Origin of the sequence: Corynebacterium sp. SCR221107, assembly GCF_027886475.1 — a bacterium.
Lineage (GTDB): Bacteria > Actinomycetota > Actinomycetes > Mycobacteriales > Mycobacteriaceae > Corynebacterium.
Genome location: NZ_CP115670.1, coordinates 2,645,627 through 2,760,969 on the forward strand (window position 1 = coordinate 2,645,627; position 115,343 = coordinate 2,760,969).

Annotated in this window: 92 protein-coding genes, 1 tRNA gene and 3 pseudogenes (1 of these 96 cut by a window edge); 42 read left to right on the forward strand and 54 right to left on the reverse strand. The window is 62.9% G+C overall.

The genetic code is table 11. From position 1 onward, the window contains the following. The first annotated feature begins 6 nt into the window (after positions 1–6). The 4 genes from PAB09_RS11615 (at position 7) to PAB09_RS11630 (ending at position 3,108) form a co-directional block, all read left to right on the forward strand. Positions 7–954 carry a helix-turn-helix transcriptional regulator gene (locus tag PAB09_RS11615; RefSeq protein ID WP_271033801.1) on the forward strand — a complete coding sequence of 316 codons (948 nt, stop codon included), beginning with the start codon at positions 7–9 and terminating at the stop codon, positions 952–954. After that, positions 951–1,859, forward strand: coding sequence for an aldo/keto reductase (locus PAB09_RS11620; protein ID WP_271033802.1), 909 nt, complete (start codon positions 951–953; stop codon positions 1,857–1,859). Before PAB09_RS11615 ends, PAB09_RS11620 begins: the two co-directional genes overlap by 4 nt. 383 nt (positions 1,860–2,242) lie before the next feature. Further along, a complete protein-coding gene (locus tag PAB09_RS11625) occupies positions 2,243–2,818 on the forward strand; it encodes a recombinase family protein (protein WP_271033803.1) in 576 nt (191 codons plus the stop codon). Beyond that, positions 2,815–3,108, forward strand: coding sequence for a hypothetical protein (locus tag PAB09_RS11630; RefSeq protein ID WP_271033804.1), 294 nt, complete (start codon positions 2,815–2,817; stop codon positions 3,106–3,108). The genes PAB09_RS11625 and PAB09_RS11630 overlap by 4 nt, the downstream gene beginning before the upstream one ends. Positions 3,109–3,163: 55 nt before the next feature. Here the strand turns inward: PAB09_RS11630 and PAB09_RS13385 are convergent, their stop codons facing one another. From PAB09_RS13385 to PAB09_RS11675, 9 genes and pseudogenes are all read right to left on the reverse strand, one after another. Further along, positions 3,164–3,424 carry a type IIL restriction-modification enzyme MmeI gene (locus PAB09_RS13385; protein ID WP_442873757.1) on the reverse strand — a complete coding sequence of 87 codons (261 nt, stop codon included), beginning with the start codon at positions 3,422–3,424 and terminating at the stop codon, positions 3,164–3,166. A 48-nt stretch (positions 3,425–3,472) separates the two neighbouring features. Beyond that, a pseudogene (locus PAB09_RS13390) lies at positions 3,473–4,062 on the reverse strand (type IIL restriction-modification enzyme MmeI); the annotation flags it as partial. A 143-nt stretch (positions 4,063–4,205) separates the two neighbouring features. After that, positions 4,206–5,816: pseudogene (locus PAB09_RS13245) on the reverse strand (CshA/CshB family fibrillar adhesin-related protein). A gap of 444 nt (positions 5,817–6,260) precedes the next feature. Continuing rightward, a complete protein-coding gene (gene fbaA / locus PAB09_RS11650) occupies positions 6,261–7,295 on the reverse strand; it encodes a class II fructose-bisphosphate aldolase (protein ID WP_271033807.1) in 1,035 nt (344 codons plus the stop codon). Between the two features lie 286 nt (positions 7,296–7,581). After that, positions 7,582–8,730, reverse strand: coding sequence for a glycoside hydrolase family 76 protein (locus tag PAB09_RS11655; protein WP_271035386.1), 1,149 nt, complete (start codon positions 8,728–8,730; stop codon positions 7,582–7,584). 184 nt (positions 8,731–8,914) lie between these two features. Continuing rightward, positions 8,915–9,604, reverse strand: a complete 690-nt coding sequence (locus PAB09_RS11660) for a TrmH family RNA methyltransferase (protein ID WP_271033808.1) — start codon at positions 9,602–9,604, stop codon at positions 8,915–8,917. Continuing rightward, a complete protein-coding gene (gene pyrE / locus PAB09_RS11665; RefSeq protein WP_271033809.1) occupies positions 9,597–10,148 on the reverse strand; it encodes an orotate phosphoribosyltransferase in 552 nt (183 codons plus the stop codon). The genes PAB09_RS11660 and pyrE overlap by 8 nt, the downstream gene beginning before the upstream one ends. Positions 10,149–10,192: 44 nt before the next feature. Beyond that, positions 10,193–11,620 (reverse strand): hypothetical protein, encoded by a 1,428-nt coding sequence (locus PAB09_RS11670; protein ID WP_271033810.1) that lies wholly within the window; start codon positions 11,618–11,620, stop codon positions 10,193–10,195. A gap of 23 nt (positions 11,621–11,643) precedes the next feature. After that, positions 11,644–12,480 carry a sulfurtransferase gene (locus tag PAB09_RS11675; RefSeq protein WP_271033811.1) on the reverse strand — a complete coding sequence of 279 codons (837 nt, stop codon included), beginning with the start codon at positions 12,478–12,480 and terminating at the stop codon, positions 11,644–11,646. A 480-nt stretch (positions 12,481–12,960) separates the two neighbouring features. Here PAB09_RS11675 and PAB09_RS11680 point away from each other — a divergent pair, with 480 nt between their 5' ends. Together PAB09_RS11680 and PAB09_RS11685 are read left to right on the forward strand one after the other, a co-directional pair. Further along, positions 12,961–14,397 carry a cation:dicarboxylate symporter family transporter gene (locus tag PAB09_RS11680; protein WP_271033812.1) on the forward strand — a complete coding sequence of 479 codons (1,437 nt, stop codon included), beginning with the start codon at positions 12,961–12,963 and terminating at the stop codon, positions 14,395–14,397. 317 nt (positions 14,398–14,714) lie between these two features. Continuing rightward, the gene (locus tag PAB09_RS11685; RefSeq protein ID WP_271033813.1) at positions 14,715–15,806 is read left to right on the forward strand and encodes an inositol-3-phosphate synthase; all 1,092 of its coding nucleotides are present in this window, start codon (positions 14,715–14,717) and stop codon (positions 15,804–15,806) included. Positions 15,807–15,860: 54 nt separating this feature from the next. On the opposite strand, the gene PAB09_RS11690 is transcribed toward PAB09_RS11685, so the two are convergent. The 7 genes from PAB09_RS11690 to clpB all read right to left on the reverse strand — a co-directional run bounded on the left by PAB09_RS11690 (position 15,861) and on the right by clpB (position 23,897). Further along, positions 15,861–16,901: an HNH endonuclease signature motif containing protein gene (locus PAB09_RS11690; protein ID WP_271033814.1), complete on the reverse strand. Its 1,041-nt coding sequence runs from the start codon at positions 16,899–16,901 to the stop codon at positions 15,861–15,863. Positions 16,902–17,049: 148 nt separating this feature from the next. Next, positions 17,050–17,988, reverse strand: a complete 939-nt coding sequence (locus PAB09_RS11695) for an amino acid ABC transporter permease (RefSeq protein ID WP_271033815.1) — start codon at positions 17,986–17,988, stop codon at positions 17,050–17,052. Next, positions 17,988–18,674, reverse strand: coding sequence for an amino acid ABC transporter permease (locus PAB09_RS11700; RefSeq protein WP_271033816.1), 687 nt, complete (start codon positions 18,672–18,674; stop codon positions 17,988–17,990). Before PAB09_RS11700 ends, PAB09_RS11695 begins: the two co-directional genes overlap by 1 nt. Positions 18,675–18,735: 61 nt before the next feature. Then, on the reverse strand, positions 18,736–19,629 hold the full coding sequence (locus tag PAB09_RS11705) for a glutamate ABC transporter substrate-binding protein (RefSeq protein ID WP_271033817.1): 894 nt from the start codon (positions 19,627–19,629) through the stop codon (positions 18,736–18,738). 40 nt (positions 19,630–19,669) lie between these two features. Beyond that, entirely contained in the window at positions 19,670–20,398 is a 729-nt protein-coding gene (gluA, locus tag PAB09_RS11710; protein WP_271035387.1) for a glutamate ABC transporter ATP-binding protein GluA, read from the reverse strand. 166 nt (positions 20,399–20,564) lie between these two features. Further along, positions 20,565–21,275 carry a hypothetical protein gene (locus PAB09_RS11715; protein ID WP_271033818.1) on the reverse strand — a complete coding sequence of 237 codons (711 nt, stop codon included), beginning with the start codon at positions 21,273–21,275 and terminating at the stop codon, positions 20,565–20,567. Between the two features lie 72 nt (positions 21,276–21,347). Then, positions 21,348–23,897: an ATP-dependent chaperone ClpB gene (gene clpB / locus PAB09_RS11720; protein ID WP_271033819.1), complete on the reverse strand. Its 2,550-nt coding sequence runs from the start codon at positions 23,895–23,897 to the stop codon at positions 21,348–21,350. Between the two features lie 147 nt (positions 23,898–24,044). Between clpB and PAB09_RS11725 the strand changes: the two genes are divergently transcribed. The 4 genes from PAB09_RS11725 (at position 24,045) to PAB09_RS11740 (ending at position 26,993) form a co-directional block, all read left to right on the forward strand. Next, positions 24,045–24,998, forward strand: coding sequence for a winged helix DNA-binding domain-containing protein (locus PAB09_RS11725; RefSeq protein WP_271033820.1), 954 nt, complete (start codon positions 24,045–24,047; stop codon positions 24,996–24,998). Positions 24,999–25,006: 8 nt separating this feature from the next. Next, complete coding sequence (locus tag PAB09_RS11730; protein ID WP_271033821.1) at positions 25,007–25,408, forward strand: MmcQ/YjbR family DNA-binding protein; 402 nt, start codon at positions 25,007–25,009, stop codon at positions 25,406–25,408. Positions 25,409–25,469: 61 nt separating this feature from the next. Next, positions 25,470–25,907: a DUF1707 SHOCT-like domain-containing protein gene (locus PAB09_RS11735; protein ID WP_271033822.1), complete on the forward strand. Its 438-nt coding sequence runs from the start codon at positions 25,470–25,472 to the stop codon at positions 25,905–25,907. Positions 25,908–25,955: 48 nt separating this feature from the next. Continuing rightward, positions 25,956–26,993: an LLM class flavin-dependent oxidoreductase gene (locus PAB09_RS11740; RefSeq protein WP_271033823.1), complete on the forward strand. Its 1,038-nt coding sequence runs from the start codon at positions 25,956–25,958 to the stop codon at positions 26,991–26,993. Positions 26,994–26,998: 5 nt separating this feature from the next. Here PAB09_RS11740 and PAB09_RS11745 read toward each other — a convergent pair whose 3' ends face one another. Then, positions 26,999–28,087, reverse strand: coding sequence for an HNH endonuclease signature motif containing protein (locus tag PAB09_RS11745; protein WP_271033824.1), 1,089 nt, complete (start codon positions 28,085–28,087; stop codon positions 26,999–27,001). 189 nt (positions 28,088–28,276) lie between these two features. Between PAB09_RS11745 and PAB09_RS11750 the strand changes: the two genes are divergently transcribed. Further along, positions 28,277–29,482 carry a 2-polyprenylphenol hydroxylase gene (locus PAB09_RS11750; protein WP_271033825.1) on the forward strand — a complete coding sequence of 402 codons (1,206 nt, stop codon included), beginning with the start codon at positions 28,277–28,279 and terminating at the stop codon, positions 29,480–29,482. A 7-nt stretch (positions 29,483–29,489) separates the two neighbouring features. Here PAB09_RS11750 and PAB09_RS11755 read toward each other — a convergent pair whose 3' ends face one another. Beyond that, positions 29,490–30,311 (reverse strand): carbon-nitrogen hydrolase family protein, encoded by an 822-nt coding sequence (locus tag PAB09_RS11755; RefSeq protein WP_271033826.1) that lies wholly within the window; start codon positions 30,309–30,311, stop codon positions 29,490–29,492. A 162-nt stretch (positions 30,312–30,473) separates the two neighbouring features. Here PAB09_RS11755 and PAB09_RS11760 point away from each other — a divergent pair, with 162 nt between their 5' ends. Both PAB09_RS11760 and PAB09_RS11765 read left to right on the forward strand, forming a co-directional pair. Further along, positions 30,474–30,671: a hypothetical protein gene (locus PAB09_RS11760; RefSeq protein ID WP_271033827.1), complete on the forward strand. Its 198-nt coding sequence runs from the start codon at positions 30,474–30,476 to the stop codon at positions 30,669–30,671. After that, positions 30,668–31,849, forward strand: a complete 1,182-nt coding sequence (locus tag PAB09_RS11765) for an alpha/beta hydrolase (RefSeq protein ID WP_271033828.1) — start codon at positions 30,668–30,670, stop codon at positions 31,847–31,849. The genes PAB09_RS11760 and PAB09_RS11765 overlap by 4 nt, the downstream gene beginning before the upstream one ends. Positions 31,850–31,956: 107 nt before the next feature. Here PAB09_RS11765 and PAB09_RS11770 read toward each other — a convergent pair whose 3' ends face one another. From PAB09_RS11770 to PAB09_RS11780, 3 genes are all read right to left on the reverse strand, one after another. Next, a complete protein-coding gene (locus tag PAB09_RS11770; RefSeq protein ID WP_271033829.1) occupies positions 31,957–32,997 on the reverse strand; it encodes a zinc-dependent alcohol dehydrogenase in 1,041 nt (346 codons plus the stop codon). A 39-nt stretch (positions 32,998–33,036) separates the two neighbouring features. Then, positions 33,037–34,557 carry an acetaldehyde dehydrogenase ExaC gene (gene exaC, locus PAB09_RS11775; protein ID WP_271033830.1) on the reverse strand — a complete coding sequence of 507 codons (1,521 nt, stop codon included), beginning with the start codon at positions 34,555–34,557 and terminating at the stop codon, positions 33,037–33,039. Between the two features lie 344 nt (positions 34,558–34,901). Continuing rightward, on the reverse strand, positions 34,902–35,645 hold the full coding sequence (locus tag PAB09_RS11780) for a trimeric intracellular cation channel family protein (protein WP_271033831.1): 744 nt from the start codon (positions 35,643–35,645) through the stop codon (positions 34,902–34,904). 141 nt (positions 35,646–35,786) lie between these two features. Here PAB09_RS11780 and PAB09_RS11785 point away from each other — a divergent pair, with 141 nt between their 5' ends. Further along, the gene (locus PAB09_RS11785) at positions 35,787–37,499 is read left to right on the forward strand and encodes a PucR family transcriptional regulator (RefSeq protein ID WP_271033832.1); all 1,713 of its coding nucleotides are present in this window, start codon (positions 35,787–35,789) and stop codon (positions 37,497–37,499) included. A gap of 157 nt (positions 37,500–37,656) precedes the next feature. Here the strand turns inward: PAB09_RS11785 and PAB09_RS11790 are convergent, their stop codons facing one another. From PAB09_RS11790 to dnaK, 5 genes are all read right to left on the reverse strand, one after another. Beyond that, on the reverse strand, positions 37,657–39,249 hold the full coding sequence (locus tag PAB09_RS11790; RefSeq protein ID WP_271033833.1) for an NCS1 family nucleobase:cation symporter-1: 1,593 nt from the start codon (positions 39,247–39,249) through the stop codon (positions 37,657–37,659). A gap of 395 nt (positions 39,250–39,644) precedes the next feature. Continuing rightward, on the reverse strand, positions 39,645–39,977 hold the full coding sequence (locus tag PAB09_RS11795; protein ID WP_271035388.1) for a heat shock protein transcriptional repressor HspR: 333 nt from the start codon (positions 39,975–39,977) through the stop codon (positions 39,645–39,647). A 158-nt stretch (positions 39,978–40,135) separates the two neighbouring features. Further along, entirely contained in the window at positions 40,136–41,344 is a 1,209-nt protein-coding gene (dnaJ, locus tag PAB09_RS11800) for a molecular chaperone DnaJ (RefSeq protein WP_271033834.1), read from the reverse strand. Between the two features lie 374 nt (positions 41,345–41,718). Then, entirely contained in the window at positions 41,719–42,324 is a 606-nt protein-coding gene (gene grpE, locus PAB09_RS11805) for a nucleotide exchange factor GrpE (RefSeq protein ID WP_271033835.1), read from the reverse strand. Then, positions 42,321–44,156, reverse strand: a complete 1,836-nt coding sequence (dnaK, locus tag PAB09_RS11810) for a molecular chaperone DnaK (RefSeq protein ID WP_271033836.1) — start codon at positions 44,154–44,156, stop codon at positions 42,321–42,323. The genes grpE and dnaK overlap by 4 nt, the downstream gene beginning before the upstream one ends. An 806-nt stretch (positions 44,157–44,962) precedes the next feature. Between dnaK and PAB09_RS11815 the strand changes: the two genes are divergently transcribed. The 3 genes from PAB09_RS11815 to PAB09_RS11825 all read left to right on the forward strand — a co-directional run bounded on the left by PAB09_RS11815 (position 44,963) and on the right by PAB09_RS11825 (position 50,865). Further along, positions 44,963–48,454, forward strand: coding sequence for a bifunctional proline dehydrogenase/L-glutamate gamma-semialdehyde dehydrogenase (locus PAB09_RS11815; RefSeq protein WP_271033837.1), 3,492 nt, complete (start codon positions 44,963–44,965; stop codon positions 48,452–48,454). A gap of 154 nt (positions 48,455–48,608) precedes the next feature. Next, a complete protein-coding gene (locus tag PAB09_RS11820; RefSeq protein WP_271033838.1) occupies positions 48,609–49,355 on the forward strand; it encodes an AAA family ATPase in 747 nt (248 codons plus the stop codon). Between the two features lie 43 nt (positions 49,356–49,398). Then, complete coding sequence (locus tag PAB09_RS11825) at positions 49,399–50,865, forward strand: AI-2E family transporter (protein ID WP_442873673.1); 1,467 nt, start codon at positions 49,399–49,401, stop codon at positions 50,863–50,865. A gap of 135 nt (positions 50,866–51,000) precedes the next feature. Here PAB09_RS11825 and PAB09_RS11830 read toward each other — a convergent pair whose 3' ends face one another. From PAB09_RS11830 to PAB09_RS11860, 7 genes are read right to left on the reverse strand one after another with little or no spacing between them, the layout of a single operon-like run. After that, a complete protein-coding gene (locus tag PAB09_RS11830; protein ID WP_271033840.1) occupies positions 51,001–51,951 on the reverse strand; it encodes a sulfite exporter TauE/SafE family protein in 951 nt (316 codons plus the stop codon). Between the two features lie 33 nt (positions 51,952–51,984). Next, positions 51,985–52,692: a sirohydrochlorin chelatase gene (locus PAB09_RS11835; protein ID WP_271033841.1), complete on the reverse strand. Its 708-nt coding sequence runs from the start codon at positions 52,690–52,692 to the stop codon at positions 51,985–51,987. Positions 52,693–52,718: 26 nt separating this feature from the next. Beyond that, positions 52,719–54,023 (reverse strand): sulfate adenylyltransferase subunit 1, encoded by a 1,305-nt coding sequence (locus tag PAB09_RS11840; protein WP_271033842.1) that lies wholly within the window; start codon positions 54,021–54,023, stop codon positions 52,719–52,721. Further along, positions 54,023–54,943 carry a sulfate adenylyltransferase subunit CysD gene (gene cysD, locus PAB09_RS11845; RefSeq protein ID WP_271033843.1) on the reverse strand — a complete coding sequence of 307 codons (921 nt, stop codon included), beginning with the start codon at positions 54,941–54,943 and terminating at the stop codon, positions 54,023–54,025. The genes PAB09_RS11840 and cysD overlap by 1 nt, the downstream gene beginning before the upstream one ends. Then, the gene (locus tag PAB09_RS11850) at positions 54,940–55,737 is read right to left on the reverse strand and encodes a phosphoadenylyl-sulfate reductase (protein ID WP_271033844.1); all 798 of its coding nucleotides are present in this window, start codon (positions 55,735–55,737) and stop codon (positions 54,940–54,942) included. Before PAB09_RS11850 ends, cysD begins: the two co-directional genes overlap by 4 nt. 8 nt (positions 55,738–55,745) lie before the next feature. Then, complete coding sequence (locus PAB09_RS11855) at positions 55,746–56,000, reverse strand: hypothetical protein (protein WP_271033845.1); 255 nt, start codon at positions 55,998–56,000, stop codon at positions 55,746–55,748. After that, on the reverse strand, positions 55,997–57,667 hold the full coding sequence (locus tag PAB09_RS11860; RefSeq protein WP_271033846.1) for a nitrite/sulfite reductase: 1,671 nt from the start codon (positions 57,665–57,667) through the stop codon (positions 55,997–55,999). Before PAB09_RS11860 ends, PAB09_RS11855 begins: the two co-directional genes overlap by 4 nt. A gap of 401 nt (positions 57,668–58,068) precedes the next feature. Here PAB09_RS11860 and PAB09_RS11865 point away from each other — a divergent pair, with 401 nt between their 5' ends. After that, positions 58,069–59,427 (forward strand): FAD-dependent oxidoreductase, encoded by a 1,359-nt coding sequence (locus PAB09_RS11865; RefSeq protein WP_271033847.1) that lies wholly within the window; start codon positions 58,069–58,071, stop codon positions 59,425–59,427. 64 nt (positions 59,428–59,491) lie between these two features. On the opposite strand, the gene PAB09_RS11870 is transcribed toward PAB09_RS11865, so the two are convergent. After that, complete coding sequence (locus PAB09_RS11870) at positions 59,492–60,982, reverse strand: ATP-binding protein (protein WP_271033848.1); 1,491 nt, start codon at positions 60,980–60,982, stop codon at positions 59,492–59,494. A gap of 449 nt (positions 60,983–61,431) precedes the next feature. Here PAB09_RS11870 and PAB09_RS11875 point away from each other — a divergent pair, with 449 nt between their 5' ends. Both PAB09_RS11875 and PAB09_RS11880 read left to right on the forward strand, forming a co-directional pair. Then, positions 61,432–62,607 carry an NAD(P)-dependent malic enzyme gene (locus PAB09_RS11875; protein WP_271033849.1) on the forward strand — a complete coding sequence of 392 codons (1,176 nt, stop codon included), beginning with the start codon at positions 61,432–61,434 and terminating at the stop codon, positions 62,605–62,607. Positions 62,608–62,747: 140 nt separating this feature from the next. Continuing rightward, positions 62,748–63,770, forward strand: coding sequence for an HNH endonuclease signature motif containing protein (locus PAB09_RS11880; protein ID WP_271033850.1), 1,023 nt, complete (start codon positions 62,748–62,750; stop codon positions 63,768–63,770). On the opposite strand, the gene PAB09_RS11885 is transcribed toward PAB09_RS11880, so the two are convergent. Together PAB09_RS11885 and PAB09_RS11890 are read right to left on the reverse strand one after the other, a co-directional pair. Beyond that, entirely contained in the window at positions 63,767–64,333 is a 567-nt protein-coding gene (locus tag PAB09_RS11885; RefSeq protein ID WP_271033851.1) for a nucleosidase, read from the reverse strand. The genes PAB09_RS11880 and PAB09_RS11885 overlap by 4 nt on opposite strands. Further along, on the reverse strand, positions 64,330–65,151 hold the full coding sequence (locus PAB09_RS11890) for a YwiC-like family protein (RefSeq protein WP_271033852.1): 822 nt from the start codon (positions 65,149–65,151) through the stop codon (positions 64,330–64,332). The genes PAB09_RS11885 and PAB09_RS11890 overlap by 4 nt, the downstream gene beginning before the upstream one ends. Before the next feature lie 244 nt (positions 65,152–65,395). Between PAB09_RS11890 and PAB09_RS11895 the strand changes: the two genes are divergently transcribed. From PAB09_RS11895 to PAB09_RS11910, 4 genes are all read left to right on the forward strand, one after another. Next, positions 65,396–65,905 (forward strand): FAD/NAD(P)-binding protein, encoded by a 510-nt coding sequence (locus PAB09_RS11895; RefSeq protein WP_271033853.1) that lies wholly within the window; start codon positions 65,396–65,398, stop codon positions 65,903–65,905. A 197-nt stretch (positions 65,906–66,102) separates the two neighbouring features. Next, positions 66,103–68,826: a heterodisulfide reductase-related iron-sulfur binding cluster gene (locus PAB09_RS11900; RefSeq protein WP_271035389.1), complete on the forward strand. Its 2,724-nt coding sequence runs from the start codon at positions 66,103–66,105 to the stop codon at positions 68,824–68,826. 140 nt (positions 68,827–68,966) lie between these two features. Next, the gene (locus PAB09_RS11905; protein WP_271033854.1) at positions 68,967–69,605 is read left to right on the forward strand and encodes a DUF1707 SHOCT-like domain-containing protein; all 639 of its coding nucleotides are present in this window, start codon (positions 68,967–68,969) and stop codon (positions 69,603–69,605) included. Between the two features lie 157 nt (positions 69,606–69,762). Continuing rightward, the gene (locus PAB09_RS11910; RefSeq protein ID WP_442873758.1) at positions 69,763–70,953 is read left to right on the forward strand and encodes a pyridoxal phosphate-dependent aminotransferase; all 1,191 of its coding nucleotides are present in this window, start codon (positions 69,763–69,765) and stop codon (positions 70,951–70,953) included. 49 nt (positions 70,954–71,002) lie between these two features. Here the strand turns inward: PAB09_RS11910 and PAB09_RS11915 are convergent, their stop codons facing one another. Both PAB09_RS11915 and dcd read right to left on the reverse strand, forming a co-directional pair. After that, a complete protein-coding gene (locus tag PAB09_RS11915; RefSeq protein WP_271033856.1) occupies positions 71,003–72,325 on the reverse strand; it encodes a UDP-glucose dehydrogenase family protein in 1,323 nt (440 codons plus the stop codon). A 54-nt stretch (positions 72,326–72,379) separates the two neighbouring features. Then, a complete protein-coding gene (gene dcd, locus PAB09_RS11920; RefSeq protein WP_271033857.1) occupies positions 72,380–72,943 on the reverse strand; it encodes a dCTP deaminase in 564 nt (187 codons plus the stop codon). A gap of 130 nt (positions 72,944–73,073) precedes the next feature. Here dcd and PAB09_RS11925 point away from each other — a divergent pair. Together PAB09_RS11925 and PAB09_RS11930 are read left to right on the forward strand one after the other, a co-directional pair. Further along, positions 73,074–73,147 (forward strand) — tRNA-Gly (locus PAB09_RS11925). Between the two features lie 1,312 nt (positions 73,148–74,459). After that, positions 74,460–76,253, forward strand: a complete 1,794-nt coding sequence (locus PAB09_RS11930) for a BCCT family transporter (protein ID WP_271033858.1) — start codon at positions 74,460–74,462, stop codon at positions 76,251–76,253. Positions 76,254–76,267: 14 nt separating this feature from the next. On the opposite strand, the gene PAB09_RS11935 is transcribed toward PAB09_RS11930, so the two are convergent. Next, a complete protein-coding gene (locus PAB09_RS11935; protein WP_271033859.1) occupies positions 76,268–78,211 on the reverse strand; it encodes an MMPL family transporter in 1,944 nt (647 codons plus the stop codon). Between the two features lie 176 nt (positions 78,212–78,387). Between PAB09_RS11935 and PAB09_RS11940 the strand changes: the two genes are divergently transcribed. Continuing rightward, positions 78,388–79,101, forward strand: a complete 714-nt coding sequence (locus PAB09_RS11940; protein ID WP_271033860.1) for an NAD(P)H-binding protein — start codon at positions 78,388–78,390, stop codon at positions 79,099–79,101. 59 nt (positions 79,102–79,160) lie between these two features. On the opposite strand, the gene PAB09_RS11945 is transcribed toward PAB09_RS11940, so the two are convergent. The 8 genes and pseudogenes from PAB09_RS11945 to PAB09_RS11975 all read right to left on the reverse strand — a co-directional run bounded on the left by PAB09_RS11945 (position 79,161) and on the right by PAB09_RS11975 (position 84,368). Beyond that, a complete protein-coding gene (locus tag PAB09_RS11945; protein WP_271033861.1) occupies positions 79,161–79,388 on the reverse strand; it encodes an NAD(P)H-dependent oxidoreductase in 228 nt (75 codons plus the stop codon). Positions 79,389–79,416: 28 nt separating this feature from the next. Then, a complete protein-coding gene (locus PAB09_RS13395) occupies positions 79,417–79,497 on the reverse strand; it encodes a hypothetical protein (protein ID WP_442873759.1) in 81 nt (26 codons plus the stop codon). A 15-nt stretch (positions 79,498–79,512) separates the two neighbouring features. Continuing rightward, entirely contained in the window at positions 79,513–79,674 is a 162-nt protein-coding gene (locus PAB09_RS11950; protein WP_271033862.1) for a hypothetical protein, read from the reverse strand. 17 nt (positions 79,675–79,691) lie between these two features. Next, a complete protein-coding gene (locus tag PAB09_RS11955) occupies positions 79,692–80,150 on the reverse strand; it encodes a MerR family transcriptional regulator (protein WP_271033863.1) in 459 nt (152 codons plus the stop codon). 10 nt (positions 80,151–80,160) lie between these two features. Then, a pseudogene (locus PAB09_RS11960) lies at positions 80,161–81,122 on the reverse strand (zinc-dependent alcohol dehydrogenase family protein). Then, on the reverse strand, positions 81,123–81,257 hold the full coding sequence (locus PAB09_RS11965) for a hypothetical protein (RefSeq protein WP_271033864.1): 135 nt from the start codon (positions 81,255–81,257) through the stop codon (positions 81,123–81,125). Positions 81,258–81,330: 73 nt separating this feature from the next. After that, positions 81,331–82,983 carry a VanW family protein gene (locus tag PAB09_RS11970; protein WP_271035390.1) on the reverse strand — a complete coding sequence of 551 codons (1,653 nt, stop codon included), beginning with the start codon at positions 82,981–82,983 and terminating at the stop codon, positions 81,331–81,333. A gap of 170 nt (positions 82,984–83,153) precedes the next feature. Further along, on the reverse strand, positions 83,154–84,368 hold the full coding sequence (locus PAB09_RS11975; protein ID WP_442873760.1) for a glycoside hydrolase family 3 N-terminal domain-containing protein: 1,215 nt from the start codon (positions 84,366–84,368) through the stop codon (positions 83,154–83,156). 82 nt (positions 84,369–84,450) lie between these two features. Here PAB09_RS11975 and PAB09_RS11980 point away from each other — a divergent pair, with 82 nt between their 5' ends. From PAB09_RS11980 to PAB09_RS11990, 3 genes are all read left to right on the forward strand, one after another. Next, complete coding sequence (locus PAB09_RS11980; protein ID WP_271033866.1) at positions 84,451–84,648, forward strand: DUF2613 domain-containing protein; 198 nt, start codon at positions 84,451–84,453, stop codon at positions 84,646–84,648. A 12-nt stretch (positions 84,649–84,660) separates the two neighbouring features. Next, positions 84,661–87,966: an alpha-(1->3)-arabinofuranosyltransferase domain-containing protein gene (locus PAB09_RS11985; protein ID WP_271033867.1), complete on the forward strand. Its 3,306-nt coding sequence runs from the start codon at positions 84,661–84,663 to the stop codon at positions 87,964–87,966. A 1,160-nt stretch (positions 87,967–89,126) separates the two neighbouring features. Next, entirely contained in the window at positions 89,127–90,719 is a 1,593-nt protein-coding gene (locus PAB09_RS11990) for a CAP domain-containing protein (RefSeq protein ID WP_271033868.1), read from the forward strand. A gap of 176 nt (positions 90,720–90,895) precedes the next feature. Here the strand turns inward: PAB09_RS11990 and crtI are convergent, their stop codons facing one another. The 3 genes from crtI to PAB09_RS12005 all read right to left on the reverse strand — a co-directional run bounded on the left by crtI (position 90,896) and on the right by PAB09_RS12005 (position 94,936). Next, a complete protein-coding gene (crtI, locus tag PAB09_RS11995; protein WP_271033869.1) occupies positions 90,896–92,491 on the reverse strand; it encodes a phytoene desaturase family protein in 1,596 nt (531 codons plus the stop codon). A gap of 49 nt (positions 92,492–92,540) precedes the next feature. Continuing rightward, entirely contained in the window at positions 92,541–93,365 is an 825-nt protein-coding gene (locus PAB09_RS12000; protein WP_271035391.1) for a phytoene/squalene synthase family protein, read from the reverse strand. 326 nt (positions 93,366–93,691) lie between these two features. Continuing rightward, positions 93,692–94,936 (reverse strand): acyltransferase family protein, encoded by a 1,245-nt coding sequence (locus PAB09_RS12005; RefSeq protein ID WP_271033870.1) that lies wholly within the window; start codon positions 94,934–94,936, stop codon positions 93,692–93,694. A gap of 288 nt (positions 94,937–95,224) precedes the next feature. Between PAB09_RS12005 and PAB09_RS12010 the strand changes: the two genes are divergently transcribed. After that, the gene (locus tag PAB09_RS12010) at positions 95,225–96,439 is read left to right on the forward strand and encodes a DUF3068 domain-containing protein (RefSeq protein WP_271033871.1); all 1,215 of its coding nucleotides are present in this window, start codon (positions 95,225–95,227) and stop codon (positions 96,437–96,439) included. A 7-nt stretch (positions 96,440–96,446) separates the two neighbouring features. Then, positions 96,447–97,964, forward strand: coding sequence for a hypothetical protein (locus tag PAB09_RS12015; RefSeq protein ID WP_271033872.1), 1,518 nt, complete (start codon positions 96,447–96,449; stop codon positions 97,962–97,964). 38 nt (positions 97,965–98,002) lie between these two features. Here PAB09_RS12015 and PAB09_RS12020 read toward each other — a convergent pair whose 3' ends face one another. Beyond that, the gene (locus PAB09_RS12020) at positions 98,003–99,136 is read right to left on the reverse strand and encodes a glycosyltransferase family 4 protein (RefSeq protein WP_271033873.1); all 1,134 of its coding nucleotides are present in this window, start codon (positions 99,134–99,136) and stop codon (positions 98,003–98,005) included. Between the two features lie 50 nt (positions 99,137–99,186). On the opposite strand from PAB09_RS12020, the gene PAB09_RS12025 reads away from it, so the two are divergent. Continuing rightward, the gene (locus tag PAB09_RS12025) at positions 99,187–99,975 is read left to right on the forward strand and encodes a class I SAM-dependent methyltransferase (RefSeq protein ID WP_442873674.1); all 789 of its coding nucleotides are present in this window, start codon (positions 99,187–99,189) and stop codon (positions 99,973–99,975) included. Between the two features lie 140 nt (positions 99,976–100,115). Here the strand turns inward: PAB09_RS12025 and PAB09_RS12030 are convergent, their stop codons facing one another. The 3 genes from PAB09_RS12030 to PAB09_RS12040 form a co-directional block, all read right to left on the reverse strand. Beyond that, entirely contained in the window at positions 100,116–101,945 is a 1,830-nt protein-coding gene (locus PAB09_RS12030; protein WP_271033874.1) for a phosphoenolpyruvate carboxykinase (GTP), read from the reverse strand. 427 nt (positions 101,946–102,372) lie between these two features. Then, complete coding sequence (locus PAB09_RS12035) at positions 102,373–102,720, reverse strand: hypothetical protein (protein ID WP_271033875.1); 348 nt, start codon at positions 102,718–102,720, stop codon at positions 102,373–102,375. A 5-nt stretch (positions 102,721–102,725) separates the two neighbouring features. After that, positions 102,726–104,045 carry a hypothetical protein gene (locus PAB09_RS12040; protein WP_271033876.1) on the reverse strand — a complete coding sequence of 440 codons (1,320 nt, stop codon included), beginning with the start codon at positions 104,043–104,045 and terminating at the stop codon, positions 102,726–102,728. A 342-nt stretch (positions 104,046–104,387) separates the two neighbouring features. Here PAB09_RS12040 and trmB point away from each other — a divergent pair, with 342 nt between their 5' ends. The 9 genes from trmB to PAB09_RS12085 form a co-directional block, all read left to right on the forward strand. Then, complete coding sequence (gene trmB, locus PAB09_RS12045) at positions 104,388–105,164, forward strand: tRNA (guanosine(46)-N7)-methyltransferase TrmB (protein ID WP_271033877.1); 777 nt, start codon at positions 104,388–104,390, stop codon at positions 105,162–105,164. A 2-nt stretch (positions 105,165–105,166) separates the two neighbouring features. Beyond that, positions 105,167–105,823 (forward strand): NYN domain-containing protein, encoded by a 657-nt coding sequence (locus PAB09_RS12050; RefSeq protein WP_271033878.1) that lies wholly within the window; start codon positions 105,167–105,169, stop codon positions 105,821–105,823. A gap of 9 nt (positions 105,824–105,832) precedes the next feature. Further along, entirely contained in the window at positions 105,833–108,262 is a 2,430-nt protein-coding gene (locus PAB09_RS12055; protein WP_271033879.1) for an MMPL family transporter, read from the forward strand. Between the two features lie 28 nt (positions 108,263–108,290). After that, on the forward strand, positions 108,291–109,376 hold the full coding sequence (locus PAB09_RS12060) for a lysylphosphatidylglycerol synthase transmembrane domain-containing protein (protein WP_271033880.1): 1,086 nt from the start codon (positions 108,291–108,293) through the stop codon (positions 109,374–109,376). 108 nt (positions 109,377–109,484) lie between these two features. After that, the gene (locus tag PAB09_RS12065) at positions 109,485–109,832 is read left to right on the forward strand and encodes a DUF3054 domain-containing protein (RefSeq protein WP_271033881.1); all 348 of its coding nucleotides are present in this window, start codon (positions 109,485–109,487) and stop codon (positions 109,830–109,832) included. A gap of 134 nt (positions 109,833–109,966) precedes the next feature. After that, on the forward strand, positions 109,967–112,537 hold the full coding sequence (pepN, locus tag PAB09_RS12070; protein ID WP_271033882.1) for an aminopeptidase N: 2,571 nt from the start codon (positions 109,967–109,969) through the stop codon (positions 112,535–112,537). A 9-nt stretch (positions 112,538–112,546) separates the two neighbouring features. After that, positions 112,547–113,299, forward strand: a complete 753-nt coding sequence (locus tag PAB09_RS12075) for a Crp/Fnr family transcriptional regulator (protein WP_271033883.1) — start codon at positions 112,547–112,549, stop codon at positions 113,297–113,299. Between the two features lie 80 nt (positions 113,300–113,379). Then, positions 113,380–113,613 (forward strand): heavy-metal-associated domain-containing protein, encoded by a 234-nt coding sequence (locus PAB09_RS12080; protein ID WP_271033884.1) that lies wholly within the window; start codon positions 113,380–113,382, stop codon positions 113,611–113,613. Between the two features lie 236 nt (positions 113,614–113,849). After that, on the forward strand, positions 113,850–115,343 hold the 5' portion of the coding sequence (locus tag PAB09_RS12085; protein WP_271033885.1) for a heavy metal translocating P-type ATPase. 414 nt of this gene lie beyond the right edge of the window; only the first 1,494 of its 1,908 coding nucleotides appear in the window; the start codon lies at positions 113,850–113,852; its stop codon lies beyond the right edge, outside the window.

Here is a 115,343-nt window from a genome sequence, read left to right on the forward strand (position 1 = left end):
GGAGACATGAATCTGCACAGCGATGCCCGGGAGTTTCTCAAGTCCCGCCGGGACCGCGTCACCCCGCAGGCCGCCGGCCTCCCGTCCTACGGTAGGAACCGTCGCGTACCCGGTCTGCGGCGTGAGGAAGTCGCCCTGCTGGCCGGTGTCAGCGTGGACTATTACACCCGCCTGGAGCGGGGAAACCTCTCCGGGGTCTCCGAGGAGGTACTCGCGGCGGTGGCGGGCGCCCTCCAGCTCGACGAGGCGGAACGCTCCCACCTGTTCGACCTGGCCAAGGCCACCAACTCCCAGAGCCTGCGGCGCAGGAACACCCGCGAGGCTACCCGCGCCCAGGAGAAGGTCCGCCCGGAGGTTCAGCGGATCCTCGATGCGATGGCCGATACGCCGGCGTTCATCCTGACCGGCCGCGGGGACATGCTGACCACCAACCAGCTGGGCAGAGCCCTGTTTGCACCCCTGTACGACAGCCCCGTCTCCCCGGGCACGAGCGGGCAGGCGGAGACGGTAAACATCGCCCGCTTCACTTTCCTCGATCCGGTGGCCCGCGAGTTTTTTCCCCACTGGGAGCACAACGCCGCCGACCTGGCCGCCAGCCTGCGCAGCACGGCCGGGCGCCGCCCTCACGACACGGTCTTCAGCAATCTCATCGGGGAACTGGCCACCCGCAGCCAGGACTTCGCCCAGCTGTGGGCCGACCATAATGTGCGGCTGCACCGGGTGGGGCGGAAAACCCTGCACCACCCGATCGTCGGGGACCTGGAGCTCGACTTTGAGACTCTCATCCTGCCGGCGGACCCAGACCAATCCCTGATCGTCTACTCCGCCGCTCCCGGATCCGATGCCGCGCAGAACCTGCGCCTGCTCGCCAGCTGGACGGTCGCTGGTACTGATAAACCAGGCACTGACAGGGCCTTCCACCCGGCGGACGATGTCCTTAACCTGGAGGAATGACACCTCAGTCAGCACCCTCCCACCCTGTCCCCACCATCGAACTCAACAACGGCGTGTCCATGCCGGCCTTAGGTTTCGGGGTGTTCCAAACCCCTCCCGCGGACACGGTGACGGCCGTGACCACGGCCTTGGGCACCGGTTATCGGCATATCGACACCGCCGCGGCCTATGGCAACGAACGCGAGGTCGGCCAAGCCATCGCCACTTCCGGGTTGTCCCGTCAGGAGGTGTTCATCGAGACCAAGGTCTGGATCACCGACTACGGCTACGATAAGACCCTGCACGCCTTCGATAAGTCCGCCGGCAAACTCGGCGTAGACACCATCGACCTGTTGATCCTCCACCAGGCGCTGCCGGAGGACTTTGAGGCCACGATCGAGGCCTACCGGGCGTTGGAGAGACTGCAGGCCGACGGGCGGGTCCGGGCGATTGGGGTTAGCAATTTCATGGTCCCCCACCTCGACCGTCTCATGGACCGGGCCACGGTTGCCCCGGCGGTCAATCAGCTGGAGATCCACCCCTACTTCCAGCAGCGCGAGGTGCTCGCCCGCAACGCTGAGCTGGGAATTATCAGCCAGGCGTGGTCACCGATCGGGGGCATCACCTTCTACCGGGACAGCGGACATGGCAGCACCCTGGAGGATCCCACCATTGGTGAGATCGCGGCCGATCATGCCAAGACCCCGGCGCAGGTGATGCTGCGCTGGCACCTGCAGCAGGGTCGTCAGGTCATCCCGAAGTCGGTTACGCCCTCGCGTATCAGGGAGAACTTCGCGGTCTTCGATTTCGAGCTCTCATCGGATGAACTGGCCAGCATCGACGCCTTGGACACCGGTGTCCGCGGGGGTCCCGAGCCGGAGCAAGTCACCCTGGCGTCCTTCGGAATCGAGATCCCGGAAGCCTAACGAGTACAAACACCGCCAGTATCTGAACCTCAACAGGGAACCCGGCCATACCTTTAACGTGCGGCCGTGTTCCTTGTTTCTGTGGCGGGTAGGAAACGGGGCACCTTAAACCGAACGGGCATGTGGTCGTGGAGACAACTTCTGACGGTGCAAAAGCGGTGCGGAAACGGCAATGATGACGAGCGGACTGTGCAGGCATTACAGGAGTACGTCGGTCCGAAAAAGAGACGCGACCAGAGCAGCCGGAAAAATGCTTCTTTAGGGTATACCCTATTGAAACAACGGGTATTACATCGAACCAACTGTTCCACAGGGTTCAAGCCTTCATTTTTGATACATTTCTCATTAAAACCATTGACTTAGCGAAACAGAAGGAAAATGTGATGGCCGGACAGATTGTTTCTTACATTCGAGTGTCGTCTGCCGAGCAGAATGTCGCCCGCCAGCGTGAGACCATCGGGCCAGTCGAGCGCGAGTTCGTCGACGAGCTTTCGGCGCGCAGCCGAGCAACGCGCCCTGGACTTGAAGCTTGCGTTGCTTATCTGCGTGACGGGGACGTACTCAAGGTGGCCTCGATTGACCGGCTAGCGCGCTCACTAGTTGATCTTCGTGGATTGATCGACGAGATCACCGGCAAAGGAGCAGCCGTCGAATTCTTGAGCGAGGGACTGACTTTTTCTCCAGGCGTCTCGGACCCCCGGTCTACCCTGCTGTTGGGAGTGCTTGGATCCTTCGCTGAATTCGAGCGGACTATAATCCGTGAGCGCCAGGCCGAGGGTATCGCCCTGGCAAAAAAGGCCGGGAAATACAAGGGCCGACAACGGGTACTCACCCGCGAACAGGCTGACTCAATTCGTGAGCGAGCAAGAGCCGGCGCCAGGCCGACCAAATTAGCAAAGGATTACGGCGTAAGCCGCAGTACCGTTTACCGTGCACTAGCGAGGGAGGAGAACTCATGACTTTCTTGAATATCCTGGGATACCTATTCTGGCTGGGTGCAGCGGGCATCCTCATTACCAAGGTGCGCGAGACCGGCATCATCGCCGGTCTTGTCCGCAGCGTTCTCCCGATTGTTGGTTTGGCAATTTCGCTAGTGGCCATTGGCGCTCTCGGCGGAGTGCTCGCTGGCACAGCTAGCCAATTCGTGGAAGAGCAGGAAGCCCCACCGACCTCAGCGAGGCTGGTGGACTCACCAGGCGAAGGACTAAGTCAGATGCTCTCGGATGCAAACACCGCTGAGGGTCACTGAACCCCAGGAAAATGAATGTGGATATGACATTCGTGGGGTTCCTGCCACCATTTCCTTATGTTCTCCGAGTCATACGAGCATAGTTGGCAAATAGAATATCCTGACGTTGCCGATCCGATGTGAGTTTTCGCGGCGATCCCATTGCTCTATCAACTTCTCGGTCAAGTCCGTCATGAGCCTTAATCAATTCCGGATCCATAGCAAACGGGTTGTACTGATCGGCAAGCGAACGCTCAGGGTGAAGCTCACGCGCGGCCAAGACTTTCTTCCCCGCCTCAATAATACGGTGCCGGATCTCCTCCTCTAGTTCCGGCACCGGGAACGTGTACCAGGTCAACGTCGATGCAAAACGCAGATCTGATTTCAAGCGACCGCCGATAGTTTTCTGCCAAGTGATAAACATCGATGATGAAATAAGTGCAAACTGCAACCCATCTGGGTCGGGAGTCTGAAACGCAAGATTGCTTGTAATAACGTATTCCGCAAACGTGCGGCAGTGAAATAGCGACGGATCCCACTGACCACGCTGGAGATGCAAAGGTAATCGGTATCCATTTTTGCCCGTTGTCGAAATAATGTTGGGTACTGGGCAAATTCACGAGTACTCGCCGCCTTAGAATTAGCGCGGAAATCTCGAACAGCTTGCACTCGCTTTTTCAGAATTCGAGACTTCGTAATATCCGCCGGGTTAGCTCCTTCCAGCCATAGACACCACCGTTTTTCACCATGAAGCAGCTCATGCGCACCGACATAAGGGTGAACATATCTAGCGGTAATAGGGTCAGCCATAACGGCGTCATACTCGTCGGGTTCCACAATCAAGTTCCCTCCGTCGGTAGGCTTAGATCCGTAGGCAGTTTTCTCAATGACCGGCGAGATCGGCTTGGACGCTTTTTCGACGAGAATGTTCGGTCCGTCGACGAGGTAGGCGTTAATCGCTCTGTCTACAGGGATCGCTACCGGGTAAGCGTTTCCATCACGCCGATGGGGCTCATCTCCCCGGAGTCATTGGTCACGCGAAGGCGCAGAAAGCTCTGGGTCAATTGACGATTCACATCGTCTGGCATCTTAAAGGTCAAGGTGGCGTTCTGCTGTCCTCACACCGTAACGGTAGTCGCACCTTCTGTGTCCGCATCGAAATTTCCGTTAGCGTTCCAATCAATCCAGCCAGTAATCTTCGAATTGCCTGAATAGTCACCGCGAACCGGCACTGAGATGCTGTATGTTTCCCCGGGTGCAATCTTTTGGGTGGGCGGGATCGCAAAGCGCGCCTTGGCAAGTTCGGATCCGTCAAGGCCGTTTTCATCGTCGTAGCCATTGGTCCAAGCATTGTCATCGCCGCTCGCATCGGCAGCATGTAGCTGCGCAGGCTCAGAGTCAATGTTGTAATTGGGATTTGAGCTTGCGCCAATGACCGGGTTAACCGACTCGGTGGTCAGGTTGGCCAGAGGTTGGGTCATCACCGTCCACCCATTCCGAATTTTGTCGCCGGTCCACTTTGGTTGGTAGACAGAACCTGCTTTGCCATACGAGTCCGGCGCATCACCAAAATCGGTGCTCACGATGACGCCGAGCGCGACGGCGGTGATGCCACGACCACGCAGAACCACGTTTGCCTTAGTGGAGCCTTTAGCGAAAGTAACGCCCATAGGACCTTGTCCCTTTTCCACAGTGGTGGCGGTGTTCGGATTAAATCCCGAGTAGCACTCCGCTCCAGTGGGAGTCATTTTCAGCGTGCTCCACGACAACGACATTGTCTCGTCGGTTTGACACGTTCCAGTGGTTCTGGTGCCGGTGCGCAGCCTATCAATGAGGTACCAACCATTGTCCCAGCTACTTCACGTTGGGGTCACAGTAATTGACTCTGTCACCCCGTTTCTCACGGTATTCGATTCCGCATCGGCAAACACGAGGCCCTGCAGCGGAACTACCGTGCCAGATGCGAAGTCCTTATCCTTGGCCACAAGGCGAGCCTCACAGGAGTAGTCGAATTAGGTGACAGAAGGGTTGTCGCCTGTCGTAACCAAACGATCCTTGCTGTTGGAAAGGCCAATGATGAGTTGGTTATTAGCGTCAGTACCACCAACATTGTAGAGATCATCCAAACCGTCACCGCCGAAGGTGCCTGGGCGATATGCCTTCAAACCATTGCCCGGCTGCGCCCCATCATTTTGAGTCATCGTCACCGTACAGCGGGTTTGGAGAGATCCGGCCTCGCCGAGGTCGCGGGTCTGGGTCTTCACCATCGATTGGCCCACCGAATCGAGCAAATTGGTATTGGTAACACTATCTGCCCACTGGATCCACTCGATCTCATTTTTGAAACGACCGGATCCGCCGGTGACAAAGCCCGTGGGAGCGGTTGGCGTCGTCGCAGCAAAAGAGGTAGCAGCCATCGACGAAATCGCAGCGGCAGCTTCAAGTGCACCGGTGAGGTCATTCAAAGCGCTGGTGATCGCCGAAGGATCTTTGGCGGCCGCGGTCGTGGCCGGAGCAGCGGTATCGGTTGTGGGGTCGGCGTTGACGACGGAGGCATCGGCGACGCCAGCGGACACGGCATCCGTCGACACAGCGGTATCAGGTGCTTTTGCGGTGGTTGCAACCTGAGCAGATGCTAAGGGGAGCCCAGTAAAGGCAAGGCTAAGAGAGCCACCGAAAGCGAATGCCCTCGCGGCAGTACGGCGACGCGGGCGCCCAGCCTTTTGCATAAAAACAACTTATCTCCTTATGAACTCTTCCACCCGCGCAAGCCCAAGCATCCTGGAAATATTATGCGAATACTTTAGCGATTCTAAGTGGGAGTTCTGCGATTCAAGCAATTCCGCATGGCGTAGCAAATGTGCCGAATTTATAGGTAGTGTACTTAACCACAAAGTCGCCGGGACGCACCACCATTTTTCCGATCGGACACATTCACGCAGCTTACGACTCTAAGAAAACCGCAAAACAAAAGTGTCAGATTCGTCACTTTTCTCCGTTGCGCCCCCCACACAACGGTCCATAAACCTGAGAGGCACTCGCACTTCGTTAATACAGCCGTTAAGTATGCACGCCTTGCACTTATAAAATGTGACCGAACATAGCAAAAAGGGGCAGCTACCACGCGGGTAGCTGCCCCTTTCGTGCGCGCTAGGTCACAGCCGCCGAGGGTCTTACTTCGAGGTGGTCTTGCCCACGGAGTGCAGGTCCTGGCACGCCTCAACAACGCGCTCAGACATGCCCTGCTCAGCCTTCTTCATGTAGGAGCGTGGGTCATAGGCCTTCTTGTTGCCGACCTCGCCGTCGATCTTGAACACGCCGTCGTAATTTTCGAACATGTGGCGAGCAACCGGGTTGGTGAAGGCATACTGGGTGTCGGTGTCCACGTTCATCTTGATGACGCCGTAGGTCAAAGCCTCCTCGATCTTCTCCTTCTCGGAGCCGGAGCCACCGTGGAAGACGAAGTCGAATGGCAGTGCGGAGTCATCCAGACCCAGCTTGGCGCGGGCGGCCTTCTGGCCCTCGAGCAGGACCTCCGGGCGCAGCTTGACGTTGCCCGGCTTGTACACGCCGTGGACGTTACCGAAGGTGGCGGCCAGCAGGTAGCGGCCCTTCTCACCGGTACCGATGGCGTCGATGGTCTTCTCGAAGTCCTCCACGGAGGTGTAAAGGTTAGCGCCGGCCTTAGCCTGAACGCCGTCCTCTTCGCCGCCGACGACGCCGATCTCAACCTCGAGGATGATGTTGGCCTTGTGGGCCTTCTCCAGCAGCTCCTGGGCGATGACGAGGTTCTCGTCGATCGGGATGGCGGAGCCGTCCCACATGTGGGACTGGAACAGCGGCAGCTCGCCGCGGTCCACGCGCTCCTGGGAGATGGCGATCAGCGGGCGGACGTACTCGTCGAGGACTTCCTTCTGGCAGTGGTCAGTGTGCAAAGCAACGTTGATGCCATAGTTCTTAGCGGCCTCGTGAGCGAAGGCAGCCAGTGCCAAAGCGCCCTTGACCTTGTTCTTCACAGCCAGGCCGGAGCCGAACTCGGCACCACCGGTGGAGAACTGGATGATGCCGTCAGACTCTGCCTCAGCAAAGCCCTTCAGTGCTGCGTTGATGGTTTCAGAGGAGGTGCAGTTGATGGCCGGGAAGGCGAAGCCGCCCTCCTTGGCGCGATCGAGCATCTCGTTGTAGACCTCAGGGGTTGCGATAGGCATTAATTTTCCTCCAGTGATTGTGTGAAACAGCCGGATCGGGATGTGCAAAATGTCCGAAGAATGTGGGCATTCTTCGTGACCTAGTTCCCAATTATGCCAGCATTATGACGACTTCGCTTCTCGTCGGGCGAGATAAAAACCACATATTCGGACATATTCCCACTCAAAGCGACGCGACAGTTGCGAAAATTCGAACAACACCGCAGGCCAGAACACCTAAGCGGCGTTCGCCACCCCTCACGCATCCCCATCGCGTGAGACCGGCCACTTTTGCGCGCAGCTAGACTCAGGCGCGCTTGCCCTCGTCGTTGGCCATCGAAATCCGCGCAGCCGCCTCCAGCAGCATCCACCCGGAAAGTTGCACGGACAGATCGCGCTCATCGATGCGCACGACACGCACGATGTCAGACAAGCCGTTAGCGCCGATGCCAAAGTTGTGCGGCAGGCGGGCGTCCTCGGTCCAGTCGGTAGCAAACACCGGCAGGCCATCAACCTCAAGCCGGTGATTCCACACGCTCTCGGCCGAGGCCATCACCAGCCGGGCGGCGATCTTTTTGGCCGACTTGTTGGCCGGGTTATCGTCGGGAAGCCTCACTGCGGCGTCGGCGAGGTAACGGGCAAGGATGCCCTTGAACAGACCACCGTCACCGTCGCCGGTGGCGACATCGATCACGCCCTCCGGGGTTGCCATCTCCTTGGCCACGGCGTGGATGAGCGCCCGCGCATGCGCCAGATAGGTCACGGCCTCCTCGCTGCGTTCTTGCTCGCGCAGGGCCAAGGCGATCTCCACGCAGGCGCCGATGACCACGCCCTGGTTGTAGGGGTATGTCTGGCGCACCAGCTCCGGACCGTGCATGGACATGCGGATGCCGTCCATGATGAGCCCCTCATCGTTGACGAGGTTGTCAAAGATCCAATCCACCAGGAAGCGGGCCTTATCCAAGCGCCCGGTACGCGCGGCCATGATGGCCACGGGACCGTTGGTGGGCACGTTGAAGAAGGTCTCCCCGATCCGCCACGGCAGCACACCCGTGATGGAATCAACGCCGGCGAGGATGTTGTCTTCCAGGCCGCGCAGGAATTTCTTCCGTCCGCGCCCGGTGACCGCGCGGGCACGATCCAGCGCCAGCGCGAGCCACGTCTTATCGTCGTAATACAGGTTGCGCGTCAGGCGGCCGAATTGGCGTACGCGGATGCCGTTCACGGTCTCGCGCACGCGCTGCTTGCGGGCCTTGGTGGGACGGCGCACGGTGGCATCAACAAGGCAATCGAGGTAGTGGGCCTGCCACCAATAGTGCCAGCGGTAAAACAGCTTTTCCTTGGAATGCGGCGGCCATGCCACCACCGCGAGATTTGTCCTTGGAAGGCCCCACAGGTGGGAGGCATGTCGCTCGTTGATCGCTGCCTCGGCAAGATCGGCGCGATGGAGCCACATTTCGTTCACTAGGTCACCAAGCCCAAAGATAAGTTCTAAAAAGGTGCGAAGCGGCATGCGCCGCCAGCGTTTTATAAAAATACTATAAAGAAAAGCAGGCTGTCCGTTACACAGGGCAGTCCCGTGCCGCTCGCACCGTGTGCTTGCCGACGTTCACAGGTGCCACCGTGCACCGCGCCCGAACCTACCAGGCCTTATTCAGGTCGGCGTGTTGCCGGATCCAGGCGTGCATGGCGATGCCCGCGGCCACGCCGGCGTTGATGGAGCGAGTCGAGCCGAACTGGGCAATGGAACAGGTCATCACCGCGCTGGCCTGGGCGTCGTCGGTAATGCCCGGGCCTTCTTGACCAAACAGCAACAGGCAGCGCTTCGGCAGCGTCGCGGTCTCCAGCGGCACGCAGCCTGGGGTGTTATCGATCGCAACGATCGTCAGTTCCTGGGCGCGCGCCCACTCCACCAGGGCAGCGGTATCCGGGTGATGCACAAGGTGCTGGTAGCGATCGGTGACCATCGCTCCCCTGCGGTTCCAGCGCCGCCTACCCACGATGTGTACGGTGTCCACCGCAAAGGCGTTGGCCGTGCGCACGACGGTGCCGATGTTGGCATCGTTTTCGAAGTTCTCGATGGCGATGTGCAGCTCGTGCCGGCGGGTATCGATGTCGGCGATGATGGCTTCCCGACGCCAGTAGCGGTAGGCATCGACCACGTTTCGGCGATCGCCTTCCGCAAGCAGCACCGGATCAAAACGCTCGTCGACAGGCAGGGGCGCGCCCGGATGCTCAACCTCCCAGGGGCCTACGCCGTGGCGCCCCTCACCCCACTCCGTGGGGCCGGGGGCGCAGGCAGCATCGTCGTCCGGCACCTGATCAGGCAAGGCCCAGATCCTCAAGACCCAGCAGGAAGCGGTACTCCAATCCGGCGTCGGCGATGACCTTCTCGGCGCCGGTGGCGCGGTCGACGACGGTGGCCACGGCCACCACCTGCGCGCCCGCCTCGCGAAGTGCGGCCACGGCGGTCAGCGGGGAGTTTCCGGTAGTGGTGGTGTCCTCAACGACGAGAACCTTCTTGCCCACGATATCCGGCCCCTCGATGCGGCGCTGCATACCGTGCTTCTTGGCCTCCTTGCGCACGACGAAGGCGTCGATGGCGCGACCGTCGGCATGCATGACGGCGGTGGCAACCGGATCGGCGCCTAGGGTAAGGCCACCGACGGCAACAAAATCAAGATCCGCGGTCAGCTCGCGCAGAAGCTGGCCAATGAGGCGGGAGGCCCGGTGATGCAAGGTGGCGCGGCGTAGGTCGACGTAGTAGTCGGCCTCCTTCCCCGAAGACAAGGTCACCTTGCCGTGTACCACGGCCAGTTCCTTGACGAGCTCCGCAAGCTCTGCCTTTTTAGCCTGATCAATCGAAACGCCCACGCTGTGGCTTCCTTCCCTTATAGCTGGTGATGTGCACATTAAGTCTACTCGGCCGGATCAGCCGGGCCATCGTCGAAAATAGAGGAGCGGCCATCGAGGTCGCGCACGATCCTGGTTCCCTGGAAGCTCGTGGACGCCGGCTGTTCCCCGCCGGCGATGGCCTCCACGGGCTGCGCGCCGATGGAGCGCGGCTCCACGACCCCGTGGCTTTCCCCCTGGGCGCGCGTCGGCAGCGGGATGGGCTCCTCCTGGCGGGCGATCTGGGGCATGTCCGGCAGGTCCTCGTCCGCCTCGTCCTCGAAGTAGGACGGCGGCACCGGCATGGGGCGGGAGGGATCGCAATCGCTAAAGTCCACAGCCTGCGTGGCCCCCATCCGCGGCGGCAACACCCGTGCCGCGATGGCGATGACGGCCAACAGGCCGGTCATGTGATCCCAATCCTGGTGGGTGGATCCCTTCGCCGTCTGGGCCAGCACCCAGTCCGACTCCATCCACACCGCGGTCACGGTGTCGGGCATATTCTCCAACGCCTGACGGAAGCGCTCATCCATCATGCGTTCTGCGGCGCCCTGATCATTACTCAGGATCTGGAAGTCGGCGACGGAGGTGACGGGAATCAGATCATCGGACTCCGCGGACTCCTCCAGCCGCGCCCGGCGCGCGTCGAGCACCACGTCGGAGGCCTGCGGGCGACGCAGAGCCATGACGGTGATCCCACCCAACTCGGCCAGGTGCATCTCATGGCCGTTGACGATGCCACTGACAACATCCCTCGCGGCCGCGCCCGTCGAGGCGGCCCCGCGCGACCATTCGTCGGTGAGGAAGTTGTCGGTGCGCTGATAGTCGAACCCGCGTTCGTGCGCCCAGGAGCGTTTCTCGCGACGGGTCGCCCCCGGCAGCACGGACAACGGCGACTTGGCCTGGGTAGGTTCTGCCTCTTCGACCTCGAAGAAGACGGTGCCCGGCTCCGGCCTCGGCGGGGTCAGATCCTCACCCTCGTAGAACTCCTCGGCGCCCTCCGGCTCGTCTTCCTGCTCGGCGCGATCCTCGGCCTGCACCTCGGGCAGCTCGACGAGCTCGACCGCCTCCGGGGTCACGGGCTTTTCTTCCGGCAGGATCACCTCGTCCCCGCCGTTGCTTAACGACGCCCAGTGGCCGCTGGCCACATCGAAAACGCGGCTCTCATAGTTCTCATCGAGCCCCGGCGGGAGGTCGAAGCCTTGGTCCGTCGAGCCAACCACCTCGGCTTCGGGCTCGTCATCACTGTATGGCTCGGCAGGCTCGACCTCTGCCGCGGATTCTGGAGCACCTGCGGTTTCTGTGGATTCTTGAGCCTTTTGCACCTGACCCACCGGAGCCTGCGCCTGCGCAGGCTCAAGCTCCGTGTCGGTGGCGCGACGGCGTTGCGAGGAATCGAGGAACCACAGGGCAACGCCCGCGGCGCCGATGAGGGCGGCCAAGAAAAACAGCATGCCAATTAGAGTAGTCGGTGCTACTACTCCCCGCGTTCCACAGGGTTGGCAGGATTGGCGCACCACTGGGACCATCCGCCGATATAGTGGCGCGGAGTACCTAGCCCTGCGATATTCATTGCGGCGATGACCTGCGCAGAATGGTTGCCAGAACCGGAATAGATGATGGTGTCTGCCACTACCTCCGGGGTTACTCCCTTCGAGGCGAAGAGTTCCTTGAGCTCTGCTGCCGGGCGGAAGCGGTAGTCCGGGGTCAGCACCGCGCGGGTGGGGATGTTGATAGCACCCGGGATGTGGCCGGCCTTTAGATCCAGGTATTCCTTGCGGCCGGCGAAGCGGCTGGCCTCGCGGGCGTCGATGAGCAGGCCGGTGTGCGCCTTGACCTCATCGATGGTGGCGGTGGGCAGGGATCCCAGCTGGGGTGCCAGATCCCCCATCGAGGCGAAGTTGCCGGGCCCGCCCAGCGTTTCATAGCCGGAGGCCTCCCAGTGTGCTTGGCCGCCGTCCAAGATCACCACGTCCTCGATGCCGGCCCAGCGAAGGATCCACCAGGCTCGCGCCGCGTACAGACCGCGGTAGTTGTCATAGACCACCACCTGACGCCCGCTCTCCAAGCCCCACTTCTTAAACCAGCGGCTGAGGTTGTCGCGGGTGGGCAAGGGGTTGCGGCCAGAGGACGAGGAGGGCACGCCCGCCAGCGCGAGCGCGGTATCACAAAACAGCGAGGTGGAGATGTGTTCGGAGTTGTACTGGTAGTAGCCGTCGTTGCCATCTTGGTACCACAAGCAAGCAAGGATGGTCTGCTTGTGGCCGGAGTTGATCCGCTGGGCCAACTCATCTGCAGTGATAGTGATGTTCATGCAGCCCAGTCTAAGGGTTTGCATTGTTTTTCGCCCGCCAAGACACTTCCATGCCTTGGCCCTTGCACTCTCCATCGTGGTTGAGGTCATACGTGAGGCCGTGGACTGCCCACAATGCGACCCGACCAACCCCATCTAGGCCACTTTCGGCACCCAATACGAAGTTTCCACCCCCAACATATGCGCACGACGGGACTGTTACCCCCTCTTTCAGGGGTGCCATTATCGTTTAAGCTTCATATCTGCTGCATTCATTAACGAGGTCTTTTACGATTTAGCGGGTGATTAACCACATCCGTGGCAAAAATCTCAGTTTCGGTGGGACCACAAGGATTTTCCACCTACACCCTCCACCCATTACCCTTTGGCTTCGTATTGCCTACGCCTCATTTTCGGTGCCGTATGACACGGCCGACGGCAGCCCCCGACCGTAGGCGTCGGAAAGCAAAAACCATGACAACCTACAAATAAGGACGCACGATGGCCCACCAGCCACACACCGCGGACATGCTCAGCGCCTCACCGCAGGTCCCGGAACCGAAAAAGCCACGCAAAGACCGCACGCACTGGCTCTACATCGGCGTGATCATCGCCGTTATCGCGGGCATCCTCTTCGGCCTCATCGCACCCGAGGCCGCCAGCGAATTCAAGATCCTCGGCACCATGTTCGTCAGCCTGGTCAAGATGATGATCTCCCCGATCATCTTCTGCACGATCGTGCTCGGCATTGGCTCCGTGCGCGCCGCGGCCTCCGTCGGCAAGGCAGGCGGCCTGGCGCTGGCCTACTTCATCACCATGTCCACCCTCGCCCTGGCCATCGGCCTCGTGGTCGGCAACCTCATCAAGCCAGGCTCCGGGCTCAACATCGAAGCCACCAAGGACGCCGGCGCCCAGTTCGCCTCCCAGGCCGAGCACGGCGGCGGCACCGCGGCCTTTATTCAATCCATCATCCCGGACACCGTCTTCTCCGCCTTCACCTCCGGCTCAGTACTCCAGACGCTTTTCATCGCGCTACTTGCAGGCTTTGCCGTCCAATCGATGGGCAAGAGCGGTGAGCCCATTCTCGTCGCCGTCGGCTACCTGCAAAAACTCATGTTCAAAATCCTGAACATGATCTTGTGGATCGCCCCCATCGGCGCCTTCGGCGCGATCGCCGGCGTGGTCGGCGCAACCGGCATCGACGCCGTGATCCAACTCGGCGTGCTCATGCTCGCCTTCTATATCACCTGCATCATCTTCATCTTCGGCATCCTCGGCGCCATCTTGAAGGTGTTTACCGGCGTCAACATCTTCAAGCTCACCAAGTACCTCGGGCGCGAATTCCTGCTCATCGTGGCCACCTCCTCCTCCGAATCGGCGCTGCCGAACCTCATGCGCAAGATGGAGCACTTAGGCGTCGAGCGCCCCACTGTCGGCATCGTGGTCCCCACCGGCTACTCCTTCAACCTCGACGGCACCGCCATCTACCTGACCATGTCGGCCATCTTCATCTCCGACGCCATGCACATGCCGCTCTCGCTTGGCGAGCAGGTCGGCCTGCTGCTGTTTATGATCATCGCCTCCAAGGGTGCCGCCGGCGTCTCCGGCGCAGGCATCGCGACGCTGGCCGCCGGCCTCCAGGCGCACCGCCCCGAGCTTCTCGACGGCGTCGGCGTCATCGTGGGCATCGACCGCTTCATGTCCGAGGCCCGCGCGCTGACCAACTTCGCGGGCAACGCCGTGGCCACCATCCTCGTTGGATCGTGGACCAAGACCATCGACATGTCGCGCGTCAAGGACGTCCTCGACGGCACGATCCCCTACGTTGCCACCGACGAGGACTCCGACGTGGACCTGCACAACCCCACCGTGTCCAACCCCGCCACCAATTCGCTGCAGCCGACGCCGCAGGTGAACTTAGAGGCTTTCAAACACTAATCCGTCCCGCGCGGTAGGCCAGTTCAATCGAACTGGCCTTTTATTTTTGCAGTCTCAGCTCACGGTGTGCACGTTCTCCGCGACGGCTAAGCAACACTTGCATCGATCCATGCTTAACCATTCAGAGCCAATGTGTCCAAGGTCACACTATTTGATAAACAGCGAGGACATTTCGATTCCGAAAACGTGTCAGCCCACCATCTGAATCGATTGAAGCTCGCGCGGGTGTTTTAGCAGGCAAGCTTAACTGTCCTACCCTTGGCCAACAGTGGCCCTCGAGGCCAAAAACTATTGCCTTATTGCAAGGAGCAAAACACATGGGAGCCAAGAAGGTTCGCGTCGCCATCGTCGGCGTGGGCAACTGTGCCACCTCGCTCATTCAGGGCGTTGAATACTACCGCAACACCCCTGAGACTGAGAAAGTCCCAGGCCTCATGCACGTCAAATTCGGTGACTACCACGTCAGCGACGTGGAATTCGTCGCCGCCTTCGACGTCGACGCCGACAAGGTAGGCAAAGATCTTTCCGACGCCACCCGCGCGTCCATGAACTGCACCATCCAGATCTGCGAGGTCCCGCCACTGGGCGTGACCGTCCAGCGCGGCCCCACCCTCGACGGCCTGGGCACCCACTACCTGGCCACCATCGAAGAATCCGACGCGCAGCCAGTCGACGTGGCCCAGGCGCTGCGCGATGCCCAGGTGGACGTGGTGGTCTCCTACCTGCCCGTCGGCTCCGAGGAAGCCGACAAGTTCTACGCCCAGGCAGCCATCAACGCCGGCTGCGCCTTCGTCAACGCCCTGCCGGTGTTTATCGCTTCCGACCCCGAGTGGGCACAGAAGTTCATCGACGCTGGCCTGCCGATCATCGGCGACGACATTAAGAGCCAGGTCGGCGCCACCATCACCCACCGCGTACTGGCCAAGCTCTTCGAGGACCGCGGCGTGCGCCTGGAGCGCACCATGCAGCTCAACGTCGGCGGCAACATGGACTTCAAGAACATGCTCGACCGCGACCGCCTGGAATCCAAGAAGATCTCCAAGACGCAGGCCGTGACCTCCAACCTCAAGGAAGGCCCGCTGGCCGGCAAGGTCCACGACCGCAACGTCCACATCGGCCCCTCCGACTACGTCGAGTGGCTCGACGACCGCAAGTGGGCCTACGTGCGCCTGGAGGGCAAGGCCTTCGGCGACGTCCCGCTCAATCTCGAGTACAAGCTCGAAGTCTGGGATAGCCCCAACTCCGCGGGCATCATTATCGACGCCGTCCGCGCGGCCAAGATCGCGCTCGACCGCGGCCTGGCCGGCCCCGTCAACCCGGCGGCCTCCTACCTGATGAAGTCCCCGCCCATCCAGCTCGGCGACGAGGAAGCTCGCGCCCAGCTGGAGGCCTTCATCGCCGAGGGCTAAATTTGGGCATGCCAAAGGGACCGACCTGTGAGGTCGGTTCCTTTTTCGTCGGCGTTAGCCCCTCGTGCCGAACACCCGCCTTACGCCCGCCGCACCGCGCTCGAGGTGGCCGTTGACAGGCCGGGCGGCGGGGTCATCGTCGTTGCGCCCGTTGTGGAAGGCGCAGCAGGTGGTGAGGTTTTCCGAGTTCGTCTCCCCACCCTGCGCCCAGGACCTCATGTGGTGGAACTCGCAGTCCTGGGCGGGGATCCGGCACCCGTCCCAGGGGCAAACCGGGTTTTCCACCATCGCCAGGGTCCGCTGCTTGTCATTGGCGAAGCGGCTCGACCGTAGGAGGTCGACCGGGCCTTTGACCGGATGGATGAGCGCGAAGCCCCACTCGGGGTCCAGCGTTTCGGCGGCTAGCTGCGTGGAAGTGCGCGTGATGCCGTCGGTGCACTGGAAGACGGTCTCGTCGCCGGTGGCGTCGAGCACCTTCGTCGCCTCGTCGAGCGGGATGACCACGATGGGCCTGAGCACCCGGGTAATCCTCTCCCCGCCTTCGGAGAGTAACTCGAGGGCGCGACTGGAGGGATCGGGGGTCTTCTTGCCAATGAGGGTGGCCAGCGCGTCGATGTTGGCTGCCTCCCCATGCAGGATCAGCGACCAATTCTGCCCCTCGCCGCGGTGAATGACTGACATGCGCGTAGCCGGGCCGCTGCGAGCCGGCTTGAGGTTTTTGATGATGGCGCGCACGAGGCGGGTAAAGGTCCGAAAGCTGTGGCGGGTGCGCTTGGCCGGCTCCTCCACGCCGAGAATCTCCAGCCGCGCCTGCCACTGATCGCGCACCGATGTAAGCTCGGCGACCTTTTCCTCCATCATCCACAGCCGGTTGAGGCTCAGCCCCTGCTCGTTGATGGCCGCAATGACCTTCCTGCGCTTGCGTTGGAAGGCGGTCTTTCCAAAATAGATCCGGGCCCAGCCGCCCAACTGCTGCGCCAGCTCGGGCGGGAAGCCGTAGGACAGCAGCCGCTCGTAAGCCTCGTTGTGGATGCCCTCCAATAGGGCCAGCGGATCGGTGAGGATCGCACCGAAATCCATGACTTTTTGCTTCATGCCTCACAAGCTAAAAGCAGTCTGCGCCGTGCGCCACCCCCGGCTAAAATAAGGCCCGAAATCTGTGGATAACTGTGCTCCTAGCGAAAGTTGTCCACAGATTTCGGGGTCTTTGAAGCGCAGGCCTTGCGCTATGGGTCAGCTGCTGCTATTGGCCGGGGTTTTTGATCTCCACGTGGCCGGGATCGTGCCAGTCCACGTTGACGTTGTCCTTGGTGTCGAGGCCTTGGTTGGATTGTTGCGGCACCTTGGCCACGATGTTGCGTCGCGCGCGCCCGGCGCGCAGCTGGCGGTCGATGCGCTCGGCAAGCAAGGTCAGCGAGTAGTTGATGAGGATCATAATGACCGCCACGACGATGAGCGAGGCCAGGTAGTTGCGGTTGGCGGCCGAGGACTGGATGCCCTGGCGCACGATCTCCACGAAGCCGATCTGGTAGCCCAGTGCGGAGTCCTTGAGGGCGATGACCATCTGTGCAATCAAAGCCGGGAGCATGCTTGCCACCGCCTGGGGTAGCAAGATCTTGATCATGGTTTGCCGGTGGCTGAGCCCGAGGGCGTAGGCTGCCTCAGTCTGCCCTTTGGGCAAGGACAAGATGCCCGCTCGCAGGATTTCGGCGATGACAGAGCCGTTATATAAGGTCAGCGCGAACACCACCGCGGCGAAGGCGAGGTATTTCGGTTTGAACACGCCGTAGACCGCAAAGACCTGGTAGGCGAAGATGATCAGCAGCAGGACGGGGATCGCGCGGAAGAATTCGACGATCACGCCGCAGACGACGCTGACCAGCTTGTTGCGCGACAGTCGCCCTAGGCCTAGCGTGACGCCCACAACCAACGCCAGCACCAAGGAGGCCGCCGCGGACTGCAGGGTGCCCCACAGGCCTGGCAAAAGGTAGGTGTTCCAGGTGTTGGGTTCGATGAAAGGGCGCCACTTTTCTGCCGCGAGCTGGCCCTTGTCCTGAAGGGTGGACACCACCCAGGCGATCAACGCCAAAGAAACGACGACGGTTACGGCCGTATATATGCGGTTACGCCGGATACCTACGGGCCCGGGTGCGTCGTAAAGCACCGTTGCACGAGTACTCATTAGTTCTTCACCGCCAATCGCTTAGACAGGTATCCCAAGAACAGTCCCATCGGGAGGGTGAGGATCACAAACCCGATGGCGAACGCGCCGAAGATCGCCCACAGCTGGTCCGCGTGGTTTTCAATGACCTCTTTCATCAGCAGGGAGGCCTCCGCCACGCCGATGACCGATGCGACCGTGGTGTTTTTGGTCAGCGCGATGAGCGTATTGCCTAGGGGCACGATCGCCGCGCGGATGGCCTGTGGAAACACAATTTTGCTAAAGATCTGCCCGAAACTCAGCCCTAGGGAGCGGGCCGCCTCCGCCTGGCCGAAGCTGACGGTATTGATGCCCGATCGCAGGGACTCGGCCACGAACGCTGAGGTGTAGAGCGTAAAGCCGAGCACCGCCAGCCGGAAGTTGTTGTCCACCAAGAAGGTGGATGACTCGCGGCTGGCCAGCTGCAGGCCGAGGGTTTGGTACAAGCCGAAGGAGCAAAACAGCACCACGAGCGTCAGCGGGGTGTTGCGCACCGTATTGGTGTAGAAGGTGGCGATCGAGCGCAGGATCCGCACCGGCGAGACGCGCATCGCGGTCAAGAGGGTGCCGAGGATCATGGAGAAGATCGCCGAGAGCACGGTGAGCTTTATTGTCATCCAAAAGGCCGGGAGAATCGCCGGGCCTAGTTGTGCCCACATGGCGTCCATGGTGTGACTCCTTGTTCGTGGCTAGAGGGTGCAGGTGGTGCGGCTTTCGTCGCCTGCCTGGCTACTTGATGAAGGACAGGTCACCGGGGGTGCCCAGGTCGATGCCGTCCATGGAGCCCAGGTTCTCCTCCACGGCCTTTTCGAACTCGCCGGAGTCCTGCATTTCCTTCAGGGCGGTGTTGATGGCGTCGGTGCCCTCGGTGTCGTCCTTGGCCAGGCCGATGCCGTAGTACTCGTCGGTGAACGGCTTGCCGTCCTTGGTCATCTCCACCAGCTTGAAGGAGCCGGAGTTCTGTGCGGCGTAGCCGTTGAGGATGGTGGCGTCGGTGGTCATGGCGTCGATGGTGCCCTGGTCGAGTGCTTCGACACAGGAGGAGTAGGTGTCGAACTCCTGCAGCTGCACGCCTGGCAGCGCGTCCTTGACCTTCTGGGCTGGGGTAGATCCGGAGACGGAGCACAGGATCTTGCCGTCGAGGTCTTCGAGCTTGGTGATGTCGGTGTTGTCAGCCTTGACAAGTAGCGCCTGGTGGGTGATCAGGTAGGGGCCACCGAAGTTGACCTTCTCCGCGCGGGCGGCGTTGATCGAGTAGGTGGCGGCGATCATGTCCACCTCGCCGTTGCCGATGACGGTCTCGCGCTGGGCGGAGGGGGTCTCGCGCCAGGTGATTTCCGGTTCGGACCAGCCGTTGGCCTTGGCGATGGAGTTGACCACGTAGGTGGCAACGTCGACGTCGAGGCCGCTCATGGTGCCGTCAGAGTTCTTCAGCCCCAGGCCGGGCTGATCGAACTTGGTGCCCAGGGTGACCGAGCCGGCCTCGATGTCTGCCAGCAGGTTGCCGGTCGAGGAGGAGTCGCCGGAGGCGGAGTCGGAGGAACCGCCACCGCAGGCGACGAGTGCGGTGCAGGCCAGGGCGGCAACGGTAGCGCCGAGGGAGCGAAGGATGGTACGGGACATGAGATTCTCCTTGTGTGTCGGGTGGTGCTCGTGGTTGCGGTTAGTGTGCGAGGATCTTGCCAAGGAAGTCCTTGGCGCGGTCGGTGTGCGGGTTGGTGAAGAAGCTATCCGGGTCGGTATCTTCGAGGATTTGCCCTTCGTCCATGAACAGGATGCGGTCGGCGACCTTGCGGGCGAACCCCATCTCGTGCGTCACGCAAATCATGGTCATGCCATCGCGCGCGAGCCCAGCCATGACGTCGAGCACCTCGTTGACCATTTCTGGGTCGAGCGCCGAGGTAGGTTCGTCGAAAAGCATGAGCTTGGGTCGCATGGCCAGCGCACGCGCGATGGCTACGCGCTGTTGCTGACCGCCGGACAGCTGCGCCGGGTACTTGTCGGCCTGGTTGGCAATACCCACGCGCTCCAGCAGCCCCATGGCCAGCTTGTCCGCTTCCGCCTTTTTCATCTTGCGCACGAGCCTGGGTCCGAGCGTGAGGTTGTCGCGAATGGTCATGTGCGGAAAAAGGTTGAAGGACTGGAAGACCATGCCCACGTCGGAACGTAGCTTGGCTAGTGCCTTACCTTCTTCCGGCAGGGGCTGTCCGTCGATGGCGATCGTGCCGGAGTCGATCGTCTCGAGGCGGTTGAGCGTGCGGCACAGCGTGGATTTACCAGAACCCGACGGCCCGAGCACCACGACAACTTGCCCGCGCAGGACTTCGAGGTTGATGTCGTGCAAGGCATGGAAGCTGTCGAAGTACTTGTTGACTCCGGATACAGAGACCATAGCGGTGGTTGCCGATGCATTCTGTGTCATAAGTCACTACCTTAGTGGTCTTGCGTCACGCTTTGCAGCGAATTGCGAAGCTTGTCAAAAACGCATTTAGCTACCTATCTATTGATAGTTATTCAATCGCCTTGTTGAACCCCTGTCAAACCTCGCTTACCGACGCCTACCGCCGCAGCGCCCAAACCCCCACTTCAGTTACGGTTATCCGCCATGAAGGTGATTCCCGATACAGCCCAATCCGATTCACCTTGACCACACCCCATCGGTCAAGCTCCAACAAGGGCTCCTTCAGCTTGTCGACGGTTACCCCCATCACCTTGGCCAGTTGCTTGCCCGTCACCACCGCCCCATCCACGGCGCCGACCGCAACCAACGCCCCCATAATGGCGCCGTGCGCGCGCACGGCCGCCTTGTGCCGGTCACTGACCTCGGCGGGCTCGCGGGAAAGGACCTCAGCGATCCTGCGCCGGCCGATCCGAAACGATCGCTTCGGCAGCGTCCACAACAGCCACGCCAGACCTAAAGCCCACCACGTTGCCTGCGCTATAAGACCTGCATGGCCGGCAGCATCCGGCAGCAGCGCCGACAAAGGGGCAGTGGCAACAGGGATAAAGGGGCCAGCGTACATGGACAGCTTCTGCGCGGGCGAGAGGTCCGTATCACGATAGTCATCCCGGGTGGCCGCAACGAGCGCCGGAACCCCAGCTACCACGAAGGCAACCAGCGCCACGATCTCTATCACCAACGCCGCAGCGACCAGAGTCGGCAACGCGTAGTTTGCCGCAACGCCCGCCACCGCCAGCGGTACCACGATTCCCAGGGCACGGCCCGGGGACAGTTCGTTGTGGGCACGGTAACGCTCGATCTCCGACATGCGCCCATCCTAGAGAAACAACGCACGGGACCGTCCCCTTGTTAGGGGTGGTTCCGTGCGTTGCCCTAGAAGTTAGGCGCGCTCGATATCGAGGGTGCGACCACCGTCGGCGACGTCCACGTGGACGGTATCGCCGTCGCGGATCTCACCGGCCAGCAGCTTCTTGGCAAGCTGGTCGCCGATCGCCTGCTGAATCAGGCGGCGCAGCGGGCGAGCACCATAGGCGGGCTCGTAGCCGCGCTCGGCCAGCCACAGCTTGGCTGCGTCGGAGACCTTCAGGCTCAGTCGACGCCCGGCCAGGCGCTCGGCCAGCTGGCCGATCTGGATATCGACGATGTGCGTCAGCTGCTCCTCGCTGAGCGGATCGAAGATGACGACGTCATCGAGGCGGTTAACGAACTCCGGCTTGAAGGCGTGCTTGACGGCGTCCATCATCTGCTCGCGGGTGCCGCCGGCGCCTAAGTTAGAGGTGAGGATGAGCACCGTGTTGCGGAAGTCGACCGTGCGGCCTTGGCCGTCGGTAAGCCTGCCCTCGTCGAGCACCTGCAGCAGGATGTCGAAGACATCCGGGTGAGCCTTTTCCACCTCGTCGAAAAGCACGACGGTGTACGGGCGGCGGCGCACAGCCTCGGTGAGCTGACCGCCCTGGTCGTAGCCGACATATCCCGGAGGGGCACCGACCAGGCGGGCGACGGAGTGCTTCTCGCCGTACTCGGACATATCGATGCGCACCATCGCGCGCTCATCGTCGAACATGAACTCCGCCAGCGCCTTGGCCAGCTCCGTCTTGCCCACGCCCGTGGGGCCGAGGAAGAGGAAGGAACCCGTCGGACGATTCGGGTCAGCCACACCGGCGCGCGCCCGGCGCACCGCATCGGAGACGGCCTCCACCGCCTGCATCTGGCCGACCACACGCTTGCCCAGCTCGGCCTCCATGTTCAGCAGCTTCTCGGTCTCACCCTGGAGCATCTTGCCCGCCGGGATGCCGGTCCACGCGGAGACCACCTCAGCGATGGTATCCGGGGTGACCTCCTCGGTGAGCAGGGTGCTTGCCACGCCGGAGTTCTCGGCCTCCGCCAACTCCTTCTCCAGGCCGGGGATGATGCCGTACTGGATCTCGGAGACCCGCCCCAGGTTGCCGTCGCGCTCGGCGATCTCCGCCTCACGGCGCAGCCCCTCGATCTTCTCCTTCAGCTCGCTGACCTTGTTGATCGCGGCCTTCTCGTTGTTCCAACGGGCGGTGAGCTCGCCGAGCTTCTCGCGCTCGTCGGCAAGCTCCTGGCGCAGCTTGACCAGCCGTTCCTTCGAGGCCTCATCCGTCTCCTTGGCAAGGGCCATCTCCTCGATCTCCAGGCGGCGCACGATGCGGGTGAGCTCGTCAATCTCCTGCGGGGAGGAGTCGATCTCCATGCGCAGGCGCGATGCCGCCTCGTCAACCAAGTCGATCGCCTTGTCCGGCAGGAAGCGGGAGGTGATGTAGCGATCCGACAAGGTCGCCGCAGCCACCAGCGCGGAGTCCTGGATGCGCACGCCGTGGTGGACCTCGTAGCGCTCCTTCAAACCACGCAGGATGCCGATCGCATCCTCCACCGAGGGCTCGCCGACGAAGACCTGCTGGAAACGGCGCTCCAGAGCCGCGTCCTTTTCGATGTACTTGCGGTACTCGTCCAAGGTGGTGGCACCGACCAAACGCAGCTCGCCGCGGGCAAGCATCGGCTTGATCATGTTGCCAGCGTCCATCGCGGACTCGCCGGTGGCACCGGCGCCGACGATGGTGTGCAGCTCGTCGATGAAGGTAATGATCTCGCCCTCGGAGGACTTGATCTCATCGAGTACCGCCTTCAGGCGCTCCTCGAACTCGCCGCGGTACTTCGCACCGGCGACCATCGAGCCCAAATCCAGGCTAATAAGGGTCTTGCCTTTCAGCGACTCCGGCACGTCACCGGCGACGATGCGGCGGGCCAAGCCCTCCACGATGGCGGTCTTACCCACGCCGGGCTCGCCGATGAGCACCGGGTTATTCTTCGTGCGGCGCGACAGCACCTGCACCACGCGGCGAATCTCCGAATCGCGGCCGATAACCGGGTCAATCTTGCCCTCACGGGCGCGGGCGGTTAAGTCAGTAGAGTACTTCTCCAGCGCCTGGAACTGGCCCTCCGGGTCCTGATTGGTGACCTTCTTATTCCCGCGCACCGACGGGAAGACGCCCTTGATCACGTCATAGCTAGCGCCGCGCTTGTTCAACAGCTCGGCAGCCTCGGTCTTGCCGCGGGCAATCGCGGCAAGCAAAACCTCGGTGGAGACATATTCATCGCCGAGCTCGCCCGCCAGCTCCTGGGCGGCAGTCAGCGCGTTGAGGGCGTCACGGTTAAAGTTTGGGTTGGCCATGCCGGCGCCCTCCGCCTTCGGCAGCTTGGCAACCAGCGCCTCTGCCTCCTTGCGGATGACCTCCGGGTCAACGCCAGTGGCACGCAGGACTGGGACGGCGATGCCGTCCTCCTGCCCCAGGATCGCGGCGAGCAGGTGCTCGGGGCGGATGTCCGGGTTGCCGTTGGCGGAGGCTTGCTGCAGCGCAACCTGCAGGGCCTCCTGGGTCTTGGTGGTTGGGTTGAAAGCGCTCAAAGCTTCCTCCTTGTTCCTTTGTGCTCTTTATCGGGTGTTTTTTGAACTTCTATTCCCCTTAACGCACTTGAAGTTGAGTTTGTTCCACTCAACTTCAAATTTCTTGAGTGCTATTGGCTCAAGTTTGTTGACACTACACTGAAAGACGTGGAACTTAGCACCCCCGAGCTGCTCGCACGCAGGCTCATCAGCCAGGGACTCGCCCGCAGCCAGGCCCGCCCCGCATTCGACACCCCCGCCGCAGCCGCCGCCGGGCTGCTTGCCGTGCAAGGCCAAAACTATGCCGGCGGCATCCGCGCGCTAGCGCTGCGTTCGGGGTCCAGCGACGAGGAGGTGCTCGCCGCCGTCGACCGCCTAGAGATCGTTCGTTCCTGGCCACAGCGTGGCACGCTGCACTTTCTTGCCGCCGAAGACGCCACCTGGCTCGCGCGCCTGCTGCACCCCCGCATCATGAACGCGCAGGCCCAGCGCCAGCCCGCGCTCGGACTAAGCCCCGAGGCGGTTTCCCGCGCCCATTCTTCGCTTGCCGACGCCCTCCGGTCCGAAACCCTCACCCGCAAGCAGTGCTACCAGGTCTTTTCCGCCGCCAGGGTCGACCCCGGCGCCGGCCGCGGCCCGCATCTTTTGCGCTACCTCGGCACCTTGGGCGTTATTATCCAAGGACCCCGGAAGGGCAAGGAGGAAACGTTTATGGCGGTGGAGGCTTTAGGCGTCGGCAAGCACGAGGAAGCAACGCTGGAGGAGCTAGGAAGCCGCTACGTGCGCGGACACGGACCGGCCAGTGTTGCCGACCTCACCTGGTGGGCGGGGATCACCAAGGCGCAGGCCACCCAGGCGCTCGCGGGCCTACCCACCGCATCATGCGCGGGCGAGACCTACTACCTTGCGGATTGGCAGGCCGACGTCACGGCAAAAGAGATCCGCGACGCCCTCGACCTACGCTTGGAGCTGCCCGCCTTCGACGAATACCTGTTGGGCTACGCCAACAAGTCCACCATCGTGCCCGACGAGCTCCGCGTCGACGTCCTCTCCAGCAACGGGCTCTCGTGGCCGTGGATCATGCAGGGCGGCGTCGGCGTGGCCAGCCTGCGCAAGAAATAGGAGCAACAATGGATCTTTTCGCCATCGCCAGCGAACACGCGGCACAGCTGCCGGTGGCCACGCTCACCCACCCCTTCGGTGAGGGCTGGGACGTCTACCGCGTCAAGGACAAGGTCTTTTGCCTGCTCAGCCACCCTGAAACGAACCCGCAACGGGTACCAATGGTGATAGTCAAGGCGCTGCCCGAGGAGGGCGCGCGCCTGCGCGAGCGCTACGCGGAGATCACGCCCGGCTACCACATGAACAAGGTGCACTGGAACTCCATCGTTTCCGGACCCAGCATCACGCCCGAGTTACTCAAGGATCTCATCACCGACTCCTACCTCGCGGTAGTCGCAGCCCTGCCCGCGCGCCTACAGCCGGTGGACCCGCAGCGCCACGGGCTGCGCCAGTTCGGCGAAGGCTTCTAGGCCAGCGGCAGGCGTAGGCAGGCGACGTATACTGGGGGCATCGACGACAAGGAGCCCCCCAGTGAGCGAGGATTCGAGCATCCGCATTGGAAACAAGGACCGCGAGCAGGCGCTAGAGATGCTCGGGCGCTATGTCTCGGGGGGACACCTAAGCATCCAGGAGTTTGACGAACGCAGCGCCCGCGCGAGCGCGGCCACCTTTCGCAGCGACTTGGACATTCTCTTCATCGATCTTCCACCGCTTCCCGATACTGCGGAACTGGCCCGACAGTCGGCGTTGATCGCCAAGGCGAAGAAGGCGCACCGGGTGGGAACGCTTGCCACGACCGTGAGCACGGTGGTGTTTGTGGTGGCGATCGTCCTCATGGTGACCGTTAGCTATTACTTCTGGATCACCTTCGTTGTCGTTCCACCGCTGGTAGCGCTCGTGCGCAGTCGCTGTGCACTGTCCGCGAAGGAGCAGCATGAGTATCGAAAGTTGGAGGGGCGCAAGCAGTAGTGCCGGGAGAAGCCGTCTATACTTGACATGTCAACTATACTGGTGGCTATGAAATCATTTGGATTCCTTTCCTTCGGGCACCACGCCATCGGCAGCCAGCAAGGCCCCGACGCGCGCCAAACCCTCAAAGAGGCCGTGGAGATCGCCGTCGCCGCCGACGAGATCGGCGTGAACAACGCCAGCTTCCGCGTCCACCACTTCGCACCCCAGGCCTCAGCCCCCATCCCGCTGCTGGCGGCCATCGCCGCACGCACCCAGCACATTGAGGTGGGCACCGGCGTCATCGACATGCGCTACGAAAACCCGCTTTACCTCGCCGAGGAGCTTGGCGTACTCGATTTGCTTTCCGACGGCAGGCTCGCCATCGGCGTGTCCCGGGGATCCCCCGAACCAGCACTACGCGGCTGGGAGGCCTTCGGCTACACCGCGCAAGCACCCAACGGGGCCGACATGGCACGCGAGAAATTCCTGCGACTCCTAGAAGCCGTCGACGGCTACGGCGTGGCCACCGCGGCACCTGCCGAACAGCAATACCCACGCCTGTACCACCCGGGGGCAGCATTGCCGGTGTTCCCCTACTCCGAGGGGCTGCGCCAGCGCATCTGGTGGGGCTCTGGCACCAACGCCTCAGCGGTTCAGGCAGCCCAGGACGGAGTCAACCTCATGAGTTCCACGCTCGTGAGCGAAGCCGATGGGCGCAGCCTCGGCGAGCTGCAGGCCGAGCAGATCGCCGACTACCGCTCAGCCTGGACCCAAGCTGGACATGAGTGGACCCCGCGAGTGTCGGTGTCCCGTTCGATTTTCCCGATCGTCGACGACACCTCCCGACGCCTATTCGGCCTCCAAGGCGAAAGCCGCGACCAGATCGGATCCCTTGGCGAGGGCACACAGGTCACCTTCGGGCGCACGTACGCAGACGAGCCCGACAAGTTGATCGAACAACTCAAGGCCGACCCCGCAATCCAGGCGGCCGACACCTTGCTGCTTACCATCCCGAACACCGCGGGCGTGGACATCAACGTCAAGCTACTTTCGGACTTCGCACACTACGTGGCACCGGCTCTCGGGTGGGAGCCCTCCCACTAATTCCCCTAGGCAGCGTGCGGGCGGGTTTCACGATACACGCGGCGGAATCCGCCGGGAACCCTCTCGACATATCCCCATGGTTTGGGTTTTCCGAAGTCGTCATTATTCATGCGGTTGTGTGCGGCACACAGCAAGGTAAGGTTCTTGGGATCGGTCACTCCGCCGTGCTTCCAGGGATGAATGTGGTGGACTTGACACTCCTCGGCCGGTTTATCGCAGTCACCGAATTGACATGTCGCCGATTCACCCATGAGCATGATCCGCTGTTTATGGCTAGCGAGGCGGTAACCCCTGCCCAGTTCGACGGGACCTTCGACCGGGTGAAGGAGTACGAAGCCCCACTCAGGGGAGATCTTTGATCTCATGAAATCGATGGCACTGATCTCCACCCCGTCACTGCGCTTCAGCATGACCTCCCCATCAGGGCGCATCAACACCCGATCACTTACCTCGAGGGGGATCTGCACGATAGGGTGCACAATGACGTCCGCCCCCACCCGGGCGATCTGCACCTCGGCGCCATCATCTTCGCCTTGTGGCGCATCCGGCGAGGTTGCGGGACTAGAGACCCCATGGTTGACGATCTCAGCAAGTGGGTCAGGCACTTCCCTGAGCGCCTCAGCCATGGCCCTAACCAGTGCAGGCTCACCGGTCAAGGTAATGCTGGAGGGGCCGTGCGGGCGGGCGGTAACCGACAGCGGTTTCGGTGGGCGCGACGGATTCGCTTGAGCCTTGACCTCCTTGGTGCGCTTATTGAGCAGCGCCTTGAACTGTTTGATGGTGCCAAGAGGGGCTTGAAGCATGCTCAGGCGCAGCTGCCATTGATAGTCCGCCCCCTTGACCTGGCGCACCCTATCTTCCAAAAGCCGCAGATGGGACAAGCTATGCCCCTTGCGCCTTAAGGAGGTCACGGCGTTTCTTTGACGGCGGGTAAATTTCGTCTTCCCGAAATAGACTTCGGCTAGACCATGCAGCCACGTAGCCTCCGATTCCTCCATCCCCAATTCGGCAAGGGGTCTGTCCTGCTGAAAAACCTCACCCAACAACGCCACCGGTGAGGCCACAGCCGCCATGTAACTCTCAAGTAGTGTCATAACTCACAAAGATACCTGGAAATGCAAAACATGTCTAGAACTATTGTGCGAATTAATTGACTATTGACACTATCGTCAATGGTGTCGTAAATTTTCTCTCGATCGTTCATTGTTTTGTTCGAATAGGCGTCGATAAGCCTGATGAGGAGGGTGCTTAGTTTCTGGGACTCGTGGGGCACAATGGTGTTTGTGACTACCTCGCAGCAACGCGCGGTGGCGGACGCACTCACGCGCAACCGTGAGGAATTAGCCACTGTTGCCTTCAACGTCTTTTTTTCTGCTTCGGCTAGCGCGCGCACGCGTATCCGCGCCACCCCTGCCATCGCGGACGCGTTGAGTATGTTGGCACGCAGTTGTGACGATGAGGGAAACGTGCCTGCGGAAGTCGAAAAGCGCTTTTTGCAGCGCGCGACAACCTTGTGCGCGCATGGGCTACTGGTTGAGGATGTGGCCTCACTGTCAGAGGCCGCGCACCGAGGCATGTTGGTGGCAGCGGGCGCACAGCCGTTCGAGGCCGTCTTGCCGGTCGAGCGCGCCTTGGCGCAGTTAACGCGCACCGTAGTTTCACGGCTACAGGTTTTCCCGCCGAAGCCGGCTGCACGGGCGGAGGTAGTCCAGATCGAGCGCAGGACTCGGCGGTTGAGTGTGGTCCGACTGCAGGCCGACGGCCCGGTGGCATATGAGGCGGGCCAAGCCGTAAGTATCAGCTTGCCTATTTTGCCTGGAACCATCGAATACCACTACCCCGCGATCCCCTCGAATGAACATGGTCAGATAGAGTTTCACATCTTCCACGATCCGTTTGCCCCCGGCGCGCAACCGGATTCCTTGGCAGCGCTGCTGGCAGCAACTGGGGTCGGCGATGTTTGGCAGGTCGGGCCTCCTCACGGCGAGGAGGGTGGCTTCGTGCTGGATAAGAAGCGCGAGACGTTACTGATCGCCCACGGTTCGGGGCTTGCTCCCATCCGGTCGGTCTTGCTCGATCGGCTCATGAAAGGCCCACACAACCGCACGCATCTTTTTCTTTCCGCCGACTACCCCGGCGAGCTTTATGACCTTGTGGGTTTGTGGCAGATCGCGGGTTCTTCGCCGTGGCTATCGGTCTCGCCGGTCAGCCGATTCGATGAGGATGCCTGGTGGGTGAACCCCACCGAGCATGCGCAGCCACCGCGCGGGCTACACCTGCGCACAACGGGTGAGGTGGCCCAGGTCGTGGCCGGATTCGGCGCGTGGGCGGATCGGGACGTCCTCATCGCGGGGCCGCGTGCGGTGGTCAGTGCGAGTGTGGGGGCACTCCGCGATGCTGGCACGCCCCGCGGGCACATCCAAACCCGGGTCATAGAGCAGCCGGAGTTGTGGACCATGCCGGCGGAATCCCAGCATCGCGCGGGTTAGACACCGCTTAGAGATAGTTTTCCGGGTAGTCGAGCACGGGCAGGCCACGCCGCACGCTGCGCACTTGCTCCTCGATCTCCACATCCACGCAAAGCACTTGGGCCTGCCTATCGGCCTCAGCGATGACGGTTCCGTCGGGGGCGATCACCGCGGAATGCCCGATGCCACACGGCGCGCTGCCACTGCGTTCCTCTGCGGGCTGCGCCTGGTCACAGGCCACGATGATGCTGGTGGAATCCAACGCCCGCGCTCGGGTGAGCAACTGCCACTGCTCGAGCTTTCCGGGGCCGTCAGCCCAGCTCGTGGGCACCAGGATGGCCTGGGCTCCGCGTCTGGCCTGGGCGCGGAATAGCTGCGGGAATCGGATGTCGTAGCAGATGGCTAGGCCGAAGGTGATGCCGAGATAGTCGAAGGTCACCAGATCCTTGCCGGCGGCGACGGTGTCGGATTCGGCATAGCCGAAAGCATCGTAGGTGTGGATCTTGTCGTAGGTGTGGATCATGCCGCCGGGCAGGCAGGCGACGGCGGTGTTGCTCACGCGGTTGATGGTTTTGCCGTCACGGTCGATGGTGTCGGCGGGGCAAAAGATACCTGCGACGATGGCGAGGCTGTGCTCGTCGGCAAGCGTGCTCAGCGCGGCGACGAATTCGCCGGTCGGCGGTTCGGCCTGGTTGTCAAGGCGGCCCGTGCCGAAGCCTTGCATGGTGGCTTCCGGAAAGACGATGAGTTCCGCGCCTTGGCGGGAGGCATCGGCAACGGCCTCGCGAACGAGCGCCAAATTGGCCAGTTTATCTTTTCCTGTTGAGATTTGTCCTAGAGCGATGCGCATGCGCCCCAATATATGTGGATAACTTTTTCCGCGCAGGAGTTATCCACAGATTTCGGCCGGTTTTTGCCGCGGGGGCTTGCGCAATTGTTTATTTCGCTTTTTGCTTGGGGCATGAATGTATTTTGTGATGTATCGCAGCGTATTCGCCCATGCGCGCCGCCTGTGGTTCCGCCAATTGCGCTTGCGGGTTTTTCGGCCACGGCCGTCGCTTTGCAGCGCGCGCATGAGGTGATTACGGCTGCCACCGTGGACGTTTTTTCGCTTATCGACGACCACCGCACGACGGTGCAGACCTTTATTTCCGAGCTTGCGGCCATTGACCGCTCCTTTGCACAAGCCCTAGGCGGTGAGGCCCCATGAGCTTTTATCCCCTGTCCTCAGTCGGGCTAAGGCAGGCCGCCGACTTAGCCTTCGGTGGTTCGGGAAGCCTGTTCGACTCCCAAATCCGCGCACGCCAGCAATGGGAGGAGGACTTTTCCTCTTTTTCCTCCGTTGCCTTCGAGGCGGCCTTCGGGCGTTTCGGCAGCTATCTGGCCGGTTTGAGCCAACCCGCCAGCGCGCTGGATCGCATCGGGCAGATCCTGCAGCTTACGGCTGTCGCGCAGCAGGAGTTGGAGACGCACCTTGTGCGGGTGCAGGCGGTGGGGGCGCGGTTGTCGCCGGGACAAGAAGCAGTTGACTCCAACCCCTTTATTAACGCAATCATCGATGAGCTTCGGGTCTTGGGGCGCGCGCTCGACCGGGCTTGCGCGGAAGCCATTGAGCTCGCCATCGACGTCTGCACCCCGCAGGCCAGCTCCCGAGCCCTCTCCTTAGCGGACAACGCAGACTCCAGCGTGGAGGAGATCCACCGAGTCAACCTCGCGGTAGCCCCACCGATCGTGCGCGAGAAGCTGCGCTCCTATCCGCAGGCCACGCTCCTTGAAGTCGGGCCCGATACCGCGGTGGTTGCCTTTGGCAACGTCGATGAGGCCTCGGAGGTGATCACGATGGTCGCGGGGGTGGGGTCGAGTGCGCCCGGGTCTTTCGACGGTGAGGTCGGCAGGGCGCAGCGCCTGCATCAGCAAACCGGAGCCGCTACGGTCATGTGGTTGGGATACCGAGCACCCGCCAGCGTTCCGGTGGCGCTCGCGGCCGAGCCCGCGCGCACCGGGGGAACGGCGCTGCGGGAGTTTCAGGCAAGCCTCGCTGCCCGTAATCCTCACGCCTACCGGGTGGTGGCCGGGCATTCCTATGGCTCCACCGTGGCGGGCTATGCGGCAAGCGACCCCGGCTTGGATGCCGATGCGCTTGTATTGTTGGGCAGCCCCGGCATCCCGGGCACCCCCATTTTGAAGTCTGCGGATCCGAAATTGGTGGCTGCGCTGGGCGATAAGGATCCCATCGGGGTCGTCGGCACGAACCACTCCGCCATTCATGGCATCGACCCTGCGGCGGTGGGTTCGGGTTTCGAGCGCTGGCGGCTGGCTGGGGACCACTCGGGGTATGTGGATGATCCGGTGTTCGTCGGAAAGCTTATCGGCTTGATGGGGAAATAAAAGACCCCACCGCAGACACCTTCGGCCTCGAAAAGGGTGAAAGGGGACCTGGCCTTAAGAAGGTGTCTACGGTGAGGTGGCTTTGGTTCCCGCGGGCTGCGGGAGGTCTAGTAGCGGATCGCCATGCGGCCGTCGATGCGGCCGTGTTCGAGATCGTCGAACACGCTGTTGACGTCGTCAAGCTTGCATTCGTGCACCGTTGGGTGAATCTTACCGCGGGCGTAGAAGTCGAGGGCCTCCTCGAGATCCTGGCGGGTACCCACCAGCGAGCCGCGAATCGTCAGCGCCTTAAACACGATGTCGAAGATCGGCGCCGGGAAGTCCCCCGGTGGCAGGCCGTTGAAGACGATGGTGCCGCCCTTGCGCGCCATGCCGATCGCCTGGCCAAAGGCCTGCGGATGCACCGCGGTGACCAGCACACCGTGGGCGCCGCCGCCCGTGTAGGCGGTCACCGCCTCCGCAGGGTCGTTCTCGCGGGCGTTGACGGTGAATTCCGCGCCATGCTTGCGGGCAAGGGCGAGCTTGTCCTCGGCAATGTCGACGGCGATAACCCGCATGCCCATCGCGACCGCGTATTGAACCGCGATGTGGCCGAGACCGCCCACACCGGAGATGACCACGAACTGCCCCGGGCGGGTCTCGGTGACCTTCAGTCCCTTGTACACCGTCACCCCGGCGCACAGGATCGGGGCGACCTCCAGCGGATCGGAACCTTCGGGGATGCGCGCGCAGTAGCGAGTGTCTACCAGCATGTACTGCCCGAAGGAGCCGTCTACGGTGTAACCACCGTATTCCGCCTGGTTGCACAGGGTTTCCCAACCGGTGCGGCAGTGCTCACACACGCCGCAGGCTGACCATAGCCACACGTTTCCGACAAGGTCGCCGATGCCCACTTCATGCTCGCCGGGCCCTAGGGACACAACCTCGCCCACGCCTTCGTGGCCGGGAATGAACGGCGGTTCCGGCTTGACCGGCCAGTCACCCTGGGCGGCATGCAGGTCGGTGTGGCAGATGCCGGAGGCAAGGAGTTTCACCAGGGCCTGGTGAGGGCCTGGGGTGGGCAGGTCGACTTCCTTGATGGCAAGCTCTTGGCCAAATCCTTCGACGACGGCGCCGCTAAAGCGCTCCGGCAGGTCGATGGTGCTCATGGTGGTACTCCTTTTCTTCTGATATTCGGATGGGTGGGGTTAGAACAGGCCGGTGGCGTTCTCGTCATAGGAAACGAGCAGGTTCTTGGTCTGCTGGTAGTGATCGAGCATCATCAGATGCGTCTCACGGCCGATGCCGGACTCCTTGTAGCCACCGAAAGCCGCGTGCGCCGGGTAGTTGTGCCACTGATTGACCCACACGCGTCCGGCCTGGATGGCCCGGCCTGCGCGGTAGGCGGTGTTTTGGTGGCGGGTCCACACGCCGGCGCCGAGACCGTAGTTGGTGTCATTGGCGATGCGGATGGCCTCGTCGAAGTCCTTGAAGGTAGCGACGGAAAGGACTGGTCCGAAGATCTCCTCGCGGAAGATGCGCATGTCGTTGGTGCCGCGGAAGACGGTGGGCTCGATGAAGTAGCCGCCGTCGAGGCCCTCGATCTTGTTGACGTGGCCGCCGGTGAGCAGCTCCGCACCCTCGGCGGGGCCAATCTCCAGGTAGGAGGAGATCTTGTTCATCTGCTCCTGGGAGGCCTGCGCACCCATCTGGGTCTCGGTGTCGAGCGGGTTGCCTAGTTTGATCTTCTTGACGCGCTCCACGCCAAGGGCCAGGAACTCTTCGGCGATGGACTCGTGGACCAGCGCGCGCGAGGGGCAGGTGCAGACCTCGCCCTGGTTGAGAGCGAACATGGCCAGGCCCTCGACGCACTTGTCGCGGAAGGCGTCGTCATACTCCATGATGTCGGGGAAGAAGATGGACGGGGACTTGCCACCGAGCTCCAGGGTGACCGGGATGATCTTGTCCGCCGCCGCCTTGTTGATGATCTTGCCCACTTCGGTGGAGCCGGTGAAGGCGATCTTGCCGATGCGGTTGGAGCCGGACAGGGCCGCGCCCGCCTCTTCTCCGAGGCCGTTGACCACGTTGAGCACGCCCGGCGGCAGGAGGTCGCCGATGATGTCGATGAGGTAGAGGATGGAGGCCGGGGTCTGCTCGGCGGGCTTGAGGACCACGCAGTTGCCTGCGGCCAGCGCAGGGGCGAGCTTCCAGGCGCTCATGAGGATCGGGAAGTTCCACGGGATGATCTGGCCGACCACGCCAATGGGCTCGTGGAAGTGGTAGGCGACGGTGTTTTCGTCGATCTGGGAGGTGCGCGACTCCTGGGTGCGGATGGCCGACGCGAAGTAGCGGTAGTGGTCCACGGTCAGCGGGATGTCGGCGGCCAGCGTCTCGCGCACGGCCTTGCCGTTCTCCCAGGTTTCGGCGACGGCGATCTCCTCGAGGTGTTCCTCGATGCGATCGGCAATCTTGTTGAGAATGGTGGCGCGCTCGGCGGGCGACGTGCGCCCCCAGGAATCCTTGGCGGCGTGCGCGGCGTCGAGGGCGAGCTCGACATCTGCCGCGCTGGATCGTGCCACCTGGCAGAACACCTCGCCGGTGACCGGCGTGATGTTGTCCATGTACCGCCCGTCCACTGGAGGCACCCACTGGCCACCGATGAAGTTGTCATAGCGATCGCGATAGTTGACGATCGATCCTTCAGTTCCCGGATTTGCGTAAACGGTCATTTCCCTTATGCCCCTTTCAATGTGGAAAACAGTTGCGGTCACGTGCCTAGACCACTGTTGACATGGGTTTTACCCATTCTTGGCCTATTTCACGCACGGCGATACCCCGGCCCTGGTTGGCGCACGGGGCGGGTTGCCTTCAGCGTGATTGCCACTACCCTAACGTGTTTCACATCACGTTTGCTAGGGCATTGTGAAACTTGCCTTTTGAATATAAAACAAAATCCTGAAACCTATCTTCACAAGATTCACTTTTGCAGATAAAACCACCCAACCCCCTGCGAAGGGTATGGCAAAAAACAGGCGGGGCGGCCCCTGAAAGCCACCCCGCCTAGCACCCCCGGTCAGTCGAATTCCCCCGACTTCACGCGCCGCGAATCCCTGCCCCGAATCCATCCCTTGTATTCCGATCGGCGCACCAATACCCGCAACTGCCGTGCCGTCATATTCACCGGCGCCCACTCGGAGCTTCGGAACAGGACCCAGCCCCGCCAGTAACTCACGATCGCTAGGCCAGCACCCACAATCGGCGAGATAATCATGCCGGCCGCGTCAAGCCCACCGACATGGAACGCCACCATGGAGCAAGCGCTAACCAAGGCCGGGACCGCATAGAGCGGCCCGCCGCCGAAGATGCCGGGAACCTCCCCCATCACCACGTCGCGGATCATGCCGCCACCGACCGCTGTGATCACCCCCATAAACACCGCGGAGGTCAGCGGCATGTCGAAGTTCAATGCTTTGACACACCCGGTCACTGACCACACACCCAAGATGATGGAATCCCCGTGCACCTTGAAGTATTCCCACGCCTTGCCCTTCAGGTGCGTCAGCAGCGCAAAGGCGGCCCCGGCGATGGCAAGCAGGAGGTAGGTCGGATCGGCGATCGCCGCGGCGGTTCCCTTCTGCATGAGAACGTCGCGCAGCATGCCACCACCCAAGGCGGAAAACAGCGCCAGAAAGACGAAGCCCACGAAGTCAAAGTTGCGCTGGCGGGCAATGGTGCCGCCAATTATTCCATTGAGCACCACGCCAATGAGGTCGAAGGACTTATACAAGGTCAAGATCAGGGGATCTACGTCGGACACAGGGAGATAGCTTAATCATTTTATTCACACACTAAAAAACCTTCAGGCCGCAGGCCGTAGGCGTCGGAAAGCACAGGCAACGAGCACAGGTAGCCGAAAATAACTATCGATGGATAGATAAATGTGTGGCAGGATAATGCAGTGACCACCTCTCAGCTTCTGCTCCGCGACATTCTAGCGCTCCCCGCGCTGGTCAGGGCACATGCCGAACTGCTCGCCGGCGCCGAGCGCCTCGACACTCCTGTGCGCTGGGTTCACGTGATGGACACGGCCCGTGCCGCCGCGCATGTCGACGGCGGCGAGCTGCTTATGACCACAGGCCGTATTTTCGGCACCGACCCCGCACAGCAACGCGCGCTTATCGACGGCCTCCATGCAGGCGGTGCCGCAGCGCTGCTCGTGGAGGTAGGCGTGCACATTGACATCCTTCCCGAGGAGGTCCTACGCCAGTGTCGCACAAAAAACCTGCCACTGATCGTGGTGTACGAGGAAGTCCGCTTCAACGCCATTACCGAAGCCGTCCACCACGCCATCATGGAGCGCCACGTCAAGCAGTTAACTTCGCTACAGAAGATCACTGAGTCCTTTTGGGGGCTAATATATAACGGCGCCCCGCCGGAACAGCTCGTGCGCCACGCCTCCCGGGAACTAGGCAAACCTGTCGTGCTCGAGGATCTCAACCACCGCGTCATACTCTACTGCAAAGGTCACGAACGCCCCTCGGAGCTACTGCGCGACTGGGAGGCAAAATCGCGGATCTGGGCCAAGGAGGCCAAGGGCATCGGCCTTATCGCGGACCCCATCACCGTGCGCGATCCCGACGACGACACCACCTGGATTCTCATCGACGTTCAGGCCCAAGGACACCACTGGGGCAAGCTGTGCGCGCGAAATGACAGCATCGGCAACACCGACAACACCGACAACACCGACGCTGCCATCGACGCCACGGACAGTCACATGCTCCGACATGCGGCCATGGCGCTTGCTATCGAAAGGCTGGGCAATCCCAACCCGCATTCGTGGACGGATCTTCGCGAGCGCATCGGTCTTGAGCGCCTTCTTGACAATCGCTACATCACGGCCGAAGGCCAACGCGTGGTCCTCGAATCCAGCGGTTTTAACACCAGGGGCCGCAGCCTCGTTGCCGCCGAGCTGCGCTTTACTCACTCCAGCAGGCACCAGGAACCACCCACACCACTTCAACCAGGCACCACTTTCGAACCGGCCGCCGTGCGCGCCATCCTTGCACGCCTGTCCCCCACCCTGGAATTCATCGTTGCCCCACATCCACACCATCGCGACCGTATCCTGTGCGTGCTGTCCGACGTTTCCACGCGGATCCAGCCACGCTTGCTCGCCCAGTCCGCATTCGATTTGCTTGCCGACGCCTGCTGTACAACGAGCAACGAAGCACACCGCGTGAATCTCGAGATGGCCGCCTCCATTGGATTAGAAGGCCCCGTGGACGCAGCCTCGGCATTGCATGTGATCGGCGAGACCCCACTGGCCGATACCAGTGGCGGGAGCGTATTGACATGGGTTGCGCGCGAACAGATCGAGCTTGTCATTGGAGGCCTTCACCACGACGTGCGCGCCCAAGCATTTGCGGAAAACATTGTCGCCCCGCTTCTGATTCACGACTCTCGACACGGCACCGACCTAGTGGGAACGGTGAAAGTCCTCCTCGACAATCCCACCTCCCGATCGGCGGCAGCAGAGCAGCTTCACCTATCCCGCGCCGCCCTCTATTCGCGGATCGCGACGATCGAGCGACTCTGTGACACCGACCTCACAAATGGAGACCAGCTCTTTAGGCTTGCGCTGGCTCTTCGAACCTATTTCGGTACCTAAAACAGCTGGTCTCTCAATTATTGCCTCCCACTAGTGGGTTCCGCTTTCCGGCTTTGAATCCGACAACGCCCCACTGCGCACATCACTTTGTGGCAATTCGGCGTGGACAAAACTGCACGGCACGTGACAAGGGCGCGGGCTATAAACTTTCGTCATCCTAGTTAAGGACAAGAGCCTGCTCCTTTTCCTCTTCTTCCACCTCACCCCATTCAACCGGGCTGGCCTCCGGGAACGGAACCGTCTCATAGGTGTTACGCTTGGAAATCTCAGGAATGTTCAGCAACACGTACGTGATCATTCCGATGACGAAACTTGCTAACCAGTTGTAGTCATATACCGGCTGCAATAAAGCCACGAAGCCATGCTCGGGGAACGGCCCCGTCTTTGCTCCGTCCACCACGGGCGAATACGCGCCACCCACGGCGAAAAAGGCGCCAACAGCAAAGGCTATGACCGCCTTCATGTTGAATCCCTTGCGATACCAGTACTGCGAACCCTCCTGGAAGAGCGCCGGGACGTTGATATTTGTCTTGCGCACAATCCAATAATCTGCAACCATGATGCCACCGATCGCGCCAGTGATGCCACCATAGAAACCAAGCCACACAAACACGTATGCCTCAGGACTTTCCAGCAGTCGCCACGGCAGAATACAACTGCCCAGAATCATCACGGTGATAACGCCACGACGGAAGTTAATCAGCCCCGGCACGGCGTTAGCCATATCCAACGCTGGCCCCACCATGTTGGCGGAAACGTTCGTGGAGAAGTTCGCGAGGACGATAATCAAGGAACCGATGACAACCACGATCGGATTACCAAGGGTCGCCACCAAAGCATCCGGGCTCCAGAGGCCACCCGGGGCGACGTTAAACACGACGGCGGCGCTGGAGGTAACGAGAACCGACAGGAATGAGAAGGCGAGCATCGAGGCCGGCAGGCCGATCGCCTGCCCCCACAACTGCGACTTTTGGTTCTTGGCAAAACGAGTAAAGTCCGGCATGTTCAGCGACAGCGCCGCCCAGAAGGCAATATTAGCCATCAGGCCGGGCGGGAACACGCCCAGCCAGAATTCCTTGCCCCAACCAACCGCGGAAGGCTCGCTCATGACCGGACCTAGATCACCGCGGGATCGAATGAGCAGGTAGGCCAGCAAAATAATAAGCGCCACGGAAATTAAAGGCGCCGTCAGGTGCTGAAGGAACTTAATGGAGCTGAACCCACGCGCAATCACCCACACCTGGGCAACAGAGCACGCCAGGAAACACAGCCACAAGGTAATGCGCTGCTCCCCGATGAATCCCAGCGATAGCGTTGGCGCCTGGGTCCACCAGTTTCCGACCAGCGTTCCAATGGCAAGATCGAGCGCCAGTGTCGTAAACCAGGTCTGAATGCCAGCCCACCCACAGCCAACCAGCGCGCGCAGCAGCGCCGGAATATTCGAACCCCTAATGCCAAAGCTCGAACGAGTAAACACCGGAAATGAGATCCCGTGCTTCGCTCCAGCATGGCTGTTAAACAGCATGGGAATCAGCACCACCAGATTGCCCAGCACGATCGTCATGACAGCCTGCGCCCAGTTCATTCCCATCGACAGCATTGACGATGTAAGTGTCCACGTCGCCGCATTAATCGCGGTTCCCACCCAAAATGCCAAGTAGGTTGCCTGCCCCCACGTGCGGGCTTTCACAGGAATCGGCCGCAGGTCTGGGCTGATAAGCCCGGGCGTAATCTTCAGATTCGCAGTCATCTCACACTCCTCACAGTATGACCGGCCGTTGCATTACCGGAAGATGGAATTGCATCGATTTGTTTCTTTCTGCCGCAAGCTGTTTCAGTGTCGTGCCACATCTACAACTGCTTAGCTAGGCCTTTTGGTCGACCTATAGGTAAAAGAAAACCAGTCACTATCTGGTTCAACAAGCCTTATATTGTCTTGAATGCTCGCGAAAATCCGACAGATTGTCTTCGTCGCTATACTTCACTGTCTGCAACAGTGTTTCTTATATAGCAACATCCAACCCATTCATTGCATGATGCAATCGGTGCGTGCCACGTCGCCAATTAGCCCGGGAAAAACAAAAACCGAGGCAGAAGCTATAACACTTCCGTCTCGGTTTTCTTCTCGCCTGAGGCCTTAGTTGCTTATCGACGCCGCCCGCGCCGTGGTTCCCACATCACCACTGCCGTTGAGCGTGGCACGTGGACGATCTCCCCACGGGGGCGCGAGCTCTGATTTCGCAGTTGCTCGTTGTCGGCGTGGGCCTGCTCGAGCTTTTTTCGAAGGCGTGCGTTTTCCTTCTTCAGCTCGATGATGGCCTTGATCCCAGCCAAGTTGACGCCGTCTTCTTGGCTGAGGCGCTGCACCGTGCGCAGCAGTTCGACGTCGTGAAGCGAATAGCGGCGCCCACCGCCGGATGTGCGCATGGGTGTGACCAACCCAAGGCGATCGTATTGGCGAAGCGTTTGGGCGTGCATGCCTGCGAGTTCGGCGGCCACCGAAATCACAAAGACCTCACCGAGTGCTTGCTCAGTGGCGTCTTCAACGGCAGAGGCGTTGTCTTTGCTGGCCTTCGAGCGGTTGTGTCGCTGAGCCATGGGGTTGTCACCTCCAATCGTCAATTCGTGGTTGCGCTCTAGTTAGTGTTTCCCGCCCAGGATGCGCGGGGGTTAAAGCCGGCATCCTTTTCAGCCTGCGCATAGGTGCGCAGCGCCGTTGTGGCGGCCGCATCAAGGTTTTTCGGCACCTCAACCGAGACCTTGACGAGGAGATCACCAGCGCTGCCACCACGCTTGGGCACGCCACGCCCGCGTACGCGAAGCACGCGGCCGTTCGGGGTGCCGGCCGGAATCTTCAACCGCACCGGGCCATCAAGGGTAGGCACGGAGATCGTGTCGCCCAAGGCCGCCTCCGCGAAGGAGACGGGGACGGTAACTTCCAAGTCATCGCCGTTGCGGGTGAAGACGGGGTCCGGGTTGACGTGGACGTTGACGAACAAGTCGCCAGCCGGGGCACCATTGGGCCCAGCCTCGCCTTGGCCGGCGAGACGCACCTTTTGCCCGTCGATCACGCCAACGGGGATACGCACGGTGATCGACCGCGAACGGCGCACGGTGCCGGTGCCACGACAATCATCGCAAGGATCAGTGATCAGTTTGCCGGTTCCGCCGCAGTGCGTGCACGGTGCGGAAAAGGCGAAGGCGCCGCGGTTTTCGGAGGTAAATCCGGTTCCCTTGCAGTAGCTACACTGGCTCGACTTGCCGGATTTCGAGCCCGATCCGTGGCAGGTGGTACATGGCGCATCACCAGTTAATTGGATCGGGATCGTCGTCCCTTTGGCCGCTTCCCGGAATTCAAGGGTGATGTCCGTTTCGACGTCTGCCCCGCGTTGCGGCCGACTTGGGCCGCGATTATTGCCGCCGCGGTTGAAAATGCCACCGAAGATATCCCCAAAACCACCTTCTTGAGCGTGGCCTCCACCTGATCCAGATCGATTCCCGAAAAGGTCTCCGAGGTCGAACTCGAAGCTTTCGCCGCCCGACGTACGAAACCCGCCCGGAAAGCCGGAACCTCCATTCTGTCCAAACCCGCGGAAACCACCGGAGGCGATCATGGACCGGAACTCGTCATACTCCTTGCGCTTGGCCTCATCGCCGACCACGTCGTAGGCCTCGGCGATCTTCTTAAAACGCTCCTCAGCGGCCTTGTCGCCTGGGTGGGAATCGGGGTGATTTTCGCGCGCTAACTTGCGATAGGCCTTCTTAATTTCCGCTTCCGTGGCTGTCTTCGAAACGCCAAGGTCAGCGTAGTAGTCTTTGTCGGCCCATTCGTTTTTCGGTGCCATTATCGGGTGCCTCCTTTCTGGGTCGGGCAACTAAATATGCACTGGCTTGTGCGATGGATGGTCATGTATGAGATTCCTTGGGTTTTACTGTCGGTTGGATATTGGGTTATTTTGTTTCCTCCGCTTACTACAACGTGGTTCACGTACGAAGGGTTGTTCTATTCGGCTAAACGCCCACAACGTGGAGGTATTCCCACTTTTTCAGGTTAAGTTGAGTCTATCAGGCTAATGTTTTCTCGAAGGGCGACGCCGATAGCAAAGACCCGCCAACCAGCCGCTTGCTTGGTAATCAAGCGCCCAGCAAGGTTGGCGGGCCTATTGTTTTTTTGCTTTCCGACGCCCACCTGCCGCAGGCAGGTAAGACCTCGGACTGCTTAGTTTTCTTCCTGTGTAGGATCGGCGATGATCACCATCGCGGTTCGCAGCAGGCGGTCGTCGAGCTGGTAGCCCTTGCGCAAGACCGTCCCGATGACCTTCTCGTCACCGCTGGACAGATCCTGCACCGCCTCGTGGCGCTCCGGGTCAAACGCATCGCCTTCGGCGCCGAAGGGGGTGACCTTCAGCCCGTCGAGGATGCCCACAAACTTATCGCGGAACACCTTCAGCGGACCTTCGCTCAGGTCGCCGTGCTTGTCGGCGAGATCAAGATCGTCAAGGACAGGCAGCAACTGGGTCAATACCTGCGCCTTGGCGTTATCGATGCTGACCTTGCGCTCACGGTCGGTGCGGCGGCGGTAGTTCGCGTACTCTGCGGACAATCGCTGCAGATCTTCCGTGCGCTCGGCAAGCTGATCTTCGAGGGAGACCCCGGCCTCGGCGTCGGCCTCAACTTCGGCCAACGCCTCGGCGAGTTCGGCTTCCAGCGAAGGATCGAGGTCAGCTTCGGATGCGTGAGCGGCAGCCTGGGCGTCCTCGTTACCTGCGGATCCCTGCTCGGGCTTCGTGTAGTCCTGCTCGCCCGGGTTGTCGTTTACGCTCACTTCTTGTCTTCTTCCTCATCCACGACCTCGGCGTCAACGACGTCGGAGTCAGCATTTGCGGAACCAGCGTTGGCGGCACCTGCCTCGGCAGCCTGTGCCTCGTAGATGGCCTTGCCCATCTCCTGGCTCTCGGTGGACAGCTTCTCAACAGCAGCCTTGATGGCCTCGATGTCGGTGCCCTTCAGGGCCTCATCAACGGCGTCGGCAGCCTCGGTGACCTTGGTCTTGATCTCCTCGGACACCTTGTCGGAGTTCTCCTCCAGGAACTTGCGGGTCTGGTAGGCCATAGACTCGGCGGAGTTGCGGGTCTCCTGCTCCTCGCGGCGCTTCTTGTCCTCCTCAGCGTGCGCCTCGGCGTCTTTGACCATGCGGTCGATCTCTTCCTGGGACAGGCCAGAGCCGTCCTGGATCTTGATGGTGTTCTCCTTGCCGGTGCCCTTGTCCTTAGCGGTGACGTGGACAATACCGTTGGCGTCGATGTCGAAGGTGACCTCGATCTGCGGGACACCACGCGGGGCCGGTGCGATGCCGCCAAGCTCGAAGGAGCCGAGCAGCTTGTTGGCTGCAGCCATCTCACGCTCGCCCTGGTAGACCTGAATCTGAACGGAAGGCTGGTTGTCTTCCGCGGTGGTGAAGGTCTCGGAACGCTTGGTTGGGATGGTGGTGTTGCGCTCGATGAGCTTGGTCATCACGCCACCCTTGGTCTCAATACCCAGCGACAGCGGGGTGACGTCGAGAAGCAGCACGTCCTTGACCTCACCGCGCAAAACGCCGGCCTGCAAAGCTGCACCAACTGCGACGACCTCGTCCGGGTTCACACCCTTGTTCGGCTCGCGGCCGCCGGTCAGCTCCTTGACCAACTCGGATACGGCAGGCATACGGGTAGAGCCACCAACCAAAACCACGTGGTCGATTTCAGCGACGGAGATGCCGGCATCCTTGATGACCTGGTTGAACGGAGTCTTGGTGCGGTCGAGCAGGTCCTGGGTGATCTTCTGGAACTCGGTGCGAGACAGGGTCTCGTCGAGGAACAGCGGGTTCTTGTCGGCGTCAACGGTGATGTAAGGAAGGTTGACGGTAGCCGACTGCGAGGCAGACAGCTCGATCTTTGCCTTCTCTGCAGCCTCACGCAGACGCTGCATAGCCATCTTGTCCTTGGAAAGGTCGACGCCGTTGGAGGCCTTGAACTTGTCGATCAGCCATTCCACGATGCGGTTGTCCCAGTCATCGCCACCGAGCTGGTTGTCACCAGCGGTTGCGCGAACCTCAACCACGCCGTCGCCGATCTCCAGCAGGGAGACGTCGAAGGTACCGCCACCGAGGTCGAAGACCAAGATGGTCTGCTCCTTCTCGCCCTTTTCGAGGCCGTAGGCCAAAGCAGCTGCGGTCGGCTCGTTGACGATGCGCAAAACGTTAAGGCCTGCGATCTGGCCAGCTTCCTTGGTGGCCTGACGCTGAGCGTCGGAGAAGTAAGCAGGGACGGTGATGACTGCGTCGGTGACATCCTCACCCAGGTAAGCCTCCGCGTCGCGCTTGAGCTTCATCAGCGTGCGGGCGGAGATTTCCTGCGGGGTGTACTTCTTGCCATCGATGCTAACGGTCCAGTCAGTGCCGATGTGACGCTTGACGGAGCGGATGGTGCGGTCAACGTTGGTGACTGCCTGGTTCTTTGCGGACTGGCCAACGAGCACCTCACCATTCTTGGCGAATGCGACCACCGACGGGGTGGTGCGCGAGCCCTCGGCGTTGGCGATGACTACCGGCTCGCCGCCCTCGAGAACAGAAACGCAAGAGTTAGTGGTACCAAGGTCAATTCCTACTGCGCGACCCATAATGATTCCCTCCAAAGGTAAATGATGATTGTTGATGTTGTTCTCTTGATGTTGAATCCCCCAGACTCAACGTGATCCCAGTGCGTTACCTACACTTGGAACCTCCTTGAGTCCGTCTCACTCAACCTGACACTTAGAGTAACTCATTTTGGACCCAACTTGTTCCCTCACTCCCCCATTTTTTCTTCGCAGTTTTCATTTCGGCAGGTAAAAGCCCATAAACTTTTTTCACAAAGTTGAGCGTCCACGTATCAACTTTGCCCCATCGCGGCTTCTTACACTTCCTTACACCTCTTTTCGTGCGGCAATCCACGTGCATCGCTGGGGCGGGCCATTGTCCACCCCCGCATGTTGAACAACTATGCCTGAGCTGTAGGTTTCCAAGCATTTTCCCATAGTGGCGAAAATCTTGATCGCGAAACCTAGCCGGAGGTTTCCGCATACTCATATACTTTCGCCAAACCATCCGATCTCCTGGAAAGGCAAGGGCAATGCACCTCGACCGCTCCAGCAGCCGGCACGTTTCCGATCGTCCACCGGTGCTGTAAATCACGCTGCGTTCAACCCCTCATACGCAACGGATTCGTTCGTGGGTTGACCTGTGTGTAGGTGGCTTGCCTATCCAGGCTTGCCTTCATCTGTCCCCGGTTGTACGTTCGCCGCATTTTCCTCACGCAGGAGCAGCGAAAAATCTCCCTTTTTCATCCACCCTTTTTCCCGACCCGGAAAAGGGGAATCCAGCTCATCCTGAAACAGCTTCCCTTCTCACAGTGGAACCTGCTCAGGGGCACAAGAGGAGTTTTTCCATGAATGCTCACACCCCACTTTCCAACAGCACTGACCTCGAAGACGTCTTGGCCGCTGCCATCAACCGCGCGCACTCCTGGCTCGCCGAAACCAACAACGCCGCCTCCAAGAAGGAGGCAAAGTCCACCGAACAGCTTGCCGCGCTCGTGCGCGACAAGGACGGCATCGCTTTTACCATGGGCTTCGTCGACCGCGTCGCACGCCCCGAGGACAATAACGTCGCGGCCAAGGAGCTGGCGAACCTGGCCTCCCCGTGGTCGAAGAACTCGCTCCTCCCGGACTTCATTGGGCTGGTCGACAAAGGTCTGGTCACCGCAGGCTCGCTTGCCGCATCCATCCTGCCAGGCGTGGTCATGCCGCTGGCACGCAAGCGCCTGCGACAGATGGTTGGCCATCTGGTCCTCGACGCCGAGGGCAAGGCTCTCAACGCCAAGCTCGCCGAGGCCAAGCGCGACGGCTTCCAGCTCAACCTCAACCTCCTCGGCGAGGCGGTGCTCGGCGAGGATGAGGCGATCTCCCGCCTGGAGCGCACCCGCCAATTACTCCGCAACCCCAACGTCACCTACGTCTCCATCAAGGCCTCCTCGGTCTGCGCCCAGCTCAACCCCTGGGACATCGAAGGCAACCTCACCCGCCTGAAGGATCGCTTGCGCCCGCTGTACCGCGAGGCCAAAAACCGCAGCCCATATGCCTTCATCAACATGGACATGGAGGAGTACAAGGACTTGAGCCTGACCATCCGCCTGTTCACCGAGCTCATGAGCGAGGCCGAGTTCATGGATCTACAGGCCGGGATCGTGCTGCAGGCATATTTGCCGGACACGTTCGACGCACTGGTGGAGCTGGCCGAGTTCGCCAGGAAGCGTCGTGAGGCAGGCGGCGCCCCCATTAAGATCCGCCTGGTCAAGGGCGCCAACCTCTCGATGGAGAAGGTCGATGCGGAGATGCACGACTGGCAGCTGGCCACCTACTCGGACAAGTTTTTCGTCGACGCCAACTACTACCGTCTCATGGACTACATCCTCCAGCCGGAGCACGCGGATAACGTCCGCATCGGCGTGGCCTCCCACAACCTGTTCACCGTCGCCTTGGCCCACGAGCTGTCCACTCGGCGCGGGGTGCAGCGCCAGCTCGACATCGAGATGCTCCAGGGTATGGCACCGGCGCAGTCCCGCGCGGTCAAGAAGGTCGCAGGCGGGCTCATCCTCTACACCCCGGTCGTCCACTCCGAGGACTTCGACGTCGCCGTCTCCTACCTGGTGCGCCGCCTGGAGGAAAACGGCGAGAAACAGAACTTCCTCCACGCCCTGTTCGCACCCGAGGTAGAAGGCCCTGATCACCTCACCCCGCTGGCAGCGCAGGAGGAGGCCTTCAAGAAGGCGGTGGCCAGCCGCTGGACCAATCCGGCCGGGCCAAACCGCACGCAGGACCGCACCCAGGAGGCGGCCGCCAAGGCGGGAGCCTTGTCCCACACCACCCCGGAGCACTTCAGCGGCGAGCCGGACACCGATCCCTCCCTGCCCGCCAACCGCGCGTGGGCGCTGGAGGTTCTCGCCCGCGACCCCGGCGCGCGCACCAGCCCGCTTGTCACCGACCCGGCCGACATTGACGCCTTCGTCGCAAAGGCGGGCAAGCTCGGCGCACAGTGGGGTACTACCACTGGTGCTACCCGTGCTGAGGCGCTCGCGGTGATCGCCGACAAGCTGGCCGACGCCCGCGGCGAGCTCATCAGCGCCATGGTCCATGAGGCAGGCAAGACGGTGGCCGAGTCCGACCCGGAGGTCTCCGAGGGCATCGACTTCGCCCAGTACTACGCGCACAGCGCGCGCGAGCTCGACCGCGCCCGCTCGACGTTTACGCCCTTCAAGGTCGTCCTGGTCACCCCGCCGTGGAACTTCCCCTTTGCCATCCCGGTCGGCGGCGTGTTTGCCGCCCTGGCCGCGGGTGCTGCGGTGATCATCAAGCCCGCCCCGCAGGTCGTGCGCGTGGCCGAGGTCGCCGTCGCGCTCATCCGCGAGGGGCTTGCCGACGCAGGCCACGACCCGGATCTCGTGCAGCTGGTCAACGCCGACGAGGCAGCAGCCGGCAAGCGCCTGGTCTCCCACGAGGACATCGACTCCGTCATCTTGACCGGCGCCTCGGACACCGCGCGGCTGTTCCGCTCGTGGAAGCCGGAGATGGTCATCAACGCCGAGACCTCCGGCAAGAACGCCATCATCGTCACCCCGGCCGCCGACCCCGACCTGGCGGTGGCCGACGTCTACCGCTCCGCCTTCGGGCACGCGGGACAAAAGTGCTCGGCCGCCTCCCTGGTCATCCTGGTCGGCTCGGTGGGTGCCTCGCAGCGCTTCATGAGCCAGCTGCTGGATGCGGTCAAGACCCTCAAGGTCGGCCCGGGCACGGACATCTCCACCACGATGAACGGCATCATCGAGGCCCCTTCCGAGAAGCTGCTGCGCGGTCTGACCCAGCTGGATGCGGGTGAGAAGTGGCTGCTCAAGCCGGAGAAGCTCAACGAAGAGGGCACGTTGTGGTCGCCGGGCGTGCGCGACGGCGTGCGGCCGGGTTCGTGGTACCACACCCATGAGTGCTTCGGCCCGGTGCTGGGCATCATGCGCGCCGATACCTTGGATGAGGCCGTGGCCTGGCAAAACTCCACCGGCTTCGGGCTCACCGGCGGCATCCACTCCCTCGATCCGGAGGAGATCGCCTACTGGCGCGAGCACGTGGAGGTGGGCAACGCCTATATCAACCGCGGCATCACCGGCGCGATCGTCGAGCGCCAGTCCTTCGGCGGCTGGAAGGACTCCGCCATCGGCTCCGGCGCGAAGGCTGGCGGCCCCAACTATGTGACCCAGCAGGGCCGCTGGGCGGACGGCGATCTTTCGGATGTGCCGGTCTCCTCCCTGCGCCCGGACATCAACCGCGCCCTGCGCGGTGCCATCGAGAAGCTGGGGCTGGATGCCGCAGACGCCGCCTGGCTGCGCGCCGCCGCCTACCTGGATGCGGCCGCCTGGCACGAGGAGTTCGGCATCGAGCACGACCGTACAGGGCTTATCTCCGAGTCGAACGTGTTCCGCTACCGTCGCCTCCTACGCCCGCTGGAGGTTCGCATCGGCGAGGGTTATGCGCTGCGCGAGGTGCTGCGCCTGCAGCTCGCGGCGTTGATTACCGGGTCTCCGGTCCGTTTCAGCGCGGCACCGAAGGTCGCCTGCGCCCTCGCGTCCGCCGGCATCGTGGTCGAGTCGATCGATGACGCCGCCTTTGCTGTGTTCGTCGGAAAGCAAAGCTCAACACGGGTGCGCGCCATCGGTGCGGTCGACACAGCGCTGTATGCGGCCGCTGCCACGTCCGGGTCGGTCGTCTTTGACCAGCCGGTGCTTGCCGACGGGCGCCGCGAGCTGCTGCCGTTCCTGCTTGAGCAGACCGTGACGGCAACCCGCCACCGCTTCGGCGTGATCGCCCCGGAGCTGGCGCCGGACAACGTCTAGGGGCATTCCCCAGCCAGGGCGCTGAGGTTGCTGTTCACAGCAGCGATCTCAGCGCCTCGGCATGCTTGCCGACGCCTACGGTCGCCTACCTTATTACATGGAGATTCCCCTGTTTCCGGCCTTAAAGAAACCGACATCCCATACGCTGTTACCCATGTTCGTGCGCAGAATTCGCTTCGATGACACCCCCAGGCCCCAACGCGACGCCGATAACTACGTCTGGCACCTGCCGGTAGTCGCGGCACTGCGGAGGCAGCAGGTGCTGGAGGTGCGCTCCCCGATCACGGTGGTGTCCGGGGACAACGGCTCGGGCAAGTCCACGCTGCTGGAGGCCATCGCGCTGCGCCTCGGTTTTCCTGGCCAAGGCGGGGCCATCGGGGACAGTCATTTTCTGCGCGCTTGGCACGGTGACGAGTCCCCGCTTGCCGACAGGCTTATCGTGAAGACGGCCGCTCCCCTTCTCTCCGGCTGGTACTACCGCGCCGATCTCCACGACTTTGCGATTGCCACCATGAATTCGCCGCTGGCGCGTGGCAACCGCAACGTGTTGTCCGACGCCGCGGACCTACGAGCCCGCTCACACGGACAGTCACTCATCGACCTATTCCGGGAGCATGTAGGCCGCGATGGAGTCTACGTGCTCGACGAGCCAGAGGCCGGGCTGTCGGTATCTGGGCAGCTGGCGGCCAGCGCCATGATCGCGCGTGCTGCCTCCTTAGGCAGCCAGTTCTTCATCGCCACTCATTCACCGATCTTTCTTGGGATCACCGGGGCACGGATCCTCGAGCTGGGCGAGGAAGGTATGCGCGAGGTGGCGTTTGAGGAAAGTGAGCCCGTGCAAGCGATGCGGGAATTCCTGGCCGATCCGAAGGAGTGCTTCCGCTTCATACTCGAGGATTAGCCGGGGTATCGGCTCCTGGTGTTGGATTTGTGCATACCTGCGCATGTCGCGGGCTTATGGCAAAGTGGTAGACATTATGAACACTGAGAATCGACCCCCCTTTCCCCCTGAGGATGCGGGTGCCACGAAGGCGGAGGCCGGAGGCGTCGGCAAGCAATCCCCTGTGGATTCGCGGCTGGACGACATACTCGATGCCGCGGTAGAAAAAGACGAGCTCCCCTTCGAGGAAACGACATCCCTGCCGGAAAAGGAGACCGCGGACCGCGCGGTGATCTTGGGCCAGGACGGGCGCTGGATCGCTGGCTGGGCGCTGCGCTTTATCATCATGGCCGCAGCACTGGTCATTTTGTGGAAGGCGCTCGGCACCGTCTGGTCTGGGCTTTTGCCAGTGGTGCTCGCACTGATCGTGTCGACCGTACTGTGGCCGCCGGTGCGCTGGCTGCGTCAGCGCAAGGTGCCGCCAGCGCTGGCGGTGGTCATCACCATCGTCGGCGCGATCGCCGTCATCGGCGGCATCTTTGCCTCCATCGCGCCGTCTATTGCCAACCAATCCAAAGACCTGGTGGACAAGGCCTCCCAGGGCATCGGGCAGCTGCGCAACTGGGCGGAGACCGGCCCGCTCAACCTCGACCTGAGCAAGTACGATGACCTCATCCAAAAGGGCATCAACTTCCTCCAGGACCAAATGAGCAACATCGCCTCCGGCGTGGTCGGCGGCGTGACCGCGGCCAGTGAGGTCCTGGTCACCGTGGTCCTCATGCTCATCTTGTCCTTCTTCTTCCTCAAGGACGGCGACCGCTTCCTGCCCTTGGTGCGCACCACCACCGGCCCCAACGTCGGCTGGCACCTCACCGAGGTGCTCACCCGCATGTGGAACACCTTGAGCGGCTACGTCCGCGCGCAGGCAACCGTATCCCTGGTGGATGCCGTGCTCATCGGCCTGGGCCTAATCATCTTGAAGGTGCCGCTGGCGCTCGCGCTCGGCGTGATCACCTTCTTCGCCGGCTTCATCCCAATCGTCGGTGCGTTTTCCGCCGGTGCCCTGGCGGTGATCATCGCGCTGGTCTCCAACGGTATCCAATCCGCGCTGTTCGTGCTCATCCTGATCGTCGCCGTGCAGCAGATCGAGGGCCACGTCTTGCAGCCGGTGCTGCAGTCGAAGGCCATGAACCTGCACGCGGCGATCGTGTTGTTGTCGGTGACCTTAGGCTCCACGCTCTTCGGCGTGATCGGCGCCTTCTTGGCCGTGCCGGTCGCAGCCACGCTCGCGGTGCTGGTGCGTTACCACGCCGAGCTGGTCGCCCTGCGCGCGGGCGAGATCACGATCGACGATATCGAGATGGCCACCACCGCCGAGGCCCAGCCCTCGGTGACCACCCAGGAGGCATGGACCCGCTTCCGCGAATCGCTGAGCGTGCTCGGGAATAAGAAGTCCGCCGAGGGAGATTCCGACGAGGCTTCGACGCCGTCCGTCAAGATCGTCGCCGAGGAAGAACCCAAGCAGTATTAGAATCGGAACCCGCTTGCAGCGCGCCATCTCCCGCACGTAGTACGAGGTGGCGCGTTTTCGCGTAGCGGTAGCGTGCCCGCTCGACGTGCTGGCTGTCTACAAAAGACCGTTGCTTCATCAGCCTCGGGCGCCTAGCTAGGCGACAGTGGTAATAGCTGGGCTTTCCTCAAAATCCTCGCTGCGGGAGGTGACGACCTGCTCCTGCTCCTTGGCCGCGGCGCGAGCCCGGCGCACACCCAGGAGGGTAAAGCCCGCACCGAAAGCGAAGACCACGGCCTGCAGCACCCACTGGGTAGGGGTCTTGGCAATATCCCCCAGCCCCACCAGCGGCAGCAGGTTGGGGAAGTTGAGAATCACAATCAGCGAGCCGACCAAGCCGCCGAGGGCAACGGGGTTAATGCGCGAGATGAGGAACGCGGCGATCGGGGTGGTGATCATACCGCCGATGAGCAAGGCGACGACAGCCGCCGCGTTGGCGGTCAGTTCCTCCCACAGTCCGAAGACGAAGCCCAAGGTCGCGGCCACGGAGACCAAGAACTCCGCGGTGTTGACCGTGCCGACGATCCGGCGCGGCTCCTGGCGCCCCAACCCTAGCAGGGTCGAGGTGGTCACCGGCCCCCAGCCGCCGCCACCGGAGGCGTCGACGAAGCCACCGACGGAGCCGAGCAGCACGAGAAACGGCGTGGAGTAGGTGCGCTCCTTGATCTGGCGGACCACCCGCCCCTTGGAGAAGCGCCAGATCAGGTTAATGCCGATGGCGACAAGGATCGCGGAGGTCACCGGCTTCGCGGCCGCGGTGGACAGGTTCGCCAGCAGGGTCGAGCCGATGAAGGCGAAGATCGCGCCGGGCACGCCGAGTCTGAGCACGACCTTCCAATCGACGTTGCCGAAGCGCCAGTGGGCCACACCGGACATGAAGGTGGTGCCCACCTCGGCGGCGTGGACCACGGCCGAGGCCTGGGCGGGGCCGAGGCCTGCCAGCAGGATGAGGATCGTGGTGGAGGTGACGCCGAAGCCCATGCCCAGCCCGCCGTCAACAAGCTGCGCTGCGGCACCAGCAATGGCAATAAAGATAAGAGTGCGCATTGGGGAGTCCTTAAGAAGTGTCGGGGTTGGGTGTTAGCAGCTCAAGCACAGGCGGGCGCTTGCGCGTTGACAGACGATGGGTGCCAGCTGCGCGCCCAGGGGCGCGGAGTGGGTGATGACGGCGCCGGTGGCGTCTTGGATCTTCGATATGGCGTCAACGGCCATATCCAGCAACAGGCCGTGGGTGACAAACAGAGGCAGAACATGCACCCGAGGATGGGCATAGGCCACCGCGGTCAACGAGGACTTGTGTGCGCCGGTGGCCTGCACGCTGCTTACCCCCCGGCCGGTCATCGCGGCCAGCTGCTGCGCTAGGGCGATGACCTGCTCGTTCGCCTTCTCGTCGGAGGAACCCACAGAGTACAAGGCGATGTGCGCATCCGCCGGAGCCTGCTGTGCTACGCGCGCAGCCAACACGGCGGCGACGGACGCGTCGGTCCCGAGGGCGTCGGCAAGCTCCAGCCTTAACCCACTGGCGTGTTGGGCAGCTTCGACCTCCCGGGGCACGTCGACCTTGTGGTGATAGGCGGAGGAGAACAGCAGCGGCACCACGATGGCCTCGGTCTCCCCTTGCGCCTTCAGCCTGCGCGCGAGGGTTTCTAGGTCCGGGTCGATGAAATCCAGATGCGCCTCGTAACAGGGAATGCACATTCGCGCCTCGACGGCCGAGACGAGCTCGGCCACGGTGGCCTGCGCCTTGCGGTGGCGGGAGCCGTGCGAGAGAACAATGAGTGCAGTCATGGTACGAGGCTTTCTGGTTTGAGGTTTTAGCGCAGGCGCTTGCCGACGAGCCCCGCCGCCAGCGTGTTGCCGGAGGCGTTGTCGATCAGCAGGAAGGAGCCGACGGCGCCGCGGGCCGCGTAGGCGTCGATGGGCAACGGGTTTTGGGTCTCCACCACCACGTGGGCGATGTCGTTGAGCCCGACCTGCTCCGGGGCCTCCACGTCGCTGATGCCGTCGATGTCCAGCACGCGCTGGATCTCCGCGATGCGGCCGCGCACCAGCGTGGTGCCGTAGCGAACTTTAAGCATCTGGCCTGCGCGCAGCTGTTTATCGGTCAGCCCCACGATGGTGGCCTCGAAGCTGCGGGTATCCTCCGGGCGGTTGGTGGAAGAGACGAGATCCCCGCGCACGAGGTCGATCTCATCGGCCAGGCGCAGGACGACGGAGTCGCGCGCGGTGGCCTGCTCGACCTCGCCGTCGGAGGTGTCGATTCCCACGACGGTGGAGGTCCGCCCCTCCGGCAGGGCCACGGTATCGCCCACGCGCACGCTGCCTGCGGTGACCTGGCCCGCGTAGCCGCGGTAGTCGGTGGCGTGCTCGCGGATGACGTACTGGATCGGGAAGCGGAAGTCGAGCTCACCTGCGCGGCCCGCGGACACCGGGATGGTCTCCAGCAGCTCCAGCACCGTGGGGCCTTGGTACCACGGCATGTTCTCGCTGGCCTCGACGACGTTGTCGCCCTTGAGCGCGGAGATCGGCACGACGTGCGGGTCGGCGATGCCCAGCTGGTCTGCCAGCTGCTCGAAGTCGGAGCGGATGGCGTTGAAGGTGTCCTCGGAGTAGTCGACCAGGTCGATCTTGTTCACGGCGAGGACGACGGTGCGCACGCCCAAAAGCGCTGCCACCGACAGGTGGCGGCGGGTCTGCTCCACCACGCCGTGGCGGGCGTCGACCAGCAGCACGACCACCTGGGAGGTAGACACGCCGGTCACCGTGTTGCGGGTGTACTGGACGTGACCTGGGGTGTCGGCCAGGATGAAGGTGCGGCGGTCGGTGGCGAAGTAGCGGTAGGCCACGTCGATCGTGATGCCCTGCTCGCGCTCGGCGCGCAGGCCGTCGACAAGCAGGGAAAGGTCAAGCCCCTCGAAGCCGCGATCGGCGCTGGTGCGCTTGACGGACTCGAGCTGGTCGGACAGGACCGACTTGGTGTCGTGCAGGAGGCGGCCGACGAAGGTGGACTTGCCGTCGTCGACGGAGCCCGCCGTGCACAGGCGCAGGGTCTCGCGGCTACCGATGATCTCGGTCGCGGATGCCTTCTGCCCGGCAGAATTCTCGATTGCGGTGGTCATCAGAAGTAGCCTTCCTTCTTGCGGTCTTCCATGGCGGATTCGCTGAGTCGGTCGTCAGCTCGGGTGGCGCCGCGCTCGGTGAGGCGGCTGGTGGAGATCTCGGCGATCACTTCGTCGATGGAGGCGGCATCCGACTCGACGGCGCCGGTGCACGACATGTCGCCGACAGTGCGGTAGCGCACGCGCTTGGTGACCAGCTCCTCCTTGTCGGTGGGCCCGCCCCACTCTCCGGCGGTCAGCCACATGCCGCCGCGGTTGAAGACCTCACGGTCGTGGGCGAAGTAGATCTCCGGTAGCTTGATGCCGCGGGCGCCGATGTACTCCCACACGTCCGTCTCGGTCCAGTTGGAGATCGGGAACACGCGGATGTTCTCGCCCGGCAGCTTGCCGCCGTTGTAGAGCGTCCACAGCTCGGGGCGCTGGCGGCGCGGGTCCCAGCCGCCGAAGGAGTCACGCACGGAGAAGACGCGCTCCTTGGCGCGCGCACGCTCCTCGTCGCGGCGGGCACCGCCCAGGACTGCGTCGTAGCCCTGCTCGGCGATGGTCTCCACCAACGGCACGGTCTGCAGCGGGTTGCGGGTGCCGTCGGGGCGCTCCTGCAGGTCGCCGCGGTCGATCCAGTCCTGGACCTTGGCTACGCGCAGGCGCGCGCCGGTCTCTTCGACCAGGCGGTCGCGGAACTCGATGACCTCGGGGAAATTGTGGCCGGTGTCCACGTGCAGCAGCTCGAAGGGAACGGCGGCCGGCGCGAAGGCGCGGCGGGCGAGCTCGAAGACGACGACGGAGTCCTTGCCGCCGGAAAACAGCAGGCCCACCTTGTCGAACTGTCCTGCAACCTCGCGCAGGATGTGAATGGACTCGTTCTCGAGGTCTTTGAGGTGTGGGGACAGTGCAGTCTGGGTGGTAATAGTGGAGGTCATGTGTGCAATCCGCATTCAGTCTTGGCGTTTCCGGCCCAACGGCCGGATCGGGGGTCTTGTCCGGGCAGCACCGGCATGGTGCAGGTGGCACAGCCGATGGAGGGATAGTTCTGCTTGGTCAACGGGTGGATGATGAGGTCTTTTTCTTCGATATAGGCCTCGGTGTCCTCAAGCGACCAGGTGATGATCGGCGAGATCTTCAGCCGGCCGGTCTTATCCAGCGACAGCGCAGGTGCGGTGGCCCTGGTGGGTCCGTCGGCACGCCGCAGGCCGGTGATCCAGCCCTGGTAGTCACTCAGGGCCACCGCCAGCGGCTCGACCTTGCGCATCCGGCAGCAGGCAGTGGGGTTGTTCCGGTAAAGGTTGACCCCGTACACCTTGTCCTGCTCCGCGCGAGAAAGCAGTGCCGTTGCGCGCACCAGTGTGTTATTTGCGTAACGACGTTCCACCTGGTCGGCGACCTCGAGGGTTTCCGGGAAGTGGTACCCGGTGTCGAGGAAGAGGAAGTCCGCACCGGGCAGGTGATCCTTGGCCAGCTCCGCGAGCACCGTGTTCTCCATGGACAAGGTGACAACCAGCTTGCCAGCCACATGGGTGTGTGCCCAGTCGAGGATGTCTTTGGCCGTGGCGTCGTAGAGCTTGTCGGCCCAGTCGGCCACGAGCTTTTCGTTTTCGGCCACGACCTCGGGCGCAAGTGGTGTGGTCTCCTTCGGCCCTTCGGGCGAAATCTCCGGGTCGCGCGGGTTGGTGGCCTGCCCGCCCAGGATCGGGCTGTTATTGAGTGAGAAAGTCATGTCTTCTTCTAGGTCCTAGCGTTTGCCGTGGCCAACGCGTGGCGGTTGAGCGACGCTTCCAGCGCTTGGTGGGTTGACAGCGACTTGTTCGGGCGGTGAGTGGCGTCGTCTTGTCCGTGGAACATCACCGAGAAGACTCGGTGACAGTCCGCGCAGCTCCAGGCGAAGTCGGTCTCGACGTCCGGGAACAACGAGGTTCCAGCGCAGTAGGGGCAGTACTCGGGGTGGTTGCGGTTCGGGTTCGGCTTGCGACGAAAACTCATTGCAGATCCTCCTCGGCGGCGCGCAGCACCCACTCGCGGAATTGCTCGCCCTCGGTGCGCTGCTCCTTGTACTTGGTGACCAGGCGCACCACGTAGTCGCCCACCTCGGTGGAGGTCACCTTGTGCCCGCGCAGCTTGCGCCCGAAGTCCGGGTGCAGGCCCAGCGAGCCGCCCAGGTGGACCTGGAAGCCCTCGACGCGGTTGCCCTCGGCGTCGGTGACGGTCTGTCCCTTGAAGCCGATGTCGGCGACCTGCGTGCGGGCGCAGGAGTTGGGGCAGCCGTTGAGCGAGATGCGGATCGGCACGTCCAGGTCGCCGACGCGCTCCTCGAGGTCGTCTACCAGCTCGATGGCGCGGGCCTTGGTGGTCACGTGCGCCAGCTTGCAGAACTCCAGGCCGGTGCAGGAGACGATGCCGCGGCGGAACTCGCTCGGCTTGGAGTACAAGCCAGTCTCATCCAGGGCCGCCGACAGGGCCTCGACGTCGCTTTCCTCGATGTCGAGGAAGAGCAGCTCCTTGTCTGGGGTGGTGCGCAGGCGGGTGATGCCGAACTTCTCTGCAACGTCGGCGATCGCGATGAGCTGCTCGCCGGTGGCGTGTCCCACGGTCGGCTTGACGCCGAGGTAGAACTTGCCGTCCTTCTGCTTGTGCAGGCCGAGGTGATCGCGCGAGCCTGGGTTCTCCGGCACGTGGGGGCCGTCGATGAGCGGGGTGTCCAGGTACTCGGTCTCGAGCACCTCGCGGAACTTCTCGATGCCCCACTGCGCAACGAGGAACTTCAGGCGCGCGCGGTTGCGCAGGCGGCGGAAGCCGTAGTCGCGGAAGACGCGGGCTACCGCGGCCCACACCTCGGGCACCCGTTCGAGCGGGATCCACGCGCCCAGCGACTGGGCCAGCATCGGGTTGGTGGACAGGCCGCCGCCGACATAGCACTCGAAGCCCGGCCCGAACTCCGGGTGCACGGAGGCGATAAAGGAGATGTCCTGGATCTCGTGGGTCACGTCCTGGCGGGCGTTGCCGGTGATCGCGGTCTTGAACTTGCGCGGCAGGTTGTGGAACTCTTCGCGCGGGAGGTAATTGTTGACGATCTCGTCGATGGCCGGGGTGCCGTCGATGATCTCGTCGGCGGCAACGCCTGCGACTGGGGAGCCCAGCACCACGCGCGGGACGTCGCCGCACCCTAACAGGGTGGACAGGCCGTTGGCCTCGAGCTTGTCCCAGATGGCCGGGACATCCTCGATGCGCACCCAGTGCAGCTGGATGTTCTGGCGGTCGGTGAAGTCCGCGGTCGAGCGGGCGTAGTCGCGGGAAATCTCGCCCACGGTGCGCAGCTGCTGCGGGGTGACCCGGCCGCCGTCGAAGCGCACGCGCAGCATGAAGAACTCGTCCTGCAGCTCGGAGTTCTCCAGCTGGCCGGTGTACTCGCCGCCTAAGTCCTGACGACGCTGGGTGTACAGGCCCAGCCACTTAAAGCGCGGCGCCAGGTCCTCCGCCGGGATGGAGCTAAAGCCCTGCTTGGAGTAGATATCAATGACACGCTGGCGCGCGGACAGGCCGCCGTCTTCCTGCTTGATGCGTTCGTCGGCGTTCAACGGCTTTTGTCCGTCGATCTTCCACTGTCCTTCAGACTTCTGTGGACGACGACTCGTCTTCGTTGGGGTGGTCATATGTGGGCTTATATCTTTCTATTCGCTCGTTGCTGTAGAAAACAATCTAGGCATACCAACCTGTCTAAGCAAGGGTCTAAATAGACCAAGCGGTATGCTCAAACCCCTACGACCATCGCTTACCTGCTTTTTTAAAAATACAACAGGGTGAATATAATGTAGACCGCTTTGTCTTAAAGGGGTGTTTTCTGAATTTAATCTCCCCTCGTCTTGCAAATCGACGCCTCAACACGTTACCTTTACGTACCACTTGGTCTATTTTGCGGTTCAAACGTGAATCCGCCCGCATCCCGCGACCAAGACAAGCTTTGCTTTCCGACGTTCACCGTGCCCCGCGCGTCGGCAAGCACAAACCGCAATATACGAAAACCCCACAAAGAAAGGCCACAAGGCTTCCCATCATGAGCACCTCCTCCCCGCTTCGCGTCGCCGTCATCGGCGCAGGCCCAGCCGGTATCTACGCTTCCGACATCCTGGTGAAAAACACCGACGGCAACGTGGCCATCGACCTCATCGAGCAGATGCCCGCGCCTTTCGGCCTCATCCGCTACGGCGTGGCCCCCGACCACCCGCGCATCAAGGGCATTATCACCTCCCTGCACCGCGTGCTGGACACCCCGCAGATCCGCCTGCTGGGCAACATCCACGTCGGGCGCGACGTCACCGTTGAGGACCTCCAAAGCCACTACGACGCCGTCATCTTCGCCACCGGCGCCGTCGGCGACCGTCGCATCGGCATCCCGGGCGAGGACCTCGAGGGCGTGCACGGCGCCGGCGAGTTCGTCGGCTTCTACGACGGCAACCCCCGCTTCGAGCGCGACTGGGACCTGTCTGCAAAGGAAGTAGCCGTGATCGGCGTGGGCAACGTCGGCCTGGACGTCGCCCGCATCCTGGCCAAGACCGGCGACGAGCTACTGGTCACCGAGATCCCAGACAACGTCTACGCCTGCCTGAAGGAAAACAAGGCCGAGACCGTGCGCGTATTCGGCCGCCGCGGCCCGGCCCAGGTCAAATTCTCCCCGCAGGAGCTCAAGGAGCTCGACCACTCCCCGACCATCAACGTGGTCGTCGACCCTGAGGACATCGACTACGACGCCGCCTCCGAACAGGCCCGCCGCGATTCGAAGTCCCAGGACCTGGTCTGCCAGATCATCGAAAACTACGCCATCCGCGAGCCGAAGCAGGCCCCGCACACCCTCCAGATCCACCTATTCGAAAACCCGGTGGAGATCCTGGGCGAGGACGGCAAGGTGGTTGGCCTGCGCACCGAGCGCACCGAGCTGACCGGCGACGGCCAGGTCCGCGGCACCGGCAAGTTCACCGACTGGCCAGTCCAGGCGGTCTACGCCGCGGTGGGCTACCGCTCCGACGCCATCGACGGTGTGCCCTTCAATGAGGTCAAAAACGTCATCTCCAACGACGGCGGCCACGTCATCGACGAAGACGGCGAGATCCTGCCCGGCCTGTACACCACCGGCTGGATCAAGCGCGGCCCGGTGGGGCTGATCGGCAACACCAAGTCCGACGCCAAGGAAACCATCGATATGCTGCTTTCCGACGCCGCAGCCGGCAAGCTTCGCACCGACTTCGACGGCGACTTCGCCGACTTCCTCGCCGAGCGCGGCATCGACTACACCACCTGGGAGGGTTGGCACGCCCTCGACGCCGCCGAGCGCGCCCTCGGCGAGGCCGAGGATCGCGAGCGCAAGAAGATCGTCGAGTGGGCCGACATGGTCGAGGCCTCCAAGGCCCGCGTCTAAACGCGACCATGACTAAGAGCCGGAGAGCCCGCGGGGCTTTTCGGCTCTTTAAGTTTCGGCGGTCTCAGGACCTTTCAGCGCGCACCAAGCGGTAGCGCTGCTTAGGACTCCTATTCGGCTCAGTTCTTTCGACTATTCCTTCATCTATGAGGATATTCACCGTTCGACGCACCGTGGCCAGGACTACACCAGCAGCGGCGGCCAAGTCTCTAGACGATGCGGAGCTGTGCTGTGCGAGATAGTCGAGAACGACCTTGCGGGTTGAGCCCCACTCTCTCGATGCCTGTTCAGCAGGAGTGGGCTTGCGTTTGAAAAATTCGAGCCGGAATCCATTGAGATTGCTGTGCGGCGCAGGCGGAGGCAGCAACTCCTGCTGAAGCTTATCCAGAATTTCCTGATAGCCCGACCCCCGGTTCTCGGCGACGAATCCTCCTTCCTCATACGGAGTCGACTCAAGTAAACGAGCCAACACCTCGTTCCTCGAGCTACTTTGGCCATCCTGCCCGAGAGATTCCACCGTCACCGGCCCATAGAGCCCGCCTGGGTTAAGCACCTCCAATCGATCTAGATACAAGTTGACCTGTACTTGTGTTCCTCTTGCACCTGGGGAGTAATCGCGGTGTAAAAGCGCATTCGTCACCGCTTCACGAACTGCTGCAGGAGGAAAATCAAACAGATCGTGGCGAAGCGAATCCTTGATAATTGCTCCCCGAGGCGATGACTTCTTTACTGTCTCTACGACATCAAATACCATCGCAGGAATTGGCCCTTCGAGAACAAGCGAATTTAAGTAGCGGACACCAGACTCATCGCTTGCCTTGGTTACTCCCTTGTAATGGGTAAATACAACCGACAATTGAGGGAAAAACTGCTGGGGATACTCTCCAAGAGCAAGCAGCGCAGCCAAGGTTGGACGTAGCCGTTGCGACTCATCCGCGTGCGCAATGTTGAGACGCTGTAACAGCTTTTCTTTGGGTGTTTTCCCCAATAGCCTCGGACGAGCCTCGCGTTCCCGCGCAATCAAGGACTCCAACAACTTCGCGTCAAGGTCATCAAGAGTGGCTTCAGAAACAAGTTCGCGGTCCCACCTTGGCTGATGAACCTGTTCCAACATCCGATCTATCTCATAGTTAGAGAGCCGATGATCTCCATCATTTGTACGGATGAACGAACCTTGGTAACGCCCCTTCGTCGTGACAAAAACCGGCTTTTCGTGCGGTTCTGCGGGCAACACTTCAGCGACTACCACCCAACCATCCTCAAAAGGAAGTGTTTCCAATGTTGCAGGTCGCACGGGCGGTGTGAGCTTGTTACTGAGCACCTCTGCGAGCGCATCACTAATCTTTGCGTGGCGGAATTGATCTGAAGTGATAAAGCCTGCATTCTCATCAAGCCCCAGAATGATGGTGCCGCCAGAACCATTGGCGAATGCCGAAACCGACTCGACGATCCCCTTCGGTAGACCACTAAAAGCAGCTTTGACCTCTACCTGCTGATTATCCGTTCCACGTTTGCGCAGTTGCTCAACCAGTTCCTGAAGCTCATCAGAACGCATGAGGAGGCCACCTTAACCTTTATTTGACATGCAACACTGCATATAACACTACACATAACACTACACATTGAATTGCTAAGTGTATACAGTGTTCCGCACTATACACACCAGGAAACGGCAGCCTAAAATTACCCTAAGCTGGTTTTTTCCGTTCTTTATTGCACAATTACCGTAGGCAAAATATCGCACAACACTACACATAACACTGCACATCGCGGTGTGTAGTGTGTACAGTGTTATGTGTAGTGTGTGCAGTGTTCAGCCTCCGTCAACGTCCGGGCGCGCGGCGGGCGTCGGCAAGCGCAAGATCCCACATGGCGGGACAAAATACCCCTATTTTCACAGGGATTGGTCACAAAAGTTCACGCAATGAAATAGATAACCGTAGTATCACGGGTTTAGAACTGCCCCCTTTTTCACTTGATAATCAGGCAACGGAGTCTTTTGCCATGACGTATTTCGATCTCCCCTTCCAGCCGGACGAACTGACCGATGAGGCCATCTTTGCCGCTCACGAAGGCGGAAAGCTGGCGGTCGCCTCGGCGCGCCCGCTGCGCTCACGCCATGACCTTTCGCTGGCCTACACCCCCGGCGTTGCGCGCGTATGCAAGGCCATCGAGGCCGACGAGTCGCTCTACCCGCGCTACACCGGCACCGGCCGCACCGTCGCCGTGATCTCCGACGGCACCGCCGTGCTCGGCCTAGGCAACATCGGCCCCAAGGGCGCCATGCCGGTCATGGAGGGCAAGTGCCAGCTGTTTTCCTCCTTCGTCGACCTCAACGCCATCCCGATCGTCATCGATGAGACCGACACCGACAAGCTCATCGCTGCCATCGCGGCGATCGCCCCTTCCTTCGGCGCGATCAACCTGGAGGACATCTCCGCGCCGCGCTGCTTCGAGATCGAGCGCCGTCTCGACGAGATGCTAGACATCCCCGTCTTCCACGACGACCAGCACGGCACCGCCATCGTGCTCACCGCAGGCATCCGCAACGCCTGCGCGCTCACCGGCCGCAGGCTCGAGGACCTTCGGGTGGTCATCTCCGGCGCGGGCGCTGCCGGTATCGCTTGTTGCAAAATGCTTCTGGGCGCTGGCGTCACGGACATCATCCTGCTCGACTCCAAGGGGGTTATCCACCCCGACCGCGAAGGCGGCCTGCACCCGGTCAAGCAGGAGATTGCCGAGATCACCAACCCGCGCCGGATCACCGACCGCGAGCAGGCCTTCGAGGGTGCCAGCGTGTTTATCGGCCTGTCCCGCGGCAAGGTCGGCGAGGACCTGCTGGTGCGCATGGCGGACAAGCCCTTCCTGTTCTCCCTGGCCAACCCGGACCCGGAGATCTTGCCGGAGCTGGCCGCCAAGTACGCCTCCGTGGTCGCCACCGGGCGTTCCGACCTGCCGAATCAGATCAACAACGTCTTGGCCTTCCCCGGCATCTTCGAGGGCGCGCTCAAGGCCCAGGCCACCGCGATCACCCCTGCCATGAAGCTGGCCGCCTCCGAGGCCATCGCCTCGATCGTGGGCGAGGACCTGGCCACGGACTACATCATCCCTTCCGCCTTGGATACCCGGGTCGCGCCGGCGGTCGCGGCCGCTGTGGAGCGCGCAGCGGCCGCGCAATAATAGTCGTTGTCGGCTGCGGCTGCAGCGCCGCCTGCAGGAAGTCTGTGGATAACACATACCGGCGGTAGTTATCCACAGATTTTTGCTTTCCGACGCCCATAGGCTTGCGCGCTTTTCGGCCACCTTTTACCTTCGGCCCTATGAACCCGATCGACCAGCTCACCCAGCTGTTCAACCAGCCGCTTGTGCTGCTTGAAGCAACCGCCGCCCTCGGCGGTACTAGGCAGCTGAAGGCGCACGGCATGGTCGCCTTTCTTGCCACCACACTCGGCTCCTACGCCAAGACCTACTTTGGCGCCACCTCCTGCTCGCGCCTCCAGGCCGACACCCTTGCCGCCATCGAGGGCCACGGCCTCGACTTCGACTATCTCCACGAGATAGAGAAGCAGGCGGCCCGCATCAAGGACGAACGCGCCAAATGGCGCCTGCGCCACCACCTGGCCACCGAACTCGCGCCCGGCGTACCGCTGCGCGAGTTCGCCCGTCAGGCCCGCGAGCACACAACGGCGCTCCTGCCGACGCGGCCCAAGCTGAAGAAGACGTACCAGGTTCAACGCAACGCCAACGACCTATGGAAGATCACCATCATCGGCGAGCCCGAGGACATCGACCGCATCGAACACCTCATCAAAAACGCCGACGACCCCGCCCGAGAGCTGCTTGACGAAGACAAGGCAACCGTCGTCAAGGTGCTGCGCCCCGTGGTCACCATCCCCCTCGACGCCCTCGACACCCTCATCGACGGCACCGGCGACGAGGCCGTCTTTGCCTGCTCCGACGGGATAAGAAGAACCAGCACCCAGCTGGCCCGCTCCAAGCTCGAACCCCACTTCTATGTCGGGCTGATCCACCCCGTCGAAGGCCCTGTCGACCTGGTGCGCACGAGCCGATTCCCCAACGAGAAGCAACGCATCCTCGCCAAAGTGGAATCCCCCGCCTGCGTACACCCCACCTGCAACAAGCCCGCCGACTACTGCCAGATCCACCACATCCACCCCTGGAACCAAGGAGGAACCACCACCAGCTCCAACCTCACCGTCTTGTGCCCCTTCCACAACGGAAGAAACGACGACGACCCCACCGCCCCGAAGCACGGCCGCGTCGAACGCATAGACGGCGCCCCGGTCTGGGTCTACCCGCCCTGGCACCACAAGGCGCTCTAAGAAAAGCCGAGTGCCCGCACCGCCTCGGCTAGCTCGCGCGCGCCCTGGTCCACCGCGTCCGCCCAGGTGGCGGTGGAGGACTCGTCGGCGTTGTCGCTGACCTGCTTGAGCAGCGTCACCGGCACGCCGAAGTGCTGGCATACCTTCGCAATGGCGTAGCCTTCCATGTCCACCAGATCGGCGCGACGCGCCAGCTGTGCCCGGCGCGCGGAGTCGTTGATGAAGGAGTCCCCGGTGGCCAGCCGCGCGGTCGGCAGCATCCCGCTTGGCGTGCCCAGCGCCAGGGTGTTGGGGAACTCCCGGCCCGTGATCTGCTCGATGGCAGAGGTCTCAAAGTCGTGTTTGAGTACTTCTCGGATTTCGAAGACGCCACCGTGGCCGTCGATAAGCGAGCCAGCGGTACCGATGTTGACCACGCGGGCAGGAAGCGGCCCGCGGGTAAGCGCCTCCGTCAACGCCATGGTGGCATTGAGGGTACCGATGCCCGTGATCAGCACGTCCGCCCCCTCGGGCAGGTGCGCGGCCTCGCCGGCAACAGCGGCGACAAAAAGTGGTCCAGTCATGCCCCCAAGCCTAGCCCCACTAGCACCACGGCCAGCCCCGCGAGCACGCACAAAGGAACCTCCGCCATGCCGATGGCCTTCGGGCTCCACGCCCGCCCGCGGCGCATCGACAGCGGAAACGCGACCGCGCGCACCAGCGCCCACACCGCCACCACCAGCATCAAGCTAGCCGCCACCACCGGCAGGCGACCCCACGCCAGCGCCACGCACGCCGCCATGAGCCCGTGATAGGCAATCGAAGCGAAAAGGTATCCGTTACTGCGGCGCTCGCGGATCATGGTCTTGACAAAGGGGATCGTGCCGGTGAAATACGCCGCCAGGAAGCCGGTGGCCAACCACAGCTCGCCCGGCAACTCCAGCCCCGGCGACACCGCCGCGACCAGCGCGGGAAACACTAACGCGGAGGCGATCGTGGTGGCCACCCCCGAGGCCAGCGAGCGCGGTCGATGTCGCAGCGTCTCCCACACGGCGATCGCCACGAGCGGGGCAAACAGCGGCGCGAACCACACAAGCCCAGGCCGGGCCGCCACGACGGCGGCTACGCAGGCCAGGCTGATCGCTCCCGGGATGAGCATCGGGGCGCGGTAGGGTGCCTTGCGGGCGGGCGTTCGGGCGCGCGCCCACTGCCCGAAGGCGAAGAAGGCGAAGTATCCCGCGAACCACGCGCCGAAGATAAGTACCACCACGCCCGCGCCCCGTCCGCCGCTGAGCCCTAGGCCGGTGATCGCCCCGGCGACGGCCGGGGTGACCAGCATCGCCCAGGCGCCGTGTTGGTTGGGTATCCAGTGCGCCTTGCGCTTGCTTGTTGGTTGCGACACGCATCCCATCCTAAACCACGTCTAGACAGACCGTTTCAGTCTTGCCTGCCCACCAGCGGCCATTCTGACCCGATTAAGACCGCTTGGTCTATATTTATATTCACGTAGCGCACTCTCCCTACCTGCCGCAACAGTAAGTGAGCACCCTCAACCTACCGCCATTACGGCGAGTGTGCTTTACTTTATTAGACCAATCAGTCTAGCAAAGGCGGACTGAGCAAACTTGAGAGCTGAAAGGGAAACGATGAGCCGCTCACTCAACATCGCAATCATCGGCGCCGGCGCAGCCGGCCTCTACACCGCCAGCCAGCTCATGTGCTCCCCCGCACCGGGCGGGCTGCGCCTCCACCTCCTCGACCAGCAACCCGCGCCCCTGGGCCTGCTCGCCGCCCGCGGCACCGGCGCCCCCGTCATTGCCACCCCGGGCAAGGTCACCTTCTTCGGCAACATCACCGTGGGCACCGACGTCACGCTTGGTGAGCTGGAGTCCATCTACGACGCGGTCATCGACACCACCTCGCTCAGCGAGCCGGTCACCGAGTTCACCCTCCGCGCCCTCATCGACATCGCCCGCGCCCAGCAGTGGAACGCCCGCGAAACCAAGCGCGCGCGGGTCACCCTGAAGGACCTCATCAACACCCGCGCCCTGCCCGCGACCGCGTGGAAGAACCCCCTGCATCTGCCCGGCTCCCGTAGCCTCGCGCAGTGGCAGCGCCTGCTCGAGACCGCCCACGGCGTCCCGGTCTGCTTCTAGGAATTCCGCTACGTCTTAAGGCCCGCCCGCACCCGGCGGGCCTTCGCGCTGCATTGGGGCTATCGAAACTAACAACCGCGTTGCCCCACCCTTTAGAGTAAAGGGAAGAAATGCTCGGCCGACCGCTTGCCGACAGCCCCGAAAGACCCAGATAGACACCCAGATAGACAAGGAATGTGATCACCACCGTGTCTTCCATCGCGCTCGCTGCGGCGCCTGCAACCACCCAGGCCTCCCTTATCCTGGGCATCGTCGGCATCGTTTTGTCCTTGCCCGCCTGGTTCTACTTCATCCGCGCCGCGACCCGCCTGTTCCGCTTCGTTGCCGCCGGTACGCCCAGTTACCAGCGCACCAACCGGCCGTGGCGTCGATTAGCAACGATGCTCAAGGAGGTCTTCTTCCACACGGAGCTGGTGCGCAAGCCTGCGGTGGCGGTGGCGCACTGGTTTGTGATGCTGGGCTTTTTGGTCGGCGCGCTGGTGTGGTTCGAGGCCTACATCCAGACCTTCGCCCCGGATTCGGGCTGGCCGCTGCTAAAGGACTGGTCTGTCTACCACCTGGTGGAGGAGGTGCTTGCGCTGGGGACGGTGCTCGGCATCGCCTTCCTTGTCGCGGTACGCGTCAACAAGGGCACCCGGGAGCGCCTGTCGCGCTTCTACGGCTCGAATGCCACCGCGGCGTACTTCGTCGAGGCCGTGGTGTTCATCGAGGGCCTGGGCATGCTGCTGGTCAAGGCCGCGAAGATCGCTACCTACGGGCACGCCTCCTGGACGGACTTCGTCACCCGGTATATCGCGCTGCTGCTGCCGGCCTCCCCCACCTTGGTCTCGGTCTTCGCGCTGATCAAGCTGCTGTCGGGTATGGTGTGGCTGATCGTCGTCGCCCATAACCTCAACTGGGGTGTCGCCTGGCACCGCTTCCTTGCCTTCTTTAACATCTTTTTCCGCCGCGACCCCGCAGGTGGCAAGGCCTTAGGCGCTGCTGCCCCCATGCTTTCCGACGGCCAACCACTGACCCTCGCAGCCCTCGAAGAGGCCGAGGACGAACCCACCTTGGGCGTCGGCACGCTTGGCACCGCGCCGTGGAAGATGCTGCTGGACGTGTCCACCTGTACCGAATGCGGCCGCTGTCAGGAGCAGTGCCCGGCGTGGAACACCGGCAAGCCGCTGAGCCCGAAGAAGCTGGTCACCGACGTCCGCGACGCTGCCATCGACTGGTTCGACGACTCCCACGAGGGTGTGGACGTGCTCAAGCTGGTCGGCGAATCCAACGTCATCGAGCCGGACGTGCTGTGGTCCTGCACCAACTGCGGTGCCTGCGTGGAGCAGTGCCCGGTCGACATCGAGCACATCGACCACGTGCTGGGCATGCGCCGCTTCCAGGTGCTCGCCGAGTCCGAGTTCCCCTCCGAACTGACCGGCCTGTTCAAGAACTTGGAGACCAAGGGCAACCCGTGGGGTCGCAATCGCTCGGAGCGCGCCTCCTGGGTGGAGGAAGCCCGCCGCGACGGCCTGGAGGTCCCCATCTTCGGCGAGGACGTCACCTCCTTCGACGACACCGAGTACCTGTTCTGGGTCGGCTGCGCCGGCGCCTTCGACGACGAGGGCAAGAAGACCACCCGCGCCGTGGTGGAGCTCCTCCACACCGCGGGCGTGAAATTCGCCGTGCTATCCAAGGGCGAGACCTGCACCGGCGACCCTGCCCGCCGCGCCGGCAACGAGTTCTTATTCCAGCAACTCGCGCTAGAAAACGTTGAGACCCTCAACGGCGTGTTCGACGGCGTGCCGCAGGGCCAGCGCAAAATCATCACCACCTGCGCGCACTGCTTCAACACCATCCGCAACGAGTACCCCGACTTCGACGGCCACTTCGACGTCTTCCACCACACCCAGCTGCTCAACCGCCTCGTGCGCGACGGCCTGCTCACACCGGTTCCCCGCACCGCCGACAACCGCCAACCGATCACCTACCACGACCCCTGCTTCCTCGGCCGACACAACAAGGTCTTCGACCCTCCGCGTGAGCTGCTCGGCGTCACCGGCGGCACCTTAGTGGAGATGGATCGCAACCGCAACGAGGGATTTTGCTGCGGCGCAGGCGGCGCCCGGATGTTCATGGAGGAAAAGATCGGCACCCGCATCAACGAAAACCGCGCCGCCGAGGCCGTGGCCACCGGCGCGGGCGTTATCGCCGTGGGCTGCCCGTTCTGTAATTCCATGCTGTCGACCGGTGTGAAGGCCGTCGCCGAAAAGGACGCCCAACCCGCCGTCATGGACGTCGCGCGCCTGCTGCGCGATAGCGTGCTTTCCGACGGCCACCTGCCCGAACCCCGCCCCAAGCAGTTCCTCGAGGCGCCGCAGCGTGCCCCGAAGGCGAAGCCCGAACCACAGGACAAGCCGCAGTCCGAGGCCGCACCGCACACCCCACCGGCACCCACCGTGCCGACCCCGGGCGCGCCGGTTGCAGCAACAAACGCCGGGGTTCCGGCCCCCGGTGCCGCCGTACCTGCACCGGGGCTAGCCACGCCCGCACCCACCGTGCCCACAGCGACTCCGGCAGTGCCAGCCCCGGGCGCAGCGGTTCCAGCACCGGGCGCCGCCACACCAACCCCGGCAGTCCCGGCACCAGGTGCGTCCGCACCAACGCCTAACGTCCCAGCTCCGGGCGCAGCCGTACCTGCACCGGGATCGGTTGTTCCAGCACCGGGGCTAGCTACACCCGCGCTCAGCGTGCCCGCTCCAGGCACAGCAGTCCCGGCACCAGGTGCGTCCGCACCAACGCCCAACGTCCCAGGTCCAGGCGCGGTCATTCCGGCACCGGGTACGTCCGTACCAACCCCTAGCGTCCCCTCCCCGGGCACAGCAGTTCCAGCACCAGGGTCAGCGATTCCCGCACCACCGGCGTCAGACGGGGACAAGTAAGGAGCCAATTTGGTAGGTACCCATCAGCGCAGTGCTGGTGGGCACTCACTTTTTCGCGCTTGGATCCCGTTTGTACGCCACAAGCGAAATGGGTGATTACCCTGATGCTTTTGTCGTTGCCTGTCGGTATGGTGGGTGGCATGAGCAACCCTTTTCAGCCTGATTATCGCATCGGCGATGAAGAGCGTCGCCAGGCGATCGAGGACCTAGGCGCGCACTTTGCGGCCGGGCGCCTGGATATTGCTTCGTATGAGCAGCGCGTCGATCAAGTCACCGCGGCTACCATGCGTTCAGAGCTGTCCGAGCTTTTCGACGATCTCCCGCGGGTCGCACAGCCCGCCATGCCGATGAGCGTGGCGTCCCCGACAGAGCCCGTGTTCACCGCCTCTCAGATCGCCCAATCGCGCCGAGAAGGCCAGCGCACCCGGGCGGGAATCCTCGGGTTGGTGACCGTCAGCGCGTTTTTAAGTACCGCGATCTTGGGCGAGATCGGCGCGATTGCGCTTTTTCTCGTCCCTACGGTGTGGCTGCTTCTCTATGTGATGAAGGTTGGCCCGGATTCCTGGTACACGCCCAGTGTTGCCAAACTGCAGCGTGATCAGTTGCGGCAGGCGAGGATGCTCGAGGCCCAGCAGACCCAGGCGGCCCGCCTTGCCCATGCAGCCCAGGTAGAGCAGCAGAAGGCGCTGCGCAAGCAGAAGCAGGAGGAGCTGGCGTCCACCGCCATGGAGTTCGCCGACGAGACCTTGAAGCGCTTCCGCGGCCGCCACACCCGCTAGTGTCCTCGCGGGTGGGAAACCGTAGGCGTCGGAAAGCAAAATCTGTTGTTTGAGTGAGAAAAGTGGCAACATAGAGCGGGTGAGTAAGAAAGAATCCACCCCCACCCAGACCGCGCCGAAGCGTCGGCAGCGCCGCATCTTCGATCAGTCGGAGAAAATGAAGGACGTCCTGTACGAAATTCGTGGGCCGGTGGCGGCGGAGGCGGAGCGCCTGGAGCTCGACGGCCACCGCATTCTCAAGCTCAACACCGGCAACCCGGCTATCTTCGGTTTCGAGGCACCCGATGTGATCATGCGCGACATGATCGCCGCCCTGCCCTATTCCCAGGGTTACTCCACCTCGAAAGGCATCATTCCGGCGCGCCGCGCCATCGTGACCCGCTACGAGGTCATCCCCGGCTTCCCGCAGTTCGACGTCGATGACGTCTACATCGGCAACGGCGTGTCCGAGCTGATCACCATGACCATGCAGGCCCTGCTCAACGACGGCGACGAGGTGCTCATCCCCGCCCCCGACTACCCACTGTGGACGGCCGCCACCTCGCTGGCCGGCGGCAAGCCGGTGCACTACCTGTGCGACGAGGACAACCAGTGGTTCCCGGACATCGAGGACATCAAGTCCAAGGTCACGCCCAAGACCAAAGCGATTGTGGTCATCAACCCGAACAACCCCACCGGCGCGGTCTATTCCAAGGAGATCCTCCAGCAGATCGTCGACATCGCCCGCGAGAATGACTTGCTCATCCTCGCCGACGAGATCTACGACCGCATCCTCTACGACGGAGCGGTCCACACCTCGATCGCCACCCTGGCCCCGGATCTTTTGTGCATCACCTACAACGGCCTGTCCAAGGCCTACCGCGTGTGCGGCTACCGCGCCGGCTGGATGGTGCTCACCGGCCCGAAGCAGTACGCGAAGGGCTTCATCGAGGGCCTGGATCTGCTCTCCGGCACCCGCCTGTGCCCGAACGTGCCGGGCCAGCACGCCATCCAGGTGGCCCTGGGTGGTCGGCAGTCCATCTACGACCTCACCGCGGAGTCCGGCCGCCTGCACAAGCAGCGCGATGCCGCATGGGAGGGCCTCAACGCCATCCCCGGTGTCAGCTGCGTGAAACCGATGGGTGCGCTGTACGCCTTCCCGAAGCTGGATCTGAACTACTACGACATCCACGACGACACCCAGCTCATGCTGGACCTGCTGCGCAGTGAGAAGATCCTGCTGGTTCAGGGTACCGGCTTCAATTGGCCAAAGCCCGACCACTTCCGGGTGGTGTTCCTGCCCTATGCCTCGGAGCTGAAGGAAGCCATCGAGCGCATGGGTAACTTCCTAGCCAGCTACAAGCAATAGGCTTTCGCCGCCCGCAACCATACGCGTGGTTGCGGGCCTTGTGCTTTCCTTAGAAGTTGCGGCCCAGTGCCTTGTACGTCCATCCCGCGTCAATCCAGGCGCTGGCGTCGAGGACGTTGCGGCCGTCGATTATCACCGGGGTGCGCACCAGCTGCTTGGTCGCTACGGGATCGAGCTCGACGAACTCGCGCCACTCGGTGGCCAACACCACGAGGTCCGCGCCCTGTAGTGCCTCGGCTGCGGAATCGGCGTAGTGCAGCGTCGGGAAGATGGCGCGGGCATTGGACATCGCCTGCGGATCGTAGACGGTAGTCTGGGCGCCCTGCAGCGAGAGCTGGCCTGCGACGTTAAGTGCCGGGGAATCGCGCACGTCGTCCGAGTTCGGCTTGAACGCGCAGCCAAGTACGGTGACCGACGTGCCGATGAGCGAGCCACCGCAGGCCTTCTTGGCCAACTGCACCATGTGCTCGCGGCGGCGCATGTTGATCGCGTCCACCTCCCGCAGGAAGGTCAACGCCTCGTTGGCGCCGAGCTCGCCGGCCCGGGCCATGAAGGCGCGGATGTCCTTCGGCAGGCAGCCGCCGCCAAAACCCAAGCCAGCCCCGAGGAACTTCCGTCCGATGCGGTCATCGTAGCCGATGGCGTCGGCAAGCACGGTAACGTCTGCGCCGGCGGCCTCGCAGACTTCGGAGACGGCATTGATGAAGGAAATCTTGGTAGCCAAAAACGCGTTCGCGGACACCTTGACCAGCTCGGCGGTGGCCAGGTTGGACACGATAAACGGAGTGCCCTGCGCAAGCGGGGTGGCATAGACCTCGCGGGCGATGGCCTCCGCGCGCGAGTCCCCGGCGCGCACGCCCACGACGATGCGGTCCGGGGTGATGGTATCGCGCACGGCATAGCCCTCGCGGAGGAACTCCGGGTTCCAAGCGATCTCCACGCTAGCGCCGGGGCGGGCCAGGGAATCGGCAAGTTCCTGTAATTCGGCGGCGGTGCCCACCGGAACTGTGGACTTGCCGAAGATGACGTGCTCGCCCTCCAAAAGCGGCACGAGCGACTCGATCGCGGAGCGCACGAAGCGCAGTTCGGCGGCGTAGGAGCCCTTCTGCTGCGGGGTGCCCACGCCGAGGAAGTGCACGCTGGCAAACGCCGCTGCCTGCTCGAAAGAGGTGCTAAACCCCAGCCGCCCAGCCTCAGCACCGCGGGCGAGAACCTCGGGCAGGCCCGGCTCGTAGAAGGGAACCTTCCCCTCAGACAGGCTGGCGATCTTTGCTTCATCCACATCCACGCCCAGTACCTCATGGCCGAGCTCGGCCATGCAGGCGGCGTGGGTTGCACCGAGGTAGCCGGTGCCGATCACGGTCATTCGCATGAACTTAAGGTCTACGTTCCCAACGTAAACACCCGGGGAACGTGGACTGAAATGCTAGCGGAAGTTCAGGTACGCCTTCGACGGAGTGGGGCCGCGTTGCCCCTGATACTTCGAACCCAGCGCGCCGGAGCCATACGGGGTCTCAGCAGGCGAGGACAGCTTAAACAGCGCGAGCTGGCCCACCTTCATCCCCGGCCACAGCGTGATCGGCAGGTTCGCGACGTTGGAAAGCTCCAAGGTGATGTAGCCGGAGAACCCCGGGTCGATAAATCCTGCGGTGGAGTGGGTCAGCAACCCCAAACGCCCCAGGGAGGACTTGCCTTCTAGGCGCCCGGCGAGGTGGTCAGGCAGGGTGAACTTCTCCAGCGTGGAACCGAGCACAAACTCGCCGGGGTGCAAGACGAAGGGCTCGTCCTCCGCGACCTCCACGAGGCTGGTCAGCTCGTCTTGCTGCAGCTTCGGGTCGATGTGAGTGTATTTGGAGTTATTGAAGACGCGAAAGAAGCGGTCCATACGCACGTCGACGCTGGACGGCTGGATCAGCCGGGCATCGAAAGGCTCGATGACGAGGTCGCCGGATGAGATGTTGGCGCGGATATCGCGATCAGATAGAAGCACGGTTTATTAGTTTAGTAGCCCGCGCGGGTTTGACCGGCGATAAGCAGGAAAACAACCCTTTTTCTCTTCCGCGTGGCCGCGGTGCTATCATGGTCACAGCTTGTTCAAGCTCAGCTATTTAGCAAGCACTGCCGATGTAGTTCAATGGTAGAACTCCTGCTTCCCAAGCAGGCAGCGCGGGTTCGATTCCCGTCATCGGCTCCACAACCCACAAATCCCCTCTGAACAGGCATTATCTGCCTTGTTGGAGGTGATTTTCATATTCCGTGACCTGCGGAAACGTGGGGCAAAATGACAGAATGTGGGCACAGATGTGGGCACATAACTCCACATTTTAGGTTGTTATAAGGTACCCCTGGTGAATCCCCGCATGGAACCCCACACCACCCACCCCTTCAAGAAACCGCTCCCCAAAGGCTTCAGGTCTGCTCATTGCACAAGCCACGGACGCGTCCATGGGGCACGAACCCCGGCTAGTCACGCCCATGGCGAGTACCGAGAGATTAGGGAGATCCACATGGATAAGCCCCGTTTTTTCGCAACGGTCGAAAACGTCCACCACGGCATATACCGGGTGGACGTTTTCAAGGGTCAAGTACTTAAAGGCAGTCAGTTCTATGCCCATGAGCACCTAGCACGCCGTTTCGCCAGCACCGTCAATAAACGGCGCTAGGTAACTAACGGGCGGGGGACAAAGTACGACGTTTTGTCCCCCAACCTCCCCTAATCCTACATGCCCCCGCTTTAGACGCCCACCCCGCGCCGTGAACCCGGCGCACTACCCTAAGGAGTTTCACAATGTACGAACTTATCCGCTTCACCCATGATGGCTTTGACACAGCCTCGGTCTCACAAGACTGCCCCGCTGCGGGCGCACCCTCGATGCGTGATGACCAGCGCTGACCGCACTTGAGGTGATGTCGAGCCGGTACTGGTGACGGACAGTCGGACAAGAATTGCCACTCATCGCTGTGCCCAACACCCAACGTTGTTCAACCTCAAGTCCCGTAGCTTTCCTCAATTCCTATCCAAGACGCCACCCTTATTGAGCCACAACCTCGCATTCCTGCCAACCAATCATCATGATGTGAAGCATGTGAACGAATGCCCTGGTTTCACATTCTTTCGGCCATTTCTCCAGTTACGCCCATCCACCGCCAGCCGACCTTCTTTCCCACAGACGGTGCTCTCCGGTGCACAAGAATGCTTCGACCCGCGCCGGCTGCTGGCTGCATTCGATCCACTCCGACCCCGGAAATGACAACCTCGATAGACCGTGCCAAATGTCAATTCTTTTGCCGCGATTTCTTATAGTTTCTGCGACACGCCTGCCCGAAAAGCAACTGCCACGAGGTATTTTTATTCATTCAGTTTTGCCAGCCCCGATCGTCGCGCAGCGGTGTGGTGAAACCACTGGTCAATTCGGAATTCATTGCAGGCAATAAGATCCGCAAAAGGTCAAAGAATCCTGGCTACGCGGTGGCAGTTTGATTCATTTTTCCCGCAAGATGGAATAATGAGTCAAAACGAAAACGGCGCCCCAGCGCCGGCAGAAAATGAGACTGAACAAACAACGGCCACGTCGGAGCTCGCGGCGATCCTTGAGCATGAGTCGAAGCTCAGCGCGGCGGATCTAGCCGAGGACCCCATCGTTCTCGCCGCCGAGGACGAGAAGGCAACCACCTCGTGGGCCACGATCATTCCTGCGCTCGTGATCATCGGCGCGGTGTTGATCTTCGGCCTCGTGGCACCCGATCGCTTCGCCGATACGGCAAGCGCCACCTTCACCTGGGTGATCGATAACCTGGGCTGGGCCTTCGTGCTCTTTTCCACGGCGTTCGTCATCTTCGTCATTTGCATCGCCGCCTCGCGCTTTGGGTCGATTAGGCTCGGCGCACAGGATGAGCAGCCGGAGTTTTCCACCGCCTCGTGGATTTCGATGATGTTTGCCGCCGGCATGGGCATCGGCTTGATGTTCTATGGAGCCTCCGAGCCGCTGAGCCACTATCTCAACGGGGTGCCCAACCACCAAAGCCGCGAGGTGGGCACGGCGATGGCCACGGCCATGTACCACTGGACGCTGCACCCGTGGGCGATGTATGCGATCGTGGGCCTGGCCATCGGCTATTCCACCTATAGGCTTGGGCGAAAGCAGCTTATTTCCTCCGCCTTTGTTCCGCTGATCGGGCAAAAGGGCGCCGATGGGTGGCCCGGCAAGGCCATCGACGCGCTGTCGATCGTGGCCACCGTATTCGGAACGGCCTGTTCGCTGGGTCTTGGCGCGCTCCAGATCCGCGCCGGCCTGCAAGCGGCGGGCCTTGTCGAGGATCCTGGCACGGGCCTGGTCATCACCATCGTCTTGGTGCTCACCCTGGCCTTCCTGATCTCCGCGATGTCGGGTGTCGGCCGCGGCATTCGCATCATCTCCAACGGCAACATGATCCTCGCCGCCGTGTTGGCGATCTTCGTGTTCATCATGGGTCCCACCGTCACCCAGCTGAACTTCCTGCCCACCTCGCTGGGCACCTACTTCTCTGATTTCTTCGAGATGAGCGGGCGAACCGCCTCCTCCGCGGACGGCACCGCGGGTTCCTGGCTGTCGGGGTGGACGATCTTCTACTGGGCGTGGTGGATCTCTTGGTCGCCGTTCGTGGGCATGTTCATCGCCCGCATCTCCCGCGGCCGCACGGTCCGCGAGTTTATTCTCGGCGTCATCTTCATCCCCTCTGCCCTGTCGACCGTCTGGTTTGCCATCTTCGGCGGTTCCGCGATCTCACTGGAGCAAAGCGGCCACACGATCAGCGCCGACAACGCCGAGGAGCAGCTGTTTAACCTCCTGCACGCCTTCCCCGGCGGCTGGTTCTTCGGCGTCGTCGCCGTCATCTTGCTCGCGACCTTCTTCATCACCTCGGCGGACTCCGCCTCCACCGTGATGGGGTCGATCTCTCAGGACGGCCGCGCCAACGCCACCCCGTGGATGTCTGCGATCTGGGGTGCGGCCACCGCCGCCATCGGGTTGCTCATCCTTGTCACCGGCGGCAACGAGGCGCTGACCAACCTCCAAAACGTCACCATCGTGGCGGCGACGCCGTTCCTGTTCGTCGTCATCGCGCTCATGGTCGCCGTGGTGCGGGACCTGCAAAACGATCAGATCTATCGCGACATCCACGAGCAGGAGGAATTCGCCCGCAAGCTGGCCGTCGAACGCCGGCTGGTCCGCGAGCACGCTGAGGTGGAGCGGGTCAAGGCCGCCCGCAGGAAGCTCATGCGCGGCGCGCGCCTGCCCCACCACGAAGGCCACCAGCGATAAGGAGCGCCACCCGGCTAGTCCCGCTGCACCGTCGCCGGCCACCAAAAGCGCTCGCCGAGCAGCTGGACCACCGCGGGGATGAGCAGCGTGCGCACCACCAGGGTGTCGAGTAGCACGCCGATGAAGATGACGATGCCGATCTGCGCGAGAACCACCAGCGGCAGCACGCCCAAGGCCGCGAACACCGCGGCCAAAAGGATGCCCGCGGAGGTGATCACCCCGCCGGTGGCGCTCAGCGAACGCAGCACGCCTTCCTTCGTGCCGTGCTTGGCCGCCTCCTCGCGCGCCCGGGTAATGAGGAAGATCGTGTAGTCGATGCCCAGCGCCACCAGGAACACGAAGGCATACAGCGGCGTGGTGTCGGCGAAGGCCTCGAAGCCGAAGACGTAGGTGGAGATCCACCACCCCAGCCCGAGTGCTGCAACGTTGGTCAAAAACACCGAGGCCACCATGATTAGCGGCGCCAGCAGGCTGCGCAGGACCACCACCAGCGCCAGGAAGACCAGCGCGAGCACCAGCGGGAAGATGAGGGCGCGATCCTTAGCGGCGTTGGCGGCCTGGTCATAAAGCTGGGCGTCCTGGCCGCCCACCTTGGCGTCGTTAAGCGAGGAATCGGCGATGAGCGAGCGAAGCTCGCCCGTATCGGGCCCGGAGACGTTGAGCACCTGCCACGACCCGGCCGGCTCAGCCTGCGTGACCACCGCGCCACGCTCGGTGAGGTAGCTCGATAGCTCTTGGGCGTCCGTGGTGATCACCACCGCCGGGGTGGCGTCCTGGCCGGGGAACTTCTCCTCCAACACGCTCGCCGCCGCGATCGATTCCGGGGTGTCGATGAACTGTTGCTCCTGGGTCAGCCCCGTGCGAATGCCCAGCGCCCCGGCGCTCGCGGCACCGATGAGCAGCAGGGAGACCGCCACCACGTGGCCCGGGCGCGCGCGAACCATCCCGCCCACACGGTCCCAGAACGCGTGCTCCGGCTCAGCGCCCAGCTGCGGCCGGCGCGGCCAGAAGATCCACCGGCCAAACAGCACGAGGATTCCCGGCAGCACGAACACGCCGAAGGCCAGCGCGATGAGAATGCCCACCATCGAGCCCACGCCCAGGCCTCGGGTGTTCGGTACGGCGGACAGCAGCAGGCAGGCCACGCCGAGCACCACGGTCATCGCGGACATCGAGACGGTCTTGGCGGTAGGACCCCAGGCCGCGGCCATGGCGTCGAAGCGCGAGTCGTGGCGCTGCAGCTCGTCGCGGTAGCGGGAGATCAACAGCAACGCGTAATTCGTTCCCGCGCCGAAGACCAGCACGGACAAGATGCCGGAGACGGACTCGTCCCAGCTTTGCCCGAGCGCGCCGAGTACCCAGGTAAACGCGATCTGCGCGAAGCGGTCGGCCACAGCAATGACCAGCAGCGGGATTACCCACAGGATCGGCGAGCGGTAGGTGACGATGAGCAGGATCGCCACGATCACCGCCGTTATGGCCAGCAGCATGAAGTTCGCACCGCTGAACACGGCCGAGAGGTCGGCGGTCACGGCGGCGGGGCCAGTGATCGCGGACTCCACCCCGGTTGGCACCTGCGTGGCGATGTCTTCGCGCAGGTCAAGCACGCGCTGCGAGGATTCGCTGAGCCCCTCGTTGGGGATGTTGATCGGGATGATGGCGGCGGTGCCGTCGGCGTTGGGCACCAAGGGCCCGCCTGCCTGCTCGGCGATGGGCGCGAGCTCGCCCAGCGGCAGCGTCTGCCCGTCGGTTGAGGTCAGCAGGATAATGGCGGCTTGGGTGTCCTCGCCGGGCCGCTGCGCCAGCGCCTCGGCAACCAGCGTGGAGTCGGCCCCGTCAGGCAGGTTGCCGGTGGTGTCGCCGGGTTTGTCGGTGGCGCCGAGGCCCATGAGGCCTCCGGTGATGAGGATGAGGACTATGGCGACCCTGCGCATCGCCTTCATGGTGGTACCGGTCACGGTGGCCCCTTTTCTTTTGTGCTTTCCGACGCCTACGGTACAGCAGCCGCTGCGCCGCGCCGTACCCGCGGTCCCCGGTTGTGTTGTAGCCCGCATCCGTTTGCCCGGGAGCGACTCCCGAGAAGCACAATGGGCCTCGTTAGCATCTCGACATGCATACCCCTCACACTCATTGAATGAGGAACAGTGTCCACCACTGCCAACACCACCGTCGGCTTCGGCGTCTACCAGATCCCACCAGAGCAGGCCGCGCAGGCGTGGGATTACGCCGCTGGCCAAAGGCGTGCACGCCGAGCGGATGTCGCGCATCGCCACCCTCGACACCGGCCTCAGCCAGTTCCTCGATCATTCCACGCTGGAGAAGGTCGACTTCCCCTGCTCACCGGGCCAGAAGTACAGCGCGCAGCGCGGCACGCTTCCTGCCTTGCGTGCCGACGCCTACGGTGCGTACTGTCAGAATCCGTGCCCACCAGTTACTCGACGCGACCGTGAGCAATCCGGACGCGGTTTTCGTGGCGCTATCGGGCGATATTCCGATCATGGCGCGTGCCATCGTAGAATCGATACAGCGGGTGAGCACCGGACGGATCAACCTTGCTTTCTCCATCGGGATCTACGGCGAGGTCGTAGGCGAGCCCCGGGGCGTGGTCCCTGCGATCTTGAAGCCCTATCGTGAAGCCGCCGACATCGTGGAGGCCTCCGGGCTGGACTTTACGATCCTGCGTCCAGGCTGGTTCGATGATGGACAAGACACCACCTGCCAGGTCACCACGAAAGCCGAACCCTTTGCCGGCCACGATGTCTCCCGCGCCGCGATCATCGCCGTGGTTAAGGACATGATCGTCACCGATGGCCTCTATGTCGGCGAAAGCGTGGGGCTTTATCGATAACTCAAAGCCAGAGCCATACATATCCCCGCCCCTCACTCACTCGTGGGGGCGGGTTGGTATCAGCGTGCGAGGAATGCTCGATAGGCATCCGTGCGGGCTGCTAGCTCGTGCGCGTCGATGCCGGTGGCGCCGAAGGTGATGAAGGGCTCGCCCCAGGTGGTGCCGATCAGGTTGGAGGTGGCGTGCAGCGGTGCGAGCAGTGCTTCAGCAGTGTAGCCGAAGCGCTTCGGACCATAGCTGTCCCGCGAGGCGCCGAAGCTGGGGGGCAACCACGAGCTGCTTGCCATGCAAGGCGGTGTCGGTAGAACCATAGGCCTAGCCGTACTCGAGGACCTGATCGAGCCAGGTCTTCAGAAACGGCGGGAAGGTGTACCAGTAGACGAGGTATTGCACCACGATGCGTTCGGCCTTCTAAAGAGCCTGCTCGGCGGCGACGTCGATGCGGCCCTCTGGGTAAAGGGCATACAGGTCGCGGACCTGCGTGCCTGCGACGGTGCGGGCCGCGTCGGCAAGCGCCTCATCGACGGTGGACTGGGCAAGGTTGGGGTGAAAAACCTCAACAACTGTGGACATGATCAATCCTAAGAAAACTAGCGGATGGTGCGGGCAACCGCGAGCGACTGGGCGGCAAGGTCGTCGGCAAGCGCCTCATCGCCTGCTTCGACGGCCTGCCAGTAGCGCATCTTGAGCGCTAGGTACTTGCGGCGCTGGCGCAACAGGCGCTGCTGCTGCTTGAGCACCTCATCATGGGCGCGCAGCAGCTCCACCTGCTGGGCGGCGTTGCGCACCGCGGAGGCTCCGTTGGCGACGTACTCGCGCATCTCGGCGATGCCCATGCCGGTCGCAGCCAGGCAGGCGATCCAGCCGAGCTGCTCCACATCCTCCTCGGAGTAGACGCGGTGCCCGCTCGACTCGTCGCGCTCGATGACCGGCCCCACGCCCACCTGCTCGTAATAGCGCAAGGTGGAAGAGGCCAGCCCAGTGATCTCCGAGGCCCCCTTGATGGAGTAGGTGCGCTGCGGGGTCTGGGTTGTCGCGGTGGAAGGCATGGAGAAAACTTTACAGCTTCACGAAGGCCTTGATCGCCTCGCGCTCATCCATCGCACGATATCCCTCGGCGATATTATCCAAGGTCACGGTCTTGGTGAAGACCTTGCCCGGGGCGATCTCGCCGCGGAAGATAAGGTCGATGAAGTGCTCCAAGTACTTGCGCATCGGGGCCGGGCCGCCCATGAGGTGAACCTCGGAGAAGAACAGCCCGATGCCGTCTAAGGTGACATCATGGGAGACGCCGACGTAGCCGATGTGGCCGATGTGGCCGCCCGGGCGGCAGATCGCGATCGCGGTCTCCATGGACTGCTGGGTGCCCACCGCCTCGATGACACTGTGCGCGCCCAGGCCGCCGGTGAGCTCGCGGACCTTGGCAATACCCTCCTCGCCGCGCTCGGCGACGATGTCGGTGACGCCGAACTCGCGGGCAAGGGCCTGACGGTCGGCGTGCCTGCTCATGGCGATGATGCGCTTCGCACCCATCTGCTTGGCGGCCAGCACGGCCAACAGTCCCACCGCGCCGTCGCCAACCACCACGGCCGTCTTGCCGGGTCCACCTGGGCCTCGTCGGCGGCGAACCAGCCGGTGCCCAGCACGTCGGAGGCGGCCATGAGATGCTTGAGTTGCTCCTCGTTCGGCACGGCCGGGGTCTTCACCAAGGTGCCGTCGGCCTGCGGGACGCGCAGGTACTCGGCTTGGGCGCCGGACATGAAACCGCCGTGCTCGCAGCGCGAGGGGTATCCGTCGGTGCAGATCTCGCAGGTGTTGTCGGAGATGCAGAAGGAGCCGACGACGAAGTCGCCCACCTTGATGTCGTGGACGTCCGCGCCGACCTGCTCGACCACGCCGACGTACTCGTGGCCCATGGCCATGGGCTCGGAAATCGGGTCCTCGCCGCGGTAGGGCCAGAGATCGGAACCACACACGCAGGTGGCAGCCATCTTGATGATGGCGTCGGTGGGCTCAATCAGCTACGGGGCGGGGCGCTCTTCCACGCGCACGTCGCGGGGGCCGTAAATATAGGTTGCCTTCATGGCTTGTCCTTCTTCCTTGTGGGAAACGATTAAACCAAGGGTAGAAAACTTCAAGCGCTTGAAGTCAAGCATGTGTCCTAACAGGCAGAAAAGGCACAACCATTGAAGGTTGCGCCCTTTTTGAAGTGCCCTTTTAAGCGACCGCCTAGCTACACGTCACAATGGGAGAGGGATCGTAGACCGTGGTGGTGGTTTCGCGGGAGAGCTCGGTACCGGACAGGTCGCGGATCACGCGGGTATCGGAGGTGGTAAAGCCCTGCGCGCCGGTAGAAGGCGAGCAGTCAGCGCCGCTTAAGGTGATCGAGTTCGGGGCGGTGTAGTTCCAGCGCCCGCCGTTGATCGACTCAACCTCCACGGTCTTGACGCCCATGAGGGACACGGTGATGCTCGCGCCGTCGAAAGCGGTGTCGATGCGCACCGGGTACTGCGAGGTGTTCTTGAACTGCAGATCGATTGCGCCCTCGTAGACCGTTGCCTCACGGCCGGCCGGGTAGCGGGAGATGTAGTAGGAGTGGGCGGTGTGCGCCACGTCCTCCATGCCCGCGAAGTAGGCGGCGTTGTACAAGGTGGTAGCGAACTGGGAGATGCCGCCGCCGACGGCGGTGTCGGCGTGTCCGTTGAGGATGATGCCGGACTCCACGAACCCTTGGGCCGTACCGCGCGGGCCGGTGTAGCCGTTGAGCGAGAAGGTGTCGCCGGGGGCGACGATCGCGCCGTTGACCATCTGCGCCACGCGCTGGATGTTCGTCCCGGAAGGGCCGGAGAATCCGCTGGTGCTGAAGGTGCCCACGGTCTGATCGAAGGTGGCCGCGTTGGCCTGCTCGGTGGTGAAGGTGGCCGGTTCGTCGATGTAGACCGCGTCGAAGGTGCGCGCGGCGGCGTCGCCGAGCACGCGGTCGGCGAAGCCATCCATGGTCGGCGCCCAGTCCACGTGGACGCCGTCTTGGCTCGGGGTCACCGACTTCGAACCGCCGCTAAAGGAGATCGCGGCGTTGCGGCGCTCCTTCTCCGTCTGGCCCAGCCCCTCGCCCAGGATGGCCTGGGCCGCCTCAACGTTGATGTCGGTGCGCAGGTTCTTGCCGTCAGGGACGAAGGTGACCACCTCGGCCAGGCGCTCGACGGGGATCGCCCCGTCGATGCCCTCGCGGCCACGGGCGGTGATAGCGCCCCCGGCCACGGCCTTGGCCGCGTCGCCTTCTTGGACGGCCTTGATCGCGTCCGGGCCTAACACCGGGTGGGTGGTGGTGGCGTCGACCTGCACACCTTCCGGCTTGAGCCAGTCATTGGTCACCGCGGTCTTGAGTTCCTCCACATCGACCTCCTGGCCGTCGGCGGGGACTGGTTCGACATTGACGGTGCCACCGTTGATATTAAGCCCACCCTCGACCGCTGCGGGCGCGACCGCGGCGTGGATCTGCTCGAGCGCGGGAGTAAACACCGCCTCGTCGACCTTGGTGGCCGGATCGATCTCGTGGGTGCTAAAGAAACTGCTGATCCGCGTGATCGGGTTCATGGACTGACGTCCCGCGCTGAGCACGGTGGCCCGCCAGTCGATGCTCATGCCAGCCTGTTCGGGCACGAAGGTGGTACTCAGGTTGCCAGCGCTCACGGTGACGCTCTTCGACGTCGCCGACTCCAGCTCGTTTTCCAGCTTTGCGACGGCGGCCGCCTCATCAAGGCCACCGATTTCCACCCCGCCCACGGTCACACCGCGCGGCACCGCGTCTTTAGACAGAAAGACGTCGGCGCCGTAGGCGACACCGCCGATAACAATGAGGCCTGCGGCTACGCCGCCGATGTATGTGGCAGCGCGGGATCCCCGCTTGGGGGTTTGCTGATTTGAACCTGAGGCATGCACTCCCACTAATTTAGTAGCAGTTGGCCCTCAATCAGCAATAACAGCGTAAACCCCCAGCCCACACGCCCCCATTTTTGTGTACGCGGCAACCTGTGGCGTCGTTAAGCTTCTTAGGAAGCGGCAACACGCGCAACGGAGGCGTCGAACTGCGCGCGCGGGTAGCTGCCGGACTGGACGGCGGCCACCACCGCGTCGACGGCCTCGACAAGCCCGGCGGTGGAAATCCACAGGGCCTGGTCCGCACCGGCTGACAAGGATGCGACCGCAGCCTGCGCGGGTGTATAGGAATCGCTGATCGCGCGCATTCCCGACAAATCATCGGTGTAGATAAGTCCCCCAAAGTTAAAGGAACGCAGCAAGTCGTAGGCGGCCGGATTGAGGCTGGACGCGGTGGCCTCGCCCAGCCCCGGCACGCTCATGTGCCCGACCATGACCCCAGCCCCCTGCGGGCCGGTGGGACCGAGCAGGCTGTGATAGGGAACCAGGTCGTAGGTCTGTAGGTCCGCCAGCGGCGGGGTGAGCACCTGCCCGGTGTGGCTGTCGCCGCTGGCGCGCCCGTGGCCGGGGAAATGCTTATACACCGGCCGCACGCCGGCATCCAGCATGCCCTGGGAAAAGGCTGCGGCATAGGTGGCAACCACCGCGGGGTCATCGGAAAAGCTGCGGTCGCCGACCACGTCGAGCCCCGCACCATCGACGTCGACGACCGGGGCGAAGTTCACGGTAATGCCGTGACCAGCAAGCGTTGTGCCCAGATCGAAGGCCAGCCCGCGCACCTGCTCGGGGCTCATCGTCGCGGCCATTTGCTGTGGGGAGGGATAGTTGCCTAGAAGCTCGGCAAAGCGCTGCACGCGGCCGCCCTCGAAGTCGATGCTGACGTCAAAATCGCGTCCTACCTGCGTGCGCAGCGCGGCGATGTCGCGCCCCGGGGTGGAAAGCAGCTCCGGGTTGGTGGTCGAGCTGAGGAAGATTCCCCCTGCCCCCTGACGCAGTGCCCACAGCGCATCATCAAAGTCGGCCACGCCCACCATGATGAGGCTGGCAGCCTGCGCACGCAGGTCAGCGGGGATGGCAACCGGGGCAGCGGCGGTTGCACTTCCCGTTACGGTTGCTTGGCTGCTTGCGGTCGCGCTTTCCGACGCCTGGGGCTCGGCCGGTGCAGGTGAGAATGATTGCGCGGTTTCTACGATCCCAGTGCTGGAGTCCTTCTGCCCCGGGGCGCTGCAGGCACTCAGCGCCCAGGTGCCGCTCAAAAGGGCGAGAGCGCCCACGAGGGCTACAGCGGACGACCGACGGTGGCGGGCAGGGCGGGCGAAGAATTTCATAGTCTCCACCAGTATGGCACCTTCGTGCGACATGAGCGTTGTGCCACTTCCTACCCGGGGCTTATTTGATAGGGTTTAACCCATGGCTTTCGAATCCGATTCACTCAACCGACGCAGCCTCGGCCCGGTGGTGGCTAGCGCTGCCGTGGGAATCGCGCTCGGAATCGTCGCCGTAGTTGGTGCCAACGTCTTTTCGGACCGCGATACCCTGCCCGCCTCTGGGGCAGTGACCGTGGATTCCTCCCTGCTGGGCGACCCGCAGTACGGATCCCGTAACTAGAAAAAGGCTCGCGTGCGCTTCCTGCACCCGCCGAGGGTTCCCGCATCGACCTCGGCCCACCTCCTCGGCTGGTTTGGCTTCGCCCTCATCTTCTTTCTTCAGTCCCCGGGGCTCGTCGCCGCCGACACGAAGCTAGACCTGGTGCTCAACCCTGCAAAGTTTCTGCACGGTGCACTCTTCGCCTACACGGACACCTTTACCCTGGGGCAGCTGCAAAATCAGGCCTACGGCTACCTGTTTCCCCAAGGACTTTTCTTCCTGCTTGCCGATCCCTTGCCCGACTGGGTGGCGCAACGGCTGTGGTGGACCCTGTGCGTAGGCGTGGGCTATTCCGGGTTCCTCCTGCTGCTCCAGCGCGCACGCGTGGGCCGGGAGCTTGGCTTTCAGATTCTGGCGGCCTTGTTGTATGCGCTTTCCCCGCGCACGCTGACGACGTTGGGCGCGATCTCCTCGGAGACCTGGCCGTCCATGGTTGCCCCGTGGATCCTGCTTCCCCTGGTCGGTGCGCACGCTCGCTATGGCGGGCGTGATCGCCTGCCCCAGCTTGGTTATTCCGTGGTGGCCGTGGCCTGCCTCGGTGCCGTCAACGCCACCGCGACGTTGGCGGCGTGCGTGCCCGCCGGGCTGTATCTGTTGTATCGGCGCCGGCTGCGCGATCTGGCCCTGTGGCTTGCAGGCTGCGGCTTGGTCAGCGCCTGGTGGATCGTACCCTTGGCGGTCTTAGGCACGTACGCAAGCCCATTTACCGATTACATCGAGTCCGCCGGGGTGACCACCAAGTGGCTCAACCTCGCGGAAATCCTGCGCGGCACCACAAGCTGGACGCCCTTTGTGGAAGCCGAGCGCATAGCCGGTAACGAGCTAGTCGGCAACCCCTACCTGGTGATCGTGACCGTGCTGGTGGCTGGAATGGGGCTGGTCGGGCTGGCCAGGTTTGGCACACGCGACGCCCGCGAGGGCGGTGCGGGCAGGGGTTATCTTCTTGTCCTGCTTGCCACGGGCATTGTCATTATGGGCGGGGCCCATCTTGCCACGGGTTTCCTCGACGGCGCGGGTCAGGCACTGCGCAATGTGCACAAGTTCGACCTTTTGGTGCGCGGCCCGATTGCAGCGGGCGTGGCATGCCTCGGCGCTGCCTTTGCCGCCACCAGCCCGAAGCAGGCCAGCACGGCCATCGCAGCCCCAACCAAGCGCAAGACCCTGGCGGCGGCCTGCGCGCTGCTGACCTTGGGGGCCTTGGCTCCGGCGGTCAACAGGGTCGTGCCGATGGGCGCCTACCAGCAGGTCCCGGACTATTGGTTTGAGGCGGCCGACTACCTCAACGACAACGCGGCCGATACCCGCACCTTGGTCTTGCCGGCATCCAGCTTCGCTCGGCAGGAGTGGGGCTGGACGCGTGACGAGTTAGTGCAGCCACTGTTGGATGTGCCCTGGGCGGTGCGCGACTCCATTCCTTTGGTGACCCCTGAGGCCATCCGGGGTCTCGACGGCTTAACCACGCACCCCACGGTGGCGAATCTGGTGCGCCACGGCATCGGCGCGCTGTTGATCAGACACGATCTGGCGGGCACCGATTACTCCACGGACACTATCCTTGACGCTCTCAAGGACAGCAGCCCGCAGCCCGATCAGTTCGCGCCCAGCGTCCGAAGCTTCGGGGCGGTCGAGGTGGTGTTGCTCGATCCGGGGCGCAGCATGCTGCTGAGTCAAACCGCCGACGTCCCCACCGTCGCCGGTGGCGGGGAGATCTTAAGCTTGCTCGGCGAAGGCACCTTTCAGCTGGTCGAGGGCGACGCTGACATCGTCACCGATACGCCGGCCTTGGTGGCGCGCAATTACGGGTCGCTGGGATCGGTGTCGGCTCCACTGGCCAGCCTGGATGAGGCAACGGACGTGCTAAATCCACGCAAGGACTACGCATCGGTGGGGCCTCTCTCCGTCGTAACCGGCCAGGGTACGATCCGGGCGTCGAGCTCACAGTCGGACGCCACGGCCTTCGGCGGTTCCGATCCCAGGCGCTCGATCACGGCTGCTGTGGATGGCGATGACACCACCGCGTGGTACCCAGCACCGGGCGCGCAAGCCGGGCAGTGGCTGGAGGTGCAGGCGGACACGGGGCACGATGACGGACAGGCGGCGTCGGCAAGCAAGCGCACCATCACCATCACCACCGTCGGCGATGTCGTGGAATTGACCATCAGTTCCGGATCCGCGCACGTAAGCACAACGCTTCGTCCACGCACGCCCACCGAGGTTACGGTCCCCGGTGATGGCTCACAGCCGGTGCGCATCACGCTCGGCGCCTCGCGCTATCGCACGGGGATCGCAGAAGTGTCCCTTGCCTCAGGCCAGCTTTCCCGGATCCTCACGGTGCCGGATTCGTCCCCCAACGTTCAACAATTCCTGTTTCAGCGAATACTCAGCGGCGAGTCCCAGATAGACCGACAATTCAGCGCCCCGCGGGACATGACCGTGCGCGTTGACGCGGCCGAATGTTTCAACGAGGTGCTTATCGACGATGTCGCCTACCGCTGCGGCGACAGCGTGAATCTTGCTGCGGGCACCCACACCCTCCACACGCTTTCTAGCGTGGTAACGCTGACCGTGCCAGGCTTTAACGGGGCGGGGGCGCCCACAACTACGCTGACCTTCAACGAGGACCACACTGTGTCGGTGAGTAAGCCATCCGACCAGGATCGGATTCTGGTGACCACCCGCGCCGAAAACAGAGGGTTGGAGGGCTTTGTGGATCGCGCGGACGGCACTTCCCTACGGTTGGAATCGATCACAGTCAACGCCGGCTCCCAGGGCTTTATCATCCCCGCTGGAACCGCCGGTACCTTCCGCATGCATTTCGCGGGTACCACGGCCTACCGCCTGGGCCTAGGCATCGGCGCCTTGTTGGCGCTTGTCACCGTGGCGTGCCTGCTGGGCATCGGGCTGCAAAAAGCCCGCAAGATGCGTCGGGCTTCTGAGGCGGTGGCGGATCATAAGGAGAAGCTGCCTGGCACCTGGGCGACACCGTTTTCCGAATACGCGCCCTGGGCGCTGATGATCGCGGGAACGACCTTAACCATTGGCTGGCCCGCGCTGGCCGTTGCCGCCACGGTGTGGCTCGCGCTGCGTTTGACGCTCATTCCACGCGAAATCCTCGTCGCCGTCACCATGACGATGGCCGCGATGTGGCTGGCGCGGGCACCGTGGCCGGAGGCCAACTATGCAGGAGACAATCTGCTGCTGGGGCTCGCGTGCGCCGCTAGTTTGCTCAGCGCCAGCGCCCCGCACACCACGCACAACCCAAGGCCTCGAACGAACTAAGCGGGTAACCCTCACCCCGGATACTGAGGACCCGCCTCCTAGGTCCATCCGAGTACTTTTATGTTGCTAAGAATACTTAAAATTTTACTGAAAATCGGGGCTTTTTACCCTCCTTTCACCGCGGAGTCTGCTTCTCTGAAAACCAGAGGATTGTCACATCATCCGAAAGTTGGATGCGGCCCATACCGCCAAAACTGGTGAACGCCAACAGCTCAGAGCTCTAGTTTTGCCCCCGCAGGGGAGGAAAGAAATACGTTCAGAGCCATTCTCTCCTACTTGAGGGTTCCTTGGACTACCAATAATAACCGATAGTGACACGCCGAGAACCCCTCCACTGCGAGCTAAGTGGAGGAGTCTGCTCGATCATTTTTGAGATTGTCCCACAAAATCCACTCAAACGACTCAAGCCCTAAATGGACAAACAACCACGAAGCACATCGTTGAACAATCCTCGCGGAAACTATTGAAAAATTACTGTTCAAGTCCTTCTTTCCTTAACTGCTAAACAATCGGATCCCTTGCCGCAGATTCTCGGCGACACACAACAACATGCCTCCCCAATCGCGATTCACCGTAATTTACACGGAAAATGACACCCCCATACAGGGTCATTCTTAAAGCGTGCAAAACCCCCTTATGGGGGTGGTCGATGAATATCGCGCCTGTGACCTCATGCACACTCGTCAGGCCATTGTGATTGAACCGGTATTATTACCACTGATAGAGTAAATCCGCAAGCGCGAATTATCAATTCCTATCAAACTTTCGATTGATAAGCCCCATTTAAAGGGTGACCTCCCGCATTTGGGGATATATCAGCTAAACGCGTGTACACGTTCCGTTACACAAACGCGCTGATAGTGAACTTAAGTAATTGTCAATATGTTTCATTAGCGAGGTTTGTTAAAGTTTTTTAGGAATTCCCTCATATAAATCATGTGTGAATTAACCCCAAAATGGGTCCAGCAAGCACTTCCGCATGCCTCCCCCATTCCCCACCCCCATACGATTTCGGGATGCATTCAGGCCTCAGACGCAGTCAAAATCCGACACCCCCCATACGAAAGTTTGATAGAACGCCCCTCCGGTACAGCCCTTCAGTAAAAAAACTCGGCGGTCATACACTGAAGGAGACCTGAAAAAGAAAGAGGAAAAATACAATGTCTACCAACAAAAAAGTATTTTCCAAGGCTTGCGCCCTTGCCCTTACGGGAGCTTTCTTACTGACTGGCTGCGGCGATACCACCCAGCCGACGCCTTCGATGCCAAATCAAACCCCCGCCGCTGCTACCAACTCTGGCGCCACCAACCAGACTGCTACCAACAGCACTGATACTTTGGTTCAGGCAGCACAACAAGCTACCAATAGTGCAGTTGATCAGGCTCAACAAAACCTGGACAACGCCACTTCCAACTATTCCGGCGCTCAGGATACCTTAACGGCCATCGTCGATGGAGTCACCTCCACCAATACACCAACCACCACGAGCCCCACGCCCACCACCAAGCCTGCCACCAGCTACACCTTGGCTCAGTATGAGGCAGCCAAGAAGGCAGTCGATGAGGCACAGACGGCTCTCACCAAGGCCACCAACGACTACAACACCGCCGTTGCCAACCGCGACAAGCTCAACACAGCCGTTGCCAATGCACAGGCTCAGTTGGCCGCTGAGGACCCTAGCTATATTAAGTCCACCCCGATTGACTGGAGCAAGGTAGACCAAGAGACTACCGCCAATGTCGTCGAGTCGATCGTCTACGCCAAGGTCAACGAGTATCGCATGAACCAAGGGCTTCCGGCTCTTGCTTACACCGCTACCGGCTCTACCGAGACCCTGGAATGGTGTGAGACTATGGCTGCGGGCGGGCACATCTACCATGCTGATCTCCGAGAGAAGAACGCCTCTGCGGAGAACGTCCTGCAGACTTTCTACGGTGAGGGCGTCTTGATCCAAGGCCCGAAGCGCACGAACTCCGATGGCAGCGCACTCATCTATGACAACGAGGATCCGGAAGAACTGACCAACGACATCTTCCGGCTGTGGAAGAACTCCGAAGGTCATGACCGCATCTTCCTACTGAACTACACCGAGTCCATGGCCATCAGCGTCTACTTCGCCGACGATGATAGGGTCTACGCCACCTTGCGTGAGTATGCTCCTTACAACAGCCGCGACGACCTCACGGTGCTTGCCGATCCCGAGAAAGAATACGGCATCACCACAGTTTCTCAGGACACCACAACCCGTGGCGCATACAAGGGTGCAATTACCCCCTCCGACGCGGACTACACAACCGGACTCGCCGTAACGGACCTGACTCCGAATCTGCACGCCACCACGACTGAGGAGAGCTCCCGCTACAATGAGCTAGAATCCCAGGTCAAGGCGCTGCAGGCGCAGCAAACCGCGGCGAATGCCGCAGTCGCCAAGGCCGCGGCCGCTAAGGAAACTGCCCAGGACAGCCTTGATGCAGCAAAAGCCACCGTGACCAAGATCGAATCCGGTGTAATCGTCGGCGGTATCGAGGCCGAGCGCCCCACCGAGGAGACCACCGCTGCTTCTGCTACAGGTTCCGCCGAAGAAGTGCTCGCGGTTGAGGAGACTAGCGCGGCAGAAGCCACATCGGCTGCAGCTGTTGCTGAGGACACCGAAGCTACGTATTCAACAGAGGTTTCTCAAGCTGCCGCAGCTGCACCGGCCGCCGAAGATGTAGTTGAACCCGCGACCGCTGAGGATTCGGTCGAACAATAGCCATCCGGTCCCGGATAGCACCGGGGCTTGGCGACAATTTCAACGTCGGATCGACCCATTCCTTGTGTGGTAGCGCGGTTTCGGGTCGGACATAATTTCAGGTCAGTTTGCAGGCACCGACGGACACTGCAGACAACAAGAGCCACTCCCTGTCCAAGAGGGTGGCTCTTGTCATTCTATTTGTCAAGTGACGGTTTCAATGGGCCACCGCTTGTGTCCCCGCGGAGGCGCTTGATCACGTTTTCCGCGGAAATCAAGCACATGGGAACACCGACGCCGGGTACGGTAGTGCCTCCGGCATAGTAGAGTCCCTCGACTTTTCGGGAGGCATTGCGTCCGCGCAGGAAAGCGGACTGTTTAAGGGTATGGGCAGGCCCGATGGCGCTCGCCGACCACGAGTTATAACGTTCGGCAAAATCGGCTGGGCCGATGGTCTTTCGCACCACGATGCGTTCTTTGAGATCAGGCACGCCAATCCACGAGGCGATCTGGTCAACGGCGGCATCGGCGATCGCGGCAATCCGCGGGGACTGTTCCCGGTAGGCACTACCGAATCCTAGGCTGGCATCGGCGGGCGCGGGGATGAGCACGAACAGATTCTCACAGCCTTCCGGGGCGACCTCGTCATCGGTGGCCGAAGGCTTGGAGATGTAGATAGACTCCGAGACCCGCAGCGGGCGGGTGGGCTCGGTGCCCTCGTATACCGCGCGGAAGTCCGCGGACCAGTCGCGCGAAAACAGCAAGGTGTGGTGGAGCAGCTCGGGAAGCCTGCCCTTGACCCCCAGCAGCAGCAACACGGCAGACAGCCCTGGGTCGCGCTGCCCGAAATAGCGTTCGGGGTAGGTGCGCAGCCCCTTCGGGAGCAAGGCATTTTCGGTGTGGTGCAGATCAGCGGCGGAGACCACCACGTCGGCGGCGATGCTCTTTTTCACTCCGTGCGAATCCACCACCTGCACTCCCGTGGCCTGCGCCTTTCGCTTTCCTTGCCGCTTGGTGGTGCTAATGGCTAGGACCTCGGTACCCAGCTCGAAGCGTGCCCCGGCGTTGCGGGCTTGCTTCTCGATAGCCGCGACCAGCGCGTTGAATCCGCCCTGTGGGTAGCGCACCCCCTCCACGAGGTCGGTGTGGCTCATCAGCGAGTACAAGGCGGGCGCGGACTTGGGCTGGGAGGATAAAAACACCGCCGGGTATTGCAACACCTGGCGCAGGCGCGGATCGGAAAAGGTCTTGTCAACGTCGTGCTGAAGACTGGTGGTCAGCAGAGTAAACAGCAGGGAGAGATTCGCGAGCACGTCCCTGGTGGCCATCGTTCGGGGACCAGAAAAAGTGGTGTAGAGGAAGGAATCCAATGAGATTCGGTAGATCGTAGAGGACCGCGCCAGGTAGTCGCGCACCGCGGATCCCGCGCCTGGCTCGATGGATTCGAATAGCCGGGCCACGTTGTCGACGCCGGTGGAAATGTCGATGTAGGCCGGGTCCGTCGGGCCGGAATAGACCCGGTAGGCCGGAGTCAGGTCGGTGAGCGTGAGCTCGTCGTGCGTGGAGGTCCCGCACAATTCGAAGAAGTGGTCGAAGGCCTCGGGCATGAGATACCAGCTTGGGCCGGTGTCGAAGCGGAAGCCGTCTACTTCAAGGTTTCCCGCGCGCCCGCCGGTTACCTCCAGCTTGTCGACCACCGTGACCGCGTAACCTTCCCGGCCGAGCAGTGCCGCGGTGGCAAGTCCCGCCACACCCGCGCCGATGACCACGGCCCGCCTGTCTTGTTGGCGCATGTTCTCACACCTCTTTTTCATTGCGTACAATTGTCATAAAAACGTGGAGCTAGCAGCGTGCGGCCTTAGCCAGGAGCAGGAGTTTTCGCGCGGCGGGCACGCTCACCCGGGCAGTGAGCACCTCGCGCGCGGGACGCTGGTCAATTCGGTCGGTCAGCTCGCTAAAAAGGTCGGCGGCCGCGCGCACGCCCCGGCGGGCGTCGTCGGGAAGCAGCGGGATGACCGCATTCGCTACGGCCAGATCGTTGCGGATATCGGCGATGAGTTCGGCCTTGATGGCGTCGTCAAGCACCCGGCCGGACAGGGCCGGGAAGTACGTGCGCCCCAACACGGTGGTGTCCTCGGAGATGTCGCGCAAGAAGTTGACCTTCTGGAATGCCGCTCCCAGCGCCCGCGCCCCCTCATCGAGGCTCGCGCGCGTGGCCGGGTCGAGGTCCTCCCCGGCGACAAAAATGGCAACGCACAACAGGCCGATAACCTCGGCCGAACCGTAGATGTAGTCGTCAAAGTCACGGGCGTCATAGCTGCGTTGGGTGAGATCGCCGCGCATGCTTGTGAAAAACGCCCGCACGTGGGCTTCCTCGAAGTGGCAGCGCCTGGCCGTGATGGCATAGGCATGCACGATGGGATCGGTGTGGAAGCGCCTACTCGGGGCCTCGATAATGAGGCGCTCGTAGTCATCGAGGGCTCCCGCGATTGCATCGGCCGCTCCCCCTGCGGCCTTGGCGGTGCCGTCGACGATCTCATCGGCGATGCGCACAACCGCATACAGGTTGCAGATATCCGTGCGCACCCGCGCGCCGAGGAGCTTGGTCGACATGGCAAAGCTGGTGGAATAGGAAGTGATCACTGCCCGCGCGGCGGCGAAAGACATCGCATCAAAGCGCGCAAGGTAGTCCGTATCCTCGCAAGGGTCCGGTTCAAAGGGCTGAAGGGTTGTCTTCTTTCGCTGGCGAGGCTGACCGAAGGCATAAGGCCGAGGCAGTTTCATGAACACCTTCTTGTATCCAAGCAGCGAATCTAACTGTTCCAGCTTAGAGGTTCCCCGCCCGGGGAAGAATCCGCGAGCGCCATCGAGCGGAATTTTCCATCCTTTTTGGGGGAGCGCCACCGCCGAAGCCCGGCGCGCTGCCAGAAAGCGTTGCCCTTGCCGCAGGCGTTGTTACCGCGCCGCACGCTTACCGACGCCCACCGGCCTCGTCAAGCGCTTGCGGCCGCCGCGCCCAGTCTCGAACGTAGGTAGGCGCGGATCCAATCCCGGGCTGGTTTTTCCACCCACTCGTAGCTGATCCAGGCCACCACGATGCTGAGTGCGACGGTGAGGACGGCAACGACGACAAAGTCGACGATCGAGCCGCTAAACAAATTGATTCCTGCCACGGGCAACACAAAACTGAGCACGGGCAGATGCCACAGGAAAATCGAGTAGGACCACGTGCCCACCTGCACCAGCGCCGGGGTCGACAACAGGCCATACCCTTTGCCGAAGCGGCGATGCCCAGGATCGGAATCGGGCCGTCCCAGGCCGTAGGGCACCAGCAGCACGGCCGCAAACAGGGTGCCGCCGAGAATGCGGCGCACGAACTCCAAGGGGCTTGGGTGGACCAGTCCTAAGGGACCAAACCACTCCTGCCCCGCCACCCAGCAGATCACCGCCGCCACCGGCCACGCCACCCGACGCCACCACGCGGGCACGGTAACGCGGCCCTCCAGCTCGGCCACGATCATCCCGACCGCAAACCACGGCAGGTAGCTTAGCGGGTAAATCTGAAAATTCACCCCGGCAAACGTCTGTCCCGCGTCATTAGTTGTGCCCGGGTCCGGCCAGGGTGTGCCCGCCCACGCAAGCCCCAGGCAACCGAGCGCGAGCATGAATGCTATCCGCCGCCGGCGCCCTTGATCACCCGCCGAACCCGCGCGATGTGCGAGACGATAAAGCACCGGCAAGGCAACATAAAAGGCAACCTCCACGCTGAGGCTCCACAGGTGGGTCAGTCCACCCGCGAGATGATCGGGGAAGTAGATCTGGGTGAAGGTAAGCGTCGTTAAGCCTACCTGCGGCGAGGTACCGAAAGAAGCCGGAACCAATGCCAAGGAAACCGCAACCAGCACCCAATAGGCGGGCAGAATGCGGGCGGCGCGGCGCAAATAGTAGCCCTCGCGGCGAAAATTGCGCCACAAGAGGAAGGCGGAAAGGGCAAAGAAGATCGCGACGAAGTAGTCGAAGCGGGCCACGATCGCGCCGAGCACGCTGCGCTGCGATAACCCGGTTTGAAAGCCCACGTGGGTAATCAGCACCCCGAGTGCCGCCACCGCGCGCAAGCCCTCTAGCTGCGCAAGAAAGCGCGGCGCGGCGGTAGTGGGCACGACGTGTCCTCGCAATCGATCATCGGGGGCTTGAGCATTGGTGCGGCGCAGCCACCCTTGCCCGCCGTGACGTCCCACGAGTGACGGTGATGTCGCGCGCGCCTGCTAGCGTGGGTAGCGACGCTACTGCAAAGGCAGGTGGCATCTGGCACGATTCTAGCCCATGCCCACCAGCCTACAGTGGAGGTGTGGTTGGGCAAGCGGTATCCGCGGGTAGCCGGCTTAACCGCACAGCCGTGGTGGAACTACGGGTCGAACAGCGCTTCTGCAGCGCTGTGACATGCTGCGATAGGTGCAGGTGGCGTGCTAAAGAAGAAAAGACATGGGCCATAAAGGACCCAGAGAGGACCCGGAGGAGGACAACCAGTGCGAGGACAATCGGTCTGGATCCATCGTGCGGCGATCATCGGCGCCTTCGTCATTCTCGCGCTGTCTTCGCTGGTCCCCGTGCTCGTCTTGCAGTCCATCAAGCCGATTCCGGTGGACACCTCGCGGACGGTATCCACCGAGCCCGCGCAGACAAAGATGTATGACGCGGCAGCCCAGTGCCCCGAGGACGCAGCCCGCAACTGTTATGTGGTGGATACCTTCTCCAGCCTCAAGCGCACCCTGCACACGAGTGCCTCCGAGAAAAAAGACGAGGTCAACCTGGAGGTTGTCGAGAAGCTGGCGCGCTTGGAGTCGCCCACACCGGACGAAGCAGCAGCTGCGGGCACGGGGGCTGCGCCACCTGCGACCACGGAGACCGCGGAGCCGGATGAGGCGGCCTTCGACGACGCGGAGGCGCTCATCGAGGTCGAGGACTCGCTGCGGTTGATTCGCCATTCCACCTACCCCGTCGTCGACAACGTCTCCCACCTGAGTCTGGCCGCACCCACCGCGGGACTAGACATCCAGACCGGTGATTTTGCCCGCGGTGGATTGCAGTATTTCTTCCCCTTTGAGACCGAGCGCCGCTCCTATCAATACTTCGATGTGATCGCGCAGCAGTCCGCCCCCTTGGATTATGTGGGGATGGAGGGCGAAACGTATGTGTTTACCCAGACCATTCCGGCGGTCAGCCTTCGGGAGGCGGTGACCCGCTCCTTTACCCACCCGGCCGATCTGTCCGATGAGCCCGGCGCGCAGGCCGGGGCTTCCGGTTTGTCCGAGTCCGAGCGCTCCCGGGTAGACGCGCTGCAGGTCACAGGCGCGGCAAGCCAGTTCTATGCCCCCGGCGATAACGCGCCCACGGGCACGGTCGTCCTCGATCCCTATTACGCTGCAACCCGCACCTTGTGGGTGGAGCCGAAGTCCGGAACCATCGTCAACCAGGTCGAGGACATGTTCATTTTCCTGGCACAGAATCAGGACGAGGCCAACGCCACCGTGGCCGCTGGCGGCGATGATTACCGCACGCTGCTGCAGACCTCCCTGGCGTGGGATTCGGCCACCCGGGAAACCGCCTGGGCGCAGGCCCATCCGGTGGTCGCTGCGTTGAATAATCTCAAGCTAGCCACCTTCATCGCGCGCGTATGCGCCGTCATTGTGATGGTCTTCGGCCTCGTGCGTTTCAACCGCGTGCGCGTGCGTAAGGCTTAATGTACCGATGCTCAACGACGTCCCACCGCGCCACCTAGGACTTATCGCCTATGGTGCCGCGCTCGTCGTAGCACTCCTGTGGGCGCTTGTTTTTCCCGGCTGGCTGAGTCTGCGCGACATGCAGGTCATCGACCACCCCGCCTTGAGCCTTGCCAACTTCGGATTCGGCGCCACCCCGGCGCGCAACGCCCCGCAGGACGGGGTGCTCGCCGTGGTCGGGCAGGTCGTGCCCGCAAGCTGGGTTGTGCGCGCGCTGCTTGTAGCCACGGCGGCTGCCTGTGCCTGGGGGTGCAGCCTGATCGGCACCACCACCTGGGGCAAGGCCGCCGCGATGACCGTTGGAGTGTATAACCCCTTCGTCATCGAGCGCCTCCTCCAGGGCCAGTGGTCGCTTGCGATCGCCGCATGGCTTTTGCCCGTTATCGCCGCATCCAAAAAGCACCCGCGCCTGGGGTGGCTGGCGCTGTGGGTGGCGAGCCTGACCCCGACCGGGCTGCTGCTCGGCCTCATCACCGCGCTTGTCACCGGCACGGCACGGCGGCGCACGCTCGCCATAGGCGTGGCCTGCTCCGTGCCGTGGTTGCTGCCGAGTGTTCTCGCACCGCCTGCCGCCCTGGGGACCAACGTGTTCGTCGCGCGCGCCGAGCATGGCGTGGGTACGCTGGGGTCCCTGCTCGGCCTGGGCGGAATCTGGAATGCGCAGGCATCGCTGCCCTCGCGTGAGGCGGGCTGGGCCCGGTTCGGCGTGGTCCTTTTTGCCTTGCTGGCTACGCAGTTCCGACGCATCCCGCGGGCACTGGTTCTTCTTGCCGCAGGCGGGCTTGCGGCCTGCCTCTTTGTGACCTTCGGCCCCACTGCCTGGCTGGTGTCCACTATCCCCGGCGCAGCCCTGTTTCGCGATAGCCACAAGCTCATCGCGCTCATGATCCCTGCGCTCGTGGCGGCCGCCGGGGCCACCGGTTGCGCCACTGGGCAGCCGTGGCGGCGTCGTCTGCTGCCGGCGGCGGTGATCGTGGCTGCGCTTGCCCAAGCCCCGGATGCTCCCGCCCAACTGGGGGCACTGAAGCCCGTGTCCTCCGCCGCTTTTGCCGATCATGGGATGGATACCCCGCGGAAGCTTTCGGGCACCGCGCTGCTTGTGGACCCGACGGTCGTCAGCATCGACTCCCGCGTCATGCTCAACCCCTGGTTGAAGGCCACCGAGTGCCTCGATTCCGGCCAGCTCATCGTCGACGGCCAGCCCACCGAGGCCCCCAACCCCGGCTACGTTGCTGCACGCAGGGCCTACGACGACCAGGACTTTGACACCTTGAGCGATATGGGCGTGGCGTGGGTGATCCACAACGGCCAGGTGCAGCCGGTTCCCAAGGAAGGCGCCACGGATTCCTCCTCCGCACCCCGCCCCTGGCAATGGTGGCTGGGGCTTTCCTTGAGCCTTGCGTGGCTTCTTCTCGGGGTCCTGCTTGTTTCCCCAGCAACCAGGACGATCGCACGCGAGGGGGATCGTTCATCCCAGCGCCCTTAGGGGTTGGTTGTTCCACCCTTTTCGCAGCCAGATGGGGGCTAGTTTTGAGGCCACATCTTCCCCGCCTGGTTTTTTCCGACGAGGCTTTCGAGCAGGTCAGCAAAGCGGGTGCCGGTATCCGCCCAGGAAAACTGTGCGGCGCGCTCGCGGGCGGCAGCGCCCATGGCACGGCGGCGGTGCTCGTCGGCAAGCAAACGCGCAACCGCAGCCAACAATCCGGCAGGGCTATCGACCACGACGCCGGTGACGCCGTCGACGATCGAATCATTGAGCCCGCCGGAGGCGCGATACCCCACCGTGGGCACCGCGTGCTGCGCGGCCTCGATAACAGCCAGGCCCCACCCTTCTTTTCGGGAAGGCATCAGGTGCAAAGAGGCCGCCGCCAGCAGGGCGTGCTTGTGGTCTTCTGCGACCTGCCCGTGGAAGATCACCCGGTCCCCGGCGCCTTTCCGGGCGGCATACTCGCGCAGCTGATCCTCCCACCAGCCGGAACCGATGATGTCCAGCACCACCCCGTCAAGCGCACAGGCCACGTCGATGGCGTGCTCGATCTGCTTATGTGGCACCAGGCGGGAAAGGGTGACCAGGTGGGTGCGGCCGTCGTCGGCAAGCCTGGGAACGAAGGCGGGAATCGGATCCACTCCGTTGCGGATGATGGTGATGTCGCGCTCACGCACGCCCAGCGCGACGAGTTCGCGGCGACTGGGATCGGAGACGGTGACATAAGGCGCGCCCCGATAGGCGCGCGGGGACACCTTCGATTCCAGAAACCACCCGATGCGCGCCAGCACCGGCCCGGCCACCGGCCACTGCTCCCTGTGGCAATGGTGCGTCAGCAGCACCGTCGGCCGCCTGGCAAACCAGCGGGCGAAGAAAGGGATGCCGTTTTGCGTATCCACCACCACGTCGACCCCGGCGAGCGTGCCCAGCCCCAGCCTTCCGGCCAGCATCGCCAGCGCCGCTTTCGGGTAGACGCTGAACTTGCCGCCGCTGCGGGAATAGCGCACGCCGTCGCGCATGCTGCGGCGTGGGGCGTCGGTGTGCCCGGCGGTGCGAAAGATCACCTCGTGGCCCTGGCGGGCAAGGTGCTCGCCGACGCGCTCAAGGTAGCGTTCGCTGCCCCCACCTTGCGGGTGGGTGGAGTCGCGCCAACACAGCAGTAGAACTTTCATCAGGTACTCCAGCCTAACCGGGGCACGTGCAGCGGGTAAAATTCATCTCCGTGTCCGCCACCCGCCCTTTCGTCTTGCCCGCGACCCGCACGCTTGCCACCCTGCGTCGCTCGCTGAGCCTACTGTGGAGTTTCCGCCACGAGCAGCCACGCCCCGACCTCTTTTACACCGGGCTGGCCCGCGACACCCGCGCGCTGATTGCCAGCCTGCTTGCCGACGCCACCGGCCGCACCCTGTCCGGCATTCGCATCCTCGACGTCGGCGGCGGCCCCGGCTATTTCGCCGAGGAATTCCGCAACCACGGCGCGAGCTATATCAGCGTCGAACCCGACGTCGGCGAGATGGCCGCGGCCGGAATCGCCCTTGCTTCCTCCATCCGCGGCGACGGGATGAACCTCCCCCTGCGCGACCGGTGCTTCGACATCGCCTATTCCTCCAATGTCGCTGAACACATCCCTCGCCCCTGGGACATGGGCGAGGAGATGCTGCGGGTCACCAAGCCGGGCGGGCTGGTTGTCTTGAGCTACACCATCTGGTTGGGGCCCTTCGGCGGGCATGAGACCGGGCTGTGGCAGCACTACGTGGGCGGCGCCTTCGCCCGCGATCGCTACACGCGCACCCACGGGCACCCGCCGAAAAACGTCTTCGGCACCTCGCTTTTCGACGTCTCCTGCGCCGCGGGCCTTAAGTGGGCACGCTCCGTCGCGCATGAATCCCGTGCCGACATCGTTGCCCTGATCCCGCGCTACCACCCCTGGTGGGCGTGGTGGATGGTCACCGTCCCCGGGCTGCGGGAAATCTTGGTCTCCAACTTGGTGATCGTGCTGCGCAAGAAATAGCCCTGTGACCTCGCTTCTTGAGCCAGGTCACGGCAAGCAAAAAACCGGCGATGCATGTCAGTCTGCATCGCCGGTTTTTTTCTGTTGAAGCGAGACCCTTAAGGTGGCGCCGCCAGTCGCGGTTGGCCGATGGGACCTACTTAGGCCTGGGCTGCCTCAACACGCTTGCGCAGAGCAGCGAACTGCTCGTGGACCTCAGCCGGGACCTTCGGGCCGAGGAACTCCAGGTAGTTGGCGTTATCCTCGAGGTCGCCCGCCCACTGCTCGGCAGGTGCGGTCAAAGCCTCGCGGACATCCTCGATCGGGGTGTCCAGACCCTCAAGGTCCATGTCCTCGGCACGGGCGGTCAGGCCCGCGATGGTCTCCTCGGCCTCAACCTTGCCCTCGAGGCGGTCGACGATCCACTTCAGCACGCGAGAGTTATCACCGAAGCCCGGCCAGAGGAAACGGCCGTCATCGCCGCGGCGGAACCAGTTGACGAGGAAGATCGGAGGCATCTTGTCGCCGCCGCGCTTGCCCATGTCGATCCAGTGCTGCAGGTAGTCACCGGCGTTGTAGCCGATGAACGGCAGCATAGCCATTGGGTCGTGGCGCAGGGCACCGACAACGCCCTCGGCGGCGGCGGTCTGTCCCGAAGCCAACAGAGCGCCGACCATGGTGCCGTGCTCCCAGTCGTAGGTCTGGGTCACCAGCGGCACGGTGTCGGGGCGACGGCCACCGAACAGGATGGCGTCAACCTTAACACCCTTCCAGTCATCGAACTCAGGAGCCGTGGTCGGGCACTGGGTCAGGCCGACGCAGTAGCGGGAGTTCGGGTGCGCGGCATCCACGCCGGACTCCGGGGTCCAGTCGTTGCCGCGCCAGTCGACGAGGTGAGCCGGGGCGTCACCGTCCATGCCCTCCCACCAGATGTCGCCGTCATCGGTCAACGCGACGTTGGTGTACAAGGTGTTGCCCGGCTCTAGGGTCTGCATTGCGATCGGGTTGGAGGCGTAGTTAGTACCCGGGGCAACGCCGAAGAAGCCGTTCTCCGGGTTGACAGCGTAGAGGCCATCCTCGCGCAGGTGTAGCCATGCGATGTCATCGCCGACGACCTCGGACTTCCAGCCGGGGATGGTCGGGGTCAGCATTGCCAGGTTGGTCTTGCCGCAAGCAGACGGGAAAGCAGCGGTGATGTGGTACACCTTGCCCTCCGGGGAGGTCAGCTTCAGGATGAGCATGTGCTCAGCCATCCACCCCTCTTCCTTGGCCATGACGGAGGCGATACGCAGGGCGTAGCACTTCTTGGCCAAGATGGCGTTTCCGCCGTAGCCGGAGCCGTAGGACCAGATCTCCTTGGTCTCCGGGAACTGGGTGATGTACTTGGTGTCATTGCACGGCCACGCGACATCCTCCTGGCCCGGCTCCAGTGGAGCGCCGACGGAGTGCAGTGCGCGGACGAACTCACCGTCTGCACCCAGCTTCTCCAAAGCCGCGGAACCCATGCGGGTCATAATGCGCATAGACATAACCACATATGCGGAGTCAGTCAGCTGCACGCCCAGCTTCGGGTTCGGATCATCGATCGGACCCATGCAGAAAGGAACGACATACATCGTGCGGCCACGCATGGCGCCGGTGTAGGCCTCGGTCATCTCGGCCTTCATTTCCTTCGGGTCTGCCCAGTTGTTGGTAGGACCTGCATCCTCTTCCTTCTCGGAGCAGATGAAGGTGCGCGACTCAACACGAGCAACGTCGGAAGGGTTAGAGCGTGCGAGGAAGCTGTTCGGACGCTTCTCCTCGTTGAGGCGCAGTAGGGTACCTGCCTCAACCAATTCTTCTGCCAGACGGTCCCACTCCTCCTGAGAGCCATCTGCGAAAACTACCTTCTCCGGCTGGAAGAGCTCTACGGCCTCAGCGATCCAATTCAGCAGTGCTTCGTTCTCGGTTGGGGCTGCGCCTTCCAGCCCCTTGATGGCCACGTTGGACATCGAATCTCCTGACATATTTTCACGTGTCTGTTTGCGGGTGAATACATCAATCACAGTAGCTTTAAGCCGACTCCAATTGAACAAGCTTTTAGAGACTCACGTCACAAAACTAATCTACCTGCAATTTACCCCCACCACTTCGGCTGCCTTTACCACCAAATCCACGAAAACTGCGGTATTTGATACCCAATTCCGGGGGTAATAATTGGTGCATGTCTATTAATTCACATCCCTTATTGGACGATTCGGGCGCAATCGATTGCCAACACGTTAATGCAGTTATTCGCAGGATTTGCAATGTGCACCAGGGCACACTTTTGACTGATTTTTACAAGATTGTGAATGTTTGCCCGAAAAACGCACACGTGGGCATCCAATAGGTGGGATTATCCCCCACGACAACCCAACCCCTAGCACCTCATCTTCCTCACGAACCCCAATCGCCCAGCCGCTCCGCGGGACTTATTGAACCCGGCTTTTCCCGCGACACCGACTCGCCTGCCTCCTTCGTCTCAGGCCCAGCGGCGGTATATCCTGCCCAGCGGGCCAGCTCTCCTGACAGGAAAACATGCTCGGCCATGCGTCCGTCATTGCCGATGGCCGCGATGCGATCGATCACCCCGTCGAGATCATCGTCGTGGAGCACCACCACCCCGTCACTGCCGTAGTAGGTGCCAGGGATCAGTTCACCGAGACCACCGGCGTTGGCCCACCGCGCAAGCAGTTCCGGCAGATCCTTTACATCGGCACCATCAACAGGTAGGAGTTCGTCCATAGGCCTTAACCCCGCCCCTCGCACCGTTTCGGGAGGGCGGACAACACGCTGACTCGCGCGCCGAGCTCCCCTGCAATCTCCGCCGCCAGCTGCGTGCGGCGCACCCGTTTTGCCTGCATCAAACGCACACCTGCCAGGACAGCGCCCACCACGATAGCCACCGCCGGCCACACTCCCACGCGTATGAGACCACCGGCGACCACCCCAGCCACCACCACGGACATACATGCTTCAACGACCCCGGTGCGCCAGGAGCGAGGAATCTCCAGACTGCGTGCCAAATGTCGCAGGTGCCGTTCCGGCAGACTGACCAGCACCTTTCGGCGCCGCAGAAGCATATGATGCTTGGCCACTCCCACGGCCTGCCCGGATTCCGATAGGGGAGATACCGAAGCGGCCCGCAGTACCGGTGTCTTCGCCTTCAAAACTTGATCGACCACGTCGTAGAGGTCCTTCGCGCTGTAGCTTTCTTCTAGAAGGACATGCGGTAGCTGCCAGCTCGAGGGCAGCCGGGCGGTGACAAAGACGATCCCGGCGCGCGCCACCGCTTCTTTCAGCACCTCTTTGTCCGCCGACCGCCAGCCCGTTGCGGGAGCGACGGCGATGATGACGTCGACCGGTGACAGGGGGCTTACCATCTCCCCCAGCTCCCGCGCCCGCGCCACCCACGAGCCCCGACACCGCTTGTCGGGACTGATCACGGAAACGCGAAGCGGCACCGGCGCGGGCAGGAATTCGCAGGCCGGAAGCCCGGCGTGGGGGAAACGCTGACGCAAGGCCGCAACCTCCCCAGCCAGCCTAAGCAGGCGGACCTGCTCGATGCGCGCTGGGTCGATCCCCTCTACCACCTCGCGCAGCGCGCCAACGTCCGCGCCGCGCAGGACCTCCTCTTCCACGACATGGAAGTAGACCGCGGACTCAGCATGGATACCGCGCATGCGCGCGCGGGCCTTGGCGTCGACGATGGATCCCTTGTCAACGGTTGCACTCCACCCCACCAAGACCACGTCCACCGCGTGGGTGAGCACCGGCCACGAGACAGCAACCGGAAGCCAACCGGGTCCTAAATCCGGCAGCTCGAGTGACTCCGCGACGGTGCAGGCGCCAACGCGCACCGGGCCTGCATGACACTGCAGGATCTTTGCCAGCTCCACCGCGGCGGTGCGGGCCTGGATGACGCCCGGATCCATGGGCTCACCCACGACACCGGCGTGACCTGCGTTGTGTGCGGGCAAAGATTCCAGCCAGCCGAGCAGCGCCGGGAATGCTCCGGCACCGGCCACCGGGGTGTGCGCATCCCGTGCCACATTGTCGATATCAGCCACGCAGTGCCTCCTCCTTGAATTTCGGTCAGCCCCTTTCGGCACCGTGCCACCTCGTCTTCCCAAACCAACAGCAAACGCTGCGGCCGGGTCTAGGAAAGCGGGCTTATCCAGGCTGCAACTAGAAAGGAATAGACGCGCAAGCTTCCTGCCCGGTTCCCTCGTGCGTGAAACTTGTCGAAGAAGCCGGTGGGAAAGGCGCGCAGGTGCGCGTCGGAAAGCAAAAGGCTCCTTAATGAAGGGCGTAGCTTTGGCAGACCCTGCTTCACATATTGCTCAAAGCAAAGCAGCAGAAACAGGAGACCCATATTGAACAAATCCCAGCAAACAGGCAGAATGGAGGCGATGTCTATTCCTGATAATTCCCAAAAGACCCACGTAGGAGACCTGCCCAAGGGCCGTCCCCTGCAAACCGATTTCAACGCCGAATTCGGCAACGACCTCGACTACCCGCGCCTGGGCACCGTTTCCTTCCGCCGTGGCACCCTCACCGACAACCAGGAGGCGCTCTGGGAGGAGAACTGGCCGACGCTCGGCACCGTGCTTTCCGACGACAAGATTGACGTCGACGCCTGGTTCGGGCGCAGCGGCGCCAAGACGATCCTGGAGATCGGCTCCGGCACCGGCACCTCCACCGCCGCGATGGCACCGTTCGAGGCGGATACCAACATCATCGCCGTCGAGCTCTACAAGCCCGGCCTGGCCAAACTGCTCGGCGCGGTCGTGCGCGAGGGCATCACCAATATCCGCATGGTGCGCGGCGACGGCGTCGAGGTACTCACCCGCATGTTCGACGAGGGATCTCTTGACGGCGTGCGCATCTACTTCCCGGACCCCTGGCCCAAGGCTCGCCACCACAAGCGCCGCATCATCCAGTCCGGTGTGCTCAACCTCATCGCCACCCGGCTCAAGCCGGGTGGGGTACTGCACGTGGCAACCGACCATGCCGACTACGCCGAGTGGATCAAGGAGCTCGCCAACGTCGAGCCGATGCTGGAGTACATGGGCTGGCCGTGGCCGGAGTGCCCGCAGCTGACCGACCGCCAGGTCATCACCAAGTTCGAGGGCAAGGGCTTGGATAAAGACCACACCATCAACGAATTCCTGTGGAGGCGCAAGTAATCATGAGCGACTACCAAGACGATCAATCGGCCCTCGCCAGCGACACCCTGCTATTGGTGTGGGACGCGCCGAACCTAGACATGGGCCTCGGTGCAATCCTCGGCGGGCGCCCCTCGGCCGCACACCGACCCCGCTTCGACGCCATCGGCCGGTGGCTGTTGGCCCGCGCCGGCGAACTGTCGCACAAGCAAAACCTCCACATCGAGGCCGAGGCCACGGTGTTTGCCAATGTCACCCCGGGTGGCGCGGAAAACGTTCGCCCCTGGGTAGAAGCGCTGCGCAACATCGGCTTCGCGGTGTTCGCCAAGCCGAAGCTGACAGAGGATTCCGACGTCGACCCGGACATGATCGAGCACATCTTGCTACGCCACTCCCAAGGCGTTCTGCGCGGTGTGGTCGTGGCCTCTGCCGACGGGCAAAACTTCAAGGAAACCTTGGATAAGCTGGCCGCCGAGGGCGTGGCCGTGACGGTGGTGGGCTTCCACGAGCATGCCGCATGGGCGGTCAACGACGAGAATCTCGTCTTTGTCGATCTGGAGGAGATTCCGGGCGTATTCCGCGAGCCCTTGCCGCGCATCAGCCTGGATTCGCTGCCTGATACCGGTGCATGGCTGCGCCCGTTCCGCCCGCTTACCGCACTGTTGTCTGGCCGCGCATAGGAGTAGCCCATGTTCTCCACCTGGGGAGATTTCGCCTACCGCCATCGGCGTATCGTGCCTTTGGCCATCATCCTGGCCATCTTGGCGCTGTACGGGCTCTTCGGACTCAAGCTTGCCGACCGCATGAGCCAGGAGGGCTGGGACGATCCCGGCTCTTCGTCGACGCAGGCCGCCACGATCGAGCAGGAGACCTTCGGCCGCGATAATTCTGGCGATGTCATCTTGCTGTTCAAGGATGAAAAAGGCATCACCACCTCGCAGCAATTTGACGCGATCAGCAGCTACCTCACGCAGCTTGCCGCCGATCACCCGGCTCAGATTGATTCGGTGACCAGCTACTTCGACAAGCGTAACCCGAACTTGGTCTCCGAGGACGGCACAGTCGCCTTCGCCGCCGTGGCGCTATCCGGCGACGGCGAGCAGACGCTCAGGGACTTCCGCATCATCGAAGACGATCTCTACCCTACCTTCGACGGGGTAGAGGTTCAGGTTGCCGGCGCCACGGCGGTTGCCGACGCCCTCGACGAGGGCATGGCGGGTGATATTCACCGCGCGGAGATCTATGCCCTGCCCGCGGTTGCGGTGCTGCTGCTCATCGTCTTCGGTTCGGTGGTCGCCGCCTTCATGCCGCTGATCGTGGGCGGGTTGTCCATCCTGGGCTCGCTGGGTGTGCTGTCCATCCTCGCCGGGGTCACCCAGGTCAATGTGTTCGCGCAGTCGGTGGTCACCCTGCTGGGCCTGGGTCTGGCCATCGACTACGGACTTTTCATGGTCTCCCGCTTCCGCGAGGAGCTCGACCAAGGCCGTAGCGTGCCCGACGCCGTTCGCTTAACGACGGCCACGGCCGGCAAGACCGTGGTATTTTCCGCGGCGATGGTGGCGGTGGCCCTGTCCGGGCTGCTCGTATTCCCCCAGGCATTCTTGAAGTCCGTGGCCTACGGCGCGATCTCCGCGGTGGGCCTGGCGGCCCTGCTGTCCATTACCGTGCTGCCCTCCCTGTTCGGCCTGTTGGGCCACCGCATCGATGCTCTGACCGTGCGCCGGACCAGCCGGGTGGGCAAGCGGTTGGAGGATACCTGGTGGTACAGGATGCCGCAGTGGGCGATGAAGCACTCCACGGTGGTCACCGTCGCCATCGTCGCTGGCCTGCTCGCGCTGTCGGTGCCCCTCGCGGGCGTGAAGTTCGGCGGCATCAACGAGACCTACTTGCCACCCAACAACGCGGTGCGCCAGGCTCAGGCCACCTTCGACGAGCAGTTCCCCACCTTCCGCACCGATCCCATCAAGCTGGTGGTCACCGGCGCCGACAACGCGCAACTGGTGGAGGTATTCAACCAGGCCAATCAGGTCCAAGGCCTCACCAGCCGCTTCCAGGCATCCTCGGCAACCCAGGACGGGACCACCGTATTATCCGCGGGCATCGCCAATCGCGAGGACAACGAGGAGGTCGTCGAGCAGTTGCGCGCCATCACCGTGCCGGAGGGCGTCAACGTCTACATCGGCGGCACCCCCGCGCTGGAGGTGGAGTCTATAGAGGCGCTGTTTGAGAAGCTGCCCACGATGGCGATCTACATCGTTGTGGTCACCTTCTTATTGATGAGCCTGGTGTTTGGCTCGATGATCCTGCCTGCCAAGGCCATCATCATGACGATCCTGGGCATGGGGGCCACACTCGGCGTGCTCACCGCCATGTTCGTCGACGGCGTGGGGGCAGGCCTGGCCAACTTCACCCCGGGTCCGCTCATGAGCCCGGTGCTCGTGCTCATCATGGCGATCGTCTACGGCCTGTCCACCGACTACGAGGTGTTCCTCGTCTCCCGCATGGTGGAGGCCCGCGACAACGGTGAGTCCACCGACGAGGCCATCAAGTACGGCACCGCGCACACCGGCGGCATCATTACCGCCGCGGCGCTCATCATGATCGTAGTCTGCGGCGCCTTCGGATTCTCCGAGATCGTCATGATGAAGTACATCGCCTTCGGCATGATCTTCGCCCTGCTCTTCGATGCCACCGTCATACGCATGCTGCTCGTGCCCGCCGTCATGCACCTGTTGCGCGAGGACAACTGGTGGGGGCCGCGCTGGGTCAAGGCCGCCAGCGCACGGATGGGGCACAATTCCCACGCCAGCGCGGTCGTGCCCGCCCCCGCACTGGTGGCTGTCGGTGCCGAGGAAGCCACCTTAAGCCACGGCAATCCTTATGAGTCCGATACCACCCGCATCCACCCCGTGGCCGCCGATACCTCTCAGGCGGCGGCGAGCGACGACGACACGGGGGGCGTCGGCAAGCACGACATGGCCGCAGAAACCCCGATCGAAAAGGCCATGCCCATCGAGGAAAACGTGGCCAGCCGCGGCGGACGAATCGCAACCGAGGACAACGAGCTAGTACCATTTAGTGAATTAATCAAACGACTGAATGAAGAAAAGCGCAACTAGCAGCGCAAAGCAGTAGAAACGTGGTGGCATGGCGATACTTCACAACCGATGGGTCCGATTCTTCGGTCCCCTGGTCATCATCGCCATCGCCGCCTTTTTGCTGCGCGACCAGATGCCCTTCCTTGCCGAGGGCTACCACGATGTCCTCGCCGCCGACACCTCCTTGACCATCGCGGCCTTCCTCGCCGTCTTTTGCTCCATCGTCGCCATGGCTGAGGTCATGCGCAGCCTGCTCACAGTCGGCGGGCACCCCGTGCGCTTAAGCAAGGCGCTGCAGCTGACGCTGATCGGCAACGCATGGTCCACCACCTTCCCCGGCGGCGCGGCCATCTCCACGGTGTACCAATACCGCACCATGCGCAATTGGAACGTCAGCCTCGTGGTCAGCTCCTGGTTCATCGTGGTCTCCAGCGCTTTGTCCACAGTCTGGCTCATCGCCCTAGGGCTTGTGTCCATCTTCTTCCTCAACGCCAACTTCTCGCTGGCACCGCTGCTCGGCTCGGCCACCATCATGATCGCGCTGGCGATGGCCGTATTCTGGGCCACCAACCACGCCGGCAAGACGGAAAGGATCGCCCGCGGCTGCCTGCGGATCTTCAATAGACTCACCCGGCGCGAACCACACCGCGGCATGGAGTCCCTGCACAGGCACATCGCCCAGCTGGATGCCGTTGACTTAAGCTTCGGCCGCTTTTTGTGGGTGGCTACCCTGTCGCTGATGAACTGGCTGCTCGATATCGCCAGCCTCTGGCTGTGTATCTGGGCCGTGACCGGGGTGATGCCCGGCTTCGAACGCCAGCCCGACTCCACCACTGTGCTTGGGGTGACCTTGGCCTTTGTTACCTCGAAGATCGTTGGCACCGCGCAGATCACCCCGGCGGGGCTCGGCCCGGTGGAGGCCGCTTTCACCGGCTCTCTCGTGGCCGTGGGCATGACCGCCTCCAACGCCTTCGGCGCCGTGTTCGTCTACCGCATCCTCTCCTTCGCCCTGATTACCGCCATCGGCTGGATCGTCTACTTCATCGACACCGCGCGCGGCGGCGTCACCGTCGTCGACGCGCAAGACCCCCATGGGCCCACCGCCGAGGCAGCGCAGGCCCCACAGGCAAACTAAGACGTAGATACTTCCCGCCCACCCCCGCCGGACGAGAAAACCGCCGGTCGGGCTATCATCAGGGGGCGGGTACCTGCCTGCTTGGATCAATTCTTTTAGGAGCCCCTCGTGAAGTACCTAGCCTATGACATCATCGCCATCTTCGTCTTCGCCGTCCTCGCCCGCATGGCCCACGGCGGCCTCGGCGTCGCTGAGGTGCTCAACACCTGGTGGCCTTTCGCGCTGGGCGTTCTCATCGGCTGGATGCTCATCCGCGGCAAGGATGCCGCCACCGTCAAACAGGGTGTCACCGTGTGGTTGAGCACCGCAGTGGCAGGCCTGGCTATATGGGGTATCCGCCACCAGGAATTCCCGCACTGGTCTTTCATCCTGGTTGCCTCGATCATGTCCGCACTGCTGCTGCTGGGATGGCGCGCGGTTGCCGCAAAGTTCAGCAAGAAACCGGTGGCCTCCTGACGGCCTCGCGACCGTGCACGCCCTTATCCCGGGAAATCTGTTTCGGGATGAGGGCGTTTTTCTTATATCCCTGGTTTCATTCAGCAGCGCCACGCACCGGAGGCGGCACTATCCGGATGGCTAAGCTGGTTGCTATGCACGAAACTTCATCCACCATCAGCCTTGCCCGCGCCACCGAACGCGGCCAATCGCTGCGCATGAGCAGCCAATCCATCGCGCTTGACCTGCGCGAGATGGCCTCCTCCCCCACCTTCGGAGTAGAAACGCTGCTGCACCTTGTCACCCGCACACCAACGCTCACGATCGACTTCCTCGGCGAGAGCGTGGAACACGTGGAAGTTGACGGCACCCCGCACCCGTTTGCCTACGACGGCGCCGTGATCACCGTTGACGAGGTGCCCACCGACACCGAGGTTGGCATCAAAGTCACCGGCACCGCCCGCTACTCGCGCACCGGCCAGGGCCTGCACCGCTTCGCCGACCCCAGTGACGGGCGAACCTACCTCTACAGCCACCTGGAGCCCTCGGATGCGCGCCGCATCTTCCCCTGCTTCGACCAGCCGGACCTCAAGGTCCGCTTTGACGTCGAGCTGCTCGTCCCCGAAGCCACAGATGCGCCCATCGTCGCGCTGTCCAACCAGCCGGAGATCGCCCGCGAGCAGGTCCCCGGCGGCACGCTGGTCGCCTTCGCCCAAACCCCGCCGCTGTCCACCTACCTGACGAGCTTTGCCGTAGGCGCGTACGTCGGCAAGCATGCCACCTGGCGCGCGGATAACCGCACCATCGAAGCGGGCGTGTGGGCACGGGCCTCGATGGCGCAGTACGTCGACGAGGAATTCCTAGCAATCACCCTCCAGGGCCTGAGCTACTTCGACGAGGCCTTCGGCTTCCCCTACCCCTGGGGCAAGTACGACTCCATCCTCGTGCCCGAGTACAACCTCGGCGCGATGGAAAACCCCGGCCTGGTCACCTTCAACGAGCGCTACATCTTCCGCGACGAGGCCACTCGCGCCCAGCACGCCACCCGCGCGAACACCATCCTGCACGAGATGAGCCACATGTGGTTCGGCGACCTGGTCACCCCACGGTGGTGGGACGACCTGTGGCTGAAGGAATCCTTCGCCGAGTTCATGGGGGCGGACGCCTCCGCGCACGCCACCGACTACACCGAGGCGTGGACGAACTTCGCAGGCGGGCGCAAGAACTGGGCCTACGCCCAGGATCAGCTTCCCACCACGCACCCGATCAAGGCCACGATCCCGGACGTGGACGCCGCCCGCCAGAACTTCGACGGCATCACCTACGCCAAGGGTGCTGCGGTGCTTAAGCAGCTGGTGCACTATGTGGGGCGCGATAACTTCTACGCCGCCGCGCGCGACTACTTCCGCACGCACGCCTTTAGCGCCGCCACCTTCGACGACCTCCTGGCAGCGCTGAAGGCCCACACGGAGCTGGACCTGGACTCCTGGGCCAAGCGCTGGCTGCAAACCCCCGGCCCCGATAGGCTCACCCCGGTGCTCGAGGTTGCGGACGGCCGCATCGCCTCGCTTGCCATCCGCACCACGCCCGTGCTTGACGGCCAGCCCACCCGCCCGCACCGGCTGGATGTGGGTCTCTACCGCGTGCGCGAGCAGCGCCTGGAGCGCTTCGCGCTGCTTGATGTGCTTATCGACGCTGAAGCCGGCGCCGACGTCCCCATCGCGCAGGCCATTGGCCTAGAAGCACCCGACCTGGTACTCCTCAACGACGGGGACCACACCTACGCCACAATCTCCTTCGACGAGCGCTCTCTTGCCACCATCAAGAAGCACCTCTCCCGCCTCGACGACGAGCTCTCCCGCGCCGTGATCTGGACCGCGCTGTGGAACCTCACCCGCGACGCGCAGCTGCCCGCCGCCGACTACGTCGAGCTCGCTCTGGTACACGGCGCGCGAGAAACCAACGTCACCCTAGCCACCCAGATCTTCGCCAACGCCCAGTTCGCCGCCCGCCGCTACACCCCTATGGAGCAGCGCGCGCACGTTGCCTCCCGCTATGCCGACACGCTATGGGACCTGGTGGCAGCCGCGCCTGACGGAAGTGATGCCAAGCTGCTGCTGACCCGCGCGGTCATCGGCGCGCTGGCCGCCTACCCGGCCGCACCCGGTGGCGCGACGCAAGACAAGGCCGCCGCGCGGCTGCGGGCATTGCTTGCCGACGACCTGGGCACCCTGGGCACGCAGGAGCGCTGGGACGCACTCGCCGCCCTAGCCGCCCGCGGACAGGTCACCGACAGCGAGCTCGAGGCCGAACAGGCAGCCGACAACACGCTGACTGGCAAGGCCAACTACCTACGCGCCAGCCACAGCCTGCCACGCGCTGGGGTAAAGGCCGAAACCTACGAGCAGGTCACCACCCCGGGCGCCTTCGCCAACGCCGAGGTCGACGCGCTCCTCGACGCCTTCAACGCGCCCGGCCACGACGCATTGCGCGAGCCGTTCATCGAGCGCTTCTTCGCCGAGCTGGAAGGCCTGTGGGCCCAACACCCCATCGAGATCGCCAATCGCTTAGTCCGCGGACTGTTCCCGCACACCCCCACCGCACTTGAGCTGGCCGACGCCGCCCTGGCCCGCCCGCTTCCCGACGCCCTACGGCGCGTCCTGCTCGAGTGCCGCGACGGCCTGCGGCGCGAGCTTGTGGCCCAGGGGGCGCTGGCCCGCGCCTAGACTTGGGGCATGAGTGCGAACCCCGTCCGCCGCAATTGCGCCAAGCCCCATGCCTGCCCCGCTGAGGTGCGAATGAAGGTGCTGGCCACGGCACCGCTGACCAGAGACCTCCCCGAGCAGCAGCGCGCTGAGCTCGATCGGACGCTCACCTCGTGGGCGTGGGGCGAGGGCGAGCCCATCGTGCTCGCAGGCGCGGAAGCTACGGGCAGCTACATCCTCGCCTCCGGGCGCGCCCGCATCACCCACGACTTCGCCGATGGCCGGGAGGTCACCATCGACATCGCCGCACCCGGCGACATCATCGGCCCCGTGTCCACCACGCCCGCTCAGGCCACGCACTCGGCCTGGGCGATGGAGACCTGCTGCGCGCTCTTCCTACCCGCGGAGGCGCTCACCGAGGTGGTCGCGACCTATCCCCCACTCGCCCTCGGGATCATCCGATTCCAGGAGCGTCAACTTCGCCAGTATCGGCAGCGCGAGTCCGCCCAGCTGGGCTCCACGGTGGAGCAGCGCGTGGCTGCAACCCTGCTCCGGCTGGGCAAGCGGCTCGGCGCCACCCAGCCCGACGGCGCGCGGCTCATCCAGGCGCGCCTGCGCAGGGAGGACATCGCCGGCATGGCCTCGACAACGATCGAATCGGCATCCAGGGCCATGTCGAAGATGAAGCGCGCCGGGCTCATCGACTCCGGCCGCGAGTGGGTCTCGCTACGCGATCTCGAAGGCCTCGACCTCCTTGCCGCGGGTGGGGACGAGGCTGTTTGATCCACGTCAAGGAAGCGCGCCGCGATCCTTCCTAAAGTCAGTCGTGTCAGCACGACAACACTCAAGAAAGGACCGGCATCATGACCGCCCCAGCCACTCAGTCCATCACGCTACGTTCCGATGAATTCACCTGCCCCAGCTGCGTGAAGAAGATCGAAAACAAGCTCAACGGCCTCGAAGGAGTCGCCCACGCCGAGGTGAAATTCTCCTCCGGACGCATCCTCGTCGACTTCGACCCGGCACAGCTTGGCGTCCGCGACCTCGTCGCCGCGGTCAAGGAAGTCGGCTACAACGCCAAGCCGTCTAGTTTCTAATCCGAGACCGCACACACAAGCCTGCAACCTGCTCGGTTGCAGGCTTTTCTTTGTCCCCGCAAGCCACTAGGAGTGGTTGTCGGCTCCTTGATCTGTGTCAAGGAAAAGTTGCGTCACTCCCCCTAGCGTCAAAAGGGAACACACCAAGCTGGCCGCGCGCTGTACGCGCTGGCTTCGACAGACATAGACAACTTCGACAACTCAGACAATTGAGACATAAGAATAAGGAGAAGATCATGAACCTTTTTCACAAGGCCCAGACCTGGGGCGTGGTGGCGGTTTCGGCAGCGCTCATCGCGGCCTCGTGGCTGATCCCGCAGCCTGAGGTAGCCGACGCCCTCATGATTGCCGCGGCCGCCGTCGCGGGCTATCGCATCGCGGTCTCCGCGCTGCAGGCGCTGCGCATCAAGATGGTCTCCATTGACCTGCTGGTGGTAGTCGCCGCCATCGGTGCCCTGTTCCTTCACAACTACTGGGAATCCGCGGCGGTGACCTTCCTCTTCGCGCTCGGCAAGGCGCTGGAGAAGGCCACGATGAACCGCACCCGGCGTGCGCTTTCCGAGCTCGTGGAGGCCGCACCCGAGACCGCGACCGTGCTCCGCGACGGCGCACCGCAGACGGTGGAACTGTGGGAGCTGGTCCCCGGCGACACCGTAATGGTCCGCAACGGCGAGCAGGTTCCGGTCGACGGGCGCGTGCTCAGCGGCTTAGGCGGCGTCGACGAGGCCACGATCACGGGCGAGTCGGTGCCCGCGGAAAAGGCCGAGGGCGACGCCGTGTACGCCGGCACCTGGCTGCGCAGCGGCCTGCTGCGCATCGAGGCCACCGGCATCGGCGCGGACTCCACCTTGGCGAAGATCATCCACCGGGTGGAGGACGCGCAGGACGACAAGGCCCGCACGCAGACCTTCCTCGAGAAATTCTCGCAGTACTACACCCCGGGAGTCATGCTCGCCGCCATCCTCACCGGTCTTGTCACCCAAAACGTCGAGCTCGCCTTGACCCTGCTGGTCATCGCCTGCCCCGGCGCGCTGGTTATCTCCATTCCCGTCTCCATCGTCGCCGGGATTGGGCGCGCGGCCCGCGATGGTGTGCTCATCAAGGGCGGCGAGTACCTGGAGGCGGCCGCCCGGGTCGACGCCCTGGTCGTGGACAAGACCGGCACGCTGACCACCGGACGGCCGGTCCTCACCGACATCGTCTCCATGCACCCCTCCTTCAGCGAGCATGAGGTCCTGCGCCTGGCCGCCACCGCCGAGACGGCCTCGGAACACCCGCTGGCCGAGGCGATCCTCGCGGGGGCCCGCGCACGTGGCATCACACCCACCTTGGTCGACCGCGCCGAGCCGGTCACGGGCCAGGGAATCACGGCGCAGGTCGACGGCCACCAGGTTGTCGTCGGCTCCGCCGCCCTCCTCGACCAAGCACCCAAGCTAAGCCTTGGCGCGCTCAACGAGCAGGGGAAAACCGCCATGTACGTGGGCCTGGACGGGGCGGCGATCGGCATCGTCGCCGTCGCCGACGCCGCCCGCCCGGAGGCCGCCAGCGCCATCGCCGCGCTGCACGAGAGAGGAATCCGGGTCATCATGGCCACCGGCGACGCCCGCGCCGTCGCCATGAGCATCGGCCAGGAGCTCGGCGTCGACGAGATCCATGCGCAGCTGTTGCCCGAGCACAAGCAGGAACTTGTCGCGCAGCTGCAATCGCGCGGATACACCGTCGCCATGGTG

Bases quoted from the DNA above. Each gene is read 5' to 3' on its own strand.
- PAB09_RS11770 (WP_271033829.1), bottom strand. From the start codon at position 32,997: ATGAGCACCATCGACCTGCCGGAGCGCTTTAGCGGCGCCGTCGTCGAA.
- PAB09_RS11980 (WP_271033866.1), top strand. From the start codon at position 84,451: ATGGCTTTCGAATCCGATTCACTCAACCGACGCAGCCTCGGCCCGGTG.
- PAB09_RS12080 (WP_271033884.1), top strand. From the start codon at position 113,380: ATGACCGCCCCAGCCACTCAGTCCATCACGCTACGTTCCGATGAATTC.
- PAB09_RS11655 (WP_271035386.1), bottom strand. From the start codon at position 8,730: ATGTGGCTCCATCGCGCCGATCTTGCCGAGGCAGCGATCAACGAGCGA.
- PAB09_RS11820 (WP_271033838.1), top strand. From the start codon at position 48,609: ATGTTCGTGCGCAGAATTCGCTTCGATGACACCCCCAGGCCCCAACGC.
- PAB09_RS11965 (WP_271033864.1), bottom strand. From the start codon at position 81,257: ATGCTTGACTTCAAGCGCTTGAAGTTTTCTACCCTTGGTTTAATCGTT.
- PAB09_RS11945 (WP_271033861.1), bottom strand. From the start codon at position 79,388: ATGGCAAGCAGCTCGTGGTTGCCCCCCAGCTTCGGCGCCTCGCGGGAC.
- dnaJ (WP_271033834.1), bottom strand. From the start codon at position 41,344: ATGGCACCGAAAAACGAATGGGCCGACAAAGACTACTACGCTGACCTT.
- PAB09_RS11940 (WP_271033860.1), top strand. From the start codon at position 78,388: ATGAGGAACAGTGTCCACCACTGCCAACACCACCGTCGGCTTCGGCGT.
- PAB09_RS12000 (WP_271035391.1), bottom strand. From the start codon at position 93,365: ATGTCTTTCGCCGCCGCGCGGGCAGTGATCACTTCCTATTCCACCAGC.
- PAB09_RS11675 (WP_271033811.1), bottom strand. From the start codon at position 12,480: ATGAACATCACTATCACTGCAGATGAGTTGGCCCAGCGGATCAACTCC.
- PAB09_RS11855 (WP_271033845.1), bottom strand. From the start codon at position 56,000: ATGAGTTTTCGTCGCAAGCCGAACCCGAACCGCAACCACCCCGAGTAC.
- pepN (WP_271033882.1), top strand. From the start codon at position 109,967: ATGCACGAAACTTCATCCACCATCAGCCTTGCCCGCGCCACCGAACGC.
- PAB09_RS11690 (WP_271033814.1), bottom strand. From the start codon at position 16,901: ATGAAGCAAAAAGTCATGGATTTCGGTGCGATCCTCACCGATCCGCTG.
- PAB09_RS11840 (WP_271033842.1), bottom strand. From the start codon at position 54,023: ATGACCACCGCAATCGAGAATTCTGCCGGGCAGAAGGCATCCGCGACC.
- gluA (WP_271035387.1), bottom strand. From the start codon at position 20,398: ATGGTCTCTGTATCCGGAGTCAACAAGTACTTCGACAGCTTCCATGCC.
- PAB09_RS11815 (WP_271033837.1), top strand. From the start codon at position 44,963: ATGAATGCTCACACCCCACTTTCCAACAGCACTGACCTCGAAGACGTC.
- PAB09_RS11915 (WP_271033856.1), bottom strand. From the start codon at position 72,325: ATGCGAATGACCGTGATCGGCACCGGCTACCTCGGTGCAACCCACGCC.
- PAB09_RS11950 (WP_271033862.1), bottom strand. From the start codon at position 79,674: ATGTCCACAGTTGTTGAGGTTTTTCACCCCAACCTTGCCCAGTCCACC.
- PAB09_RS11955 (WP_271033863.1), bottom strand. From the start codon at position 80,150: ATGCCTTCCACCGCGACAACCCAGACCCCGCAGCGCACCTACTCCATC.
- PAB09_RS11705 (WP_271033817.1), bottom strand. From the start codon at position 19,629: ATGTCCCGTACCATCCTTCGCTCCCTCGGCGCTACCGTTGCCGCCCTG.
- PAB09_RS11740 (WP_271033823.1), top strand. From the start codon at position 25,956: ATGAAATCATTTGGATTCCTTTCCTTCGGGCACCACGCCATCGGCAGC.
- PAB09_RS11825 (WP_442873673.1), top strand. From the start codon at position 49,399: ATGTCGCGGGCTTATGGCAAAGTGGTAGACATTATGAACACTGAGAAT.
- PAB09_RS12020 (WP_271033873.1), bottom strand. From the start codon at position 99,136: ATGAAAGTTCTACTGCTGTGTTGGCGCGACTCCACCCACCCGCAAGGT.
- PAB09_RS11795 (WP_271035388.1), bottom strand. From the start codon at position 39,977: ATGCACGCCCAAACGCTTCGCCAATACGATCGCCTTGGGTTGGTCACA.
- PAB09_RS11975 (WP_442873760.1), bottom strand. From the start codon at position 84,368: ATGAAATTCTTCGCCCGCCCTGCCCGCCACCGTCGGTCGTCCGCTGTA.
- crtI (WP_271033869.1), bottom strand. From the start codon at position 92,491: ATGCGCCAACAAGACAGGCGGGCCGTGGTCATCGGCGCGGGTGTGGCG.
- PAB09_RS12075 (WP_271033883.1), top strand. From the start codon at position 112,547: ATGAGTGCGAACCCCGTCCGCCGCAATTGCGCCAAGCCCCATGCCTGC.
- fbaA (WP_271033807.1), bottom strand. From the start codon at position 7,295: ATGCCTATCGCAACCCCTGAGGTCTACAACGAGATGCTCGATCGCGCC.
- PAB09_RS11870 (WP_271033848.1), bottom strand. From the start codon at position 60,982: ATGCGTTCTGATGAGCTTCAGGAACTGGTTGAGCAACTGCGCAAACGT.
- PAB09_RS11680 (WP_271033812.1), top strand. From the start codon at position 12,961: ATGGCCCACCAGCCACACACCGCGGACATGCTCAGCGCCTCACCGCAG.
- PAB09_RS12015 (WP_271033872.1), top strand. From the start codon at position 96,447: ATGCTCAACGACGTCCCACCGCGCCACCTAGGACTTATCGCCTATGGT.
- PAB09_RS11700 (WP_271033816.1), bottom strand. From the start codon at position 18,674: ATGGACGCCATGTGGGCACAACTAGGCCCGGCGATTCTCCCGGCCTTT.
- PAB09_RS11835 (WP_271033841.1), bottom strand. From the start codon at position 52,692: ATGACTGCACTCATTGTTCTCTCGCACGGCTCCCGCCACCGCAAGGCG.
- PAB09_RS12055 (WP_271033879.1), top strand. From the start codon at position 105,833: ATGTTCTCCACCTGGGGAGATTTCGCCTACCGCCATCGGCGTATCGTG.
- PAB09_RS11630 (WP_271033804.1), top strand. From the start codon at position 2,815: ATGACTTTCTTGAATATCCTGGGATACCTATTCTGGCTGGGTGCAGCG.
- PAB09_RS11715 (WP_271033818.1), bottom strand. From the start codon at position 21,275: ATGTCGGAGATCGAGCGTTACCGTGCCCACAACGAACTGTCCCCGGGC.
- PAB09_RS11670 (WP_271033810.1), bottom strand. From the start codon at position 11,620: ATGCTGTTTTTCTTGGCCGCCCTCATCGGCGCCGCGGGCGTTGCCCTG.
- PAB09_RS12050 (WP_271033878.1), top strand. From the start codon at position 105,167: ATGAGCGACTACCAAGACGATCAATCGGCCCTCGCCAGCGACACCCTG.
- PAB09_RS11905 (WP_271033854.1), top strand. From the start codon at position 68,967: ATGAGCAACCCTTTTCAGCCTGATTATCGCATCGGCGATGAAGAGCGT.
- PAB09_RS11880 (WP_271033850.1), top strand. From the start codon at position 62,748: ATGAACCCGATCGACCAGCTCACCCAGCTGTTCAACCAGCCGCTTGTG.
- PAB09_RS11885 (WP_271033851.1), bottom strand. From the start codon at position 64,333: ATGACTGGACCACTTTTTGTCGCCGCTGTTGCCGGCGAGGCCGCGCAC.
- PAB09_RS11685 (WP_271033813.1), top strand. From the start codon at position 14,715: ATGGGAGCCAAGAAGGTTCGCGTCGCCATCGTCGGCGTGGGCAACTGT.
- PAB09_RS12030 (WP_271033874.1), bottom strand. From the start codon at position 101,945: ATGTCCAACGTGGCCATCAAGGGGCTGGAAGGCGCAGCCCCAACCGAG.
- cysD (WP_271033843.1), bottom strand. From the start codon at position 54,943: ATGACCTCCACTATTACCACCCAGACTGCACTGTCCCCACACCTCAAA.
- PAB09_RS11615 (WP_271033801.1), top strand. From the start codon at position 7: ATGAATCTGCACAGCGATGCCCGGGAGTTTCTCAAGTCCCGCCGGGAC.
- PAB09_RS11730 (WP_271033821.1), top strand. From the start codon at position 25,007: ATGGATCTTTTCGCCATCGCCAGCGAACACGCGGCACAGCTGCCGGTG.
- PAB09_RS11620 (WP_271033802.1), top strand. From the start codon at position 951: ATGACACCTCAGTCAGCACCCTCCCACCCTGTCCCCACCATCGAACTC.
- exaC (WP_271033830.1), bottom strand. From the start codon at position 34,557: ATGACCGTTTACGCAAATCCGGGAACTGAAGGATCGATCGTCAACTAT.
- PAB09_RS12060 (WP_271033880.1), top strand. From the start codon at position 108,291: ATGGCGATACTTCACAACCGATGGGTCCGATTCTTCGGTCCCCTGGTC.
- dnaK (WP_271033836.1), bottom strand. From the start codon at position 44,156: ATGGGTCGCGCAGTAGGAATTGACCTTGGTACCACTAACTCTTGCGTT.
- PAB09_RS11930 (WP_271033858.1), top strand. From the start codon at position 74,460: ATGAGTCAAAACGAAAACGGCGCCCCAGCGCCGGCAGAAAATGAGACT.
- PAB09_RS11910 (WP_442873758.1), top strand. From the start codon at position 69,763: ATGAAGGACGTCCTGTACGAAATTCGTGGGCCGGTGGCGGCGGAGGCG.
- PAB09_RS11860 (WP_271033846.1), bottom strand. From the start codon at position 57,667: ATGACCACCCCAACGAAGACGAGTCGTCGTCCACAGAAGTCTGAAGGA.
- PAB09_RS12035 (WP_271033875.1), bottom strand. From the start codon at position 102,720: ATGGACGAACTCCTACCTGTTGATGGTGCCGATGTAAAGGATCTGCCG.
- PAB09_RS11990 (WP_271033868.1), top strand. From the start codon at position 89,127: ATGTCTACCAACAAAAAAGTATTTTCCAAGGCTTGCGCCCTTGCCCTT.
- PAB09_RS11695 (WP_271033815.1), bottom strand. From the start codon at position 17,988: ATGAGTACTCGTGCAACGGTGCTTTACGACGCACCCGGGCCCGTAGGT.
- PAB09_RS11895 (WP_271033853.1), top strand. From the start codon at position 65,396: ATGAGCCGCTCACTCAACATCGCAATCATCGGCGCCGGCGCAGCCGGC.
- PAB09_RS11790 (WP_271033833.1), bottom strand. From the start codon at position 39,249: ATGACTGCGAATCTGAAGATTACGCCCGGGCTTATCAGCCCAGACCTG.
- PAB09_RS11625 (WP_271033803.1), top strand. From the start codon at position 2,243: ATGGCCGGACAGATTGTTTCTTACATTCGAGTGTCGTCTGCCGAGCAG.
- PAB09_RS11765 (WP_271033828.1), top strand. From the start codon at position 30,668: ATGAGCTTTTATCCCCTGTCCTCAGTCGGGCTAAGGCAGGCCGCCGAC.
- trmB (WP_271033877.1), top strand. From the start codon at position 104,388: ATGTCTATTCCTGATAATTCCCAAAAGACCCACGTAGGAGACCTGCCC.
- PAB09_RS11755 (WP_271033826.1), bottom strand. From the start codon at position 30,311: ATGCGCATCGCTCTAGGACAAATCTCAACAGGAAAAGATAAACTGGCC.
- PAB09_RS11865 (WP_271033847.1), top strand. From the start codon at position 58,069: ATGAGCACCTCCTCCCCGCTTCGCGTCGCCGTCATCGGCGCAGGCCCA.
- PAB09_RS11875 (WP_271033849.1), top strand. From the start codon at position 61,432: ATGACGTATTTCGATCTCCCCTTCCAGCCGGACGAACTGACCGATGAG.
- PAB09_RS11850 (WP_271033844.1), bottom strand. From the start codon at position 55,737: ATGACTTTCTCACTCAATAACAGCCCGATCCTGGGCGGGCAGGCCACC.
- PAB09_RS11830 (WP_271033840.1), bottom strand. From the start codon at position 51,951: ATGCGCACTCTTATCTTTATTGCCATTGCTGGTGCCGCAGCGCAGCTT.
- PAB09_RS11745 (WP_271033824.1), bottom strand. From the start codon at position 28,087: ATGACACTACTTGAGAGTTACATGGCGGCTGTGGCCTCACCGGTGGCG.